The organism is Streptomyces sp. LUP30 (genome assembly GCF_001746365.1).
In the GTDB taxonomy this organism is placed as follows: Bacteria; Actinomycetota; Actinomycetes; order Streptomycetales; family Streptomycetaceae; genus Streptomyces.
In genome coordinates, this window is sequence record NZ_MJAJ01000018.1 from 1 (window position 1) to 115,343 (window position 115,343).

The window sequence follows — 115,343 nt, forward strand, 5'->3', positions numbered from 1 at the left end:
GGACGCCCGCGCGGCGGCGGACGCGGACGGGGATCCACGCGCGGGGGCGTCTCCCGGCGCGCCGATGCACGGGGGCGGCGACGGCCCCGTCGGCGGGGGCGGGGCGTGACGGGCGGGCACGCCCCGGGCGCATCGAACGCCTTCGATGCGGCCCGCCGTGCGCTGCGTGGACTCGTCGTGGCGGCGACCGTGCGCATTCATCGCCCGGTCGTCGGGTATGCCCTGGAGGAGCCCGCAACGTTCCTCGGGAGCGGCTTCTTCGTCGCCCCGAACTGGGTTCTGACCTGCGCACATGTGGCCTGCGGCGGGGAGGGGGGCGAGGTCGCGGTGGTGTATGAGACAGCGCCGGGACGGGGCGTGTCGACGGCCCCCGGCAGGGTGGTGGCGACACTCCCCGACCTCGCCGACGGCGCCGGCCGGACCGCGTCCGCCGGCAACTGGCCGGCCCCGGACCTCGCCCTGATCCAGCTCACCTCACCCGTCGTCGACCACGAGTGCGTCTACGTCTCCGAGCGCCCGGCGGCCTACTACGGCGAGGGCCGGGTGCTGTACGCGGGCTGGACCGAGAACGAGGGCCGCTTACAGGTCATGGACGGCACGCTCACGGTGCAGGGCACCATCGGCGGCTGGTCCTCGGACGTGCAGATGCGACTGGGGGACAACGACCTGCCGTACGGCGTCTCCGGCGGCCCGGTGATCGACCCCGTGCGCGGCGAGGTGATCGGCGTGCTCAAGGCGCGCTCGGACCACCGCCCCGGCGGCACCTCCACCGGGATCGAGCAACTGCGCACCCTGCGGGTCCCGGCGGAGCGGGCGACGGCCGAGCACAGCGACGTCTACCAAGCGGTCTTCCACGCACACGACCGCTACCACCGTGACCGGCAGCGCCACCCGGCGTCCCGGCGTCAGACGTGGACCGACGTCCAGGGCCGGCTCGGCGCCCGTCCGGGCCGCACGCTCAGCCCGGACGAGCGGATCCAGCTGCTCGGCCGGCTCGCCGAGCTCCCGCCGCCGCAGAGCACCCGCGGCCTGCTGGACATCCTCGACTCCCTCCCCGACTTCCAGGCGTCCACCCCGCTGCCCGCGCCGCGCGGCTGGCGCGACGGCCTCGGGGCGCTCTACGAGAGCGCCAGCGACGACGGTGCGCTGGAGCTCGTGCTCGACTACGCGATGCGCGCGATGTCCGCCCCGCGCCCCTTCGTCGTGCCGAGCACGCCCGACGCGGAGAAGGCCCTGTGGGTGTGGGTGTGGCAGGCCGCGCAGCGGCTGAGCGCCCGCTACCGTTCCGGCCTCGCCGAGCAGCGGATGGAGCGGTTGCGCAGGCGGGAGGAGGCCCGGCGGCGGGCCGACCGCGAGGAGCCCGGCACCGATGTCGACCGGCCGGGCACGGTCTTCGTCAGGCCCGCCGCGATCTTCGACGGGCGCCGCCCGCCGCGCCCGTCCCACGACGTCGCCCCGACGGCCGGCCCGAGCGGGCCACAGCGGCGGATCGCGTCCGACGTACGCGCGCGTGCCCGTGCCGTCCCCGGCGCGGCCCGGCCGTCCGCCCTGGTCGAACTCGTGCTGCGCGGCTGGGAGCCGGACCGCTGCGACTGGTCGGTCTCGGTGGCCGGGCCCGACGGCGACGCGGTCCGGCTGCACGAGGCCGAGCGCACCCCTCTCGCCGACCTGCCCGCACACTTGGCGGGCCCGCTGGCGGAGGCCTTCCGGCACTGCGACGAGCCCGGCAGGCCCGCGCTGCTGCAGGTGGCGCTGCCGCACGCGTTGCTGGGCCTGGAGGTGGACGCCTGGCAACTGCCGCCCGAGGCCGAACCGTTGGGGGCGCTGCGACCGGTCGTCGTGCGCTGCGCCGACCGCGACCGGCTGCCCGGGGAGGCGTACCGCGGGTACGGCGCGGAGGCCCCCGACCTCGACCGCCTCGACCGCCTCGACCGCCCGGACCCCGGCCGCTCCGATCGCTCCGACCACGGCCGCCCCGACCGGGTGTCGCAGGACGGCCCAGCCGTGGGCGACGTGGGCGCACCGTACGGCCCGTACGACGTGGACGACCGGGACGACCTGGAGGAGGAGCGCCGGGCCCGGTGGCGGTGGCTGCACGCGCACCGCGCGCGGGCCGAAGTGCTGGACTGCGACGAGGGCTTGCGCAAACCCGTGCCGTCGGTGGAGCAGTTGCGCGCGTTGTCGCACGGCACCGTCCCGGTGCTCTGCCGGTACGGCGACCTCCGCTACGAGGACGACGCGGAGGCGCTCGCCCGGATCGTCCTCGGCGGCTACGGGGTGGCCCTGTGGCGCCGTCGGCACGGCCGTCCCGACGCCGTGTGCGGCGAGTTCCACCGCGGCACGATCGACGGGATCGCCGAACCGGCCAGCGCGCAGTACCTCCCCGAGGCCGTGCACGACCTCCGGATGCGCCTGCGCGCGGGCCGCACGGAGTCCTTCTGGGCCGACGGAGTGGCCCTGCTCTACGACGACCCCCACCAGCCCCTCCCGGGCGACGGTGACCTGCTGGAGGCCCCTTGAACCCGGCCGCCCGCGGGGCTGATCGGCCCCTTACCAGGCACCCTCAGGATGGATAACGTGATGCACGTTCGGACGGCCGCGGCGGTGGACGAGTGACGAGGACCGGATCATGACCGAATCCAGTGAGTGGCTCATCTACCGAGGCGCCGGCGAACCGCACGACGGGATCGAACGACTGCCCTCTCCGCCCCCCTGGCGGGACTTCACCAGCCGTGAGGCGGCCGGCTCCGGCGACGGCTCCGAGGACCGCAGGCTCGGCGCGCACCGGCATCTGGCGGAACTGCACCGGCCGGGCGCCGAGGAACTGGAGATGATCAACGCGGCGCTCTATCTGCGCCGTCCCCTCCTCGTCACCGGCAGTCCCGGCGCGGGCAAGAGCACCCTCGCGCACTCGGTGGCGTACGAACTCGGCCTCGGCAACGTGTTGCGCTGGTCCATCGTGAGCCGCTCCGCGCTCCAGGACGGGCTCTACCACTACGACGCCATCGCCAGGCTGCAGGACGTCCAGATCGCCGCGCAGGGCGGGTTCGGGGCGGCGGCGGGCTCGCCGGGCGCGGTCGAGGGCATCGGCAGCTACCTGCGGCTGGGACCGCTCGGCACCGCGCTGCTGCCCTCCGACACCCCGCGCGTGCTGCTCATCGACGAGCTCGACAAGAGCGACATCGACCTTCCCAACGACCTGCTGAACGTCCTGGAGGAGGGCGAGTTCGCGATCCCCGAGCTGGAGCGCGTCGCCGACCGGCTGCCGGACGGCGAGGCGGAGGTGCTGACCGCCGACGGGGTGAAGGTCCGGGTCCGCGACGGCCGGGTCCGCTGCCGGGCCTTCCCGTTCGTGGTGCTCACCAGCAACGGGGAACGCGACTTCCCGGCCCCGCTGATGCGCCGTTGCATCCACCTGGAGCTGGGGCGTCCCGACCACAACCGGCTCGCCACCTTCGTCCGCGCCCATCTCGGTGACGAGGCGGCGCGCGCGGGGGACGACCTGATCACCCGGTTCCTGGAGCGGTCGCGCAGCGAACTCCTCGCCGCGGACCAGCTGTTGAACGCGATCTACCTCACCGACGCGGCCGCGCCGCCCAGTCGTGACCGCCTGGCCGACCTGCTCGTCCAGCGACTCGACCGCCCGAGGTGAGGGCCTGATGCCCGACGCAGCGGCCCGCCACGGCCCCGTCCCGCCCGACGGGAACCGTCCCGACGCCGTGACCACGCCGGCGCACGGCGGCGATCCGCTCGCCGAGCTCGTCGCGCGACTGCGCGGCGTCGGACTCGACCCCGACGTGGCCCAGTTGTGCGACGCGTTGTGGCTGGCCCGGTGGGCCCGGCCGGCGTCCGTCCCGGACGCCGACGAGACGCCCTCCGGACCCGACGGGCGGGCGACGGGCGGGCCGGACCGGACGCACGGCCCCGCCGTGACCGCGCCGCCGCGGGGCGACCGGGCCGAACGCCCGCCACGGACGCCGCAGGACGTGACCCCCGACGGGCGGGTGAGCCTGTACCCGGTGCCGCAGGACGGGGCGCCGCGTGGCCGTGGCGCGGGCCGGACCACCGCCTTGCCCGTGGGCGTGCCCGCCGCCCCCGCGTTGCCCTCCCTCCTCGAACTCCAGCGCGCCCTGAGGCGGTTGCAGCGCTACCGCAGCCCCGCACCACCCCTGCGCACACGGCTCGACGAGACGGCGACCGCGGAGCGCAGCGCACAGGCGGGCGGGCTGATCCTGCCCGTCCATCGCGCCGTCACCCGGCGCGACGCCCGGCTGCAACTCGTCCTGGACGCCTCCTCGTCGATGCGCGTGTGGGACCGGCTCTTCATCGAACTGCAGCAGGTTTTCGGCCAGTTGGGAGCCTTCTCCGACATCCGGGTGAGCCATCTGCACCAGGGCCCGGACGGCGAGGCGGCCGTCAGCCGCAGCCCCGACCTCTACGCGGCGCCGCTGCACTCCACGGACCGGCTCAGCGACCCCACAGGCCGCCGGATCGTCCTGTTCGTCAGCGACTGCGCGGGCCCCCTGTGGCACAGCGGCCACGCGCACCGGCTGCTGCACCACCTCTCCCGGCAGGGCCCGGTCGCCGTGCTCCAGCCGCTGCCGCAACGCCTGTGGAACCGCTCCCGACTGCCCGTGATGTTCGCTGAGCTGAGCCGGGGCGAGACGCTCCGCGGAGCCGCCGCGCTGCGTGTGCGCACCCCGGCCGGCGTCCCGGCGGAGTCCCGCAGGGGAGCGCTGCCCGTGCCGGTGCTGCCGCCCGAGCCGGTCGCCCTCGGCGCCTGGGCCGGACTGCTGGCCGGCGGCGGACCCGTGCCCGGCGCCGTCGGCTGGGTGCGTGCGGATCAGCAGCCCGCGCCGGCCTCACGCGCGGACCGGCGGCGCACGCCGTTCGAACGGGTCAGCAGGTTCAGCTCCAGCGCCTCCCCGGCCGCCGGACGGCTCGCCGTCCAGCTCGCCGCCGCGCCGCTGTGCCTGCCGGTGATGCAGCTGGTCCAGCGCACGATGCTGCCCGACTCGGGTCCCTCCGAGCTCGCCGAGGTGCTGGTCGGCGGCCTGCTCACGCGCGCGTCCGAGGACCACGCCGACGGCGGCGCCCAGTGGTACGGCATCGAGCCGGACATCCGGGACGCCCTGCTGTCCCGGCTCGGCCGCGACGAGGCCATGCTCGTCCTCAAACACTGCTCGGAGTACATCGAGCAGCGTTTCGGCAAGGGCGGCCCCAACTTCCCGGCCCTCGCACTGGCCCAGCTCGGCGACGGCGGCGCGGGCCGCCCGTACACGCCCACCGTCCGGCCCGCCGATCACGCGGACCACGCCGACCACGGCGGCACCGGGGAGGAGGCCCCCGTACCGCAGCCCTTCGCGGAGGTCGCGGCCCGGGTCCTGCGCCGGTTCATGCCGCTGCCCGAGCAGTTCGAGAGCCACGGCGTCCGGTCCGGCCCGGGGCAGGACGCGGACCGGCCGACCCACCAGGCGGTCCGCCGCGCCCGCACGCTGATCGAACGCTTCGACGCCGAGGGCATGATCCAGGACGTCATCGACGCGGTGCAGCTGCTGCGCGGCGCCACCGAACACGAGCGGCCCGTCGGCGCGGACCCCGAGCTGTGGGCCGAGTACGCGCACTGCACGCTGCGGCTGTGGGAGGTGCAGGGCGGCGACGACCTGCTCCAGGAGGCCGAGGCGGCCGCGGAACGGGCCGCCTCGCATCCGCGCCGGCTGCACGAACGGGCCGTGCTCGCCCGGGTCCTGCACGCGGCCGCGACCGATCGCAGGCGGCGCGGCGACCCGACCGGCGCCCTGGACCTGCTGCGCCGCGCCGACCGCGAGTACGCCGTCGCGTGTGCGGCCCCCGGCCTCGACGAGAACCAGGCGCTGAAGCTCACCCTGGAGCGGGTGCGCGCCCTGGAGGCGCAGTGGCGGCTCGGCGGGGACAGCGCGCTGCTCCAGGGCGCCGTCGGCATGCTGGAGGCCTTCGCCGACGTCTGGCCCGACCGCAGGCAGCGGCCGCCCGAACTGCCTCTGGAGCACGGCAGGATCCTGCTGCGGCTGTCCGGCGCCACCGCCGACCCCGGTCAGGCCCGCCTCTACGCCGAGCAGGGCGCGCAGTCGCTGCGCAACGCCCTGGACACCGGAGCGGAGCCGTACGACGCCGAGTCGGCACGCGCGCGTGTACGGATCCTGCTCGACCTGGTGGACGCGCTGCTGCAGGCGGGCGGTCCGCTGCGCGACGCCCAGGACCGGGTGGACGAGGCCCTCGCCCTGGTGCGCGAACAGGGCCAGCGCGCGGCTCTGCTGGCACGGGCCGGCCGGATAGCGGTGGCCCGCTACGCCGAGTCGGGCGAACCGGGGGAGCTGGAGACGGCCGCGGACCGCTTCGAGCAGGCCGCCCAGCGCATGTCCCGTGACGCGCCCGCGCACGCCGACGTCCTCGCCGAATGGGGCGAGGCGCTGCTGCGGCTGGCCGGGCTCCCGTACGCGCGCGCCCAGGGCATGCTGTCCCGGGCGATCCGCGTCCTGCGGGACTGCCGGATGGAGACCCCGGCGGGCAGTCGCCGGGTCGCCCACCGGCTGCTGCTGCTCGGCCGTGCGCTGATGCTGCGCTACCGGCTGCGCGGGGACCGCGTCGACCTGCGCGAGGCCGAGCACCTTTTCGGCCTCGCCGCGGCGGATGCGGAGGACCCGCTGCTGGCCGCGCGCTGCCGACTGGACCTCGGCCAGGTCCAGTACGAGGCCTACCGCAGCCTGCGCCGTCCGGCCCGCCTCGACCTCGCGGTCGACGCGTTCCGGGACGCGGCGGAGGCCGCTCGGGAGGCGGAGGGGGTGGCCGAAACCGATCGGCGGCGTCAGGAGGCCGTCGAACTGGGCGCGCAGGCGCACCACTGGCGGGGTAGGTCCTATGAGGCGGCCGCGCGGCCGCGCGCGGCCCGCGAGGCCTACCGGATCGCCCGCGCGGAGTGGTCGCGGCTTCCGGAGGGCGGCCTGGTCGCCGACGGCCCGACGCCCGCCGACACGGCGGAGCGGCTGGCCGCACTGGAGCGGGTGACATGAGGCCGCCGAGCCGGGAGGGACGGGCATGGACGTACGGGGCGAGCCCACGGGGACGAGGCGCACGGCGGGGGCGACCGTGTCGCCGCCGGTGGCGTCCGTGACGCCGGAGGAGACCTTCGCGGCGGAGCCGCTGCCGGATCTGCTGGCGCTGGATCTGACCGAGTTGGGAACGATCGCCCATCCCGTGCTGCGCGAGGTCGTGGCGGAACTGCGGGACCGGGCAGGACGATCGAGCGAGACGCTCTGGGGTTTCGACTCCGCCCTCTGAACACGACACCAGGGCACGGCAGACGGTCCGTTCGGCCGTTCGGTCAGTTGGCGCCAATTCCGGTCCGATGTGTGCGCGACTCGGACAGAATCGGTCGGGCGGGGTTTGTGTCCGGCGTCGATCCGGGAATGCGCCTCCGTGCGGCAGCACAGGGCCGAAGGCATGGGGGTGCTGGAGTGTCCGGACAGGCCTTCCGGCAGTTCATCGTGAAGATGCACGGCCGCTGCAACCTCGCCTGCACCTACTGCTACCTCTACGCGGGCCCCGACCGCACCTGGCGCTCACGGCCCGCGTCCGCCGCCCCCGAGGTCCTCGACCGCACCGCGACCAGGATCGCCGAGCACGCCCGCACCCACGCCCTGCCCGCGCTCTCCCTGGTCCTGCACGGCGGCGAACCCCTGCTGGCGGGCGTTGGAACGCTGGCCCGCTTCACCGCGCTGGTCCGCGACCGCGTCCCGGCCCGGTGCACCGTCCACGCCGTCGTCCAGACCAACGCCACGCTCCTCACCGTACGCAGGCTCGCCGTCCTCGCCGACGCCGGTCTGCGGATCGGCGTCAGCCTCGACGGCGGTCTCGCCGCGCACAACGCGCGGCGCGTCGACCGTGCCGGCCGCCCCTCCTGGCCGGCCGCCTCACGCGGGGCCCTGCTGGTCGCCGAGCGCGCCCCGCAGGCGTACGCCGGCGTCCTCACCGTCGTCGACGTCGGGCTGGACCCGGTGGAGACGTACGAGTCCCTGCTCACCCTGCGCCCGCCCGCGCTCGACCTGCTGCTGCCGCACGGCAACTGGTCCGCCCCGCCGCCCCACTGGGCGGGCGCCCGGCACGGGGAGTGGCTGTGCGCCGTCTTCGACCGCTGGTGGGCGGCCGGCCGGCGGGAGACGCGGATCCGTCTCTTCGAGGAGTGCGTCGCGCTCCTGCTGGGGCTGCCCTCCGCCACGGAGGCCCTGGGACTCGCGCCCTTCGACGCGGTCGTGGTGGAGACCGACGGATCCGTCGAGCAGGTCGACTCCCTGAAGTCGGCCTACGACGGCGCCGCGCACACCGGCCTGGACGTCTTCCGGCACACCTTCGACGAGGCGCTGCGCCATCCCGCGGTGGCTGCCCGGCAGGAGGGCGTCGCCGCCCTCGCGGACCAGTGCCGGGCCTGCCCCCTGCTGAGGGTCTGCGGAGGCGGCCACTACGCCCACCGGTACCGGGCCGGCCACGGCTTCCGCAACCCGTCCGTGTACTGCTCCGACCTCCAGCGCCTCATCCACCACGTGGCCGCCCGGCTCGCCACGCACACGGCCCCGGTGGTCCCCCGCGACGAGGTCGCGTCGTGATCGCGACGCCGATCCCGGACGGGGTCCTCGTGGAGCTCGGCAGCACCGGGGGCGACGCCGGGACGCTCGGACTCCTGGTGCGGGACCAGGACACCCGGCGGCTGCTCCTGCTGCGCGCCGTGCTCGACGCCGCCGACGCCGCGGATCCCGCCGTCTGCTCCGCCGAGCGCAAGGCGCGGCTGCGCGAGGACTGGGCGCTGCTCGCCGAGGCCGACCGCGCGACGCCGCCCCCCGGAACCGCCGCCCGTCCGTCCGGTGCGCACCACCGCCCGCTCGCCGACGCCCGCCCACCCGGCGTAGCGCTCTCGCCCGCGCGTGCCCGTCTCTTCCACCCCCTCACCGGTCCCTGGGCCCTGAGCTGCCTGCGGGGACTCGACGACCGCGAACGTCTCCCCGGTGGACAGGACGAGGACACCGCCCGCCGGCTCCGGCAGGACCTCGCTCACTTCGGCGCCGTCGCCGCCGTCGCCGCGGCCCGGGCCGCCATCCCCTTCACCGTTCGGCTGACCGCCCGCGCCGGCCTGCTCACGCTGCCCTCCCTCGGCTCCCTGCGCACGGCCGCCCGGGGCGACGCCCCCGTCGACCTCGCGCACCGGGACGGGCGGCTGACGTTCCGGCAGCCCGACGCGCCGGACGTCGTCGTGCACCTGGAGAGCGGGATCGGGGCCTGGTCGGGCGCCCTGGCCTGGACGTCCGTGCACACCCTGCCCGGGCTGCTGCCCGGCGCCGCCCCCATGCCCCTGGACGACGTCGACCCCTACCGCACCGCGCCCGGCCCCCGCCACCGGACGCTCGGCGCCCCGGCCACCCTCGACGACGCGGACTGCAAGCGGTGGCTGCAGGCCTGGTCCGGCACCGCGGCCGCACTGCGCACAGGCGGCGGGCAGCGGGTGACCGAGGCGTCGGCGCTGCTGCGCTGCCTGGTCCCGCTGGAGAGGCCGCCCGGCGCGGGGGCCGACGGACGGGACAGCTGCAGCGCCACCCGGCACGAGGCGTTCGGGGCACTGCTCGCCAGCCCCCCGCAGGACGCCGTGGCGCTGGCCGCCACCCTCGTCCACGAACTGCACCACGCCAAACTGGCCGCCCTGGGCGACCTGGTGACGCTTCATCACGCAGGCCCCGAAGCACGCTACTTCGCCCCCTGGAAGACGGTTCCCCGGCCCTACGACAGCCTGCTGCAGGGCGTCTACTCGCATCTGGCCCTCGCGGACTACTTCCAGCGCCGGGCGCTCGTCACCCCGCCGCCCGACGCCGAGTACGCCTGGTCCCGGCACGCCCGCTACCGCGCCCAGGTCGCGGCGGCCCTGCCGGCCCTCGTCGCCTCGCCCGACCTCACCGTCCCGGGACGCCTGTTCGTCGACGAGATGACCGCCGCCTACGAACGCATGGCCGAACATCCCGCACCCCGCGACCACACCGCCCGGGCCCAGGCGTACGTGAAGGCCGCGCGCGCCCTGTGGACGCAGCGTCATGCTCCCGCGCTGCCACGCCCGAAAGGATGAGGATGGCCTGCGCGGCGCCCTCGGGTGCGCGAAGATCGTCGGGCCGAGACGCGCGCCGGACGGGTCGGCGGACTTACGCGCGCCGCGCCGAGGTCCTAGGATTTTCGAGGTACTACGTGCTGGAGGCCGCTGCATGTCTGGAGCTCGTACGCCGGTCGGGGCAACCGGGAGGAGGTCCGCGAAGCAGACGGTCACGATCCACTTCGCGGGTTTCAACCGGGCCTGGGCGGCCTGGATCGGTGACCGGCTCGAACGGCGCGGCCTGCGGGTCGTCTACCTGCGCTGGGACTCCCCGGCCGAGGTGCCCCTGGTCGATCTGCTGCGCGACCTGGAACTCGCCGAGGGACGCATCCTCATCGTCGTCAGCGAGTGGTACTTCCAACTCGGGCCCCGCACGCAGGAGGAGTGGAACGCGGCGCTGCGCGAGGTCGTCGCCCCCGACCCGTCCCGGTTCGCCGCCGTCTCCGTGACCACGGCGTCCGTGCCCGCGGCGACCGCCGTCCTCGCCCCGGTCGACCTGACCAACATGGGCTCCGAGGAGGCCGAGCGCCGCCTGTTCGACCGGCTCGACCTGCCGCTCGACCCGCTGCCCGAGCCCCCCGACGCCGCCCGTCGCGGCCCCCGCTTCCCCGCGGCGATGCCGGAGGTCTGGGGCGGGGTGCCCCGCCGCAACACCCGCTTCACCGGACGCGAGTCGCTGCTCAACGACGCCTACCACCTGCTCCAGGGCGCGGAACCGGGCGCCGGCGTGGTCACGTTCCACGGCATGTCCGGGGTGGGCAAGACCCAGATGGCCGCCGAGTACGTGTACCGGTTCGGCTCCGAGTACGACGTCGTGTGGTGGGTCAACGCCGAGAAACGCGTCACCTACCGCCGGCTGCTGGCCGAACTCGCCCCCAAGCTGGGCCTGGAGACCGGACAGGAGTACGGCGAACGGCTGCGCGCCGTCCGCGACGCGCTGCGCCGCGGCGACCCCTACGGACGCTGGCTGCTGATCCTCGACGGAGCGGACGAACCGGACCAGATCTGGGACCTGGTGCCCACCGGTCCCGGCCATGTCATCATCACCTCCCGCAACCCCGAATGGACCGAGCACAACAGCAAGTTGCTGGAGGTGCCGGTGTACGCCCGGGACGAGTCGGTGGCGTTCATCCGCCGCCGCGCGCCCCGGCTGTCGGAGGTCGAGGCCGACCAGCTCGCGGACGCGCTGGAGGACCTGCCGCTGCTGCTGGACCAGACGGCGGGCTGGCTGAACGACTCCGACCTGTCCGTGCGGGAGTACATCGCCCTCCTGGACGGCGGCATCGACAACGACGTCGTGAAGGTGTCGGCGGACTTCCCGCTCGCCTTCCAGACCGCCTGGTCGATACTGCTGAACAAACTCCGTGAGACCGTCCCCGAGTCGGTCGACCTGCTGCGCCTGTGCACCTTCTTCGCCCCCGGCTTCATCCCCGTCCGCCTGCTGCGCGAGATGTCGAGCGACGCCCTGCCCGAACAGCTCGCCGGCCTCCTCAACGACCCGCTGCTGTGGAACAAGGCGATCAACCAGCTCCGCCAGTACTCGGTGGTCCGGCTGGAGTCCCACGAGACGGCCGGGGAGGAGGGCTCCGTGTCCGGGGAGTCGCTGTATCTGCACCGCATGGTCCACCAGATCGTGCACAAGGACATGCCGGACGCGGACCGCAAGGAGTTCGTCGACGTCGTCCGGCAGGCCCTCGCCGCCGCCGACCCGCGCCGGCCCACCGACCCCGACCTGTGGCCCGGGTACGCCGAGATCGTGCCGCACCTGAAGTACGCGGACGTGCTGCAGACCCAGGACCCCAACGTGCAGCGGCTGGTCTTCAACTGCCTGCGCTACATGTACTTCTCCGGCGAGTACAACGCCGGCATCAAGCTCGGCGAGCGCGCGATGAGGGCCTGGCGCGAGCTGCTCGGCCCGACGCACCCCAGGATCTGGGAGCTGACCTACCACTACACCAACCTGCTGCGGGCCACCGGCGACTACGCGCGCACCGAGTCCCTCAGCCGTGCGGCCGCCGAGCATCTGAAGGCCGAGCGCGGCCCCCAGGACCTGGAGCACCTGCGGGCAGCCGCGGGCCTGGCCGCCGACCTGCGGGGCCTCGGACGCTACGACGAGGCGCTGGAACTGTCCGAGTGGGTGCTGGTCGCCTACCGCGAACTGCTCGGCGAACAGGACTCGCGCAGCCTCAACTCACGGAACAACCTGGCCGTCTCGCTGCGCCTTCTCGGCCGTTACCCGGAGGCCCTGGAGCACGACCGGCGGACCATGGAGTCCCGGCGCCAGCTGCTGCGGGCCCGGCATCCGTGGACCCTCGGCTCCGAGATCTCCTACGCCATCGACCTGCGCCTCCTCGGCAACTACACCGAGGCCGAGTCCATCCAGGCGAACAACGTGGGCGAGATCCGCCGGGTGCTGGGCCGCGACAACCCGCAGACCCTCAAGGCCGAGCACAACCTCGCGCTGTGCCGCTACCGACTCGGCGACCGCGACCGCCGCGGCGACCGCGGCACCGACCCGCAGGAGCCCGGGGACCTGCTGTCCAGCGTGCTGGAACGCGGCGAACGGGTGCTCGGCGAGACACATCCGCTGACCCTGATCTTCGCGACGGCCCAGAGCTGCTACGCCCGCGAGCACGGCGACATCGACCAGGCCCGCGAACTCAGCGAGGCCGTCGTCGCGCGCTACGAGGTGATGCTCACCGAGGGCCATCCCTTCGTCGCGGGGGCCCGCGCCAACCAGGCGCTGATCCTGCGCAACGTGGGCGAGCGGGAGGCCGGCCACGTCCTCCTGGAGCAGGCGCTCGCGTCGATGACCGAAGCGGTGGGGGAGAACCACCCCTGGACGCTGGGCTGCGCCCTGAACGCCTCCGCTCTGCGCAACATCGTCGGCGACACCGAGAGCGCCGCCGACCTCAGCCGGGACACGGTGACCCGGGCCGTCGAGTCGCTCGGCCGCACCCATCCGCTGACCCTGTCGGCGCGGATCGCCCACGCGGCGGACCTGCGCGGCCTGCGGGACCGGCGGCAGGCGGAGAAGGTCGAACAGGAGGCCCTCACGGACCTCGACTCGACGCTCGGCAGCAAGCATCCGCACACCGTCTCGGCGCGCTCCCGCAACCGCCCCTACTGGGACTTCGAACCCCAGGTCATCTGACGACGGCCCGGTTCGCGCCGGCCGCGCGGACGGCGTGAGCCACGCGCACCGCGCGAGCCGCCTCAGGCCTCCCGTACGCCGAAGGGCCCGTCCCCCGGAAACCTCCCGGGGCACGGGCCCTTCGCGTGCTGCGGCCGAGGGCTACGCCTCGAACACCTCACGCACCAGCTGCTCCTGCTCCGCCTGGTGACGCTTGGCGGAACCGACCGCCGGGGACGAGCCGTGCGGACGCGAGATGCGGCGCAGGCGCTCGCCGTGCGGCACGTCCGCGCCGACCGCGAGGTCCAGGTGGTCGATCAGGTTCAGGGCGATGAACGGCCAGGCGCCCTGGTTGGCCGGCTCCTCCTGGGCCCACAGGTACTTCTCGGCGTTGGGGTACTTGTTGACCTCCGCCTGGACCTCGGCGCCCGGCAGCGGGTACAGCCGCTCCAGCCGGATGATCGCCGTGTCCGTGACCCCGCGCTTCTGACGCTCGGCGTCCAGGTCGTAGTAGACCTTGCCGGTGCAGAAGACGACCTTCTTGACCGCGTTCGCGTCGACCGACGCGTCGCCGATCACCGGGCGGAACTGGCCCGTGGTGAACTCCTCCGCCTTCGACGCGGCGGCCTTCAGACGCAGCATCGACTTCGGGGTGAAGACGACCAGCGGCTTGTGGTGCGGGTTGTGCACCTGCCACCGCAGAAGGTGGAAGTAGTTCGACGGCAGCGTGGGCATCGCGACCGTCATGTTGTTCTGGGCGCAGAGCTGCAGGAAACGCTCGACGCGGGCCGAGGAGTGGTCCGGGCCCTGACCCTCGTAGCCGTGCGGCAGGAGCAGGGTGACGCCGGACGTCTGGCCCCACTTCTGCTCGGCGGCCGAGATGTACTCGTCGACGACCGTCTGCGCGCCGTTGACGAAGTCGCCGAACTGCGCCTCCCACATCACGAGCGCGTCCGGGCGGGCCAGCGAGTAGCCGTACTCGAAGCCCATGACCGCGTACTCGGACAGCAGCGAGTTGTAGACGTTGTAGCGCGCCTGCTCGTCGGCGAGGTACTGGAGCGGGGTGTGCTCCTCGCCCGTCTCGCGGTCGATGAGGACCGCGTGACGCTGGCCGAAGGTGCCGCGCTGCGAGTCCTGGCCGGAGAGCCGGACCGGGGTGCCCTCGAGGAGGAGCGAGCCCACGGCCAGCGTCTCGCCCATGCCCCAGTCGATCGTCCCGTCCTCGACCATCGTGGCCCGGCGCTGCAGCTGGGGCAGCAGACGCGGGTGCACGTGGAAGTAGTCCGGGATGTTGACCTGGGACTCGGCGATCCGCTTGACGACCTCGGTGGAGATCGCGGTGTTCACGGCGACCGGGAACTCCGCCTGCGGGTCCGAGACCGGGCCGGCGCTCGGCTGGGCGGTGACGGCCTCGCGGACCTCCGTGAAGACCTTCTCCAGCTGGCCCTGGTAGTCCTGCAGCGCCTGCTCGGCCTCTTCCAGGGTGATGTCGCCGCGACCGATCAGGGACTCGGTGTAGAGCTTGCGCACCGAGCGCTTCTTGTCGATCAGGTCGTACATCAGCGGCTGGGTGAAGGCCGGGTTGTCCGACTCGTTGTGCCCGCGGCGGCGGTAGCAGATGAGGTCGATCACCACGTCCTTGTTGAACGCCTGGCGGAACTCGAAGGCCAGACGCGCGACGCGCACCACGGCCTCCGGGTCGTCACCGTTCACGTGGAAGATCGGGGCCTCGATCATGCGCGCCACGTCCGTGGCGTACATCGACGAGCGCGAGGACTCCGGGGCGGCCGTGAAGCCGACCTGGTTGTTGATGACGATGTGGACCGTGCCGCCGGTGCGGTAGCCGCGCAGCTGCGACATGTTCAGGGTCTCGGCCACCACGCCCTGGCCCGCGAAGGCCGCGTCGCCGTGCAGGGCGACCGGCAGGACCGTGAAGTCCGAGCCGCCCTTGTTGATGATGTCCTGCTTGGCGCGGGCGATGCCCTCGATGACCGGGTCCACCGTCTCCAGGTGGGAGGGGTTCGCGGCCAGCGAGACCTTGATCTGCTCGCCGTCCAGGCCGGTGAAGGTCCCCTCGGCGCCCAGGTGGTACTTCACGTCGCCGGAGCCGTGCATCGACTTGGGGTCGAGGTTGCCCTCGAACTCGCGGAAGATCTGCGCGTACGACTTGCCGACGATGTTCGCGAGGACGTTCAGGCGGCCGCGGTGGGCCATGCCGATGACGACCTCGTCCAGGCGGGACTCGGCGGCCGAGTCCAGCACCGCGTCGAGCAGCGGGATGACGGACTCGCCGCCCTCCAGCGAGAAGCGCTTCTGGCCGACGTACTTCGTCTGAAGGAACGTCTCGAAGGCTTCCGCGGCGTTCAGCCGGCGCAGGATGCGCAGCTGCTCCTCGCGCTCCGGCTTGGTGTGCGGGCGCTCGATGCGGTCCTGGATCCAGCGGCGCTGCTTGGGGTCCTGGATGTGCATGAACTCGACGCCGGTGGTGCGGCAGTACGAGTCGCGCAGCACGCCGAGGATGTCGCGCAGCTTCATCAGGGACTTGCCGGAGAAGCCGCCGACCGCGAACTCGCGCTCCAGGTCCCACAGGGTGAGGCCGTGCTCGGTGATGTCGAGGTCGGGGTGCTTGCGCTGGCGGTACTCCAGCGGGTCGGTGTCGGCCATGACGTGGCCGCGGACCCGGTAGGAGTGGATCAGCTCGAAGACGCGGGCGGCCTTGGTGACGTCGTCGTCGTGGCTGGCGTCGATGTCCTTGAGCCAGCGGACCGGCTCGTAGGGGATGCGCAGCGCCTCGAAGATCTCGTCGAAGAAGCCGTTCTCGCCGAGCAGCAGGTTGGCGACGATCCGCAGGAACTCACCGGACGCGGCGCCCTGGATGACCCGGTGGTCGTAGGTCGACGTGAGCGTCATGACCTTCGAGATGCCGAGCTTGTTCAGGGTGTCCTGGCTGGTGCCCTGGAACTCCGCCGGGTAGTCCATGGAGCCGACGCCCATGATGACCGACTGCCCGGGCATCAGACGCGGCACGGAGTGGACGGTGCCGAGGCCGCCGGGGTTGGTCAGGGAGACGGTGACGCCGGTGAAGTCGTCCATCGTCAGCTTGCCGTCGCGGGCGCGGCGGACGATGTCCTCGTAGGCCTGCCAGAACTCGAAGAAGTTCAGCGTCTCGGCCTTCTTGATGCCGGCGACGACGAGCTGGCGGTCGCCGTTGGGCTTCACCAGGTCGATGGCCAGGCCGAAGTTGACGTGCGGCGGCTTGACGAGGGTGGGCTTCCCGTCCTTCTCCGCGTAGTGCCAGTTCATCGACGGCATGGCCTTGATGGCCTGCACCATCGCGAAGCCGATCAGGTGCGTGAAGGAGATCTTCCCGCCCCGGGCGCGCTTGAGGTGGTTGTTGATGACGATGCGGTTGTCGAACAGCAGCTTCACCGGGACCGCGCGCACGGACGTGGCCGTGGGCAGTTCCAGCGACGCGTTCATGTTCTTGGCGACCGCGGCGGACGGACCGCGCAGCGTCACGAACTCGGGGCCCTCGGCTGCGGCCGGGGCCGCGGCGGGAGTGGCCTTCGCGGCGGCGGCCGGCTTGGCCGCGGGGGCCGCCTTCGCCGGGGCCGGGGCGGCGGCCGCGGGCTTCGGAGCGGCGGCCGGCGCGGGAGCCGCGGCGGCGGGCGCCGGAGCAGCGGGCGCAGCCTGGGCCGGGGCGGCGGGCGCGGGAGGCGTGGTGGTGGTCGCTGCGGCCCCCGCGGCCGCAGTACCCGCCGGAGCCGAGGGAGCGGCTGCTCCTGGCTTGTAGTCGGCGAAGAAGTCCCACCAGGCGCGGTCTACCGAATTCGGGTCCTGGAGGTACTGCTGATAGATCTCGTCGACGAGCCACTCGTTCGGCCCGAACGCGGCAGCGGGGTTCTTGCCCGCTTGGTCTGCGTCGGTCGAGATGCTGGAGTTACTGGGGGACTGTGGCGACACGGCGGCAACCGCCCTCTTCCGCTTCACAAGGTGATGGACAGCGGGAATAAAGGCTACGCCCCCTGGAGGGGGAAGGTCAGGCCGGGCCCGTCCATCGTCGCGTAAGTCACATCGGAGAGCGTGTTTCGGGGGTGGAAATGGCGGGAAACAAGCGCGGTTGTGCGTCACCAGGGATGCGTGGGGGCGGACGGCACGCGCTCAGCATGCGTACCCGTGCCGACCTGCGCCGGTGTGCTGCCCGATGACACGTGTCCGGCTGCGCGGACGCACGTGGATCTTGAGGCTCCGGTGCGAACTTTACGTCAACTTGGAACGGAAGACTCTCCCGGAAGAGTGATAAGAATCCGGCAGCCCCGCTCGGATTCGGCCACTCCGATCCGGCCTCCGTGGAGATCGACCGCCCAACGGGCGATCGCCAGTCCCAGCCCCGTGCCGCCGTCGCTGCCCGGCCCGTGCGGCCGGCGGACTGCTCCCCGGTTGAACCGCTCGAACACGCGGTGCCACTCCGAGCGCGGAATGCCGGGCCCCTCGTCCAGGACCTCCAGCTCCAGCGACTCCGGCAGGGCCCCGCGCCGCGCCTTCACCGTCACCCGTCCGTGCGGCGGGCTGTGCTTGACCGCGTTGTCGATCAGGTTGGCGACGACCTGGTGGATGCGCTCCGGGTCCGCGTGCGCGGTCAGCTCCGGAGGGGTGACGTCCAGGTGCAGATGGACGTCCGTGCGGGTGTGGCTGCCGCCCGAGCCCATGGTGGCGCGGGCCGAGGCGACCATGTTGGCCTCCTTCAGCACGCCCGACAGATACGGCCACACCTCGAAGCGCCGTCTGCGCAGCGGGACGACGCCGTTGTCGAGCCGGGACAGGTCGAGGAGCGTCTCCACGAGCCGCCCGAGCCGCTCCGTCTGCTTCAGGGCGGTGCGCATCGTCTCGGTGTCGGCCTCGGCGATGCCGTCGACGACGTTCTCCAGGACGGCGCGCAGCCCCGCGATGGGCGTGCGCAGCTCGTGCGAGACGTTGGCCACCAGCTCCTTGCGGTGCCGGTCCTGCGCCTCCAGCTCGTCCGCCATGACGTTGATCGTCTGAGCGAGGTCGCCCAGCTCGTCACGGCGGTTCTCGCTCACCCGGCGGGTGTAGTCGCCGTGCGAGATCGACCGGGCGACCGTGTTCATCTCACCCAGGGGCGCGGTGAGCGAATGCGCCACGAACTGCGTGATGAGCAGGGTGGCGATCATCGAGAAGACGGTGATGAAGCGCAGCTCCGTCTTGGTGTGCACCGCGATCATCGACAGACCGGTGGTGATCAGCACCGAGATGACGACCAGCGCACCCAGTTTGGTCTTGATCGAGAACGGGCGTACGCCGCCCCAGGGCGCACCGGCTCCGGGGGCGGGGCTTCTCGGTCCGTCCGGCCCGGGACTCATGGCGTCGGGGTCTCCAGCGCGTAGCCGACGCCGTGCACCGTGCGGATCCGCTCGGCGCCGATCTTCCGCCGCAGCGCCTTGATGTGGCTGTCGACCGTGCGGGTGCCGGAGGCGTCCGCCCAGTCCCACACCTCGGCCAGGAGCTGCTCGCGGGAGAGCACCGCGCGCGGGGTGTTCGCCAGGCAGACCAGGAGGTCGAACTCGGTGGGCGTGAGGTGCACGTCCTCCGAGCGCACCCGCACCCGGCGCTGCGCGTGGTCGATCTCCAGCTCGCCGAGCCGCAGGATCCCGCTGCGCGGCGTCGTCGCCGCGATCGCGGCCCGCTCCACCCGGCGCAGCAGCACGTGCACGCGTGCCGCCAGCTCCCGCATCGAGAAGGGCTTGGTCATGTAGTCGTCGGCGCCCACGCCGAGACCGACCAGCATGTCGGTCTCGTCGTCGCGCGCGGTGAGCATCATGACCGGCACCGGACGGGCGGCCTGCACGCGGCGGCAGACCTCCAGGCCGTCGAAGCCGGGCAGCATGATGTCGAGAATCAGCAGGTCGGGCTGCCAGGCCTCTGCCGTGTCCACGGCCGCCGGACCGTCGCCCGCCGTTTGCACGAGGAATCCCTCGGCGCGCAGGCGGGCGGCGATGGCGTCGACGATCGTCGGGTCGTCCTCGACGACCAGGACGCGCCGCTGCGCGCCCGGAGTCGCCGTCGCCGCGGTGTTCTGTGCGGTGTGTGTCTGCTCCATCGCCCGCCCCTGAGTGTGCTTTCCGGAACCAGTGGGGTGGCCCCTTGATTGCGCATGACTGCGGTTGACGCCTAAATGATCGGCGTCAGGGATGCAGCGTACGGGGAGTCACCACGGCTTTGCTATCCAGGTCGGACGGCGAGATGCACGACGTCCGGCACGCCTCGGGCAACCGGGATCTCTTCGGTACGCACCCGTTGGAACCCGGCATTCCCCAAGGTTCCCTCGAATTCCGGAGAGGGCTGGGCCGACCACACCGCCAGTACCCCGCCCGGTCTCAACACCCGCGCGCAGCCTGCGAGTCCGGTCGGCGAGTAGAGGCTGTCGTTGCCCTCGGTCACGGTCCAGTCGGGCCCGTTGTCGATGTCCAGGCATACCGCGTCGAACGTGGCGGATGTCTCATTGACGAAGTCGAGCAGATCCGCTTCGACGATCTTCGTCCGCGGGTCGGCCAGGGCCGGGCCGGAAACGGCTGCCAGCGGCCCGTTCAGATGCCAGTCGATGACGGCGCGCTCGCGCTCCACCACCGTGACGGCGCTCCAGCGCGGATCGGCGGCGGCGTGTGCGAGGGAGAAGCCGACGCCCAGGCCGCCGATCAACAGGGCGGGGGCGGGGCGGTCGTCCAGCGTGTCCCGTGCCGCGTCGACCAGCAGCCGCTCCGAGCGGCCGTCCGAAGTGTCCATCAGGAAGCAGCCGTTGGCGATGATCTGGAGCAACTCGCCGTGCCGGCGCAGGACGACCTCGCCATGAGGGCCCTCGCGGCGGTCCAGGACCTCCGGTGCGCCGGGGATGTCGTACGGGATGGCCATCGGTCCATCCTGGCAGTTCCCTGACCGTTTGTTGAGGGAATTCCCTGGGCGTCGGACGAGGTTGACGCACGCCCGTTCGGGAACGGTGCGAGACGGATGAGAAAAAGCCCGGAGAACTCTCAGAGCTTCCTGTGAATCGGCGCGCACGTGGCGTCGGTCACAGACAGCGGACGCCCGGGCCGCGAAGGGTGGGGGAAACGGAAGGAGCGCCTCTCAGTGGAACGCACGGCCTCCCCCATGAGCCCGCCCCCGCCCGGCGCTCGTGAACTGCCCGGCGCTCGTGAACTGCCCGACGCGCGTGAACTGCCCGACATCCGCGAGCTGTCCGACGCCTGCGAGCTGTCCGACGTCCCGGGGCTCCTGGACGGCATACCGGGGCAGCGCACCCCGCCGCCCGTCCGGCCGCCTGTCCCGCCGCCCGCCGGGGCGAGCACCGGGCCCCGCGCCCGCACGAGGCGCCGGATCCCGGTTCCGGTTCCCTTCACTCTCGGCTACGCGGCCGTCCTCGCCGTCACCTCGTATCTCGCGGAGCACCTCGACCCCGCTCTCGTGTACACCCTGCTCCAGGGCTCCAGCACCGACGTGGCGCATCTGGTGCAGACGCCGGCGCCGGTGCTGGCCGCCAGCGCGCTGTGGGTGGCGGGCGGCTTCGCCTCGCCCTTCACGCTCGCCTTCCTGGTCGTCCTCACGGGGCTGGAACGGCGCGTCGGCGGCGCACGCACGGCCGTCGTCTTCCTGCTCGGCCATGTCCTGGCCACCCTCGCCACCGAGGTCCCGGTCGGCCTGGCCGTCCTGGTGGGGCGGCTGCCCGACAGCTCGCTGCACCGCCTCGACTACGGCATCAGCTTCGGCGTCGCCGCCTGCGTGGGCGCGCTGGCGGGGCTGCTGCGGCCATGGCTGCGCTGGCCCCTGCTGAGCGCCTTCGGTGCGATGCTGCTGCAGGACCTGCTCGCCTTCACCGACCCGATGACCGACTGGGGGCACCTGATCGCGCTGGCGATAGGCGTCGCCGCCTGGCCCTGGGTGCGCCGCTGGGACCGCGCCCGGCCGCCCGCCGCGTCCGCCGCCTGACCCGGGCGCCGCTTCCCTGGCGGCTCGGCCCGCCGTCCGGGCCGCGGCCGGCTCCGCCGCGCGATCGGCCGCTCACGGCGTCCGGACGTACGGCGTCAGCGTGGTGAGGGCGCGGAAACCCAGCGCGCGCAGCAGGGGCGCGCTGTCGGCCGAGGCGTCCACATGGACGTACGGGATGCCGCGCTCGGCCGCGAGAGCGAGGCGCGCGGCGACAGACGCCCGGTACAGGCCCCTGCCCCGCCACCCGGCGAGCGTCGCGCCGCCCATCAGCGTCGCGAACCGCGTGCCCGGGCGCACCGAAAACCAGGCCGCCGAGACCATCGCGCCGTCCGCCTCCGCCACCAGGATCACCGTGTCGTGCGGGCCGGAGGCGACCCGTGCGAGCAGATCGTCGCCGAGTCCGCTCAGGTCCAGCCCCCAGATCTCGGACTGCAGCGCCGCGACGGCCCGCAGGTCGGCCTCGGCGGTCACCCGGCGCAGCGTCACGCCCGGCGGCAGCGACGGACCGGCCCGGCGCGCGTCCACGTCCGCGACGACGGCGGCCAGGACCGTCTCGGGCGCCCCGGGCGTGAAGCCCGCCGCACGCAGCCGGTCCGGCAGGTCGGCCGGGAGGTCGTGGCCGCGCAGCCGCCACTCCACCGCCTCGCCGCGCGCGCCGAAGAACTCCCGCTGCCGGACGATGAGCTCGTCCAGCTCGCGACCGCTCAGCCCCAGGTCCCGTGGCGCGGTCAGCAGGGCCCGCAGCGGGCCCGCGATGCGGGTCGGCGGTCCGTCGGGCGCATGGAGGACCGCGGTGGGCGGAGCGCCCCGCAGCTCGGCGTCGTAGGCCCCGAGCAGGGTCCGCGTGATCGACGAGTCCGTCATGGACGAGGACGATAGGCGACGTCCGCGGCCGCCGGCGGTCACTCGTCGTACTGGACGGTGCCGTTCTCGTGCAGTGTCGGGTGGAGCTTCATGGGGCCGTACTCGTCGGCGTCCGAGGGGCGGGGCGGTTCCGGGCCGTCCGGGCCCAGGCGGACCATCCGCTCGACGCGGCAGATGCGGAACACCCGGCCCTCCACGCTCGCCTCGTCGGCCCGGCCGGCGCTGCGGAACGCCTCCGCGGCCCGCGCGTACAGGGCCTTCTTGCGCTCGTCGAAGCGGTACAGCATGGCCCACACGCGGGCCATGCCCTCGTACAGCGAGCGGCGGGCCTCGTGCGGGGTGGCCGTGAGGGAGCCGCACGGGGTCCAGCCCGAGTCGTCCCGTTCGGCCACCGAGAAGCCGACCGGCAGCCGGACCACGTCCGGGTGCGTCCGGGCCGCCCGCGCGGAGTCCGTCCGCACGTCGGCGGGGAAATGCGCCCCCGTGTACGTGAAGTCGCGCAGCCCCAGGCGCAGGGCGCCCGCCATCGGTCCCTCGTCCCGGTCGGGGTCGAGGACGAAGCCCACGTCGGGGGAGGGGACGGCGCAGGGCTCCTCCCACGACGGGTCGAGGGCTTCCGGGTCGGTGGGCCGGGGCGGCTCCAGGCCGTCGTCGCCGGTGCGGGCGAACTCGTCGCCGCGCACCACCCGGTAGCGCACCCCCAGCGCCTCCACCTCGTCGGCCGGGGCCCGCTCCAGCACGGCGACGGCCGCCAGCAGGGCGCGCCGGGCGGCCGGATCGCCCGCGCCGTCCTTCGCCTTGAACCACAGGTGGGAGTTCAGTCCGTCCCGGGCCTGCTGGGGCATGGTGTCGACCACCGGCTTCAGCAGCCGCCAGCGCGGCTCCGCGGCCGCCGGGTCCAGCCTGGCGACGCCGAAGACGGGCCCGCGCAGCGCGATGTGCGGATAGCGCCGGGACGCCTCGACGGCGTCCGCCTCCGTCACCCAGGCGACGGGGTCGTCCCGGCGGACCAGCTCCGCGTGCAGGGCGTCCAGGCGTCGCTTCCAGTCATCGGTCATACGCGCATTGTGGTCGGGCCGCAGGGCGGTACGGGGCGAATGCCGGAAGTGGGCGGGGTACGGGCAGGGGGCGTGAGGGGCGTGCCCCGTCGTGCGGCGCCCAGGGGTGCGCCCCCAGGGCCGCCGGACGTCACCTTCGTGCGGCTCCCGTGAACTTGGCGCTGGTCAACGGCGACTCGACGCGCCACCCCAGCGACTCGTACAGTGCCCGCCCCTGCGGTGTCGCCCCCAGAATGCCGGTCCGGGCGCCCTGCTCGGCCGCCGCGTGGTGCAGGGTGCGCATCACGAGGGCGCCGAGTCCGCGGCGGCGGTGGCCGGGGGAGGTCTCGATCTGGTCGACGACCGCCGTGACGCCCGTCGGGGCTGTCTGCCCGCGCGCCGCCAGGGAGCCGTCCGGGGCGGCGACCATCGTGCGCGTGACGCCGCCCCGTGACCAGGTGCGGGTCCGGTAGCCGTCGGGGGCGGGGCCGGGCGGGGTGTCCGGGAGCGGGGCCGTCATCAGGAAGCCGGGCTCGGGGTCGATCCACCAGCCGGGCCCCAGCCAGGGTCCGACCACGGCCGGGTCGGCGAACACCTTCAGCCAGACGCCGGCCCCCGTCACCGCGCCCGCCACGTTCCGCACGGTCGGCTCCGTCACCGCGTCGTTCGTGTCGCCGAGCACATGCCGGGTGGCGTGCTCGACGCCCGTTCCCACGTCGACGGTCCAGCCCCAGGGCTCGGCCACGGGCGGAGCCGCACCCCGCGACACGACCCACCCGTCCACCCATGCCTGGACGAAACGATCCATGCCGACCCCCTGAGCGCGGTTATGTAAGCGTCATACTGCCTGTTGAGCTATTACCTCCGACGGTATGCCCGAAGCGGTCCGCCGCGACAGCCTTGATCGCCCACAGCGAACGCGCGGGAGTTCGGGGAACATTCAAAGGCTCACGGGCATTGAGTCGGCATAGCTCAACTTGACTGCCGAAGGGGAGATCATGGCTTCGACGTCCGCACCGCTCACCTTGCCCGTATTGCCTCTCGATGACGAGGTCGTGCTCCCCGGCATGGTGGTTCCGCTGGACCTCAACGACACCGACGTACGCGCCGCGGTGGAGGCCGCACAGGCCGCCGCCCGTTCGGAACCGGGCAAGCCGCGCGTCCTGCTGGTGCCGCGCATCGACGGCACGTACGCGAGCACCGGTGTGCTCGGCACCGTCGAGCAGGTCGGCCGGCTGGCCGACGGCGACCCGGGCGCGCTCATCCGCGGCCGCGGCCGCGTGAAGATCGGCGCCGGCACCACCGGCCCCGGCGCCGCCCTCTGGGTGGAGGGGACCACGGTCGACCAGAACGTCCCCGACCCGCTGCCCGGCCACGTCGTCGAACTCGTCAAGGAGTACAAGGCGCTCGCCACCGCCTGGCTGCGCAAGCGCGGCGCCTGGCAGGTCGTCGACCGCGTCCAGGCCATCGACGACGTCCCCGCGCTCGCCGACAACTCCGGCTACTCGCCGTTCCTGACCACCGAACAGAAGGTGGAGCTCCTGGAGACCGCCGACCCGGTGGCCCGGCTGAAGCTCGCCACCCAGCAGCTGCGCGACCACCTCGCCGAACAGGACGTCGCCGAGACCATCGCCAAGGACGTCCAGGAAGGCGTCGACAAGCAGCAGCGCGAGTTCCTGCTGCGCCGTCAGCTCGAAGCCGTCCGCAAGGAACTGCGCGACCTCAACGGCGACGGCAAGGACGCGGCCGAGGAGTCCGACGACTACCGCGCCCGCGTGGAGGCCGCCGACCTGCCCGAGAAGGTCCGCGAGGCCGCCCTCAAGGAGGTCGACAAGCTGGAGCGCTCCAGCGACCAGTCGCCCGAGGGCTCCTGGATCCGCACCTGGCTGGACACCGTCCTCGAACTCCCTTGGAACGAACGCACCGAGGACGCCTACGACATCCAGGGCGCCAAGGGCGTGCTCGACGCCGAGCACGCGGGCCTGGAGGACGTGAAGGAGCGCATCACCGAGTACCTGGCCGTGCGCAAGCGCCGCAACGCCCGCGGCCTCGGGGTCGTCGGCGGCCGGCGCGGCGGCGCGGTCCTGGCCCTCGTCGGACCGCCCGGCGTCGGCAAGACCTCGCTCGGCGAGTCCGTCGCCCACGCCATGGGCCGCAAGTTCGTCCGCGTCGCCCTCGGCGGCGTCCGCGACGAGGCCGAGATCCGCGGCCACCGCCGTACCTACGTCGGCGCGCTGCCCGGCCGGATCGTGCGGGCGATCAAGGAGGCCGGGTCGATGAACCCGGTGGTCCTGCTCGACGAGATCGACAAGGTGGGCTCCGACTTCCGGGGCGACCCGGCGGCCGCCCTCCTCGAAGTGCTCGACCCGGCGCAGAACCACACCTTCCGCGACCACTACCTGGAGGTCGAGCTCGACCTGTCGGACGTGGTCTTCCTCGCCACCGCCAACGTGCTCGAAGCCATCCCCGAGGCCCTGCTCGACCGCATGGAACTGGTCCGCCTCGACGGCTACACCGAGGACGAGAAGGTCGTCATCGCCCGCGACCACCTGCTCCCGCGCCAGCTGGAGCGGGCGGGCCTGGACAGCGAGGAGGTCGTCCTCGAGGAGAGCGCGCTGCGCAAGCTGGCCGGCGAGTACACCCGCGAGGCCGGCGTGCGCACCCTGGAGCGGTCCCTGGCCCGGCTGCTGCGCAAGGTCGCGGCCCAGCACGAACTGGGCGAGCGGGAACTCCCCTTCACCGTCAGGGACGAGGACCTGCGCGCCCTGATCGGCCGGCCGCACCATGTGCCCGAGTCCGCCCAGGACCCGGCCGAGCGCCGGACCGCCGTCCCCGGGGTCGCCACCGGCCTCGCGGTCACCGGCGCCGGCGGCGACGTGCTGTACGTCGAGGCTTCGCTGGCCGACCCGGAGACGGGCGCGGCCGGCCTGACCCTGACCGGTCAGCTCGGCGACGTGATGAAGGAGTCGGCGCAGATCGCGCTCAGCTTCCTGCGCAGCCACGGCGCCGAACTGGAACTGCCGGTGGGCGACCTCAAGGACCGGGGCGTGCACATCCACTTCCCGGCGGGCGCGGTCCCCAAGGACGGCCCGAGCGCCGGCGTCACCATGACGACGGCCCTCGCCTCCCTGCTGTCCGGCCGGCTCGTCCGCACGGACGTGGCGATGACCGGCGAGGTCTCCCTGACCGGCCGGGTGCTGCCCATCGGCGGCGTGAAGCAGAAGCTGCTCGCCGCGCACCGGGCCGGGGTCACCACCGTGATCATCCCCAAGCGCAACGAGCCCGACCTGGACGACGTCCCCGCGGAGGTGCTGGACAAGCTCGACGTGCACGCCGTGACCGATGTCCGCCAGGTCCTGGAACTGGCGCTCGCGCCCGCCGTGAACGGCGCGGCGCCGGAGGTTCCCGTGGCGGCGTGACGGACGCCGCGGGACGGCACGGCCCGGGTCCCGTGAGGGAGGCCCGGGCCCTCGCCGTGTCCGGGACACGGCCCTGCGAAGCGCCGCCGACCTGTGCCTGGGGAATACTTGAGCGCTGCGCGACCGCGGCGACCGGTGAGATCAGGGGTGCTGACGTGCACGAGGACACGAACGACGACGCACGGTCGTCGCGCGGTGTGGAGCAGGGCGACCGGGAGTTCCTCTCCCTGGAGCGGGAGCTCACGGTGCTGCTGCGCCGCGCCCGTGCCAACCAGGGGGAGATGGCCCGCGAGGTCCATCCGGACCTGGAGTCCGCCGCCTACGGGCTGCTCGTCCGCCTCGAGGAGTGCGGCCGCCAGCGTGCCACGGAGCTCGCCGCCTACATCGGCGTCGGCAAGGCCACCATGTCCCGGCAGCTGCGGGCCCTGGAACAGCTCGGCCTGGTCGCCCGCGCACCGGACCCGGCGGACGGCCGCGCCTGGCTGGTCGACCTCACCGAGGAGGGCCGCAGCCGGGTGAGCCGGGTCCGCGAGGCCCGGCGCGAGCGGTACGTCAGCCACTTCTCCCATTGGGACCGCACCGAGGTCGCCGAGCTGGCCCGGCTGCTGCAGCAGCTGAACCGCGGCATGGAGAAGTAACCCCGGCCGGACGCCGTTTCACAGGTGCGCGTACACCACCGTCGCGTCGTCGTGTGTCTTCGCCCGGGCCAGGCGGGGGCGGCCGGCGTCGTCGTCCGCCCGTTCCAGTCGCCGGACCCGCTCCACCAGGGACCGGGCCCCCTCCTCGCGGACCAGGGCGAGCAGGTCGGACCAGTCGCCCTCGTGGAAGAGCTCCGTCCAGCGGGCGGCCCCGTCCGACAGGGCGGCCAGCGCGGCGACCTCGGCGCGTGGCACCGCGCCCGTCACCGCGCGGGCGGCCGCCGAAGGGTCGGCCGCGGCCGTGAAGAACCCGCCCTCCTTGTTGCGCAGGGTGCCGTCCACGACGGCGGCGCTCCGCAGCAGGGACCGCGGCAGCCTCGCGAGCCGGTCGTCGCGCACGGGGGCGACCCCGCCGTCCGGCGACGCCAGCAGGAGCGTCGCGTCGCACAGGACCAGGTACTCGACGCTCTCCGGCGACCACCGCGCGAGGACCACCGTGGCCTGCGGTGTGCGCGGGTGAGAAAGGTCACAGGTGTCCGCGTGGGCCGCGGCGGTGCGCGCGATGGCGAGGGCGAGCGCCTCGGTCAGGGGAACATCCGGGAGCGAAACGGTCAGTTCGGTCAGGGCGCCGCCCAGCCGTGCCGTGAACCAGGGGACCGAATGCAGACAGCCCGCGCCGTCCCGCGGCGGAGTCACCCCGTCCAGCAGGACGAGCGAACCGCCCTGCCCGGAGGCGGGAAGCCCGACGCTCGCGAAGTCCTCGTTGGGGCGGGCCGGATCGCCGCCGTCCGACACAAGTTCCGTGCGCATCCGGCCAGTCTGCACGACCCCTTCACAGCCTTCGCAAAAGGCTGGCATCACTCCCCGAACGGGCGCACCGCCGCAGGTCAGACGCCTGTTTTGGGCGGGAATGAAGCACTCCGGGAAGGCGTGGCGGCGAATACTGCCAAAGCCCGCCGCCCACGTCCAACCGGCCTGCCGGGCAAGGCCGCCGCACACGCCAGGGGAACTTGCCCGCCAACTCCCCTCCGATGTTCACTCCTTCGGGTGGCGGGGCAAGCGATGCGCGGACCCCGCACACCGGCACTGGGAGGGTCGGGAACCGTACCGGACGTACGCGCCAGTTGACGGAGCGTCATATCCGGCCCATGGGTAACGAGTCAGGAATGCGAGCACCGGTGCAGAAGACGCGGCCTCGGCGTACAGGCAGCCAGACGGCCTCCGAGGGGGGCGCGGAGCGCACCCCTGTCGGCAAGGGCCGCCCGACCCACGTACGCAACCGGCTGATCGTCGCGGTGGCCGTGGTGGCCGCCGCCATCGCCGGAGCCGGCGCGCCCTCGATCCTGGCCGCGTCCGGCCAGTTGAAGGACTCCCAGGATCTGGTCACCCTGGCCGAACAGTCCCAGGACGCCCTCGCCCTCGCCCAGTCCCTGGCGGACGAACGCGACGAGGTCACCACCTACGTGGCCGCCGGCCGCGTCAAGGCGAAGGCGCCCTCCCCGCAGGGCAGCGCCCGGGTCGACCGCCAGGCACGCGAGCTGACCACCGAGACGGACGTCTCCGCCGCGCTGCGCAAGGCCCTCGGCGCCGTTCCCTCCGTGCGGCAGTCGGCCCTCACCGGCAAGAGCACCGCGCTCCAGGCGCACCAGGGGTACTCCCAGGCCATCGCCGCGCTCCACGTCCTCGTCGACCGGCTGGCCGAGCAGATGCCGCCGCGCGCCGGATCCGGCGCGCACGCCCTCGCCGAGCTCGACAGCGCCGTCCAGCAGGCCTCCGCGACCCGGGGACTGCTCCTCGCGGCGCTGAACGTCCCCACCCGCGACGAGACCGCCTACGACCCCGTCACCGGCCGGTCGAGCACCGAGAAGGTCTCGTCCGACGCCGACACCGAGCAGCGCGACGCCCTCACCGCCGCCGCACAGCAGGCCCGGCTGCGCTCCGACGCCGCCCTCGCCGACTTCCGCGAGGGTGCGCCCGAGGACGCGGTGGCCTCCTACGACTCCACGGTCACCGGCGGCGACGTCGACGCCGCCGAGGCCTACCTCGCCTCCCTCACCGACCAGCCGGAGCTGAGCGGCCGCGACCTCGGCACCGGGGTCAAGAAGCTGGACGCCGCGCTCTCCGCCCGCCTCGACCTGATGCGCGGGGCCGAGTCCTCCCTGTACGGCCACCGGGTCGAGGATCTCGCCCGGCTGCGCGACGACGACGTCACCGGCCTGGAGATCCGCGTCGCCGTCCTCGGCGCGCTGATGCTGCTCGCCGTCGCCGTGGCCACCGGCATGGCACGCAGCCTCACCCGCCCGCTGTCCGTGCTGCGCAGGGGCTCGGCACGGCTGGCGGGGGCCGAGAACCCCGCGGCCGAGGAGCCGGTCGCCTTCACCGGCCGCAACGACGAGTTCGCCCAGGTCGTCCGCTCCGTCAACGCCCTGCACCAGCACGCCGTCGCCCTCCACGAGCGCGTCGCCACCCTGGAGTCCGACCGCAAGCACCTCGTGGGCCAGCGCCAGCGGATGGCCGACGCCCGCGAGGAACTGCGCGCCGAACTCGACTCCTCCGCCGCCCAGCTGGACGGCCTGCGGGACAGCATCAGCGGCACCTTCGTCAACCTCGCCCTGCGGACCCTCGGCCTGGTCGAGCGCCAACTCGCCGTCATCGAGGGCCTGGAGGAGAGGGAACAGGACCCCGACCGGCTGGCCACGCTCTTCAAGCTCGACCACTTCGCCACCGTCATGCGCCGGCACAGCGAGAACCTGCTGGTCCTGGCCGGCACGGAACACGTCCAGCAGCACGCGGGCCCCATCCCGCTGGTCGACGTGGTCCGCGCGGCGGTCAGCGAGATCGAGCGCTACGAGCGCGTACGCATCTCGGCGCTGCCACCGCACGCGCACGTGGCGGGCTTCGCCGCCGACGACCTCTCCCACCTGCTGGCCGAACTCATGGAGAACGCCACCGCGTTCTCCCCGCCGGACCTGCCCGTCGAGGTCTCCGGCTGGCTGCTGGAGAACGGTGAGGTCATGCTCTCCGTCCAGGACGAGGGCATCGGGATCCCGGACGACCGGCTCGGCCGGCTCAATGGCCGCCTCGCCGAGTTCGACCCCGAGACGCCGTACGACCAGGAGGGCGAGGAAGGACTCGGCCTCGGCCTGTACGTGGTGGCCCGGCTGGCCCACCGGCACGGGGTGCGGGTCCGGCTGCGCGAGCAGAAGCAGGGCGGGGTGGCCGCCGTCGTCGTCCTGCCGACCCAGCTCCTCGCCGCCGCCCCGGCCGCCGCGGTCCCCTCCTCGGCGCCGTCCGCCGCGGGCGCCCACGCCTTCTCCCTGCCCGGCGCCGACGCCGAGGCCAACTCCAACGTCCTGCCAGGGCGTTCGAAGCCCGCCGATCCACTGGTCGCGCTGGCCGAGAAGGCCGTACGCCAGGCGAAGAGCCCGGCGGAGTCGCCCGCCGAGACGACCATGGAACTCCTGCTGCCGATCCCCCCGGGGGAGCCCGGCACCGCGCAGGACGAGCACGCCCACGCGTCCGCCGCCGACCACGAGGACGCGTCCCAGGAGCCACCCGCACCCGCCGACGAGGCCGCCGCGGGCCAAGCCGGCACGGAACACGCCCGCACCCCCGACGCCCCGGAGGAACCCCTCACCGACAAGGGACTCCCCAAGCGCACACCCAAGATCACCGCACCCGCCCACGCCCCGCGCCAGCGGACCGCTTCGGTCGACGCGGACGCCCTCCGCCGCCGTCTGGGCGGTTTCCGCCGGGGGGCGGAGGCCGGCTACCGCGAGGTGGAGGCGGAGATCGCCGAGAAGACGGGCCAGAACCGGGTCCCGTCCCAAGAGGCAGTACGCGACACAGCACGGACCACCGCACGAAAAGCAGCTCAAGAAGCACACGCACACGCCGAAGAAGACACGGGGGGCACAGTCGAGGAGGCAAGTAGTTGACCGCGCCCAGTACCTTCGGACTGAGCAGTGAAGCCCGTAACCTGCACTGGCTGTTGACCAACCTCGTGGAGGAGGTCCCCGGCATCCAGTCCGTCGCCGTCGTGTCCTCGGACGGCCTGCTCCTGCTGTCCTCGGACGCAGCTCACAACGACGAGGCCCGCCAGGCCCGCGAGACCAAACCCTCCGGTCCGCGAGGCTCCTCCGCTGACCTCGCGACCATCGTCTCGGGCATCGGCAGCCTCACCATCGGCGCCGCCAAGCTCATGGCGTTCGGCGGGGTGAAACACACCATGATCGCGATGGACGAGGGCAGCCTCTTCGTCATGTCGATCAGCGACGGCTCGCTCCTGGGCGTGCACGGCTCCGCCGACTGCGACATGAGCGTGGTGGCGTACCACATGGCGCTCTTCGTGGGCCGCGCCGGACACGTCCTGACCCCCGAACTGCGCAGCGAGCTGCGGCAGTCGCTGGAGTCCGCCACCACGGGGAGCTTCGGATGAGCGCCGTCCCGCAGCAGCCGCAGGGCGGCAGGCAGCAGCTCCCGGTCCGCGGCGGCGACCGCAAACCCGCCCGGGTGCGCCCCTATTCGCTCACCGGCGGCCGCACCCGCTTCGGACACGTCCTTCTCGTCGAGACGTTCGTGGCGGCCCTGGAAGCCCCCGAGGAACGCAGGGAACTGACGAACGGGTCGCTCAAGTCGACGGTCATGCCGGAGCTGCGGGCCATCGTCGAACTGTGCCGCCGTATGCGCACGGTGGCCGAGATCGCCGCATTGCTGAAGATGCCGCTCGGAGTGGTCCGGGTGCTCCTCAGCGACCTCGCGGACCAGGGAAAGATCCGTGTGTACGGCACCGGTACCGCTCACGGTACGGGCCGTCCCGACCGCGCTCTGCTGGAAAGGGTGCTGAGTGGACTCCGTCGTCTCTGACGCCGCCTCCTCGTTCGGCGTCACCCCCCTCGTCGCGCCCGTGACCGAGCCCGACGAACCCCTGAAGCCGTGGCAGACGGACCGCACCCGCGCCCCCATAGCCACCAAGATCGTGGTGGCCGGCGGCTTCGGCGTCGGCAAGACCACCCTCGTCGGCACCGTCTCGGAGATCGAGCCCCTCCAGACCGAGGCGCTGATGACCGAGGCCAGCGAGGAGACCGACGACCTCACGGGCACGCCCGAGAAGACCACCACCACGGTCGCCATGGACTACGGCCGACTCACGCTCGACGACGACCTCGTGCTCTACCTGTTCGGGACGCCGGGCCAGCAGCGGTTCTGGTTCATGTGGGACGACCTGGTGCGCGGCGCGATCGGCGCGGTCGTGCTGGCCGACACCCGCCGTCTCAAGGACTGCTTCCCCGCCCTGGACTACTTCGAGAGCTGCGGACTGCCCTACGTCGTCGCCGTCAACCACTTCGACGGCAGCGAGCTGTTCGAGCCGGAGGACGTGCGGGAGGCGCTGACGATCCCCTCGCACATACCTGTCATGATCATGGATGCGCGGCGCCGGATCTCGGTGATCGAGACCCTTCTGGCCCTGGTCGGCCACGCGCTCGACGCAACCCCCGAGTAAGGCCCCTCAAGGAGTCCCCCGCATGCGGAAGATACTCGTCGTCGGAGCCGGCCAGTCCGGTCTCCAGCTCGCCCTCGGCCTCCAGTCGCACGGGTACGAGGTCACCCTGATGTCGAACCGGACGGCGGACGAGATCCGCTCCGGCCGGGTCATGTCGACGCAGTGCATGTTCGACACCGCCCTGCAGCACGAGCGCGACCTCCAGCTGAACTTCTGGGAGCAGCAGGCCCCGAAGATCGAGGGCCTCGGCGTCTCGGTCGCCGCCCCCGGCTCGCACGACCCGGGCCCCACCCAGCGCGCGATCGACTGGCTGGGCCGGCTCGACGGGCATGCGCAGTCCGTCGACCAGCGGGTGAAGATGGCCGGCTGGATGGAGACGTTCGCCCAGCGCGGCGGCCAGCTCGTCATCCACGGCGCGGCCGTCTCCGACCTCGACTACTTCTCCCGCGCCTACGACCTCGTCCTGGTCTCGGCCGGCAAGGGCGAGCTCGTCCAGATGTTCGGCCGCGACGCCGAGCGCTCGCCCTACCGCGAGCCGCAGCGCGCCCTCGCCGTCTCCTACGTCCACGGCCTGGGACCGCGCCCGGAGCACCCGGACACCGAGGCGGTCCGCTGCAACCTCGTCCCCGGCGTCGGCGAACTCTTCGTCATGCCCACGCTCACCACCTCCGGTCGTGCGGACATCCTGTTCTGGGAGGGCATACCCGGCGGCCCGCTGGACGTCTTCAACGGCGTCAAGGACCCCGCGGAGCACCTCTCCCTGACCCTGGAACTCATGGAGAAGTTCACGCCCTGGGAGTACGCGCGGGCCACCCGGGTCGAACTGACCGACGCCGGCGGCACCCTGGCCGGCCGCTACGCGCCCACCGTCCGCAACCCGATCGGCCGGCTCCCCGGCGGCGGTCTGGTGCTCGGCGTCGCCGACGTCGTCGTCGCCAACGACCCGATCACCGGACAGGGCTCCAACTCCGCCGCCAAGTGCGCGGCCGCCTACCTCGCGTCGATCCTGGAGCGCGGCGAGAAGGAGTTCGACGAGGAGTGGATGAGCGCGACGTTCGACCGGTACTGGGACACCGCGCAGCACGTCACCAAGTGGACCAACGCGATGCTGGCCCCGCCGCCGGAGCACATCGTCAACCTGCTGGGCGCGGCCGGGCAGCTGCAGCCCGCGGCTGATCGTTTCGCCAACGCGTTCAACGACCCGGCCGACTTCGAGAACTTCTTCTACGAGCCCGACAAAACGGCCGCCTACCTGGGCTCGCTGACCGGAGCCTGACGAGCCGGCGCCGCTCCCGCCCCGGCCGCCGCGGGCGGGAGCCTCGGCGGCCGGTACCGCCGCAGGGGCGCGCCGCCCGGATCCGGACGCACCGCGCCGAGCACCGGGTTGGACGCCAGCGGGGAGACCTTCACCTTCTCGCCGGTCCGCGGGGCCTGCACCACCATGCCCTGCCCGAGATACATCGCCACATGCGTCGCCTCCGGGAAGTAGATCACCAGGTCGCCCGGACGCAGCTCCTTCAGCGGGATCCGCTTCAGCCGCGCCCACTGCTCCTCGCTGGTCCGGGGGACCGGGGTCCCGGCCTGCCCCCAGGCCTGCGAGGTCAGGCCGGAGCAGTCGTACGACCTCGGCCCCTGTGCGCCCCATTCGTACGGCTTGCCGAGCTGGCGCACCGCGTACCGCACGGCCTTCTCGCCCTCCTCGGACGGCTTGCCGTCGTCGCCGAGCGCACCGGACGCCACGAGCTTCTCCTGCGCCCGCGCCACCCCGTCGCGCTCCAACGCGGCGAGCGCGGTGAGCTGCTCGGCGGTGAGCGAGGCCAGGAGCTTCTGGACGTCGTCCAGGCGCCGGCGCACGTCGTCGCGCTCCTTCTTCCTGCGCGCGGCGAGGGTGAGCTGGCCGTCGAGGGCGGCGCGGGCCCGGCGGGCCAGCCCGGCGGCCCGGCGCTCGCCGTTCTCCAGCCGCCCGACCGTCTCCTCCCGCTCGCGGGCCAGCCGGCCGATCACATGCCCCTGGTCGAGGGCGTGCTGCGGATCCCTGGCGAGCAGCAGCCGTACGTAGGGGGAGAGGGCGGTGCTGCCCTGGTACTGCTGGCGGGCGAGACGTCCGGCCGCGCCGCGGCTGTCGTGCAGCGAGAGCCGGGCCTTCGCCAGGTCGCCGTCCAGCCGCCCGGTCTCGGCCCGCCGCCTTTGCAGCTCCTCCTCGGTGGCGTTGTAGGCCTCGGTGGCCGCCTCGGCCTCCCGGTACAGCCGCTGAAGGTCCGTCAGCAACTCGGCGACGGTCCGCCCGCCGGAGCCGGAGCCGGAACCGGCACCCGAGCTGGAACCGGGATCCGGGGCGTCGGGGGCGTCCGCTCCGGTTGCCGACGACCCTCTCGGGTCCGTATCCGTATCCGTATCCGCATCCGAAGCCGGGTCCAGGTCCGACTGTGGGTCCGGGGCGGGGTCCGGGGTCCGCGGTGCGGCCGTCGTCCGTTCGCCGGCCCCCGGTGGCTCCGTGGTGGCCACGGCGAGTCCGGGAGCCAGCACGGTCTGCGCGGCGAGCGCCGCCGTGGAGACCGTACAGACCAGACGCAGCAGTCTTCCTGACACGTCATCACCTCCGCTGCGGAGTGGCCCCTCCACCCCGCAGGGCGAGCATCAGGCGTGCGCGCGCAGTCCGCGCGCCGGGCGTGCGCGGTTCGGCGCAACGACGTCACCCGTCGGCGTCGTCCCGCCGTCCCTCCGGCGTGGCGTCGGGCGTGGCGCGCGGACGGTCCTCCTGCCCGCCCCGGGTCACGCGTCCGGTCGCGCCCCGGGCTTGGACCAGGGCCACCGCAGCCGCCCGCTCCCCTCCGCGTCGGGGTCGAACTCGTACTTCCAGCCCCGGGGCAGCCCGAGCCGCCTGCTGTGCCCGCGGGGCACGCGCCGGTAGACCAGGACGGTCGGCGGACCCCCGGCCGGGCCGGGCAGGGGAATACGGTACGTCTTGGGCGGGTGCCCGGTGGGACCCAGCAGCACGGGCAGCACCCGGCCGTCCATGGGTCCGCCCTCGAAGGGGGTGTCTTCGCTCTTCACCGCACCAGTGTCGATCAGGTCTCCGTGCTCAGCGCACCCCGGACCAGTTCGGCGGTCTGCGCGTCCCGCGTCGCGGTCACCGCGAGGACGGCGACGAACTGGTCGACCAGCCAGTCCCGCAGCTCGTCGGCGGGCGGCTGCTTGTCCTCGTCGAGCCAGATGAGGGACGCCGCCTCGACGGCCGTGATCCACATCCGCACGGTCATCCGGAGCCGAGGCCCGGGGTCCGGAACCCCGAGGTGGCGGTAGATGGCCTCGGCGGCGGCCCGCCGCACGCCGTCGACGATGGCGGTCGTCCGGGAGGTCTCCACGACGCTGCCGCCCTGCAGCAGTGCACTGAATCCGGCGTCATGGCGGCCGACGAAGGTCAGATAGCGGTCGAGGACGCGGGCGAGGCGGGGGAGGAGCGGCCCGTCCTGGGGCTCGTCGAAGCAGTGGTGCAGCTCCTCGGCGGCGGAGCGCAGAGCGGCCTCGTAGAGCTGCTGCTTGCCGCCGGGGAAGTACCGGTAGACGAGCGGCCGGGACACCCCGGCGGCCTCCGCCACGTCGTCCAGCGAGACGTCCTCGGGAACGCGGTGCGCGAAGAGCGACAGCGCCGCGTCGAGAAGCTGACTGCGACGCTCCTCGACGCTGAGACGACGGTAGGCGGGGGCGGCTGGCGTCATGACGAGCAGCGTAATCGCCCCCGCAGCCCGACGCCCCGCCCCCGGCCCTCGCCCGGACGAGACGTCCGCCCCCGGCCGGACGGGACTCCCCGCCCCCGGCTCGCGCCGGATGACGCACCCCGGCCCGGTCGGACGAGGCCACGGCTCGACGACCCGGCGACCCGGCGAGGTCAGGCGAGCAGGCCCGAGGACTTCCACAGGCGGCGGCCCACTCCGCGCAGTACGCCTATGTCGTCCAGGAAGTCCGTCAGCCGCTTCGCTCCCGACTGCATGACCTCCCGGCGGTGCCCGCTCGCCTGGACCTGTGCCACGGCCTCGCGGCGGTCCAGGCCCACGTTCCGGTAGACCTCGGGGTTCACGAAGGCCACGGAGAACACCCGGGCGAACTCACCGGACGTGACGCGGGTGAACTCCTGCGACCACCTCGGCGCCGTCACCATCTGGCGGCGCAGCTCCTCCCGCGCGTAGCGCACATGCCGGGCCTCCTCCACGACATGGATCCGGGTGACGCCCCGGACCAGCGGCTGGACCCGCTCGTCGGGGAAGGTCAGCCGCTGCATCCAGTCGAGGACCTCCTCGCCGAGCAGGGTCGCGGTGAAGGAGCCGGGGGTCGTGGAGACCGTCTTGAACAGGCGGCCCATGTTCTGGTGAGCCCGGCTCACCGGGTACACGGGCGTGCCGCCGCGCTCGATGAGCCGGGCGAACATCTTCGAGTGCCGGCACTCGTCCTCGATCTCGGTCAGCGCGTACCGCACGTGCGCGCTCGTCGCGGCCTTGTCGTAGATGTGCCGCACGAGCAGCTGCATGAGGATGATCTCGAACCAGATGCCGAGCGAGGCGAGCGCGGCGGCCTCGTGCCGGGACAGCAGGATCCGCTGCTCCTCGCTCATCCGCCGCCACATCGGGGTGTCGTACAGCGACACGAGCTCCGGCGGCCAGAACCACTTGCCGTCCTCGAAGGGCGCGTCCCAGTCCAGCTCCTTGTCCGGGTCGAAGGAGTGCTTGGCGGAGGACGCGAGCAGTCGCTCGGCCACCTGCTCCCGGTCCTTGAGCAGGCCCAGCGCGTCCCGCAGCCCTTCCAGCGCGTCGGCATCCGTGAGGGTCGTCATGGCTCTTATGAGACTGCTTGTCAGCAAGGCCGTCAATCCCCCGGACGCCACTTCTTGCCAAGTCCTTCAGTCCCGGGGAGTCCCTCCCGCCGGAGGCCCACCGGTCGGAACCCCTCCGGTCGGACCCGGGAGCCCCTGTCTCAGGAACCGGGGTCCCTGTCTCACGAACCGGGGTCCCCGCCTCACGAGTTGAGCACCGCCTCCATCACCGCCCGGGCGATCGGCGCGGCCATCCCGCCGCCGGTGATGTCCCCGCGGCGCGCCGACCCGTCCTCCACCACCACCGCGACCGCGACCCGCGGTTCCAGGTCCCGCTCGCCCTGCGCCCACGAGACGAACCAGGCGTAGGGAATTCCGGCGTTGCCCAGCCCGTGCTGCGCGGTGCCCGTCTTGCCGCCGACGATCGCGCCGGGGATGGCGGCGTTGGTCCCGGTGCCGTCCCGCACCACGTCCGCCATCAGCTCCCGCAGCCGCCGCGCCGTCGAGGGGAGCATCGCCTGGCGGGACGGCCGGGGGCCGGCCGTGGCCACCGTCGCCCCGCCCTTGCGCGTGGTCCGCTCCACCAGGTAAGGCGTGCGCACCTGGCCCCCGTCGGCCACGGCCGCCGACACCATCGCCATCTGGAGCGGGGTGGCCCGCGTGTTGTACTGGCCGATCGAGGACAACGCCAACTGCGCCCTGTCGAGCGAGGTGTCGAAGGTGCTCGGCGCGACGCTGAACGGGATCCGCACCTTGTCGTCGTTGAAGCCGAACGCCTCGGCCGTCCGGGTCATCCCGGGCAGCCCCGTGTCCACGCCGAGCTTGGCGAACACGGTGTTGCACGACCACTCGAAGGCCTCCCGCAGGGGCGCGTCCTCGCAGCCCTCGCCCTCGTTCGTCAGGCTCGTCGTCGTCCCCGGCAGCCGGTAGGGGGCGGGGGAGTCGGTCGGCGCGTCCAGGTCCGTCACCACGCCCGCGTCCAGCGCCGCCGCCGCGGTGACCACCTTGAAGGTCGACCCCGGCGGATACGTCTGCCGCACCGCCCGGTTCAGCATCGGCTTGTCCGGGTCGCGGTTGAGCCGGGCCCAGGCCCGCTCGGCGCGGGCGCCGTTGCCGGACAGCACCCCGGGGTCGTACGACGGACTGGACACCAGCGCCAGCACCCGCCCCGTCGACGGTTCCACCGCCGCCACCGCGCCCTTGCGCCCGTCCAGCCCCTCGTAGGCGGCCCACTGGGCGTGGCGGTTCAGCGTCGTCACCACGTCGCCGCCGGCCGGCCGGCCGTGCGTGACGTCGTTCCACAGCGGGAACGGCGCGAGCAGCGGATCCGCCCCGGAGAGGATGCCGTCACCCGCGTGCTCCAGGAACGTCGTCCCGTACACCTGTGAGGCGAACCCGGTCACCGGCGCGTACAACGGGCCGTCCTGGTACGTGCGCTCGTAGCGCAGCTGCTCCCCGGTGTCCCGGGAGCCGGTGACCGGGGTGCCGCCGACGAGGATGTCACCGCGGGGCTGTGCGTAACGGGCGATGGAGCCGCGCCGGTTGGCGGGGTTGTCGTCATAGGACCCGGACTGGACGAGCTGGACGCGCGCGGCGTTGACCAGGAGCGCTGTCAGCAGCAGGGCGCAGAAGACGGCGGCATGCCGGATGTGCCGGGTCACCGGGTTCTCCCTGGGCTCTTGTCGACCAGCGCGTCGACGGGTTCGAGGGGTTCGACAGGTTCGGCGGGTCCGGCGGGCGGTCCGTCGACCGGTTCGGCCACCGGCCCGCCGGGCGTGACGACGGGCGTTCCGACGGGCGTGACGCCGGGCGTTCCGAGGGGTGTTCCGTCCGACGGTTCGGCGACCCGAAGGGCGGGTCGGCCGGTCGGCGGCCGGCCCGGGGTGCGCGTCGGTCCTGCCGCGGCCGGGGCGGCGGTCGGGGCGGCGGACCGGGCGTCGTACGGTCTGCGGGCCGAGTCGCTCACCCGGATCAGCAGCGCCACGATCGCCCAGTTGGTGACCACCGAGGAACCGCCCTGCGCCAGGAACGGCATCGCCATCCCGGTCAGCGGGATCAGGCCGGTCACCCCGCCCGCGATCACGAACACCTGGAGCGCCACGATCGAGGCGAGGCCGGCGGCCAGCAGCCGCCCGAAGGGGTCCCGCAGCGACAGGCCCGCCCGGTAGCCGCGCTCGACGAGCAGGCCGTAGAGCAGGAAAAGCGCCGACAGGCCCGCCAGGCCCAGCTCCTCGCCCGCCGTCGCCAGGATGAAGTCCGACTTCGCGGCGAAGCCGATGAGGACCGAGTGGCCGACGCCAAGCCCGGTGCCGAACACCCCGCCGGCCGCGAAGGAGAACAGCGACTGCGCGAGCTGGTTGGCTCCCTGACCGGCCTCGATCGAGGCGAATGGATGCAGCCAGTCCTCGACCCTGCTGTGCACATGCGGTTCCAGGCGGCCGACGGCGACAGCGCCGAGCGAGGCGAGCAGCAGCCCCACGGCGATCCAGCCGGTGCGGCCGGTGGCGACGTAGAGCATCACCACGAACAGGCCGAAGAAGAGCAGGGACGTGCCGAGATCCCGTTCCAGGACCAGCACGCCGACGCTCAGCAGCCAGATCGTGACGATCGGGCCCAGCACGCGCCCGGTGGGCAGCTGCATCCGGCTGAAGCGCCAGATCCTTCGGCCCGCGTACGCCAGCGCCGTGCGGTTGGCCGCCAGGTAGGCGGCGAAGAACACCGCCAGCAGCACCTTCGCGAACTCCCCAGGCTGGATGGAGAAGCCGGCGATCCGGATCCAGATGCGGGCCCCGTTCACGGCCGGGAACAGGATGGGAAGGGTCAGGAGGGCGAGCGCGGCCACGACGCACACGTACGAGTACCGCTGGAGCACGCGATGGTCGCGCAGCGCCGTCACGACCACGATGAACAGAGCCACCCCGACCGTGGACCACACCAGTTGCGTGGGCGCCGCCCGGTCGCCCGGCGTCTCCAGGTCGAGCCGGTAGATCAGTACCAGACCCATCCCGTTGAGCAGCACGGCGATGGGCAGCAGCAGCGGGTCGGCGCAGGGGGCGCGCCATCGCACCGCGAGATGTGCCAGCAGCGCGAGCACGCCGAGCCCCGCGCCGTAACCCGCCGCGCCGGGCGGGAGTGCGCCGCTCCGGGCCAGGCCGACGGCGCAGTACCCGTACACGGAGAGCAGAACGGCCAGGACGATGAGGGACAGTTCGACGCCACGGCGCCGGGGGAGGCCCACCATGGCGGCGGGCGCGTCGGCCGCCGCCACGGTGGTACCGGTTCCTGCTCCGACTCCGGCTTTCGTCATGTCCGGAACCTACCCAAATGGGGCTCCCTGCGAGCCTTGGATGATCTTTCGTGTCGACACCGGCGCGGCGTCAGCACGAGCGCGGCGTCAGCACCAGCGCGGTGTCGTGCCGATGACGTCGATGTACCGCGCCGCGCCCCAGGCCCAGGTGCCGTCCGTGAGGAGGTACCAGACGGAGTTGCCCTGGACGTTCTGGCCGGGGGTCCGGCAGAAGATGGAGACGATCTCGCCGCGACGGGCGACCCGGATCACCTGGCTGGCGCGGGTGGGCGCGCTGCGCAGCAGCAGTTCGCTCGCGGTGACGCGCCCGCGGTACCGGCGGGAGTCGTTCTGGTTCCCGGACTGCCAGTTGCCGCCGCCGCCGGACTGCGAGTTGCCGCCGTCGCCGCCGCCGGACTGCCAGTTGCCGCCGTCGTCGCCGCCCGACTGCCAGTTGCCGTTCTGTCCGTTCTGGCTGTTCTGGCCGTCCTGATTGCCCTGGCTGTTCTGATTGCCCTGGCCGTCCTGATTGCCGGGCTGGTCGCTCTGGCCGCCTCCGCCGCCCTGGTCGAGCCAGTCGTGCGACGCGTCGCTCTGGGTGTTGTTGCCGCTGTTGTTGCCGCCCCCGTCGCCGTCCAGGTCGTCGGCGAGGGCCGGGGTGACGGCCGCGGTGGCGGCGAGTGCGCCGGCTGCGGTGACTATGGCCAGACGGGTGAGCGCCGAGCGCAAAGACATGGCGATACCTCCACGAAGAGGGTGAAACTGACTAATCGCCACATTAGGAGCGGTTTGCGCGTGCCGCCCGTCACGCTGCGCCATCGGGGAGGCGCGCCGGGGTGGGAGGCGTCTGAGGCAGCGTCAGCGTCGCCACCGCGCCGCCGTCCGGCGCGTTCGTGAACACCAGCCGCGCGCCCAGCACCTCGGCCTGCCCGACCGCGATGGTCAGCCCGAGCCCGTGCCCCTTGGCCCCGCCCTCGGTGCGGAACCGCTGCGGCCCGTGCGTGACGAGGTAGTCCGGATACCCGTCGCCGTGATCCCGCACGGTGACGACGGGCCCGTCCACCGTCAGCCTCACCGGGGCGCGCCCGTGCCGGTGCGCGTTGGCCAGCAGATTGCCGAGCACCCGCTCCAGCCGCCGCCGGTCGGTCTCCACGTGCGCGTTCCGGACGATGACGACCAGGACCTGATCGCCGGTCGCCGAAGCTCCGTCGGCGGCCGATGCGCCGCCGGTAGTCGAAGCGCCGCCGGTAGTCGAAGCGCCGGCGGTCGTCGAAGCGGAGGAGGCCGCCGTGGTCCCGGAGGCCGCCGGAGTCTCGAAGAAGTCCGAGGCCTCCGCCGCCCGGACCACCCGCACCGCCAGCGCGCCCAGGTCCTCGGCGTCCAGTTCCAGCCGCTCGCGCCCGGTGTCCAGCCGGGAGATCTCGAGCAGATCCTCGGTGAGCGTGCGCAGCGCCGTCACCCGGTCGCGCACCAGTTCCGTCGGCCGACCGGGCGGCAGCAACTCGGCCGCCGCGTGCAGCCCGGTCAGGGGAGTGCGCAGCTCGTGCGCCACGTCGGCGGTGAAGCGCTGCTCGCTGAGCAGCTTGCCCTGCAGCGAGGAGGCCATCGAGTCCAGCGCGACGGCGACCGCGCCGACCTCGTCCTGCGGCCGGCCCGGATCCTTAGCGCGCCGGTCGTCCACCCGCGCGTCCAGGTCGCCGGCGGTGATCCGGCGGGCCACCTGCGCGGTGGTGTGCAGTCGCCGGGTCACCCGGGTCACGGCGACGGCGCCGACGAGCAGCGTCGCGCCGATCGCGAGCGCCGACGACCACAGGATCGCGGTGTCGAGCGCCTCGATGGTGTGGGCGCTCTGGGAGTAGTCGATCGCGACCGCGAGGGCCCGCCCGCCGGCGGCGGGGCCCGCCGCCCACATCGTGGGGCGGCCCCGGCGGTCGGCGACCATCGTGCCGCGCTTCCCCGCCACCGCCAGCGCCCGCAGCGACGCGGGCAGGTCGGGCGGATCGAGGGCCGCTCCCCGGCCGAGCGAGTCACCGGCCTCGAACGCCGTGGTCGCGTCCTTGAGCCGGGCCAGCGCGAGGTTGCGGGCCTGGCCGACGGTCTGGTTCGTCACCGAGACGTGCACCAGGATGCCGAGCAGGGCGGCCAGCGCACAGCACATCACCGTGATGAAGGCGGCGGCCTTCACGGCGAGCGTGCCGGCCCAGGAGGGCAGCGCCGGCCTCATCGGCCGCTCGCGGACGAGGACACCCGCGACGACGCAGACGTAGACGCAGGCGCGGAAGCAGACGCGGAGGCCGATGACGCGGCCTGCGGGCGGGACGGGGACGCCGAGGAGGCGCCGGAGGCGGAGGGACGGGGGGAGTGCTTGCGGCCGCCGATGCGGAGCATCTCGTCATGGGTGAGCAGCATCGCCTGCTGCTGCGGGTCCCAGGTCCACTGCAGCCGGTACTCGTAGCCGGCGACCTCCGAGGGGGCGCGGATGATCACGGACCGTCCGGCCAGCTCGACCCCGCTCACGGCGTCCTCGTAGGCCATGACCTGCACGAGCCTGTTCTTGCGCACGGTGTAGACGCGGACGGCCGTCAGGTTGCCCGGCAGCTGCCGGAAGCCGAGCGTCAGGTCGGCGCGGCCGTCGCCGGTGAGGTCGCGGTAGTACGCCCTGAGCACGGGGCATCTGCTGCCCTGGGCGCCGCTCTTGCCGCAGTCGGCCATGCGCCGGGCCGTCTCGCCGTAGGACCCCTGGCCGTAGTCGCCCGGGTGCTCGGCGATCTCCCTGCGCACCACCGCGACGGGGTCGACCTTGCGGATGTCGCCGCCGGGCACCGTGATGCCCTTGACCACCTCGGTGTCCACCTCGCCGATGTCGAACGCGGGGCTGGAGGCCGGGCTCAGATCCGGCCAGAGCTTGTCCGGGCTGACCGCCGTCGGCGTCGAGCCCGCCCCCTGCAGTTCACCCGCGTCACCGCAGCCCACGGCGGCCGAGGCCAGCAGGACCGCGACGGCGGCGGCGAGCACCGGGCGGCTGAAGAGACCGGGACGGCCGGGAGAACCGGGACGGCCGAAGCGACCGGGACGGCCCGGGAGACCGGGACGGGTGCGGAACACGGGACTCCTGTGGCTCCTCTCGGGTGACGACGATGCCAGGCCCCGTACACCTTATTCATAGGGAAGTCCGTTTTGCGTACCGGTGGGCCGGCGGCGCTGAGGCAGCGTACTGCCGCGCCGAGGCGCAGTGCTGTGGCGCTGACCACGGGCGAAACGATTACTCGGCTATTCGGCCAGCTCCTCCAGAAGCCTGGCCGTGGACAACCCGGCCCGCAGATACTCCACGAACAGCTCGTTGTGCAGGGCCCAGGGTGAGCGCCGTGACCGTATCTGCCGGATGGCCCCGTCGGCCGAATGCCCCCGGCCCATCAATGTGTGGGCGACGACCAGGCCGGAGCGGTTGTAGCCGCTGTAGCAGCGGACGAGCACCGTGAGACCCTGGTCCAGCGCTTCTTCCGCGGCCTGCGCCAGCCGGATCACCCCGGCGAGCTGGGTCCCGTCCAGCGGCCCGTCCGGGATCGGCCACACCTGGTGGCGCACACCGGGATCGGGTCCGTGCCCCTGCCGGGCCCGGGTCAGCGTCTGGACGAGATCGAACTCGCCGCGCGCCACGGCGAGCCGCCGCTCTCCGCCGGGCCCCCGGAACTCGTGGCCGCCCATCCACAGACCGGGCACGATCTCGTTCCACGGAAGATCCGGAACAGGTACGTCGGGTTGCTTTCTGCGGGTCCGCAACGGCGCCTCCCCAAACGCGCTGCCCAGTGCCTGCCCAACTCGCGCCGGGGGTAACCGCCTTCTTGCCCTCGGAGCGCCCCTCCTGTTCCCATGGTCGAAGGGGTGATGGTGCATGAACGGACTGCGCGTCATACCGACCCGGCGACATGGCCAGGAGCGGCTCTACGTCTGCATCGAGGACGGCAGCAACATCGCCTGGTACGACCGTGAGGCGGCCAGGATCAACCTCATCGGGGACGACCGCAGAGAGGACGTCCTGGAAGCCCTCGGCCCCTTCGTCACGGGCCCCGTCACCGTGGGCCCGCCCCCGGTGCCCACCCCGGCGGAGCTGGCCCGTCTCTCCCTCCACCCGGACGACGACCTGGCCCCCAACCGCCCCGGCGAGGCCCTGGTGATCGACCTGGACCGCGACCCGCCCCCCGCGCACCGGCTCCGGACCGACCCGCGCCGCCACGCCCTGGCGGCCGAGCAGACGGTCGGCGAGGCCCTGGACCGCCTCGACGGCGCCGGCTGGCACACGCTGCACTCCGTCGGGCTGCCCGGCGGCGACCGCGTCCACCATCTGGCCATCGGCCCGGCCGGCCTGTTCGCGATCCACGCCGTCTACGCCCGCAGGCACCGGGTCCGGATAGCCGACCCGCTCGTCGCCCTGGGCCGCCGCACCCCCGAGCCCCTGCTGCGCCGGGTACGCGCCGACGCCGACCGCGCCTCCTACGCCCTGACGGCCGAGGTCCACCCCGTGCTGGCCCTCGTCGGCCCCACGGACGTCGCCGTCACGACGCCCCCGCGAGCGACCCGCATCCTCACCGACGCCGACCTCCCCGACCTGGCCCGTCTGGGCGGCGTGCTGAAACCGGCGGACGTGGAGGCCCTGCACGCGATGGCGAGAGACCGGGGGACCTGGGCCAGGGTGTGAGCAGGGTCCGCCCGCGCAACGGCGCCCCCCGCATGCCATCAGACAGCGCCGGGGCGTCGTGAGACGGGGCTGCTGTGTCATGAGGCGGCGCCCTGGTGTCATGAGGCGGAGCCCGGGTGCCATCAGGCCGCCCCGGGGTGTCATGAGGCGGCGCCCGGGTGCCATCAGGCGGGGCCCGGGTTTCATGCGGTCGCCCCGGCCTCCGGGACCGTCCCAGCCCGCCCCGCGTCGGTCAGCGGCGCCATCAGGTCGCCGAAGTCCTGCAACCGCGGTGCGACGTCGGACGCCATGAAGGCGAGCGTCCCGGCCGACCGGCACTCCTCGATCTCCTCCCAGGTCACCGGCGCCGACACGGTCGGCTCGGCCCGGGCCCGCAACGTGTACGGCGCGGCCGTCGTCTTGCGCGCCGCGTTCTGACTCCAGTCGACGAACACCTTCCCCGGCCGCAGGCTCCGCGTCATCCGGTGCAGCACCAGCCGCGGAGCGGCCCGTTCCGCCTCCACGGCCAGCTGTTTGGCGTACTGCGTGACCCGTTCGGACGACGCCCCCCGCACCGCCGCCAGCAGATGCAGCCCCTTCGACCCTGACGTCTTCGGGTACGCCTCGATGCCGTCCGCCGCCAGCCGCTCCCGCAGCCACAGCGCGACCTCGCAGCACTCGACGACGGTCGCGGGCGCGCCGGGGTCGAGGTCGAAGACGAGCCGGTCGGCGAGCTCCGGCCGCTGGATCACCCACTGGGGCGTATGGAACTCGGTGACGAGGTTCGCCGCCCAGACCAGGCTCGCCAGGTCCTGCACGACGACCATCCGCGCCGGCCCCTCCGAGCGCGGCACCTCGGCGGTGGTGACCCACTCGGGCGTCCCGGGCGGCACGTTCTTGGCGAAGAAGACCTGCCCGTCGGGGCCGTCCGGATAGCGCAGGAAGGACAGCGGCCGGTCGCGCAGATGGGGCAGCAGGGCATCGGCGACGGTCGCGTAGTAGTGCAGCACCTCGCCCTTGGTGAACCCGGTCGCCGGATACAGCACCTTCTCCAGATTGCTGAGCGCGAGCCGCCGCCCCTCCACCTCGGTGATCGGCGTCATACGATGAGAATCACACGAAACCGGTGCATAACGCTCACTCGGGAGGGTGCTGCACGTGCGATCCATCTGGAACGGCGCCATCTCGTTCGGCCTCGTCAGCATCCCGATCAAGCTGGTGAACGCCACCGAGAGCCACTCGATCTCGTTCCGCCAGATCCACACCGAGGACGGCGGCCGCATCCGCTACCGCAAGGTCTGCGAGCTGGAGGAGCGCGAGGTGAGCTCGGCCGAGATCGGGAAGGGGTACGAGGACGCCGACGGCACGATCATCCCGATCACCGACGAGGACCTGTCCCATCTGCCGCTCCCGACCGCGAAGACGATCGAGATCGTGGCCTTCGTCCCGGCCGACCGGATCGACCCGCTCCAGATGGACGCCGCCTACTACCTCCAGGCGGGCGGCGCCCCGGCGGCGAAGCCGTACACCCTGCTCAGGGAGGCCCTGAAGCGCAGCAACAAGGTGGCCATCGCCAAGTACGCCCTTCGCGGCCGTGAACGCCTCGGCATGCTCCGCGTCGTCGGCGACGCGATCGCCATGCACGGCCTGCTCTGGCCCGACGAGGTCCGCGCGCCGGAGGGCGTCGCCCCGGACACCTCCGTCACCGTCCGCGACAAGGAGCTCGACCTCGCGGACGCCCTGATGGACACCCTCGGCGAGGTCGACCTGGACGACCTGCACGACGAGTACCGCGAGGCCGTCGAGGAGGTCGTGGCGGCGAAGGCGGCCGGTGAGACGCCTCGGGAGGCCCCGAGCGCGCCGTCCAGCGGCAAGGTGCTGGACCTGATGGCCGCCCTGGAGAAGAGCGTGCGGGCGGCGAAGGAATCCAGGGGTGAACAACCCGAGCCCGCGGCGGACTCGGACTCGGACGCGGACGCGGAGCCTGCGTCGGGGGAGGCGAAGGTGAGCCGCCTGCACCAGCGCAGGTCCGCCCGCAGCGCACCCAAGCAGACCGGCGGCAAGAAATCGACTTCGACGGCGAAGAAGGCGACGCCGGCCCCGCGGAAGTCGACCCAGGCGGCCAAGAAGTCGACGGCCTCGAAGAACACGGCCGCGGCGAAGAGCGCGTCGAGCGCCAAGAGCACGACGAAGAAGACCGCCGCGAAGAAGACGACGGCGACGGCGAAGAAGACCCCGGCAAAGAAGACCGCAGCCCGCAAACGAACAGCCTGACCGCCCTGACCGCCGGGTCGCCGTCCCCGGGCCGCCGAGTCCCCGAGTCCCCGGGTCCCTGGCCCCGGTCGCCCGGTCTCCGGAGCAGGAGGCCATGGCGGGTGGCGGTGCCCGGGGACCGGTGCCCGGTGGCGGGCGTCGGGCGTCGGGTGGCCGGAGACCGGTGCCCGGTGGCGGGCGTCGGGTGGCCGGCCGGAGGTGGGGCGGCACCCGGTGCCGGGCACCGGATGCGGGTCGCCGGTCACGTCACGTCCCCGGACCGACCGCGCCTCCCGGGGCGCCCCCTGCTCCCCGCGCTCCCGCCCTCACGCGCGAACGGCCGGCGGCAACGGACCGTCCTCGGCCGCGCTCCCCGCGTTTCCCGCGCCCGTTGAATCCCCCGCGGTCCCCGGGCTGTCCGCGCTCCCCGGGCTGTCCGGAGTTCCCGGACTCTCCGTGTCGCCCACGCTCGTGGACCCGCCCCCGGCCTGCTTCCCGCCGACCTCACCGGGGCCGACGGCCCCGCCGGCCTCCCGGCGACGGGCGGGGTCGGAGGAGACGTCGGCCCCCCGGGTCAGGCCCACCAGGACCGTGCCCACCCCCAGCCCCACCGCGGGCCACACGGGAAACGTGCCCCCGTGCGCGAACCCGTGTCCCGCGAAGTACGTCAGCGCGCAGACGCTCATCCCGAGCCCGCCCCACATCGGCCAGGACGCCGTTCCCCGAAGCCCCGCGTCGGGCCGCACCCGCACCTCCGCCACGGCCATTCCCCGCTCCAGCGGCCGCAGCGCCCGCACCACGCCCGTCAGGACGCCGCCCAGCACCAGGAGCCACGGCAACCGAAGCGCCCACCAGGCCATGGAGCCATAGCCGGGTTCGGGAGCCAGGCCGGTCAGGTAGAACGCGGCGGCGACGATCAGCACCGGCGCCATGTGCCACAGGTAGAGCGCCATGCTGCCGGCCCCCAGCACTCGCACGGCCCTTTCCACCCGGGCCCGTTCCAGCGCCCGCCGCACGACCGGTGCGACGAGGAGGGCCACCCCGACCTGCGCCACGGCCCAGGCCAGCATGGCGGGCGACGGCGGGTCGGCGTTGCTCAGCTCCTGCCCGGTCACCAGGATCAGACTGACGGGAAACGGGCCGGGCCCGACCAGCGCGACGAACGCGGCCCCGCCGCCCACCGCGAGCGCGATCGGCGCGGCCGGCCGTCCGCCGCCGCCCAGCGACCCGTCGCGCCAGCAGAAGCCGAGCTGGTAGACGACTCCCCACACGAGGAGGTAGTTCAGCGCGCCTACGGCTTCGACGATCCCGGGACGAGGCGAGCCGGCGGCCGCGACCGACGCGCCGATGCCGAGCCCGACGACGCCCATGCCCACGGGAACGCGCACCCCCCACCGTTCATGGAGGGCGTACAGCCCCGGCGTCAGGGCGCTGAGCAGCAGATACACCGGCAGGAACCAGAACTGCATGGCCATCGCCCACCCCACCAGCGCCAGCGTGGCGGGGTCCACCCCGAGCCCGGCGCACACCCCGACGGCGAGCAGCACCAGGCCGCTGTACGCCGCGGCGGGCAGCAGCAGACGCACGGCCCGCTGCCCCACCCACCCGGCGACGGTCCCGCCGGCGGACCGGGCCCGCACCCAGGAGCCGCCGGCGGCATGTCCGCCGGCGAGGAAGAACAACGGCATGATCTGGAAGCCCAGGGTGAGCCACTGTGTCCAGGGCACGGTCGCCAGCAGCTCCGGCGCGTCGATCTCCCCGTCCGGACGCCGGACCAGCCCGGTGATCAGCCAGTGCCCGAGCACCACCAGCAGAATGGCCCAGGCCCGCAGAAAGTCGACGTACCGATCGCGATCGCGACCCCGCTCCCCCTCGCGACCCCGCTTCCGCTCGTGCCCCCGCTCTCGCTCTCGATCTCGCTCTCGGCTCATGCCCCGCATGCTGCCGCGTCCCCCAACCCCCCTACAGCGAAGAGCCCTTGTCGCAACCAAGCCGTGCCCGGTCCGCCACCCCCCGCTGCTTAGGCGACCGTCTTGACGCGTCGAATGTTACCGGTAACATCGATGCTCGCCGGAGCATCAACCGCATCCCACACCGCAGTGGGCCGTCCGCCACTGGAGTCCGCGTGACCGACCACCCCACGGCACAGCGCACCCCGGCCCCCCACGCCCATCCGCTCGCCCCGTCCGCCCCCGTCTTCACCGCGCCCGCGGCGGCCGCCTCCTGTGCGGGCTTCGTCCTCATAGGCGCCCTGCAAGCCCTCTACGGCCCCTCGATCCCGTCCCTCCGCGCCGAGTTCGGTCTCTCGCCCTCCGCGGCGGGACTCGGCCTGAGCGCCCACTTCGTCGGCGGGGTCGCCGGCGTGCTCCTCTTCGACCGCCGCTACGCGCGCACGGGCAACCGCCGGATCCTCGGCGCCTCGTACCTCCTGATGGCGGCCGGAGCGTCAGGCTTCGCACTCGCGTCCAGCTGGCCCGTCGCCCTCGCCGCGGCGTTCGTCGCGGGGCTCGGCTTCGGCGGTATCGACTACGGCCTCAACCAGCTCTTCTCCATCGGATTCGGCCACCGCTCCACGGCGATGCTCAACATCCTCAACGCCCACTTCGGCATCGGCGCGATCCTCGGACCGGCCCTGGTCGGCGTCGTCGGATCCGAGCACTACCCGGCCCTCTTCCTGGCCTTCGCGCTCGCCAACCTTCCGCTGCTGCTCTGCCTGCGGGGCGTGAGAGACCACGCCCCGCACCCCACCGACCGGACCGGCAACGGCAACGGCAACGGCAATGGCAATGGCAATGGCAACGGCAGCGATACCGACACCGGGCTCGTGGCCCGTACCGGTGCCAGTACCGAGGCCGACGCCGGCGGGCGCACGGCCGCCGATGCCGCCCTGCGGTCCGTCCTCGCCGTCTTCGTCACCCTCTACGTCCTGCACGTGGGCATCGAAGCGGGGGTCGGCGGCTGGGAACCCACCCACCTGGAGACCGTCGGCTACGGCGCGGGCGCGGCCGCCACCGCGACCAGCGTCTACTGGCTGATGATGACCGTGGGCCGCTTCCTGGTCGCCCCGATCGCCCTGCGCTTCTCCGCCCAGGCCATCATCACGGTCTCATGCGCCGGCATGACCGCGTGTCTGCTCCTGGCGAGAGTCCCCGACCTCGCCCCCTACGCCTACGCGGGCGTGGGCCTCTTCATCGCCCCGATCTTCCCCACCGGCCTGCCCTGGCTCAACCGGGCCGCCCCGAGAGCCCGCCGCGCCGGAGCGGTCGTCATCGCCGCGTCCATGCTGGGCGGCGTGGCGGCGGGGCCGGCGCTCGGCAGGACGATCGAGTGGTCCGGCGTCCGCGCCGTCCCCCTCATCCTCGCCGCGGTCTCGGCGGCCTGTCTGGCGGCCGCCCTCTGGCTGACCAGGGCGACGCGGACGCGCCGGACGTCCGCCTGAGAGCGAGGACAGGGGGAGGGACACACCCGCACCCCCACCGGCATCCGCCCATCCGTCAATCCACTCATCCCCGCACCCGAAGCGCACCGCACCCGAAGCGCATCGCATCCGAACCGCATCGCCCGCATCCGAACCGAAGGGACCCCATGCCCGCCCTCACCACCACCTCCGACGGCTTCCTCCTCCACGGCGCCCCCTTCCGGATCATCTCCGGCGCTCTGCACTATTTCCGAGTCCACCCCGACCAATGGACCGACCGCCTCCGCAAGGCCCGCCTCATGGGCCTGAACACCGTGGAGACGTACATCCCCTGGAACCTCCACCAGCCCGAACCCGGCACCCTCGTCCTGGACGGGCTCCTCGACCTGCCCCGCTTCCTCCGCCTGGCGGCGGCGGAGGGCCTGCACGTCCTGCTGCGCCCCGGCCCCTTCATCTGCGCCGAGTGGGACGGCGGCGGCCTGCCCCACTGGCTCACCACCGACCCCGACATGCGCCTGCGCAGCAGCGACCCCCGCTTCACGGACGTCATCGACCGCTACCTCGACCTCCTCCTCCCGCCGCTCCTGCCCCACATGGCGCAGGCGGGCGGCCCGGTCATCGCGGTGCAGGTGGAGAACGAGTACGGGGCCTACGGCGACGATGCCGCCTATCTCAAGCATCTGGAGCAGTCCTTCCGTTCACGCGGCGTCGAGGAACTCCTGTTCACCTGCGACCAGACCGACGGCGACCACCTCGAGAACGGCACACTCCCCGGCGTCCTGGCCACCGGCACCTTCGGCAGCCGCGTCGAGGCGTCGCTGCGGCGGCTGCGCGAGGCTCAGCCCGAAGGCCCCCTCATGTGCGCGGAGTTCTGGATCGGCTGGTTCGACCACTGGGGCGGTCCCCACCACGGCAGGGACACCGAGGACGCCGCCGCCGACCTGGACCGGCTCCTGTCGGCGGGCGCCTCCGTCAACATCTACATGTTCCACGGGGGCACCAACTTCGGTCACACCAACGGCGCCAACCACCACCACGCCTACGCACCCACCGTCACGTCCTACGACTACGACGCCCCGCTCACCGAGAGCGGCGACCCGGGCCCGAAGTACCACGCCTTCCGCGAGGTCATAGCCCGCCACGCCCCGGTCCCCGACGAGCCGGCGCCCGCCCCGTCCCCCAAACTCCCGCGGACCACCGTCGAGTTGACCCACCGCACCCCTGTCTTCTCCCTCGCCGGAAGTCCCGTCCGCGCCACGGACCCCCTCACCGCGGACGACCTGGACCAGCGAGCCGGATACACCCTGTACCGAACGACGGTTCCGGCCCAGGGCCCCGGCCTCCTGCACTTCACGGGCGGCGTGGGAGACCGCGCCCAGGTCTTCCTGGACGGCGCCCCCGTGGGCGTTCTGGAACGCGAGCGCTACGACGAGACGCTGCCCGTGCAGGTCCCGCGCCCCGACGCCGTTCTCGAGGTGCTCGTGGAGAACATGGGCCGGGTCAACTACGGCCCCCGCATCGGCGTCCCCAAGGGCCTCCTGGGCCCGGTCGCCTTCAACGACACTCCTCTGCAGGGCTGGGACTGCCATGCCCTGCCGCTGAACGACGCCCCCGCCCCCTCAACACCCGCCACCGTGCCGGTCGCCACCGCGCCGCCCTGCGTCCAACCGGCCTTCCATCACGGCACGTTCGAGGTGGGGAACCCCGCCGACACGTTCCTCTCCCTTCCCGGCTGGACCAAGGGCGAGGCCTGGATCAACGGCTTCCACCTGGGCCGCTACTGGAACCGCGGCCCGCAGCGCACCCTCTACGTCCCGGCTCCGGTCCTGCGCCCCGGCGCCAACGACCTGGTCCTCCTCGAACTGCACGGCACGACCACCCTCCGTGCCCACCTCACGGACACCCCCGACCTGGGCCCGTCCAGCCCCTGACGTCCCACACCCCGCCCGTCCTCCACCCGTCCCACCGCCTCCCGCCCCCCACCCGCCCGGTCCGCCTCCGTCCTCCACCCCCGCTCCCGCCCGCGACCGGCCTATTCTGTGGGTCCGCGGGCAGGGCAGGCCCGTCGGATCCGCGGTCGAGACCCGACTCGCCCGCGGCCACTCCCGGCCGAAGGAAGCACCCACCATGACCCGAGGCGCCGCCGACGGCCCGGCGACCAAGGGGCGCAGCCGCCGCAACTTCGCGGGCGCCCGCCCGGTGATGGACGACGTCGCGAAACTGGCCGGGGTCTCCAAGCAGACGGTCTCCCGGGTGCTCAACGACCACCCGGCCGTCCGCGCCGAGACCCGCGAGGCCGTCCGGACGGCCATGCGCACGCTGGGCTACCGCCCCAGCAGCAGCGCGCGCTCGCTGGCCAGCGGCCGCACCCGCATGCTCGGCGTGATCTCCTTCGACGCGTCCCGCTACGGTCCGGCCTCCACCCTGACCGCGATCAACACGGCGGCACAGGAGGCGGGCTACCTGGTGAGCTCGATCGCCCTGGACACCGCGGACCGGGACACGGTGGTGCGGGCCGCGGACCGGCTGTCGGCGGAGGGCGCGGACGGCGTGATCGCGATCGCCCCGCAGCTCAGGTTGGCCCGCGCGCTCGCCGAGGCCCGTCTGGACACCCCGCTGGTCGTCATGGACAACGACCTCGGGGACGGCACCCCCATGGTCACCTCCGACGCCCGCACCGGCGCCCGCAAGGCGACGCGGCACCTCCTCTCCCTCGGCCATCCGACGGTCCGGCACCTCGCGGGGCCGACGGGCTGGACGTCGGCCGACCGCAGGGCGGAGAGCTGGCGCGACACCCTCAGAGCGGCCGGAGCGGAGATCCACGCCCCCCTCGTCGGCGACTGGAGCGCCGACTCCGGATACGACCTGGGCCGCAGACTGGCCAAGGACCGGACCCTCACCGCGATCTTCGTGTCCAACGACCAGATGGCCCTCGGCCTGCTGCGCGCCCTCCACGAGGCAGGACGCCGGGTCCCCGAGGACGTCAGCGTCGTCGGCTACGACGACATCCCGGAAGCCGCGCACTTCCTGCCCCCGCTGACCACGATCCGCACGGACTTCACGGACATCGGCACCATCGCGCTGCGCATCCTGCTCGACCGCATGGACACCCCGCCGCAGCCCGCCGAACCCCCTGCGGCACCCGTCCCCGCCCTGACCCTCGTCCCCGTCGAACTGAAGATCCGCCACAGCACCACCACAAGGGGCTGAGGATCCCGCCTCCGCCGCACGAACACGGCAGTGGGCCCGACTCCCGGCCGGACCCACCGCCGCACACCCACCCACCCGTACATCCACGCACCCGTACAGCCGCACACTCATACGCCCAGGCACTCATCCGCCCACGGACCTGCGCGCCCATGCCCCACATGGCCGCGAAGCCGTAGCCGTAGCCGTAGCCGAAGGCGAAGTCGTAGCTGAAGGCCTGAGGCGCGTCAGCCGCCCACGTACCAGCTGAACCCGCCGTTGCTGGCGGCGACGGCGAGCAGCACGAGCCAGAGCACCACGTCGACGACGCCGAGGACGATGCCCGCCCTCGCCATTCCGGCCCCGGTCCTGACGGACGCCTGACGCCGGGCCACGGCGCCGAAGACGATGGCCAAGGGACCGAGGACGATGTTCAGGAGGAACAGTCCGACGATGCCGCAGCACAGGCTGGCGATCGCGAGGCCGTTGGTGCGTGATCCGGAGGACGCGGCGGAAGAGCTGCCGTAACTCGTCATTGCATACTCCCGGTTGTCGGTTGCACGGACCGAACGGGTCACGCGCTCCTTACTTTCGACTTGGTTGTCCGAGTGCCCCTTCGAGACGCCGGCATGTCGACGGATCGTCAGATACGCGGCCGACTTCCGCGCTGCCGTGGCCGGCGCGTTGTTCCCGGACGCACCCCCGGGCTCGTCATCAGGCACTACCGTCTCTCGTCATGCCGCGAAACCCTCGTCGAAGGAGAGACCGGCGGACCGCGGGGGACACTGGAACGACTCCGCCCGGAGCCGGCGGACCTGCTCCCCCAGCAGAACGACACCCGCATCACCGGCTTCCGCCTGTCCCTGTTCAAGAGCATGGGAAGCAGCCGCGGAAACGCCGAGTCCGGCTTCATCCGCAGTGTCGACGACGCGGTGCACCGCTTCCACAGCACGGTGGTGGTCCACCTGGACCGGCTGACGCCCCGACAGGCGCCGGCGAAGGAAAGCACCGGAACCCCCTGACAACCTCCGACGGCGCCTGACAACCTGTGTCCCCACGGACGGCGTCAGCCGTGAGGCATCAGGGGGGAATCGGCGTTGTGGGAGCAGGTGCCGGCTCTGCTCGGCGTGGTGGTCGGAGCGGCGAGTTCATACGTGGCGACGAACATCGCGGAGCGGAACCGGTGGCGACGAGGCCGGGCCGAGCGATGGGACGTGAAGCGGCTGGACGCGTACGCGTCCTACGCCAACGTCCTCAAGCAGCAGTTGAGCATCGCGCAGCGCATGGGCGCCGCACGGGGCTTTCCGTACGCGGCGGACCCGCTGGACCCCGAAGCGGGCATGACACAGCTCGCGGAGAACGAGGTGCGGCGAGCGGCCGAGTGGGAGTCCGTACTCCTGATCGGAGACGCCGAGACGATCGGCGCGGCCCGTGCGTGGCACGAGGCGGTGTGGAACGTCGAGCTGTACGCGCGCGGCCTGAAGGACGATCACACGGGATGGACCAGAGCCGTGCGACAGGTGAGCCGAGCGCGCGACGCCTTCTACGCCCTGGCCCGACGCGATCTGGACATCGCGGGGCCGCCCCCGCCGTCGGGCAACTGGCCCCGGGCCTGGCAACAGGAGGACGAGCCCATCTGACGGAGGCCGCCCGGACCGGCCCGCGACCCCACCGCGGCAGCCCCGCAGCCGGGCCGGATGCGCGCGTCGAACCTCAGGCGGCCCGGGGCGGGTGGGTGCCGTCGTCGAACCGGTCGAGCACCGTCAGCGTTGACGTTGCGGGCCGTCTTCCGAATCGGTGCGGGGCCTTGAGCGGAAGGTCCGGCGGTAGGTGTCCGGAGGCACGCCGACCGTGCGGTTGAAGTGCCGACGCAGCGTCGTGGCGGTGCCCATGCCGGTGGCTGCCGCGACGGCGTCGATGACGTCGTCGGTGGTCTCCAGCAGTTCCTGGGCGCGGCGGATCCGTTGTGTCAGCAGCCACTGCAGCGGGGTGGTGCCGGTGACCGCCCCGAAGTGGCGGCCGAGATTGCGCGAGCTCATCCGAGCCTGGCGTGCCAGGTCCTCCACGGTCAGCGGCTGGTCGAGACGTTCGATCGCCCAGGGGAACAACGCGGCGAGCGGGTGGTCGTCCCGAGTGGGCACCGGGGCGGCGACGAACTGCGCCTGGCCGCCCGCTCGGTGAGGCGGCACGACCAGGCGCCGGGCGACGACGTTGGCGACGGCCGAGCCGTGGTCGAGACGGACGAGGTGCAGGCACAGGTCCATCGCGGCGGCCTTGCCGGCTGACGTGAGCACACTGCCGTTGTCCACGTAGAGCACGTCCGGATCGACCTCCACTCGCGGGTAGCGGGCGGCCAGGGCCCCCGTGTGCGCCCAGTGCGTGGTCGCGCGCCTGCCGTCCAGCAGACCCGCGGCGGCCAGCACGAACGCCCCCGTGCACAGGGAGGCCACGCGCGCACCCGCCTCATGGGCCGCACGCACCGCTCCGACGAGATCGGCGGGCGGATCCTCGTCGGTGTCCGCCCAGCCGGGGACGATCACGGTGTCGGCATGCCGGAGGCGGTCGAGCCCCTGGTCGGGCTCCAGCCCGAACCGGCCGAACTGCACGGCGCCCGACCCGCAGACTTCGACGTCGTACCAGGGGACGGCCACGCCGGCCGGAGCGGCGCCGAACACCTCGTACGCCATGGACAGTTCGAAGTGCAGCATGCCCTCGGTGACGGCCAGTGCGACAGTACCCATGTCCGAAACTGTACGGGGTACGTCGTTCCGGACACTCGCGGTCACGCGCCTGCCCCGCCAGGATGTTCGCAGCGGATCAAGCACATCGAGCACATCAAGCACATCAAGCACGTCGAACACATCAAGCGGATCATTCGAACGCGGGGGAGAAGCCATGGGATCGGGACAGACGGTGACGGTGTTCGGCGCGTACGGACACACCGGGCGCTTCGTAGTGGCACAGCTGAGGGAGACCGGGTTCGTCCCGGTGCTCTCCGGACGGGACGCCGACAAGCTGCGGGCGCTGGCGGCGTCCGACCCAGGACTCGAGGTCCGTCCGGCGTCGATCGACGACCCCGCCTCGCTCGACCGTGCCCTGGACGGTGTCGACGCGGTGATCAACTGCGCCGGGCCCTTCGCGATGACCGCCGCTCCCGTGATCGAGGCGGCACTGCGCGCCGGCCTCCCGTACGTCGATGTGGCGGCCGAGATCGAGGCCAACCTCGACACGTTCACACACTTCGCGGACCGTGCCCACGCGGCAGGGGTGGTGATCGTCCCCGCGATGGCCTTCTACGGAGGCCTCGGCGATCTGCTGGCCACCGCCGCGATGGGGGACTGGACGGCGGCCGACGAAGCGGACATCGCATACGGGCTGAGCAGTTGGCACCCCACCCCGGGGACCCGCACCGCGGGTGCGGTCTCCGGCGAGCGCCGAGGCGGCCGGCGTGTCCGTTACACGGACGGGCGGTTGGAGTACCACGACGACAAGCCGACTCTCCTGAAGTGGCCGTTCCCCGAGCCGATGGGCACCAGGGAGGTCATCGGGGAGTTCACGATGGCCGACGTGGTCACGATCCCCAGCCACCTCTCCATCCGCGAGGTGCGCACCCACATGACGACCGAAGCGGCCAGAGACCTCTCGGCCCCGGACACACCGGCGCCGGCCCCGGCTGACGAGAACGGGCGCTCCGATCAGACCTTCCTCGTCGACGCCGTCGTGCGTTCCGGTGGCACCGAACGGCACGCCGTGGCGAGCGGCCGGGACATCTACGCCGTCAGCGCACCCCTCGCGGTGGAGGCGGTCCACCGCATCCTCACCGGCCGCACCCGCACGATCGGGGTCGCCTCCGCGGGGGAAGCGTTCGACGCGCCCGACTTCCTCCGCGCGCTGTCCCCCCACATCTCCTTCGAACTGCGCCCGCAGCAGCCGGTCTCCTGACCGTCGGAGCGGGCCCCGCGTCCTACGCCGCGGTGGTGGTGTCGGCGGGGACGTCGCCGGACACCCGCTCTCCCCGCTGTGGTGGCGGGCTCCGCGGGAGCGAACGGCCCTTCTCGTTGTTCCGGGTGTTGTTCCGGTTGTCGTTCCGGGCGGGTGTCAGTGGCCGGTTCGCGCGAGGACGTCGGCGAGGGTCTCGGCCTGTCGGAGGGGCCTGAAGCGGACGTGGCCGTCGGGATCGACGCGTACTCCGTGGACGGCGGGGTCGGGCAGGCTGTTGTAGTGGAAGGGGGTGGAGGAGTAGTACGCGCCGGTGTCCAGGAGAGCGACGATGTCGCCCGGGGCTAGCAGGGGCAGCGGGCGGGCCTCGGCGAGCAGGTCGCCGGCGAAGCAGCAGGGGCCCGCGATGTCCTGGGGCACGGGTTCGCCCCGCTTCAGGATCCCGTCGGGGCCGTGTGCGGTGAGGCGCAGGGGCCAGGCAGTCGGCATGAACACGGTCCGGGTGGCGACCTGGGCGCCGGCGTGGGTGATCGCGATCGGGCGTCCACCGGAGACCTTGGTGTATTCCACGCAGGCGGCGGTGAAGCCGTTCTTGGCCAGCAGGGATCGTCCGAACTCGGTGACGATCCGGTATTCGCCGGTGAACAGGGCCGGGGCATGGGTCCGCAGAGCGGTGACGTAGTCGTCGAAGCCGGGGGTCGTCTCGTCGTCGGCGAAGTTGACGGGGAGTCCGCCGCCGATGTCGATGCCGATCACCTGGCGTCGGCCACAGGTCGAGTTGACCTCGTCGGCGAAGGCCACGGCCTTCGCGATGCCCTGGGCGATCAGTTCGAGCGGGCAGCCCTGCGATCCGACGTGCGCGTGGACCCAGGTCAGCCACGGCCGGTCACGATAGGCGGCAAGGAGCCGCTGCCGATTGCCGTCGTCCTCCAGAGCGATGCCGAATTTCGAGGTCGCGGTGGCCGTGCTCATCTCCGCGATTCCACCGCCACCGACCTGGGGATTGAGGCGGACGCCGAGCCGGGAGGCGGGGGCGGACTCGGAGGTGGCTGCGGGGGCCTCCGCGAGGATCTCGTCGATGCGGGCGAGTTCCTGGAAATTGTCCGCGTTGACCGCGACGCCCAGTTCAAGGGCCTGGCGAAGGTCGGAGCGGGTCTTCGCGGGGGAGTCGTAGACGATCTGTTCCGGCGCGAAGCCGGCGGCCAGCGCCTGCGCGAGCTCTCCCGGACTGGCCACCTCGCAGCCCATGCCGAGGCTGCGCAACTCCGCCAGCACCGGCACCAGACAGTTCGCCTTCGCCGCGAAGGTGTGCAGGACGTTCACCGACTCCGGAAACGCCCTGTGCAGCGCCGCGACACTCGCCGCGACGCCGTCGAGGTCGACGAAGGCGGCCAGGGCCGCGCTGTCGGGGTCGACGAGACGATCCCGCACGGCCGCACGCAGGATGCGTTCGCGTCGCTCGCCTGCTGGGGAGTTCGTCATGCGGAAACGGTCCTTTCCTGGTCGCGATCAGCCGCGTAGCGGGCAGACCACGAGATGAAATCCTCGAAGAGCCGGCGGTGGGCAGGTCGGCTGGTCAGCTCCTCCGGGTGGTACTGGACGCCGATGATCCACCGGTCGGGGTCGGCCGACTCGACGGCTTCCACGACGCCGTCCTCGGCCCTGCCGACCACTCGTAGGGCCGGTGCGGGCCTGGCGACGGCTTGATGGTGCAGGCTGTTGACCCGGAGCAGTCGTGCTCCGGACAGTCCGGCGAGGCGGGAGCCGTCTTCGAGCCGGAGTTCATGCGCTTCCGCGTCCAGAGGAAGGCCCGGCAGGTGGGAGACGTCGCCCGGCTCCAGGTGCTGGATCAGGCTGCCGCCCAGGGCGACGTTGAGGATCTGGCAGCCGCGGCAGATGCCGAGTACGGGCATTCCCAGGCGGACCGCGCGGTGAATGGCGGCGATCTCCAGTGCGTCGAGGTCCGCGTCGATGACCGTCTCGGGCCGCGGGTCCTCCCCGAATCGGCCGGGGTGAGGGTCGGGCGCACCGATTCCGCCGGGCAGCAGCAGGCCGTCGACGCGTTCCATCACGTACCGGACGGCGGCGACGTCGATTCCGGGCACGACGACGAGGGGTACGGCGCCCGCATCGGTCAGCACCCGTACGTAGCTCTCCGTCAGTCTCAGGACGGACGGACGTTCGGGCAGGTCCCGGCCGACCGTCACCGCGATCAAGGGCCGATGGACATTGTCAGACACAGAGTTCTTGCCTCTCGTCGGGGCGTCGGGGCGTCGGGGCGTCGGGGCGTCGGGGCGTCGGGTCGTCGGGGCGGCACGCATGATCGATCTACAGGACGCTGTCCAGGAATGCTTTCGTGCGCTCGTGCCGCGGATCGTCGATGACACGGGACGGCGCGCCGGACTCGACGACGATGCCGTCGTCCATGAAGACCACCTGGTCCGCCACCTCGCGGGCGAAGCCGATCTCATGGGTGACGACGATCATCGTCATTCCGCTCCTCGCGAGGTCGCGCATCACGCTCAGCACGTCACCGACGAGTTCGGGGTCCAGCGCGGAGGTCGGCTCGTCGAACAGCATCAGCTTCGGTTCCATGGCAAGCGCGCGTGCGATGGCGACCCTTTGCTGCTGACCTCCTGACAGATGGGCCGGATAGGCGCCGGCGTGGTCGGTGAGGCCGACCCGCCGCAGCAGTTCCATGCCGCGCGACCGGGCGTCCGCGCGGCTGTGGTGGGCCACTCCGATCGGGGCCTCGGTGATGTTCCCCAGGGCCGTGAGGTGCGGGAACAGGTTGAACCGCTGGAAGACCATGCCGATGCCGCGGCGCTGAGCCGCGATCTGCTTGGGCTTCAGCTCCCTGGCACGCCCCGTGCGGGAGGAGTGTTCCTCGTAGCCCATCAACTCGCCGTCGACATGGATACGGCCGCCGTCGACCTTCTCCAGGTGGTTGATGCAGCGCAGGAAGGTCGACTTGCCCGAGCCCGACGGCCCGAGCAGACACCTCACCTCCCCGCGCCGGACTTCGAGGTCGATGCCCTTGAGCACCTGGTGCGCGCCGAAGTGTTTGCGTACGTTCCTGGCCTCGACCAACGGGCTCGGGGTCATGAGTCCGCCTCCGTCCTGGCGTTCCGGGGATGGGTGTGGGCGGCCTGTGCGACGCGGGTCCGGAGCCGCGTGGCCGTGTGCCGGGCCTGCTGCCAAGGCGTGGTGGGCAGGCCGCGGCCCGCACCGCGGCCGTAACGGCGTTCGAGGTAGTACTGAGGTACGGACAGCACCGAGGTGAGGACCAGGTACCAGGCGCTCGCGACGATCAGCAGCTCGACCTGGCTGAGGTTCTGCGCGGAGATCCAGCTCGCTCGCGTGTAGAGCTCCGGCACCGCGATCAGCTGGAGCAGGGCGGTGTTCTTGAGCATCGAGATCGTCTCGTTGCCCATCGGCGGGATGATCACCCGCATCGCCTGGGGCACGATGACGCGCCGCAGCGTGTATGCCGGTGACATGCCCAGCGAGTGGGCTGCTTCGACCTGGCCGTGGTCGACGGAGAGCAGACCCGCGCGGACGATCTCGGAGGCGTAGGCGGCTTCGTTCATCCCGAGCGCCAACAGGCCGGCGACGAACGGGGTCACGATCGTATTGGTGTTCGCGGAGAAGAAGTGGATCGAGGTGAACGGGACACCGAGGCTGATTCTTTCGTACAGCAGGCCGAGGTAGCCCCAGAAGACGATCTGGACGAGCAGCGGGGTACCCCGGAAGAACCATGTGTAGCCCCAGGAGACCACGCGCAGCACCGGGTTCGCGGAGAGCCGCATCACGGCGAGCGCGACGGCGAGGGCAGTCGCCAGCAGCATCGAGCAGGCGGTGAGGCCCACCGTGAGCAGGACGCCTTGGAGGATCCGCCCGTCGAAGAGGAAGTCGGCGACGGTGGCGTGGTCGATGTTCCGGTTGCTCCACAGGGAGAGCACCCACCCCGCGCACAGGGCGCCCAGAGCGGCTGCGGCGATCCAACGCCCCGGGTGGCTCCGGGGCTCCGCGACCACGTCGTCCGCCCCGGCGGTGGACTTCTTGATCATGTCCGTGGCGGTCATCCGGCGTTGATCTCCGCAGCCGTGACGCCGTACGCCGACAGGCCGTACTTCGTCAGGATCCTGCCGTACGTGCCGTCCTTGATGACCGAGGTCAGCGCCGCCTGGAGGGCCAGGACGAGATCGTGGTCCTTGCGGAGAACTCCGATGCCGGTGAAGACCGGCGTGTAGCCGGTGGGGTGGGCCGCGTCGTGGACGACCTCGAACTGTCTGCCGTCGCCGGCCGTCCGTGCGGTGTACTCGGCGACCGCGGCGTCGAGGACGTCGGCGGTGCCCTTGCCCGCGCGGACGGCGACCAGGGAGTCACCCTCGGTGGGCAGTTCGACCACGGTGATCGGCTTCTTGCCGGTGGCCTCGCAGCTCGGGGCCTGCGCCCTCATGAGGTCGGCCTGCGTGGTGGCCTTGGCGACCGTGACGGACCTGCCACAGAGGTCCAGCACGCCGCGGATCTTCTCGGGGTTGCCCTTCCTGACGACGATGTCCATGCCGGCGTGGAAGTAGTCGACGAAGTACAGGCTCCTCCGCCGTGCCGGGGTGTCGTTCATCCCGTACATGATGATCTGGTGCTTGCCGGACTGGAGCGACGGGATGATGCTGTCGAACGCCTGGTTGGCGAAGGTGAAGGGGACGCCGAGCTTGGCTCCGAGCGCCTGCCCCAGGTCGTAGTCGAATCCGGTGAACTTCTGCTGCAAGTCGAGCATTTCCATGGGCGCGTAGACGCCGCTGGCCACGTTGATCCCGCTCTTGAAGCGTGCGGGCAGCAGCTTCGCGACCGCCGCGTCGGCGGCGACCGGCACGGCGACCGCCTTGCCTCCGTCCGTCGCTGAGCCGTCGGCCGCGCCCCCGCCGCCACAGGCGGTGAGGAGCACGGCCATGGTCGTCGCGGCAACGGCAGCGACGAGACGAGTTCGGGCCATGTGCGTCTCCATTCGGTCGGTCGGACGTGTGGTCCGGTGCGGGGTATTGCGGCGATTCTGTATTCCGCCCGCACCAGGGGTCCTGGTCCGAACGGTCTAGGATCTGGCCATGTCGTTGTCCGATCGGCCAAGCAGCAGGACCTTCACCGTCCGTCACCTCGTCGACGGCATCGGAGCGCCGATCCTCAACGCGCTGACCGCGCAGGGCGCGCTGGAACAGCCGGTGCGGGGCACCGTTCTCCACGACCCCGCCGACCCGCTGCCCCCCGGACGTGACCAGGTACTGCTGATGCCGGGGCTGCTGGCTGATCAGCCCGCGGCAGCCGAACTCGCACGGGAAGCGGCCCGCCTCGGGTACAGCGCCATGGTCGTCAAGCTGAGGGGGGCGAAAGGCGCCGGGCTGGTCACCGAGGCGGAGGGGAGCGGCCTCCCCCTGCTGGCGGCGGCGGACGAGGTCTCCTGGCGCCACCTCGACGCGTTGCTGCTGTCCGTCCTGGGGTCGCAAGGCGTCGGCGGCGGGTCGGCGGCGGACAGCGGCGACGGCCTTTTCGCGCTGGCGAACGCAGTCAGCGCCGTCATCGGCGGGTCCGTGGCGATCGAGGACCTGGACCGACGGGTGATGGCCTACTCGTCATCTCCCGATCAGCGCATCGACTCCCTGCGTCGCGAAGGAATTCTCAGCCGCCGAGTCCCGGAGATCGACCACAACCTGGAGCGCTATCGCGTCCTGCTCGGCTCCGAAGGCGTGGTCCGCTTCCCCGAGGCCCTCGGCGCCCTGCCACGAGCAGCCATCACCATCAGGGCCGGCACCCAGCCTCTCGGCACGATCTGGGCGATCGAAAGCCCCGACGGCATCGGCGCCGACGGAGAACGAGCTCTGATCGACTGCGCACGACTGGCCGCACTGCACATCCTCCGCGATCGCAACGCGAGCGAACTCGAACTCCAAAAGCGCGAGAGCGCGCTCCTGGGCGCGTTGGAGGGCCTGTGGCCCACCCACGAGACCAGCTTCCGTCTGTCCATCCCGCCAGGAGCCGAACTCGGCCTTCTCGGATTCGCGGCCTCCGCCGACGCCAGGGGTCTCCTCGCCCTGACAGCCCACCTGGGGCACGCCCTGACCCGCTACGTCGTGCCCGTCCGCCCCGACGCGAGCATCGCCACGACATCCCGCGCCGTCTACGTCCTGCTGCCCGGCGGCGGCTCCGCGGCCGCGACCCGCCTCGCCAAAGGCGCGCTCACCTCGATCCGCGGCTCGTTCGGCGACTTCGTACGCGCGGCGATCGCCCCCGCCGACACGGATCCGGCACGTCTGCCCGCGATGCGCCGCGAGACGGACGACATTCTCCGGGTGACCGTCGCCCACCCGGACGCACCGCCCGTCGCCACCCTCGACGACGTGCGCGCACGGCTCCTGCTGGCCCGCGTCGGCGACGAACTCGGCCACGAACCACGCCTGAGACACCCCGGTGTCGCCGCGATGGTCGCTCATGACACCGAGAACGGAACGGACTTCGTCGCCTCGCTCCTCGCCTGGTTGGAAGCGGTGGGCAACGTCGCCGAGGCCGCAGCGCGCCTGGGCGTGCACACGAACACCCTCCGCTACCGCCTGCGACGCACGGCCGAACTCTTCGGCCTGCCCCTGGAACAGCCCGACGACCGACTCGCGGTATGGCTCCAACTGCGCCTCCTCCAGCGCTGAGCCGACCACCGAAAGCCATGGGGCTGGTGCCCGCGGCAGGATCGCAAGCCGGACACCCTCCGCCCGGTCGACCGGGTCAGCCATCGTGTGCGGGCTGCCGCTGACGGGAGGGGGGATGCGGTCGCTGCGGCGCGGTCAGTCGGTGGGTGTCGCCAGTCGGCCGATCGCTCCCGCAGGCCTGCGGTGGCGGTGACGGTGGCGATAAGGCCGCAGCCGGCGAACTGCTGGTCGGGGTACCCCTGGACGCGGGCCGGCGACTCGACGAACATGCGCGGGTCGAAACCGTCGTCGTTCTGTATGCCTGGCCGGCTCCATCGGGCGACCGCGGGTGAATCCGGCCTTGAAGAGGCCGTCGACACCGACGAGGTCGCGGACCACGGCCCGGCCGCCCAGAGCGAAGTCTTCCCCGGCGGCGACGTCGGCGGAGTGCAGGACCAGGCCCAACTGAGAGTGCACGGGCGGGTGGCTGAGAAGCCGAGAAACTCGGCGAAGAGTCCCACCCTGTTCTGGATGCCGCCGGCCGGGTCGGTGACGTTCAGTCGAGTGTGTGCGTGCTTCCGGGTTCTGCTGGGCCAGTTCCACGGCGAAGCCTGCGGCTTCGCCGGCGCCGATGATGCGCCCGGCGGCTGCGGGCATCTCGGTGGTGGCCGCTTGACCGGGGCGAAAGGCCGACGTCGTCAATGACCCGGTTGACGACATAGAGGATTTCCTCCGCCCGGTGCCGCAAAATCACATGACGAAGCCCTGCTGGATCGGGTCTTCACGGCCAAGTGGGCCGTGTGCGTTTCGGCATGGACAAGAACGCCCCGGACGTGCATTTCCCCTGGCCAGGGCCCAAGCGTCCGGTGCCCTTGCCAGGATGCGAACCTGCACACACGGCTCCGGAGGCCGTTTCGGGTCCATGAATAACAGCTGTTCATGGCCTCACGGAGGCTCGATTATGCCTATCCGGTCCACAGATGGTCCACGGCCCGTCGACGTCTTGTATGAAGGCTGCTGTACCTTCTGCGGCGCAGCAGTTACGGTCTGGGTGACCGTGGAGACTGTGGTGGCGTTGGGCTTCTTCTTCGTTTCGCCGGTCAGGGCGTCAGCTCACGTTCCGCTGAACAGCGGAGGTTAGTAGCGGCTATTGCGCGTGGCAGGATGATCAACCCGCCACGTGCTCATCGCCACCTTCACTTGTCGCCGCGGTCGGCAGAAACCGGAGCGGCGAGTAGGCCATCAGCGTGCGGCCAAATGTTCAAAGACAGTGAGCCAAGGTAGGAGCCACGTGCGTGGATCCGGTGCTCGTCCCAGGTGGCAGCCCAGTCGCTGAAGTCGGTGTTCGGTGGTGCGCTGAGCAGGGTGCCGTGGGTGAGACGCAGCAGGCTGTGCTTGCTGAGCCATTGCCGCTTGTCTTCCCAGGCCATGTTTCCCAAGGTGGGGTTCAGGCGGGCAGTGACCAGGGTCAGGTTGCCGAGGGTGTGGACCAGTTCGTCGCGGTCGGAGCCTTCGGATGGATCGTTTTCGAGGGGCGGCCAGTTGTCGCGCCAGCTCTGCGGCATGACGTGTTCGATGGTCAACTTCGCGCCCGCCTGCTCGCCGAGCGGGACGACGAGCTGTTCGGTGTGGTCGGTGCGGAGTTCGTCCTCCAGCGCTTCCAGGAGGATGCGTACGCCGCGGCGGTACAGGCGGGTGTAGATGGGGTCCTGTTCCAACGAAGCGCGGAACTCATGGTCGCTCGGCCAATGACGGTGGGCTCCCTGCATTGCCGAGAGGGCCTTGATGACGGCCTCGTCCGCGCGGTCGGGCTGCCGGGCTGCAGCGGCGACCAGGTCACGGAAAACGTTGTTGTGGTCGCGGTTGCTGAGATTGAGCAGCGCCCGGCGAACGAGGTAGCTGTCGATGGCGCGGATCGCCCGTCGACGGCGCTCCGGGGGCAGCACGGACTCGTCCAGGCCGTACAGGAGAAGAAGCAGGGGCATCGGAGTGGAGGTCTGAAGGACTTTCATCCGGTAGAGGAACCGGCCCTCGACGCCGTGCTGCGGGTAATCGTCGATCAGGTCGTAGATCTCGGCGTATCGCGCCAGTTCGGCGAAGACCTCCTCCGTAGGGACGGCAGCCGAGAGCAGCCAGCGCTCGAACTCCTTGAACAGGGCGGAGGCGGTGAACTCCCGCTGTGTTCGCATCGTGAGCCAGTACGTCAGGAACACGTCGAGGCGGCTTCGCGTGATGCGGCCAGTCGTCTGTTCCGTGCGCCATTCGTCCTGGTCGAAGGGAGCCCAGTACGTTTTGTAGAGCCGGTCGATGTCCGCGCCGGCGCGTTCCGCGTCACGGAACAGTAGGTTCTTGATCAGATCCGCGTGCTCCAGCGGTGTACCGCGGCTGTTCAGCGTCTCGAAGACGACCTGAGCGTCGTCGTGCTTTTCCAGATCGATGATGACCAGGCGCAACTGTTCCCGCAGGGTCTGCACCAGCGTCCCTAGCCGCTCCTCCGGTTCGGCGGCTTCTGCCAGCCAAGCGTCGATCTCCTGCTTGAAGTAGGTGATGGCTTCGGCGAACCGTCCTGCCCCGCCCTGACCGCGCATGACGGTGCGGAACTCGTCCCGGTCCGCGTTGGTCGGCCACACCTTGTAGAGGTGATCGGGGTGCTGGACGCGGTCGAACAGGTCCTCGTCGTTCTCCAGGAACTTGCTCAGCAGCCGCACGGACCGCTCATGGTTGAGAGCCGCTGCGGACAGGCGGGCCGCGAACAGGAACAACTGCAGAGTTGTGAGACGCTGCTGGCCGTCAATGACCTGCCGCGTCTCCAGACTTGACGAAAGGTACGGCGTCTCGTCGAAGACAACGGCGCCGAGAAAGTGCGGAGCCACCGTATCGCCGGTCAGGGCCGCCTGCTCTGCCCGCTCGACGGTGCGGCGAATGTCCTCCCACAGAGCTGACCAGTTGTCGTCCCGGTTCCACACGTACGGCCTCTGGAACAGCGGCACCGTGTAACGGATGTCCCTGCCGAAGATCCGACGCAGGTCGACTGTGTCTGCTCTCATGGATCGAGATCCCCTCTTCGCTCTGCGGTTAACACCGTAGCGATCACCACTACAGTCGGCTGGCCTGATCCAGGAAATTCGTTGGCAAGACAGCAGAGGGCACAAGCGGACAACGGCGTTCCGCCGAGTCCCCTGTCGGGGGGGGGCTTGGTCACGTAAGCAGCGCAGGGAAACCCCAGGCCTTGCATACACTGATTCCGGTCCAGCTCGGCTCTCGTCCGCAGCGGCGCGTACAGGCCACAAGAGGGAGGCACAGCATTGTGGAACCACTGAGGGACGAGGACCCGAAGGAGATCGGGGGCTTCGCCCTCGTCTGCCGGATCGGGGCCGGCGGCATGGGGCAGGTTTTCCTCGGTGAGTCCGCGGCCGGCCACCAGGCCGCCGTGAAGGTCATCAAGCCTTCCGTCCTCGACGAGGACACCCGCGCGCGTTTCCTGTCCGAAGTGGACAGCCTGCGCACGGTGTACGGGCCGTTCGTCGCGGCCTTCGTGGGAGCCGATGCGGACGCTGATCAGCCTTGGCTCGCCGTGGAGTACGTCCCCGGACCGGATCTGCGCACCTTCGTCACCGAGCACGGCCCCCTCCCGCTCGCCGAGACCGCCAGCCTCGGAGCGCTGCTGGCGGAGGGCCTCGGCACCGTGCACGACGCGGGGCTGCTCCACCGTGACCTCAAGCCGCAGAACATCCTGCTGTCCCGGTACGGCCCCAAGGTGATCGACTTCGGTCTCGCCGTGCTCGCCGAGCGCCGCACCACCCTGACGGCGACCGGCTTCGTCGTCGGCAGCGTGCTGTGCATGCCGCCGGAGCAGGCCCGGGGCGAGCACCAGCTGGACCGGTCCGCCGACGTCTACGCGCTGGGCGCGGTGCTGCTGTTCGCCGCGACCGGACACTACCCGTACGAGGGACCCACCTGGCAGGCCGTTGCTCTGAAGATCGAGGACCCGGCGACTCCTCCCGACCTGACGGACTTGCCACCGGAGCTCGGGCCCCTGGTCACAGACATGCTCGCGCCGGACCCCGGCGCCCGGCCCGCTCTGCCCGAGGTCATCAAGCGCCTCGTACGGGCCATCCACGACCAGGGCTTGACCGCTCTCCAGGCCAAGTACCGCCTCACCGACCTCACGCCCGAGATCGTCGTGCCACAGCTCCCCGCGCCGGCCCCCGGGCCCGCACCGGGGGCCGACGCCCCCACCTACACGCCCACCGCCGTCGACCCGGCGGCGGTGGAGGACGACGAGCAGGCGGTCACGGCGGTACCGGCCGGGGCGGGGCAGCCCGCCGACATCGACGACGAACCCGGCGGGGAATCCGGGAGCGCTGGCCCCTCCGTCCCCGGGGAGACCGTCCTCGGGCAGGACGGGAGCTCGTCCCGAAGCCGTGGGAGCACTGGCGTCCGACTCTCGACCCCCCTCCAGATCGCTGAGCGGATCCGCGCAGGGTACGCGCGGGAGGCGCGCTTCTGAGCCGCGCCGGTTCGCGTCGCCGATGCCCGTACGAGCCCTTCCTCCACCGTGACAGACTTGCGGTCGCAGGACTGCTGGACAGCAGGACCACGGGATTGCAGTTGGAACGGGAAGGCGAAGGGGCCGCGGGTGACCGACCAGGGGGCGACGCAAGACGGGACTCGGTTCCCGCCGGGAGCGCAGATCCTTGTACGGGACGAGGAGTGGCTGGTCCGCAACACCATCACGACCGAGCGTGACGGTGAGCGGATCGAAGCGGTCGGCGTATCCGAGTTCGTGCGGGACGAGGAAGCCGTCTTCTTCAGCGGGATCGACACGGTCGAACTGCTCGACCCGGAGAAGACCCGACTGGTCCCCGACACCTCCTCGTACTTCCGGCGCAGCCGCCTGTTCCTCGAAGCCGTTCTGCGCAAGACGCCGTTGCCGCAGTCGGAGCGGGGGCTCGCCCTCGCGGACCGCTTCCTGCTGGACCCGCTGGTCTACCAGCAGCGTCCGGCCGAGCTCGCCCTGTCCATGCGCAACCTCCGACCCAGGGTCCTGATCGCCGACGTCGTGGGCCTCGGCAAGACGCTGGAGATCGGCCTGACCCTCGCGGAACTCATCCGCCGCGGACGGGGCGAGCGCATCCTGGTCGTGACCCCGCAGAGCATCCTGGAACAGTTCCAGCACGAACTGTGGACCCGTTTCTCGATCCCGCTCGTGCGGCTCGACTCGCTCGGCATCCAGCGCGTCCAGCGCGAGCTCCCGGCGGGCCGGAACCCGTTCACTCATTACAAGCGCGTGATCATCTCCGTGGACACGCTCAAGAACATCGGCCAGTACCGGCACCACCTGGAGCGCATCCGCTGGGACGCCGTCGTCATCGACGAGTCCCACAACCTGATCAACCCGGGCAGTCAGCGCCGCGCCCTCGCCGAGACTCTGGCCCCGCGTACCGACGCCCTGCTGCTCGCCAGCGCGACCCCGCACAACGGCGACAAGCGCTCCTTCGCCGACCTGATCTCCCTGCTCGACCCGGCCGCCATCGCCGACCGCGACCACTACGACCCCGAGGCGGACCTCGGACACCTCTACATCCGGCGTACCAAGATCAGCCCCGAGGTGCGCGACGAGATGGGCACCGAGTGGCCCGACCGAGGCCCGACCGTCTCCCTCCACTGTGCCGCCACCGAGGCGGAGGAGCGCATCTTCACCGAGCTGACCGAGCACTGGCTGCCCGCCCCGCCGGCGAGCACGGAGTTCGGCACGGCCGACGAGGACCGCACCTCGGTCGCCACCGAGCAGCTCTTCGCCTACCAGCTGCTGAAGACGTTCCTGTCCTCCCACGTCGCTCTCGGTGAGACGGTCGACAAGCGCGTCGCCTCACTCGCCGACCGCGTCCGCAAGGCCGGCGAGAAGGGGCTGCGGCCCGACCCGGCCATCGCCCCCGAGCAGGCGGCCCTGGCCCGGCTGCGGGAGATCATCACCGGGATGGGCGACGGCACCGCCCCCGGTGACTCAGCCAAACTCGACGCGCTCGTCGCGCAGTTGAAGGAGATCGGCGTCGGCCCCCGGTCCACCACCCGGGCGGTGGTCTTCTCCGAACGCGTCCGCACCCTCACCTGGCTCGCTCAGGTCGTCCCCGCCCGACTCGGCTTCACGGTCGCGGCCGACGGCACGGCCAAGGCCGTGGCCGTGATGCACGGCGGCCTCAGCGACGACGAACAGGGCGACGTCCTGGAGGCGTTCGGCCTCGCCGACACCCCGGTCCGGCTGCTGTTCACCGGCGACGTCGCCTCCGAGGGCGTCAACCTGCACCGCCAGTGCCACCACCTGATCCACTACGACATCCCGTGGTCGCTGATCCGCATCGAGCAGCGCAACGGCCGTATCGACCGGTACGGGCAGAAGTACGAGCCCCAGTTCAGCGCGCTGATCCTCACCTCGGCCGTCCCCGGCGCCAAGGACGACCGCACGGTCGCGGAGAAGCTGCTCCGCCGCGAGGAGGAGGCCCACAAACTGGACGGCACCGCAGAGGCCGTGTCCGGTTTCTACCGGGCCGAGGAGGAGGAACGCCGGCTCATCAGGGAACTGGTCAAAGGCGGCAGCGTCGAGGAATTCCTGGAGCCCGACCCGGACGCCGACAGCGCCCTCGCCGACCTGTTCGGCCAGGTGGACACCGTCACCGAGCAGGAACTGCCCGCACGCGCCGAGCAGATCTCCCTCTTCGAGGGGGACACGGCCGCCTTCGTCTCCACCGCTCTCGACGAGGTCTACGAGGAGCGCGCCGAGGATGTCGTCGGTCTGGCGTCCGGCGCGGACGCCAGGGGCGGCGCGTACTTCTCGCTGTCCCCGGCCATGGCCCCCGACCTGCTCCACCGCCTCAAGGCCCTGCCGCCGTCCTACCTGAAGGAGCAGCGGGTCGCCGAGCGGATGCTGGTCACCTTCGACCGCGCCCTCGCGCAGCGCAAGCTCACCGAGGCCAGGGACAGCAGCACCACCATGTGGCCGGAGGTCTCCTTCCTCACCGACATCCACCCGGTGGTGGAGTGGCTGACGGACAAGGTCCTCGTCGAGTTCGGCCGGCAGGAGGCCCCGGTCATCACCACCCCGCACGTCGACGGCCCGGTCTTCCTCGTCCAGGGCATCCACTCCAACGCCCTGGGCCGCCCCACCGTGGTGCGCTGGATGGCTGTGTCCGGCCTCGGCACCGAAGGTGCCGGAAACGGCACGCCCGAGGTGCGCCCCATGGCGGACGCGCTGCGCGACGCGAAGGTCGGCCCGAGGCTCGCCCGCACCGGCGGGCCGGCCGGCCTGGACCGTCTTCAGGCCCTCGTCCCGGCCGCCGTCGCCGCCGCCCGCGCCCACCTGGACGCCGGGCAGGCCGAGTGGGAGGAGACGATCAGCGAACCTCTCGCCACATACCGCGATCACGTCGCCCAGTGGCGTACCGACTCGCTGCTCCCCGGCCTCTCGGGCCGCCGCGAACGCCTCGTCGAGGAGACCGCCGACGAACTGGCCCGGCTGCTGGACCAGTTGCACACCACCGGCCGCCCCCTGCTGCGCGTCCTGGCCGTCCTCGACCGCCCCGGCACCCCGACCGCCCCCGAAGCCCAGGCGGAGAACCGAGCATGACGTACGACTCCCTCGTCAATCACGGCGACTACCTCTCGGCCCACTACCTCGCTGAGGTCCTCCCCAAGGATCTCAAGGCCAAGGACGGCCTCCTCACCCGCTGGGCCGCCTTCGAGGAGGAGGAACGCCGCCGTCACGCCGACGCCGTCGCCGAGGCGAAACGTCAGGGCCTCGACCCCGCCGCGGTCCCCCCGCGCGCCCGCACGCCACGCGAGACACTGCGCGCCCTGCACGGCCCCTACTTCGCCGGCCGCGCCGCCCTCGCCCAGGACGCGGAGGCCCTCGCCGAACCTGACGCGCCCGTTCCGGCGGGCTGGCGGAAACGGGTCACCGAACTGCATCTGGACACTCTGCGCGCCCTGGGCCACACCGCCGCCCACGAGCAGACCGTCACCGTCCACCGCGCCGACCACGCGTACAGCCTCCAGGTCGTCCACGCCGAACCCGGCCTGTACGCCGTCTCCTGCGGCTGGACCACCGAACCCGACGCCGCCCTCGACCCGGACGGCGCCGGCCGACTCCTGCACCCCGTGAAGCTGGAGGGGTCGCTGGAGATCGAGGACGCCAAGGCCCTCACCGACTTCCTCTTCGCCTGCGACACCCCGCCGCGCTACGTCCTCCTCCTCGTCGGCGGTGTCATAATCCTCGCCGACCGCCTCGCCTGGCCCGAGGGCCGCTACCTGGCCGCCGACCTCGACGCGGCCCTCAACCGCCGCGACGACCGCCACGGCGGCGAACTCGATACCCTGGCCGCCCTGTTCGGCGCCGACTCGCTGCGCGTGCCCGCCGGGGGCGGCACCGCGCCGCTCGCCGCCTTCGTCGACAACTCCGGCAAGCACGCCGTCGGCGTCTCCACCGAACTGCGCGAGGGCCTGCGCCTGAGCGTCGAGTGGATCGCCAACGAGGTCCTGGCGCGCCTGCGCGAACCAGAGAACGGCGTCGCCCCGGCCGACCTCGACGACCCGGCCCGCCTCGCCAAGGAACTGAGCCGTGAGTCCCTGCGCTACCTCTACCGCATCCTGTTCCTCCTCTACGCCGAGGCCAGCCCGGCGCTCGGCATCCTGCCCTCCGACTACCCCGAGTACGAGCAGGGCTACGGCCTCCAGCGCCTCGGCGACCTCGTCCTGCGTGACCTCGTCGGCGAGCGCTCCCGGCGCGGCTTCCACCTCTACGAGTCGCTGAACCTGCTCTTCGACAAGGTCGAGAACGGCCACCGCCGCTACGGCACGGAGCCGGAGGACCTGAAGGCCGAGGCCGCCGCCCGTGAGGCCGCCGAGGCGGAGCACGAGGCGGACCGGCTGCTCGCCGCCGGCTCCCTCACCCGCGCCGAGCACACCGAACGCGTCCGCGAGGCCGACCGCGTCCGCCGCGCCGCCGCCCGCAGCACCGGCGCGGGCCTGCGCTTCGAGGCCCTGCGCTCCGAACTGTTCACCAAGGACGCCGTCCGCCTGATCGGCGACGACCGCATCGAGAACCCGGCGTACCGGGGCGGCGAAGGGGAGAAGCGCCGCCCGTTCCTGGACACCCGGCTGCGCAACGAGACCCTGCACAAGGTGCTGCGCCGCCTGATGCTCACCCAGGGCCGGGGCAGGGAGCGCGGCGGCTTCATCTCGTACGCCCAGCTCGGCATCAACCAGCTCGGCGCGGTGTACGAGGGCCTGATGTCCTACACCGGTTCCATCGCCGAGAAGAAGCTGTACGAGGTCGCCAAGGGCGGCGACCCCTCCGGCGGCAGCTGGACGATCCCCGCGGACCGTGTCCAGGACTACGACGACAAGTTCTTCGTCCATCGGACGGATCCCGAGACCGGCCGCCTGGAGCGGGTCGTCCACGACGAGGGCACGTTCGTCTACCGCCTGGCCGGCCGCGACCGCCAGACCTCCGCCTCCTACTACACTCCGAAGTCCCTCACCGAGGTCACGGTCGAACTCGCCCTCAAGCACCGGCTCGACCAGCACGGCACCGTCACCGAGGCCCGCGAACTCCTCGACTGGAAGATCTGCGAACCCGCCCTCGGTTCGGGCGCGTTCCTCAACGAGGCCATCGACCAGGTGGCCGCCGAGTATCTGCGGCGGCGCGAACGCGAGCTGGGCCGCCGGGTGGACCCCGAGCTGCGGCAGATCGAGCTCCAGAAGGCCAAGGCGTACATCGCCCTGCACAACGCCTACGGGGTCGACCTGAACGCCACGGCGGTGGAACTCGCGGAGGTCTCCCTCTGGCTCAACTCCATGCACCCGGGCATGCGCGCTCCATGGTTCGGCCTGCACCTGCGGCGCGGCAACTCCCTCATCGGCGCGAGCCGGAAGGTCTACAAGGCCGATGATCTGACGGGCGGCGGCTGGCTGGCGAAGAAGTACACCCTCCCGCCGACCGACCTGCCCTTCCGTACGGGCCCACTGCCCGAGGGCGCCGTCCACCAGTTCCTGCTGCCCGCCATCGGCTGGGGCGCGGTCGCGGGCGAGCCGGAGGCGAAGCGACTCGCCGAGGACCAGGCCAGGGCGCTCGGCGCGTGGCGCAAGGGAGTCCAGAGGGCCCCGAAGGGACCGAAACCCTTCCAGGAACGCGGCGAGGAGACCCCCGAGGCACGGCAGAAGCGCTACGACCGGTGGCTCAAGGCCGCCGACAAGACCGAGCTGGGCCGGTTGCAGGGCGTGGCCCGGCGCGCCGAGTTCCTGTGGTCGCTCGTCGCGACCAGGCTGGAACTCTCCGAGCGGGCCGTCGCCCGCCGCGTCGACGTCTGGGGCGCGGACTGGCTGGAGCAGTCCTCGGAGGCGGAGGACAAACAAAAGGTCCTCGACGACCTGACCCGCCAGGGCACCCCCTACTGGCGGCTGAAGACCGTCATGGACGCGTGGTGCGCCCTGTGGTTCTGGCCGCTGGACAAGGTCGGTGCACTCGACGGGACCGACCCGGTGTACGGGACGGGCGGCGCGCTGGTCGACGAGGCGTCGGTACGGGGCCTGCTGCGCGGACCCCGAGCGGAGGAACCGGCAGCGCCGACCGGCCCGGCTCCAGGGGATCAGGTGTGGCGGGCGACCGGGCTGTTCGACGACCCGGACGGCGAGCAGGAGGAACTGGGCGCCGACACCGGGCCCGGGGGGACCGCGCCGGTCCGCAAGTCCGTCGCCCGGCCGCCGGAGCGCACGACCGTCCCGCTCCAGAGTCTCGGCGACTGGCTGGACTTCCTGGAGAGCGTCCTCGGCAAGGCCGACATTCCCGAGAACTCCCTGCTCTCGGGCATCGAGAACCTCAGTCCCGACGAGGCACTGGAGCTGCTGGCCGACGTCGAGGACCGCCTGGAGGGCTTCCTCGGCATGCGCCCGGCCCGGCTGCTGCCGTTCCGCTACCCGTGGCTGAACACGGTCGAGGACATCGCCGGCACGACGGAGAAGGACATAAAGGCCGAGGACGGCCACGGCTTCTTCCACTGGGAGCTGCACTTCGCCCACGTGTTCCGGGGGCCGGGGGGTGGGTTCGACCTTCAGGTGGGGAATCCGCCGTGGGTGCGGCCGAGATGGGAGGAGAACCCGGTCCTCGCCGAGCACGACCCGTGGTTCATGCTCACCGAGAAGCCGACCAAGGTGGAACGCACGCGGCGGCGCGACGAACTGCTGAAGCGGCCCCGCGCCCGCGCGTACCTGCTCGCCGAACTCGCCTCGACGAGCGGCATGGGCGAGATGCTGGGCTCAGGCCCGGTGTACCCCCTGCTCGCGGGAACCCAGCCGGACCTGTACCGGGCCTTCATGTGCCAGACCTGGCAGCACACGGCGAACAACGGCACCGTGGGCCTCGTCCACCCCGACTCCCACTTCAGCGGAGACAAGGAAGGGCGGCTGCGGGAGGCCGCGTACAGCAGGCTGCGGGTGCACGGCGACTTCGTGAACGCGGGCAACCGCTTCTTCCCGCCGCCCGTCGGCCGGTCCAGCCACTTCGGCGTCCACGTCTACGGTCAGGTGGGCGAGATCGGCTTCGACCACCTCTCCTGGCTCTTCTCCGTCGACGCCCTGCGCCTGTCGGCAGACGACGACGGCACGGCCCCCGACCCGGGGGTCCGCTACGGCGACAGCTGGGACGAACGCCCGCACCAGAAGCGGATCGTTCGGGTGGACGAGGACACGCTCGCCCGCTGGCAGAAGCTCACCGGCGACGAGACCCAGCCGGTACGCCAGGCCCGGCTGCTGTCACCGGTGAGCACGGCGGAGGCCCAGGCCATCGAGGCGCTGGCGGACTACTCGCTGCGGCTCGCCGAGTACGACCCACAGATCGCACGCGGTTACGACGAGAGCGGGGCCAAGGCGGCCGACCTCATCGACTACAACACCCCAGACGACTCGGGCGCGGTCCGACGACCCGCCGCCTGGTCCGAGGTGATCCTCAAGGGCCCACAGATCGGTCTGGCCAACCCCATGTTCAAGCAGCCGAGCCAGGGCGGCGGCGAGGTCCTGGGCCTCAACCCGTTGACGCTGGCCGACGACGCTGTGCCCGAGTCCGAGTACGTGTACGTCGCGAAGCCCGAGGTGTACCGGGCCGCGCAGGACATGTGGAGCGACGGGAGGACTCTGGAGCAGCTCAAGGCGTCCGAGCGTGAGGTGACGCGGGCGCGGGGGGCTGCGGCGAGGCGGTTCGGGGTGGAGCCGGCTGAGGTTACCGAGGAACAGGTGGAGGGGGAGCTGGTACGGCGGCTGCGGAGGCCGTATACGGAGTTCTATCGGGTGGCGTGGCGGCGTCAGATCGCGCCGGATACGGAGCGGGCGCTGTATGCGGCCCTTGTGCCTCCGGGGCCAAGCCACATTCACATGGTCCACAGCCTTTCCGCTGGCAGCGACAGAAGGACGGTCCTTGTGGGGGCCTTCTGGACTTCGCTCCCGGTCGACTACTTCCTGCGCACGACCGGCCGAGGCGACTTGCAAGTACGTGGTGCGCGTGCGCTGCCTGCACCGTCAGAGAGCCATCCGCTCGCTTCAGCGCTGCTCTTGCGCGCCCTCCGCCTCAACTGCCTCACAAGCGCGTACGCAGACCTTTGGGAGGAGCTCTACGACCTCACCTGGCCTGCCTACGAACCGTGGGCACGCGACTGGCCCGACCTCCAGCCGCTGCACACCGTTGGCCCGGCATGGAATCGGGACACCCCACTCCGAACCGAACGAGCGCGGCGTGCGGCCCTGGTGGAGATCGACGCGCTGGTCGCCGTCTGGCTAGGCGTGAGCGCTGACGCGCTCGTGGCCATGTACAAGTCCCGGTTCCCGATCATGCAGGACTTCGACGCCGTGACGTGGTTCGACGCCAACGAGCGCAAGATCGCGGGGAACCGCTACACATACGGCTTCGGTCAGACCAAGGACCACTACGACCACCTCCTCGCCTACCAGAAGAAAGAGCGCCCCGAGCCCCCCGAGGGCTACACCGCCCCCTTCTACAAGGCCAACCGCGAGAAGGAGATGCGCGAGGCGCACGCCCAATTCACCGCGAGACTCAAGGCGGCTGTCGACAAGGGCAAGTGAACGACAGCGCCCCGTGCCGGACGGATCCGGCACGGGGCGGGGCGTGAAGGTCAGCCCTGGGCGGCGTAGTTGACGAAGTCGCTCCACGCGGTGGGGGAGAGGGCGAGTTCGGGGCTCTGCCGGTCCTTGGAGTCCCGGACGTGGATCGCCTGAGTGCCCTTTGCCACCTCGACGCAAGCGTCACCGTCGGAGCCGCTGTAGCTGCTCTTGAACCAGGCCCGTTCGTCGATGCTGCTCATAGCGCTCCTCGAAGTTGCTTCAGCAGGCTCCTGGAATCCTCAGAGGTGAGAGCCTGCGAACGCAGTTTTGCATACCGCTGGAGCATGATGCTGACCTCCTTCGGGTTCGAAATCAGCATCCCGCCCCGCTGGCCCTCCGCGTAGCCGAACCACTCGTTGTCCGGGGACTCCAGGAGCATCAACGGGCCGTCGAACCCAGCGTGGTCCGGCTGGTACCGCGGCATGATCTGCAACTCGACGTTGAACTGCGAAGACCGCTCCAGGAGGCTGTCGAGCAGCTCCCGCATCACGTCGGCGCCGCCGGTGCCACGTTCGAGAAGCGCCTGCTCGATGATGAAGCTGAACGCGATCGGCGGCTTGCGGTCGAGCAGTTGTTGCCGTTTCAGCCGAGCCGCGACCTGCTCGGCCACCTGCTCCTCGTCCTTCACTGGCGGGACGCTCTCCGTCACCGCCCGCGCGTACGCCTCCGTTTGCAACAGGCCGGGAATCACTCGGCATTCGTAGGTCCACAGGGTCACCGCCTGGGCCTCCCGCCGAGCCCACTCCTGGAACCAACTCGCCAGCCCCGCCTGCCGCGTCAGATGCGGCGCAGCCCTCCGCAGGGCGCCGGTGTTCCCGGTGGCCGCCTCCCCACGCTCCACGAAGTCGCGGTCGGGCATGCGGCGCCCTTGCTCGACCGAGGCCACCGTGTGCTTCGAGAAGCGGACCAGGTCGGCGAACTGCTCGCGGCTGAGGCCCGCGTGTTCTCGTAAGGCCTGGACGACGGCGCCGAAGGTACGCAAACTGTCCGAGACCCCGGGCTCGCCGCAGCTTCCCGTTCCCGCCCCGCCATCCGTGTTCTCGTAAGCCACCACAGGCCACCTCTCGCGCACCGGTCACGCCGTACCGCTTCTGACTCGCCCCCATCGTCACGCTCGGCGACACGTACTGTCCACTTTCTGTGCACGTACGCTGACCCAGCGTACGCAGGGCATCCCTGGTGAATGATCCCGAACCGCCGCCAGATTGGGCACATGACGCCACCGTCCCCCACAACCCGCCAAGAGCCCGTCACCGTACGTGTGTTCGCCCAGCGGTTCAGCTCCACCCCGCGCGGTGCCCGCCTCGCCGGCCAACGCCGTCACGCACGGCCGTGTCCCCGGTCGGGACTTCGAGGTCGCCGTCCAGCTCCTCGGCCGGACCCTGCGGATCGAGGTCTCCGACACCCGGGGCGAGCGCCGGCCACCGGCACCCGGCGTGGCCCGCACCGCACCCCCGGCGGAGTCCGGCCGGGGCCTCCTGCTCGTGGAAGCCCTCGCCGACCGGTGGGAGGTCCTGGGCCGCCTCCCCATCGGCAAGACGGTCGTCGCCGAACTGGACCTGCCGGGCTCGACCGGCCCGGACCGTCGCGCTGACATGCCGTAAGGCCCGTCTATAGGCTGGGCCGGGAACGGCATCGAGCGGCGGCGAAGGGCAGCGGGGAGCATGACGGACCTGGAGGACAGCGCCGACGGCCGGGGTGCCGGACGAAACCGGGAGGCAGGAGCCCGGGGGTACGCCGTGGCGGGGGACGTCGACGAGCCGGACGCGCTCCTCCTGCCGCTTGGCGCGCCGCTCGAAATCGGGTCCGACGGCCGGCCGACCGGCGTGGAGCTGGAGCTCCCGGACGACGAGGACGAAGACGGCGGGGACTTCGGCGACTCCGACGGCGGCTTCGCCCTGTTCCGGCCCGACAGCATCAGGATCCAGACGGAGAGCACCACGGTCGACCTGCTGCTGTCCCGGCTGAGGGAGGGCATGATCGACCTCGCGCCGGACTTCCAGCGCAGGGCCGGGATCTGGAGTGACCGCGCGCAGAGCCGCCTGATCGAGTCGCTGCTGCTGCGCATCCCGATCTCCACCGTCTACATGGCCCAGGACGACGAGGACAAGTGGGCCGTGGTGGACGGCGTCCAGCGGCTCACCGCCATCGCGCGGTTCATGGAGCCGGGGCTCACCGGCCTCCGTCCGCTGGTTCTGAGGGGCCTGGACTACCTGCGGGACTTCAATGGCAGCTCGTACCAGAACCTGACCGGGCGGCTGAAGATCCGGCTGCGCGAGACCCAGCTCACCGTGCACGTTCTGCAGCATGGCACCCCGGAGGCCGTCAAGTACAACGTGTTCTCCCGGATCAACACCGGCGGCACGCCTCTGACGCCGCAGGAGCTGCGGCACGCGCTGGTGCGGGGGCCGGTCCGGGCGTTCCTCGCCGACCTGGCCAAGGATCCGGCGTTCGGTGAGGCCACCCGGTGGAGCGTGTCCGACGAACGGATGGCCGACCGGGAGATGGTGCTCCGCTTCCTCGCCTTCCGCGAGAGCATTCCGGCCAGGCACGAGGAGAAGGACTTCGGCAAGTTCCTCATCGACGCGATGCAAAAGGTCAACGCGCTCACCGACGAGCGCCGGGAGCAGTTGGCGCGGGAGTTCCGGGTGGCCATGCGGTGCGCGCGTGACCTGTTCGGTGACCATGCCTTCCGCAAGTGGCGTGGAGGGAAGCGCAGTTCTCCCGCCATCAACAAGGCGCTGTTCGAGACGATCTCGGTCGAACTCGCGCTACTCGATGATCAGGAGCGAGCCAGGCTGGTAGCGTCTCGCGAGAAGGTGATCGACAGGTTCGTCGAGCTCATGGGCGACTGGGACTTCGACCGGTCGATCTCCGTGGGCACCGGGGGCCCGGCGAAGATCCGCACCAGATTCACTTACGTGGCACGACTGTTCCGAGGGGTGGCCGAACAGTGATCGACCGTCTGACGCTGCACAACTTCAAGGCGTTCCAGGACGCGTCACTGCCGCTGGGCCCCCTCACCCTCCTCACCGGACTCAACTCGTCCGGCAAGAGCAGCGTCCTCCAGTCGATCGCGCTGCTGCGCCAGTCATACGAGGCGGGCGACCTCGACGTCTCCCGGCTCCTGCCCGAGGCGCGACGGGCCGGATTCCTGGGCGAAGTCGGCAACCAGGGCTTCCTACTCAAGGGCGAACTCGTCGGACTCGGCACCGGGGACGACGTCCTGCACGAGGACTTCACCGAGGAAGAGCCGCTGATCGGACTCGGCGTAGACGAGGGGCCGTACCACTACAGCTGGACCGTCGCGTACGAGGCCGAGCAGAACCTGCTGCCCCTGCGGGACGTGGAGTCGCCGCTCACCTCGGAGGGGGCCGCCGCCCCCACCGGACCCGAGGCCGTGACGCCCTCGTTCCTCACCGCTCCCTTCCAGTACCTGCACGCAGACCGGATCTCGCCCGCCGAGTTCTACCCGCGCGACCACCACGCCGTCATGGGCCGCGGCTTTCTCGGCGTACGTGGCGAACACACCGTCAACTTTCTGCGCATCCACGCCAGTGACACGGTCCCGGCAGGCCCGTTGCGCCATCCGGGGGCCGAGTCGGACCAGTTGCGCCACCAGGTCGCCGCCTGGATGGGCGATCTCTGCCCCGGCGTGGACATCGAGGCGGAGGCCATCAAGGGCGCCGATGCGGTGAGCCTCTCGTACGGGTTCCAGGGCTCGCTCGGCGCCACCAAGCGGCGCCGTCCCAGTAACGTCGGATTCGGCCTCACCTACGTCCTGCCGATCGTGGTCGCCTGCCTCACCGCCCGGCCCGGCTCCCTGGTCCTCCTGGAGAACCCGGAGGCGCATCTCCACCCGATGGGGCAGACCCGGATGGCGGAGCTGGCCGCGGCGACCGCCGCGCAGGGCGCCCAGGTGATCATGGAGACGCACAGCGACCACGTCGTCAACGGGGTGCGGCTCGCGGTGAAGAAGGGGCGGATCACGCCCGGCCAGGCGGTGTTCCACTACTTCCGTGGGGACGGCACCGGCGTGGAGGTCGTCAGCCCGCAGGTCAACGCGGACGGCAAGCTCGATCAGTGGCCCGCCGGATTCTTCGACGAGTTCGAGAACACGCTCGACCAGCTCATCGGCTGACACTGCACGGATCGTGGCGGAGGGGGACACATGCCGCACCTGTTTCTGAACGAGAGGTCCTGCGGAATCACAGCCGACCCGGACCGGGTCAACCGTGCCATGAACGAGATGGTCGCGGCCGTACTCGCCATGGCCCGTGCGGACCGGAAGGGCACGGCGCTGATCACCCACGCGGCCAGCCTGCTGGTGTTGGAACTCGCTCGCGGGCACTCGATCAGCAAGTGGATGGGCGCCCCGGGAACCGACAGGGATGCACGGGTGCTTCTGAAAGGACTCGATGACAAGTCGCCTTTCAGGACGGTCTTTCCCGAAGGCGAGACCTACTCCGGCCTCGAATACCGGCACGGCGGTGAGGCCGTGGAAGGGTTGGGCTGGGCGCATGAGCTGGGCGGAATCGGTATCTCCCTGCCTCTGGAAACGCGCTGGGACGTGGACCGGATCACCCTCGAACGGGAGGAACTCCTCGACGACGAGGACGGCGGTTCGGCGCTCACCGAGGTCGAGGTCCGGCACGCCGCACGCGCCGAGCACGTCGACACCCACCTGCCGTGGATCCGGCGTGGAGCGGACTCCGCCCGGCATAAGGCCGTCGAAGGCCTGCGGTCCGGCACCGAACTGTGGGGCCTGAAGTCGGACCTCTTCCCGCTCCTCCAGTTCACCCGCCAGGCCGAGCAGCACTTCGCCGAACTCCCCGAGGTGTGGGTGCGGCCGGTGGGCGAGCGGCTCGGAGAACTCCAGGACGCCGTCAGCGACTGGGACCCGCGACAGCGGCCCATCTCGCCCCAGTGGCGTTCCTATGTCCGCACTGAGTTCGAGTCCCGCCGACGTTACTGCTGGTTCCCCGAGGACGACGGCAAGCAGGAGCTGTTCGACTGGCACTGCGAGTTCCTGCCGAAGCCGGGCCGTATGCACTTCCGGCTGCTCCACGACGAGCGCACCCTGCGCATCGCGTACGTCGGGCGGAAACTCGGCAAGGGAGGGGCCCCGATACCGTAGACCCTCGAACCGGTCACGACCGGCCCCACCAGCACCAAGAAGGAGCGCGCGCGTGCGTCCCACCCTCGCCGCCGACCAGGTACGGGACAGTCTGAGCCAGTACCTCGCGACGACGTACGCGCTGGCCGACGAGAGCACGCGTCGGGCCCTGGAGAACTTCCTCGGCGACCCCGAGGACGGCATCTTCCGCGGCCCCTACCTCCGGGTCCGCACACCCTTCCGGCCCGCCGACGGCACGGACTGGAAGCGGCACCTGACCTGGTACCCCGACCTGACCCCGTACCGGCACCAGGAGCAGGCCTGGGAACGGCTGTCCACACTGCACGGTCCGGCGCGGCCCACCCTCGTCACCACGGGCACCGGCTCCGGGAAGACCGAGTCGTTCCTGATTCCGCTGCTCGACCACTGCTACCGCGCACGGCAGGCCGGCCGGGAGGGCGTCAAAGCGATCCTGCTCTACCCCATGAACGCCCTCGCCACCGACCAGGCCCACCGCATCGGCGAGCGGCTCGGCGACCCCAATGACACCCGGCTGCGCGACGCGGGCGTACGGGCCGCGCTCTACATCGGCGACACACCGTCGCAGGAGTTCAAGCAGGCCAACCCGACGATCACCGTCGACCGGGACGAGATCCGGCGCACCGTACCGGACATCCTGATCACCAACTACAAGATGCTCGACCTCCTCCTGCAGCGGCCCGAGGACCGGCGGCTGTGGCAGGACCCGGCGCTCGCGTACGTCGTCCTCGACGAGTTCCACACCTACGACGGCGCCCAGGGCACGGACGTCGCGATGCTGCTGCGCCGCCTGGGGTCGGTCACCGGGCTCGCCGAACCCGGCCGCCCACTGGGGCCGGTCTGCCCCGTCGCCACCTCCGCCACACTTGGCGAGAACGGCGCAGGCAACAGCCGGGTGGGAATGAGGGAAGTCGCCGAGCAGGTCTTCGGCGTACCGTTCCCGCCCGACGCTGTCGTGGGCGAGGACCGGCGCTCCACCAAGGACTTCACCGGCGAGAGCGACTTCAGCCTGCCGTTCCCCTCGCCCGAGGAGGTCGACGCCCTCGGCGACCCCACCCGTGACGCGGGTGCCATGGACGACCTCGTGGCCAAGTTCACCAGCCTGAGCGGACCGACTCCCGAGGAGCTCGGGGCCGTGCTGCGCCGCCACCGGCTGACCGCGGCCGTCCTGGAGATCCTCGACGGCACCCCGAAGACCCTCGCCGAGATCACCGAGGTACTGCCCCGCTACGCCTACCACTGGGGCGTGGCCGTCCAGCAACGCCCGCGTCTCGCCGCCCGCGCCCTCGCCCGCTACGTCGCCCTCCTGTCGTACGCCCGCGACCCGGAGCACCCCGGACGGCCGTTGCTGTCCATCGAGATCCACCACTGGGTGCGCTCCGTCTCCCGCGTGCTGCGCGGCATCGGCGTGGCGCGCGCCGAGTTCCGCTGGGACGACGAACGCGTGACCTCCCGCGGAGCCCTGACCCACAAGGACCCGGGTCCGGCCGCCCGGCGCTCCCCGTACGACGGGGAGGAGCCCGCCGTACCGCTCGATGCCGCCGAGCAGGCCGCCGTTCCCGCCGACGACAGCGCACCACCGCCCGCCGAGGTCTTCCTGCCGGCCGTGTTCTGCCGAGAGTGCGGACGCTCCGGCTGGGCCGCGTACTCACCCGAGGTCGACCCCGCCGAACTCGACCTGAACGCCACGAAAATCCGCCGCGCCTCGGTCGGGCGCGACAAACGCCGGGTGCGCAACATGATCGCCGCGACCCCGCGGGAAGTGCACCAGGCGGCATACGGAGCCGGACCCGAACGCCGGCGCGGCGGATCCACCGTCATGGTCCTGGAAGGCAGCGGTGGACGGCTGCGGCCCCTGTCACCCGAGACCGACTTCACCGACGCGGAAGATCCGGAAGGCGCGGACGGGCCGCGCCGGCCACGGGCCCTGCACAACGCCGCGTTCGTCCACGTCGACCTCTCGGGCGACCGGGCCGCCGAACGCGACCAGTGCCCCGCCTGCCACACCGCCAACTCCATCCGCTACCTCGGCACCGGCCTCGCCGCGCTCGCCGCCGCCGCCATCACCCAGCTCTTCACCGGCGGCGAACTCGACAGGAACCTCAAGGAGAACAAGACCCTCCTCTTCAACGACTCCGTCCAGGACGCCGCCCACCGAGCCGGATACGTCGCCAGCCGCTCCTACACGTTCTCGCTGCGCGCCCTCCTCGCCAGCCGCATCGACGAGAACGAACCGATCCCCCTGAACGACCTGGCCGCCGACCTGATAGAGGACGTCGTCGACAGCAAGGCCGTGCAGGCCGCCGTCATCCCGCCGGACCTGCACCCGGTGCGCGGCGTGGACACGCTGCTGTCCGGCCGCAGCCGTGGCTCCCGGCCCACGTGGGAACTGATCGCGCAGCGCCTGGCGTTCGCCACCGTCATGGAGTTCGGCCTGCGGTCCCGGCAGGGCCGCACCCTGGAGCTCACCCGCACGGTCGCCGCCGACGTGCCCCTGACGGACCCCGATGCCGTGGCGGACCTCGTACGGGAGCTCCTGCTCACCACACCCGGAGAGATCGCCTTCGCGGACGGGTCGGTCGCCGGGCCCGACCAGTACGTCGGATTCGTGCGCGGTCTGCTGGAACGCATGCGCATCCGGGGTGCCGTCCGGCACGCCTGGCTGGACCCCTGGCTGGACCAGGCCGGGGTGCGCCGGTGGGCGATCTGGGGCGGGCGCGAGCCCGGGATGCCCGCCTTCCCACGGGGCGTGTCCGCGCCCGCCTTCCTGCTCGGTACGCCGAAGCAGGGCAGCGAGGACTTCGACGTGCTCACCGGCCGCCTCGGCTGGTACCAGGACTGGGCCGTGCGCGCCCTCGGCCTGCGACCGGAGACAGCCGCCGTCTTCCTGTCCCGGCTGCTGCCCGCGCTCGTCGACCTGGGCGTCGTCTCGGTACGCACCGCGCTCGACGGCGCCACCCGCGTCTACGGCCTCCAGCCCGGCCACATCCAGGTCCGCAAACTCGCCGACGACACCGTTCCCGACGCCACCGCGCACTGTCCGCAGTGCTTCTGGGAACAGACCGTCCATCCCGACCTCGCCGACCAGTGGCACGGCCTGCCCTGCCCCCGCTACCGCTGCGACGGCATCCTGAACACCGGCCGCGATCTGGACAGCGGACTGCGCCAGCGGGACTTCACCGACGACTTCTACCGGCGCATGTACCGCGAGGCCGGTGTCTTCACCATCAACACCGCCGAACACACCGGCGCCCTCAGCCGGGCCCGGCGTGAGGCGGTGGAGAAGGCGTTCCGGGACGGTATCGACGTCCACTACGCCAACCCCCAGGTGCTGTCCTGCACCCCCACCCTCGAACTCGGCATCGACATCGGTGACCTCTCCGCCGTCGTCCTGGCCTCCCTGCCCAAGGGCCCGGCCAACTACATCCAGCGCGTCGGACGGGCCGGCCGCGCCACCGGCAACGCCTACCTGCTGACCATGGTCGACCGGGGCCCGCGCGACCGTTACTACCTCGAAGAACCCCGGCTCATGATCGCCGGGGACGTCCTGCCGCCAGGCTGCTACCTGTCCGCCGCCGAGATCCTGCGCCGCCAGTACCTGGCCCACCTCCTCGACCTCGCGGGCGCCGGACGGCTCACCGCTCCCGACGGGACGCCCCTGCGGCCACTGCCGGCACGCGCCACCGAACTGTTCGGAACGTCGGCCTGGCAGGCCGAGTTCACCGAAGCCGCCCTCGCCGACGGCCCTCGGCTCGTACGAGACTTTCTGGACCTCTTCCCGTCGTACGACGAGACCCGTGGCACCGGCGTCGACCCGCAGGCCCGCGCGGCCCTCGTCACCTACGCCACCGACCCGGGCGAGGAGGGACTCGGCGGTGCCCTGGAATCGGCGCGCCGACGCTGGGAGGACCGCCGCGCCGAACTCCAGCGCCGGACCGAGGCCATCGACCAGGCGCACGGACTGCTCGTCGCAGGCGACCCCGACCACGAACGGCAGGGCCGTGAACTGCGTGCCGAACGCCGCGACGTGGCACGTGTCGCCCGCGACATCGCCCGTACCACCGCGCACGGGGCGCTCGTCGATCTCGGTCTGCTGCCCAACTACAGCCTGATCGACTCCGCCACCGAACTCGAAGCCACTCTCACCTGGACCGAGAAGACCGCCGACGGCCGGCGCGAGAACCACAACAAGACCATCCCCCACCGCCGTCCCGCCCGCCTCGCCCTCACCGAGTTCGCGCCCGGAAACCACTACTACGCGCAGGGCTACAAGCACCGCGTCACCGGACTGGACATCGGCAGCCCCGGCCGCCCGGCCTGGCTCTGGTGGCGGATCTGCCCCGACTGCGGCCACGTCCGCACCCACCGGGCCGAACAGGACGCCTCACTCTGCCCACGCTGCCGCTCCGCGGCCATCGGAGACGTCGGCTGCCTGCACAAGGTGCTCGTACCGCGCCGCGTCACTGCCCGGGACGAACGCGACGACGTCCGCGTACGCGACGACAGCGACGAACGGGAGCGACGGCACTACACCGTCGTCCCCGCCGTCGACATCGACGCGCGCGATGTCGAAGTGGCCTGGAAACACCAACACGTCACCTTTGGCTGGGAGTTCACTCGCCAGGCGCACATCCGCCACATCAACGTCGGAGCCGCCCGGGTGGACGGCGGCACCGACACGGCCTTCGCCGGGCGGGAGATCCGCCTCAACCCCTTCTGGGTGTGCGACGCGTGCGGCTTCGCCGACCCGGACGGCGGACCCGCCGCGCACGACGCGGGCGACACGTCCGCGGCCGCCAAGTACCACCGGCCCTGGTGCCCCAGGCGTCGTGCCGACGCCGCCACCGCCCGACGGGGCGAACGGGTCCTGCTCGCCCACGAACTGCGCACCGACGCCCTGCGCATCCTCATCCCCGCCGTCACCGCGTACACCCAGGAACGCCTCGCGTCCTTCAAGGCGCTGCTGCTGGCCGGGATCGCCCGCAGCTACGGCGGCGACCCCGACCACCTCGCCGTCGTCACCGACTCCATGCCCGACGAGGGCGGCGAGGCAGCGCACCGCCGCCACTTTCTGGTGCTCTACGACACCCTCCCCGGCGGCACGGGGTATCTGCACCGCCTCTCCGGCCGGGACGGGCTCAAGGGCGTCCTGGAGGACGCGCGTGAGGTCGTCGAGACCTGCGTGTGCGTGACGCAGGGCCGGACCGCCTGCCACCGCTGCCTGCTGCGGCACGTCACCGACAGCGAGTACGAACTGGTCTCCCGCGAGCACGCCCTGGACATGCTGGGCGACCTGTTCGGCCGGACCGCCGACGGGTGGAGCGTCGAACCGGTCGCCACCACGCGGGACATCACCCTCGTCCACCAGGTGGAGAGCGAACTGGAGGCCCTCTTCCGGCGCGGGCTGCTGGAGTGGGCCGAGCGCGTGGCCGATGTCAGCGTGCGCACCGCGCTCACCGCCGACGGCACCAGGGACACCACCCTGCGCTTCACCGCACCAGACGGAACCGTCCGCGGCTGGCGGATGGAGACCCAGACCCCGCTCGGCTTCACCCGGCCGGACGTGGTCTTCCGGAGCACCGACGACGACCGCCGCGTCGCCGTCTACCTCGACGGGTACCGCTACCACGCGAGCCCCGCGCACCTCACCGCCGAGGAGGACACGGCCAAGCGCACCCGGCTGCGCACCGAGGGCTGGCAGGTCTTCCAGCTCACTTGGGACGACGTACGGGCCTGGACCGGGCAGGCCAGGCCGCCCGCCGATCCCGCGTGGAAGCCGTACCCGAACACGGCGCAGAAGGCCGCCATGGACGTCCACCGACGCATGCACGCCGGAGACACCCGCGACCTGCCGCGCCTGATGTGGGCCAACCCGGTGGACACACTGATCGGCTACCTCACCGACCCCGACCCCGGCCTGTGGCGGCGGCGCACCCAGAGCACGCTCGCCGGCTTCGCCGCCGTGTCGGCGACCAGCAGGGCCCTGGCCGACGGCGAGGACATCGCACGCAGGATCGGCGAGGCGCTGCACGGGCGGCGGCTCGCCGGGGGACACGGCGCCGTCCAGGTCATGGCGACCCGGGACACGTCGGGATGCCCGCTCACCATCGTGCTCGACCTGCGCCGGGGACAGACCGGGGCGGTTTGGACGGCGCTGACCGTACTCGACGACGACACGGACACGGCCGCGGCGGACGAGGCAGCCCATCGCAGGCGCTGGCAGGCATGGCTGTACTGGAGCAACCTGCTCCAGTTCCTCGACGCGGGCGAGGGGGACGGAGCCCAGCTCACGACGGGCATGCTGCCCGGATTCGACCCCGCCGAGCTGGCGGTCACCGGGGGAGCCGGATGGCTCACCTCGCAGCGCCGGGCGCACGAAGCGGCGGCGGACGGACCGGTGCCGGAAACGGACCGAGCGGGCGCCGCCGAGCAGGCCCCCGCGGCCGTACGCGATCCGGCCTGGGACGAGGTCATCGAGTTCCTCGTCGACGATCCCGGGCTGCCCGCTCTCGCCCGGTCGCTCGCCCACCGGGGCCTGCCCGCACCGGCGGCCGGCTACGAGCTGGGAGCAGCCGCCTGGCCCGCAGAACTCGCCTGGCCCGCCCCGCGCGTAGGCGTCGTTCTCGCACACCGGCCGGACCCGGTGACCGCACGGGACATCGACGCCGAACAACGGGACCGGGCCTACCGGGAGGCGGGGTGGCAGGTCCGTACCGCGACGGAATGGGACGCCGACGAACTCGCCCGGCTGGTGGACTGCGACACCCTCAGGGCGACGAACGAGCACGAGGAGAACGAGCGATGACGGTCACCGGCACGCCGAGGACGGGCGTGACCCTGCGCCTGCTCGACAAGGCCGACAAGGAAATCGTCAGGCTGGACCGCGCGGTCCTCGGGGCGTTCTACAAGTTCCAGCACGACTTCCGCCGCAACCCCGACGCCGGCGGGTTCCAGCTCAAGCAGTTGGAAGGCCACGACCGGCTCTGGTCGGCGCGCGTCAACCGGGAGTGGCGGGCCCTGATGATCCGCCTCGGCGACGACGACTGGCTGCTCGTCTCGGTCAAGCACCGCAGCCACGTCCACCAGAACCTGGGCCGGTTCAACTACGGCATCAACCACATCACCGGCGCCATCGAGTACGTAGACCTCCAGGTCGTCGAGGAGGGCGCGCTCCGCCGTGAACTCACGCCGGAGCAGGTCGACGTGCCGGGTCCTTCGGGCGGACCGGAGCCGACGGAGAAACCCCTCTTCGCCGCGTACACCGACGAGCAGCTCGCGGACCTCGGCGTCGCCGGGCCGCTCATCCCGCTCGTCCGGAAGCTCACCACGGACGACGAACTGCTCGGTCTCGCCGAGTACGCCCCCCGGCACACCGGGGAAGTCCTCCTGCGGCTGCGCGACGGCGTTCCGTACCAGGAGGTCATGGAACAGGTCACCGCGCCCGTCGCCGTGACCGAGCCGGAGAAGAACCTCGACACCGACGACTGGCAGGCGGCGCTCGACCGCTCCCAGACTGTGGTGATCACCGACGACGAATCACTGCAGAGCATCCTGGAGGAGGGCGACTTCGGACGCTGGAAGGTCTTCCTGCACCCCACCCAGGAGAAGCTCGTCCACCGGCGCTACTCCGGCCCCGCGCGGGTCGGCGGCGGCCCGGGGACGGGCAAGACGATCGTCGCCCTCCACCGCGTGTGCCATCTGGTGCGACAGCTCCCGCCCGGCCGCACCAGGCCCGTCCTGCTCACCACGTTCAACCGGAACCTCGCCGCGGACCTGCGGTCCCGGCTGCTCTCCCTCGGCGGCCCCGAGGTTCTGGCCCGCGTCGACATCACCCACGTCGACCAGCTCGCCACCCGCATCGTCAGCGAGGCCGACCCGGGTAACGCGAAGCGGCGGATCGACGACACGGCCGCGCTGCGCGAGTGGCGGGCGCTCCTGGTGGAGGCCGGGGAGACCCGCTGGAGCGCCGAGTTCCTCAGCGACGAGTGGAACCAGGTGATCCTCGGCCAGGCGGTGACGTCCAGGAGCGAGTACTTCACCGTCCGGCGGGCCGGGCGGGGCCGCAGCGTCACCCGCGTCGAACGCGCCGGCATCTGGCAGCTCGCCGAACGCTTCACCCAGCGTCTGGAGACCAAGGGACTGGAGACACACCGCCAGGTCGCGGAGCGCGCCGCACGGCTGGAGGCCGCCCGCCGGGCCAGGATCGACCGGCTGTCGGAGGAACGCGAGGAACGCGGTGGTCTCGAAAACCGCCACGTCGAGGCCGGCTCCAGTGCCCGGCTGAACCACCGCTACCGGCACATCGTGGTCGACGAGGCCCAGGACCTCAGCCCCGCCCACTGGAAGATGCTGCGCGCCATGGCGCCCGCCGCACCCGACGACATCTTCCTGGTCGGCGACACCCACCAGCGGATCTACGACAACCAGGTCACCCTCGGCAGTTTGGGTGTCCACATCCGCGGCCGTTCCTCCCGACTGACCCTCAGCTACCGCACGACCCGGGAGATCCTCCGGGCCGCCGTCCGGGTCCTGGACGACGCCGACTACGACGACCTCGACGGCAGCACCGACACACTCGCCGGATACCGCTCGGTCCTCCACGGCCGGTCCCCGTCACTGCGCGGCGCCCGGAGCTGGGACGAGGAGATGGACCTCGTCGTGGAGCAACTGCGGGCCTGGCACGACGTCCCCCGCGAGTCCACGGCCGTCTGCGTCCCGACCAACGACATGGTCACCCAACTCGCCGACCGCCTCGCCCGCCGCGGCATCACGCCGACGGAAATCACACCGGACGGGCCGCGCGGCGACCAGGGCGTCCACATCGGCACCATGTACCGCTTCAAGGGACTGGAGTACCGCTGCCTGATCATCGCCGGGGTGGCCGAGGGGCTCGTCCCCCGCGCTTCCGTGGACGCGTGGGAACACACGGATCCGAGCCGTCATCAGCGAGAGCTGCACCGGGCGCGCTCGCTGCTCTTCGTCGCGGCGACCCGTCCCCGTGACGCACTCGCCATCACCTGGCACGGCGAGCCGAGCCGCTTCCTGGCGCCGTTGCTTCCGCCCAGGTGAGGAGAGGTACGCCCTTCATCAGAATCACCCCCAGCCCACGCAGTGCACTCGTTTCATTGGGCTGCACCACCGTTGCGCCGCGGTTGGCGCTCGCCAGAGGTTGGACCATAGCGGCCAGCAGCGCGTTCTTTTCCTGGCCAGCCGATTACGGTTGTGGCCTCGACTTCTTCTTGCCCTGGGCCTTGCCGGGGATCTTGGTGAGCTGCGTTTTCGCTGGTCAGAGGCGGTGGGCTCGTGCGCCTGGTGGTCGTCGTTGGTCGTCATTGGCCGCTGTTGAGCATCGTCGGTCGGCCCCAAGACGGCCCAGCTTCGGCCCGCTTGACTGACGGCCGGTATTTTCGACACGCCCCGTCTCAGCTCAGCCGACGACAGTCAGCCACGACGGCGAGAACGCCGACCGACCACGCACGCGTATGCCTCGCTGCACCCCCACCGGCTTCAACCACGCTGCCAATGCCGTCGACCAGAGCGAGCCACGACGACCGACCCGTCAGGACGACGCCTAAGCCATCGGCTTGGGAAGCTCCGATTCTTGGCGGCGGTTGCTGCTCTGCCCCCGCACGGACCGCATGATCTAGCACGTGAACGGCACGGCCTCTTCCTCTGGCAGAGAGGGTTCCGGGTGGACGCTTGAGCCTCAGCCGCGACAGTCAGCCACGGTGCTGGATGTGCCGACGGATCAGGCGGGCGTGTGCCGCCGCACTCACCACCGAGCCTCAGCCGCGTTACCCGGTGAAGTCCCTCAGAGCAGGTCGCGTCGACATATGCAATCACACCGCAACAGCACCGAATTTGTCCGATTTGCGCACGAGGTCAACTTGTGATCAATTTGTATGGAAGGGGCCAGGCCGAGGGGCGGTAGCTATGACTCGGTGTGTTGCACTCGTGATCGGCGTCGGGGACGTAGAAGGGTTCCGGGTCCTTCCAGATGCTCGTGATGACGCTCGGAGGTTCGCCAAGTGGGCTTCGTCACAAGGGTTCAGAGTGATCGAAAAGATCGATGATCACGCCGAAGTCACGATCCACGATCTACGCGACGTCGCCAATGAGCTACACAAGGAAGCTACGACGACCCGTCAGATATCCAAGCTCTTCTTTTACTTCGCGGGTCACGGCGTCTGTGATGGAGACAGTGACGTTCTTCTGCTGACGAGGGCGAAGTTCGACGGGCATGAAGCCATCAACTTGTCGCGTACCATGAATTGTTCCCGAGCGTGCAAGATCCCTCACGTAGGGTTCTTCATCGACGCTTGCCGGATCTTGCCTGATGTCTATGCACAGGGCCTCCCCCTCTTCCCTGGCCGCTTGTCTCAGGACAAGGTGTACCTAGACGAGTTCTATGCTGCGTACCCGGGGAGGCCGGCACATGCCCTGCGACCTGACGAGGACCCTGCCTCTGTGGGCTATGGGGTGTATACCGAATGCCTCCTTGACGCGCTATGGGGTCGGGCCAGGGAGGCTATCCGGCTCACTCCTGGCGGAGAGCACCCCCGAGCTGTCATCGCCGAAAGCCTTGAAGGCTATCTGGATACGGCAGTCCGGCGACGGGCAGGGGAGCATCGAATTGTTCAGGTGCCTCAGACTGAGGCTCGATCTCGCTGGCAGCCGCACGTGATCTCATGGATACCGGGGGACTCGGATGAACCAGTAGGTGAGTCTGAGGATGACGCGGAGCGTAGCAGCGAGGCTAACCGACGTAAGGGCGATGCTTCCCACCAAGAGCCAGCGGAAATGACTGCCGAGATTGCAGCTAACCGATCAGCCATTTCCTCTGCCGTGGAGTCGATGGCCGACGGGATGACTATTTCTCTTGTCGGCGCACAGGCCAAAAGTGCCGAGGTGAGTCGGGCTGGAACAGTCGAGCAATTTCCCGCTAGTCAGAGTGCTTGGCATTTCCGTGCTCCGCACAGCAAGCCTGGACCTATCATGCTTCACTTGGACAAGTCCTGGGAGAGACGAAGCATATGGCCAGCCTTTATGGTACTTCCGGGCTATCTCACACAGGTCCGGGTCGGGCTACGCGGAGTCGAGCAAGTTGCCTTCCTTAAATTTGCCTCAAACAACCAACCCGATGTGCTGGCGTGGGCCGTGACCTATGCACGTTGGGGCGGTCTCATTTCCAAGAACCCAAGGGTTGTCGATGCGCTATACGAAACATCCAACCCGACCTTGGCTGTATTGATGGCGCATGCGTTCCACAGGCAAGGTGAAATCGACGAGATACGTAAGCTGCTCAACCATTTTCGCGAGAGGCAAATGCCCATTCCATTCGACGTAGCCTTGCTCGGCGAAGGCAGGTTTCCCCACGAACGGGACGTATTCCCAAATTACCCTTGGACAGTTCGAGGGTGGAATATTCTCGCAGATACAAAGTATGGAGGGTTCGAAAGGGCGGTAAGGCCTTACTTGGCTCCCGCTTTCTGGACAACCCTTCTTGACCCACCTCCAAAGCTAGTGGAGCAAATGGTTCATCACGACTGCTGAGTAGTGAGGACTGGGAGGACGTTGTGCGACTCGTTTTCGTGCACGGACGTGCTCAAGGAAACTCGAGCAGCGAAGAAATAAAGACCAGCTGGCTACGCGCTCTGCGGCGCGGATGTCGACGTGCTGGCGTTGACCTCCCTGACCCTCTCGATATCCATGCTCCTTTCTATGCAAAGGATTTGGATGAAGACACGGCGGCTGGACCCCCGAGAGCCATCGTGCGCGGAAGCGGAGCCGCTCCCGATCCATTCGAAGAAGAACTCGTTCTAGATATAGCAAAAAGAGCCGGAATTACAAATGCCGAGATTACCGCAGAGCTTAATGAGCCGGTAGTCGCGCGTGCTCCCGAGAACTGGCAGTGGGTGCAAGCGGCAGGTCGTTTGATCTGTCGCAAGGTTCCGTTCATAACAGCCTCTTTCATTCGCCAGTTCACTGCGGACGTGCATGCGTATCTAATGTTCCCGGATGCGCGTGAAACGGTAAATGAAATCGTCTCTGAAGAACTTGGCGACGGCCCAGCGGTGCTAGTGAGTCATTCGCTGGGCACTGTCGTTGCCTACTGCGTTCTTCTGGAGAGCGAGTGCGACGTCCCCCTGTTTGTCACATTGGGCTCACCGTTGGGCATTCCGACGATCAAAGATGCACTCCCTCGTTTGACTAAGCCCCCAAGCGTTAATCAATGGTTTAACGCGGCGGACCGCCGTGACCCGATTGCGCTATTTCAGCGGCTAGATCGAGATAATTTTCCAGCCAAGATTGAAAATGTCGACGACATCAAGAATCCCAGGAGTAATCCACATGGGATTCTTGGATATCTCAGGGATCAGATTGTAAGTGAGAAAGTGGCAAACTCGCTAGCCGCCTAACGCTGCCTTGGGCGGCTGTTTGCTGTGTGCGCGGCACGGGCGCTGGCCGGGCTGGAGCGGGGCGAAGACAGGAGCGCAGGCCCGGCCGGGGGCCGGGCCGCGCGCGGTGAGCGGAGCGAGCCGCCTTGAACCCGTGAAGAAGGTTGTTACTCAGTCGGCGTCTGGGGCGTGTCCGGTCCCGGGAGATGCTTGACACTTCGGTCCCAGCTGATGGTTGACAGTGGCCGTGATCGGCTTTTCTGTGCACGTCGTTGCGGCGTGCGGCGTGCGGCGGGAGGCCGGGATTGGCGCTGGTGGAGTTGTCGGTTGTCGAGCAGAGATACCGGGCTGTGCTTGCGGTGCTGGCACGTGCGACGGTGACGGAGATCGCGGCTCAGCTGGGGGTGTCGCGGCAGACGGTGAGCGGGTGGAAGTCCCGGTATGAGGCCTCGGGGCTGGCCGGGCTGGCGGACCGTTCGCGTAGGCCGGCGTCGTGTCCGCATCAGGCCTCTGCTGAGGTCGAGGCGGCCGTGCGTGAGCTGCGGCGTCAGCATCCGCGGTGCGGTCCGCGGCGGATCGCTCATGTGCTGGAGCGGTCCGGGACGGTAGGGCCAGTGCCGTCCCGGATGACCGTGTATCGGATCCTGGTTCGCCATGGCCTGGTGGAGCCGGGGGTGCGGCGTCGGAAGCGCTCGGGTTACAAGCGCTGGCAGCGGGACCGTGCGATGCAGCTGTGGCAGATGGACATCGTCGGCGGGGTGATGCTGGTCGACCCGGTGACCGGGGAGCTGACCGAGGCCAAGATCGTGACCGGTGTGGATGATCATTCCCGGTTTTGCGTGATTGCGTCGGTGGTCGAGCGGGCGACGGGGCGGGCGGTGTGCGCGGCGTTCGCCCGGGCCTTGCAGACGTTCGGGGTGCCGGAGGAGGTGCTGACGGACAACGGCAAGCAGTTCACCGCCCGGTTCGGCCGTGGTGGTGAGGTGCTGTTCGACCGGATCTGCCGGGAGAACGGGATCGCGCACCGGCTGACGCAGCCGGCGTCGCCGACCACGACGGGGAAGGTCGAGCGGTTTCATCAGACGCTGCGGCGTGAACTCGTCGACGACGACTGTGGTGCGTTCGAGAGCGTCGGGGCGGCTCAGGCTGCGTTGGATGAGTGGGGTGAGGAGTACAACTGAGGCGAAAGCGCAGAGAAACGCTAGGCCCTCAACAGCGCCCCGCCATCAGCAGCGGATGCGGCTTGTATTGGCATTCGGTGCCACGAAGCACGCGCCGCCAGCAGCTCCTCATTCAAGGTCCCCGTCATTGGCGAGCATCCCGTCGGACAGGCCCGTGCGCTGGCTCAGCCAGTCGTACGAGGGCGCGACGATCTCGCTGGCGGATAGGTCCGGCCGGACCGGCATCTCGTCGATTCAATCGCGCAGCGCATCCAGGCCTCGGTGTCTCGTAATGACCTGAGACAAGCACGATGCCGTCGCCCAGGAAGGTCGCCGACCTGAGCCGGGTATGCCGTCGCCCAGGAAGGTCGCCGACCTGAGCCGGGCGCATACGGTTCAAGATGCGGGCTCGCGCAGGACCGCTAAGAATAGAAATAAGCACTTGTCGTGCAAGCCAGCACGGGTTCTGGCACAAGCATCGTGAGCGCGATCCCGCGCAGGATACGAGAGCGTCACCGAATAGCTCGGGCGTCTTGTGCAGGCAGCTCCGTTGCAGTAGAAACACACCTGCAATGCGAAGGGATATGGAAATGGCCGGACCCTACGGCAGAGGCCTGGACGCCGTCCGTGACTTCCGCTACATGGCCTACTGGGTCAACAAAAAGGCCACCGGCGACGAACGCCTCCTGGTCGAGATCTATACGGGGTGGGTTCAGTGCGATATCGGCTTCGTGACGCCCACTACGCACTTCACCTTTAAGAGCTTCCTTCCCGTCGGGCCAAGCAAGGTTAGGTTCTACCCGACCAAAGACGCAACGAAGCCCGGGGGGATCGTATCTGCCGCTATTGTCGCGTCTCCAGGAGGCATGGGGCCAACCGAAGACGAAGCGAACATCTTCGGCGTCGATAAGGCGGATGTGATCTTGGAGGAAAATACCTTCCCTGGCATTGCCGGCAGCCCGCTGTGCCTGGTCCTCAACGCAACGGTCGCCTTGCTGAACTGCCACATGTGGCACTACGCCTACTGGGTGCAGGTTGTGACGAACCCCGAGACAACTCCGGTAAATACGACGATCCCGGCCAATCAGCGTCCATCTGGTTCGGCCAGTCCCGAAGGCGGCCCTGTAAACTGATAGTTCTCTGTACTGGCAATAATTGCGGTCGAGAGGTACATCCTGGGCTTGGACCCGCAAACCTACGCGACGAAGAAGCGGGCAGGCCTCTCACTGGTCTCCTGGGGGATCGTGATCAACACCATCGGTATATTCCTAGTTGCGTCCTTGACCGCTGACATGCCATAGCGCTTTCAATGTCCCCGGGACATCACCGGGCGGCAGTCAGAGGGGGTGCCGCAGCCTAAGACACTCACCAGCAAATCTATGCCTCGCGGGCAGCCTGCCTAGCAGACGCCGTGTGCGCATGCCGTTGTCTGGCATGCCCTGGTCCGTCCAGTCCGGCTCGGGTCCGGTGTCCTTTGCAGGCACCTTCGTCACATCCCGCCCTGCCTTTGATCATGCATTGGTTATAGCGGCCCTGTTGGAGGCTATCCGGGCTTTGGGCTGTGCGCCGCCCACGTGGGGGGGGGGATTGGTCGTACCGGAGAAACGAAACGCCCCACCCGCGCACGTGACCGTGCCGTGGGCGGCTGTCCGCCAAGGGGCCGCGTCCCTGGCCGACATGGGTCGTTACCCGGCATAGGGAGGGACGTATGAGCAGGGCAAGGGTGCATGACGCGCTGGCGGCGCTGTGGGAGCGGCAGCAGGCATCGGACCACGGCTGGGTCCTGGAGGGCCCCGAGCGCATCTCGCAGCGCGAAGGTGTGGCGCCGCTAGAGCGTGCCGGTCTGGCGGGCTAGCCGACAGGGAGGTGCGGGCGGAACTGTCGGCGTGGGAGGGCCGGCCGGTGCGTTGGGCGGCGCGCCTGACTGGCCCGGGCCGTGATGGGGTGACCCGCTCGGTCGCCGAGGGCAACCGGTTCGGCCGCGAGTACGGCATCGTCTACCAGCCTGCCACCAGCGGGACACTCCGGCGTGCGGGAGGCGGTGAGTGACCTGGTGACCGCGCCGCTAATGGCATCAACGGACAGGTGTGGGCCGGTGGAGTTCGAGCGGGTGGTGCCTGCGAGTGGGAATCTGCAGGTCGCGGGCAAGCAGTTCTGGCTCGGCCCGGCCCGCTCAGGCCTGACGGTGACATTCTGGGCCGACACGTCGGTGATCCATGTGCTGATCGCGGGGGCGCGGATCAAGAGCGTGCGTTCGCACCTGTCGGTGGCCGATCTGGGACGGCTGGCCGCCCGGGGCGGACGTGCGGCCGGGCCGCCGCTGCCTGCCGGGGCCGGGGCGGCGTTCGAGGTGGACCGGGTGGTGAACAACAGCGGCCTGGTGGGCCTGGGCGGGCGTCAGGTGCTGGCGGCGGAGATCCTTGGGGGTCGTGCGGTGGGCATCCGGATCGACGACGAGACGCTGTCGTTCTTCGACCCGTCCTCACGGGAGCTGCTGAGGGTGCGGCCCAACCCGCTGACCAGCGAGGAAGTCCGCCGGCTGCGGGGTCTGCGTCCGGCCGGTCCGCCGCCGCGGCCGGGCGTCGAGCCGGTGCGGGTGCAGCGTCGGGTGAGCGCAGTGGGCACGGTCATGGTCTGCCGGCAGACCGTCTCCCTCGGCCGCCCCTACCCAGGTCAGACGGTGACCGTACACGTGTCGGACACGACGATCAGCGTCGAGCTGGAAGGCCAGGTCCGCGTCATCCGGCGCACCACCGACATCCCCGTCCGCCACGTGAAGGCGAACAAGCCCTACAAGGTTTCCGATGTTGTCTAGGCCCACCGTCAAGCATCAGCTGGGACCAGAACGTCAGCCATCACCTGGGACTAGACACGGCGTCTGGGGCGGCTGTGATGCTGCGGGACTGGGCTGCTGCTCGTCGCAGGGCGTCAGCTGCTTGCTCGGCAGCATCGGCCGACAAGAGGATCTCTTGGGTCCAGAGAATCGAGAGCCTGGTGTCGCCGTTCAGCAGGTTGGTGGCAACGTCGACTTCTGTGCCGTTGCCGTTGACGTCGTACACGCGGAGGGCTGGATCGCTGCCGTAGGCGCTCACAGTGTCTGGCCGGTGTGGTCGGGGTCGACGGCCGTGAGGCTCCACAGGGGTGCTGCGTACTGCTCAGGGCGGCTGTTGATGAGCAGCAGGCGCAGATCATCGCGCTGTGAGCCGTCGAGGTTCAGGACCTCGGTGAGGTGGCGGAACGTCGTATGGGTGACTCCGCGGCTTCGGGCCTCCGCCTCGAACTGGCTGAGCTGGGGGAGTATCGACTGGGCGTCGAGCTGCGTGGGCCGTTGCTCCTTCAGCCAGAGGGCCTTGTTGCGTTCGTAGTCGATTTCGGAGAAGCCGCAGACTTCGCGGCTCAGTTCCTCTACCTGCCCCAGGGTGGTAGTCGCCATGATCGCGCGGGCCAGCGCGTTGCGGCTCAGTGCCTCGTCCATGTCCACCTCGTGGACGGCCGGGCTCTCGTCGGTGAGGGGTACGGGAAGGCCGGCGTCCCGGACCTCGCAGGTGCCGCGTACGCCTCGGGCGGCTGCCGCGAGCATGCCGGTTGCTTCTGAGGGGTGCCACTCCAGGACGCGGCTGATCGTCTCCGCATCCCGGGCCGTGAACGTGTGGACGACCGGGCCGAGTGCGCCGCGCAGGTCTTCGGGCGACAGCTCGCCGTCCAGGCCAGGGCCTGCCACAAACAGGCGGACGGGCGCGTTCACTTGGCAGCACGCTGCCAGGGTCAGCGAGTCGGCGAGTGGGCTCTTCAGCGTCGGTTCGTCGCCTCGGGCCAACAGGTCGCCGCCGACGTCCAGGAGATCGATCGAGGTCGGCCGAAGGCGAGCGATCAAACCTTCGAGCTGGCGCGTGACGCCTTCGGCGCCGTGCCTTGGATCGATCAGCGCCAACGTATGCGGGAGCTCTGCCGCTAGGCGGGGAAGCGTGGAGCCTGCCGGTGCGATGGGGCGGGCTTCCGCCGGCACCTTCCAGACCGCCGGGGTGAGCGGTTCGAGGCCGGTGAAGTCGTCGGTTCCCCGGGGGCCCGGCAACGGGTCGATCAGCAAGCGGTCCCACGCGTACGTGAGGATCACCGCCTGGTCGTCGTCGCCGTACAAGGCGGCGTCAAGCATTGCGGCGGCGACTGCGTCGCCCCCTCCTCCTGCTGCGACGATCAACCGCGTCATGCGGCTAAGCGTACGGGGTCGGCCCTTGACCTCCCACCCTATAGTGGCTAGAGGCTATAGCCACTTGGACGAGGAGGAGACATGCCTCAGATTGAGGAGGCGCAGCCGAAGTATCTCCAGATCGCGCACTTCATCCGCGATCAGATCCTTCGGGGCGACCTGCGGCCGGGGGACGAGGTGCCCTCGGAGCGACAGTTGGCGGCGGACTGGAAGGTGTCCCGTCCGACGGCGGCGCGGTCTTTGGAGGCGCTGAGCCATCAGGGGCTCGTCGAGAAGCGGCAGGGGTCGGGCACGTACGTGCGCAGCCTCGAAGTGAATCGGCGAGCGCGGGAGTTGTACGGGCGGGCTCGGCAGACTGGGAAGATCTACACGCCTGGCGAGTACGCGGTGATCACGTCGGCCGGCTGGCTGGACGCGCCCGATCACGTTGCTGAGGCGTTGGGCCTGGTGAAGGATCGGCGGGCCGTGCATCGCCGACGGGTCACCAACAACCAAGACGGGCCCATCACGTTGTCCACGTCGTGGTTCGCGCCGGATGTCGGTCAGCGGGCGCCCAAGCTGCTGGAGCCCGAGAGGATCCAGGAGGGCACCCTGATGTACGTCGAGAACATGACGGGGCGGCAGGGGAGTTACGCCGAGGACCGCATGTGTGCCCGTCAGGCGACTGACGATGAGAAGGCGGACCTCCAGCTTGAGCCGGGATCAGCTGTTCTGATCGTGCATCACGTCGTCTTCGATCTCCAGGACCGGCCGTTGGAGTTCGCCGAAGCCACTTACCCGCCGCAGCGCTGGGCGTTCGAGCAGGGGTATCCCCTCACCTGATGGTTCGGGACTTCACGCGAATCGCTTGCGCGCTGCGAGTGGCCAATGCCACTATCCAGTAAGTGGCTAAGGCCACTCAATCTGAAGGGGGTACGGGGTGACGAGTCAGCGGCCGGACCAGGGAGCGCACTTACCTTGCCGGGGCTGCCGGGGGCGTGGCTGGAAGCGTGTCAGTTCGCGCACGTCCCTGGCGCTCGCCGCCGCTGCCGACCGTTCCCGTGCCACATCGAAGCGGCGCTGCCTCGACTGCGACGGCAGCGGCAAGGAGTGAGAGCGGATGGCGTACACGATCGACCGCTACCCCTGCGAGGAGTCGCCGCGGCTCGGTGCGATGACCTTGCATCCGGTTCCGGAGTCTGTGCCCCGGGCCCGGCGCTGGTTCCGGAAGTTCATCGCCCCGTACAACCTGGCGTGCTCGGTTGACGACTGCGCATTGATGATCTCGGAACTGGTCACCAATGCGATCCGCTACGGGCAGGCTGATGACCCGTGGCTCGTGCGGGTGGAGTGGTTCCGGGAGGGGACCTCGCTGCGGGTGGAGGTGCACAACCCGGGCTTCCCGGCGAACGTGCGACTCCGGCGCCCGGATGCGAATGACGCGCATGGGCGCGGGCTGCTGCTGGTCGACTCGATCGCCGAGTCGTGGCACTCGGGGCCCAGTCGCTTCGGCGGCACGGTGGTCTCCTTCGCGGTCGCCGATGCCTGGTCGGCCTGAGAAGGGGAATACCTGCTGTTGGTACTGCGCCGGCGGATTCGTCGCTAGTCTGGTTGACCGGTTGACTTGGCCAATCTCGACGGGCGGCGGCGTTCATGGCGTATGAGGTGGAGGCGCCGAAGTACGTACGCCTCGCACAGACCATTCAGCAGCGCATCGAGGACGGCACGTACCCGCCTGGTACTCGTGTGCCCAGTGAGAATCAGCTGGTGCAGGCCTTCGGGATGTCCCGTCCGACCGTCGTCCGGGCGCTGGAGCTGCTGAAGCGTGACGGCTGGCTGGAGTCCCGGCAGGGGTACGGCACGATCGTGCGGGGGCGTCCGGCGGCCGTCGAGCACAAGGACCGCCGGGGGAGTCAAGCGCTCACCCGTGACGAGGTGCAGACACCGGGGCGGCTGGTCGAGGTCGGTCAGGTTCCTGTTCCGGCTCGCGTCGCCTCTGTGTTGGGCCTGCCGAAACGCGCCAAGGTTCTCGTGCGCCGGTTCCTCGTCGTGGATGAGGACGGCGAACCCGTCGAACTGGTCTCGTCGTACTTCCCCGCCGGCCTCGTCGAGGGCACCGAGCTGGAGAGTGCCCACCCGTTGGGCGTTGGCGCCCGGGCCCATCTTGAGGCGCGGAAGAAGGTTCGCTTCGACCATGTGACTGAACGCCTCTCGGCTCGGCTGCCCGAGCGCGGTGAGGCTGAGCTGCTCGACCTTCCGGACGGCGTGCCCGTCCTTGGCGTCCTGGTCGTCGCGCGTGACGCCTCTGGCCAGGCTCTGCAAGTGTCGGACGTGCTGCTTCCTGCCGATAGGCAGGAGCTGGAAGAAACCTACCGCCTGAACTGAGCCCGAGACGGGGCTAGTTACCCACCGATCTCACTTGACAAGTCAACTTGGCATCCATAACGTCGAGCTTGCTAAGTCAACTTGTCATGTAGCGAGTTGATCGACTCAGAAGGAGAAACCTCTGTGCGTGTGATCCGCGTTGACGCCTCGACCGCCACGATCCTGCTCACCGAAGCGCCGGCCCCGAAGGTGCGTGACCGGCAGACCGGTGAGATCGCCAAGGACGCCGTGAGCGGTGAGGCGCTGATGACCGTCGGCGTCGTCTTCATCGACGAGGGGGACTCGTCGCTTATCCAGGTCACCGTTCCCGAGAGCGGTGTGACGGAGGGGCTGACCGTCGGCGCCCCCGTGTCCCTGCCGGGGCTCGTCGCCCGGCCGTGGGAGAGCGTGTTCAACGGCCAGCAGCGGCACGGCATCGCCTACCGGGCCACCGCGATCGCGCCCGGCGCCTTCCCGGTCCCGGTCGCTCAGGCGGGCTAATCGTCGTGATGGACCTGATCACGTTGGCCGAGCTGGGCGCACCCCTCGCTGCGATAGGCGGGGCGGCCTACGTCCGGCACGCCAACCCGGCCGCGTACTGGTCCACGGTCGGGCTGCCGGTCTCGGTGGCCCGGCTGCTGGCCTCGTACTCCTCGACCATGGACGCTGCGGCCTGACCGTCGAGCCGTCCCGGTTGCGGGTGTTGGCCATCAAAGCGACCAGCCGACGGGAGATCCGGCCGGTCCCGCCGCGGCGGGGCATCATCCGGCCCACTACGACCGGCCTGCGCGTCCGGCTCCGCCTCGCTCCTGGCCAGGAACCTGCCGACGTCGCCGCCTCGGCGGAACGGCTCCGCCATGCCTGGGGCGTGCACGGCGTGTACGTGAAGGACGTCAAGCCTGGTGTCGTCGAACTGCGGCTCATCGGCTTTGACGTCCTGCGCAAGGTGCGGATGCCCCGGCGGACTGAGGGTGGGTTCCTCAGGGTGCCGGTGGCGCTTCGGGAGGACGCAACCGCGTTCTTACGGGACTACCGGGCCGTACCGCATGGACTCGTCCTCGGCGCGACGTTGTCGGGCAAGTCCATGTACCTGCGGAATCTCATTGCCGGGCTCGCCCGGCAGCCTGTCGCCCTGGTCGGCATCGACTGCAAGCGGGGCGTCGAGCTTGCCCCGTTCGCTTCCCGCTTCGCCGCGCTGGCCACCGACCCGGACGAGGCGGCCGAGCTACTGCCCGTCCTGGTCAGGGAAATGGAGGACCGATACGACCTCATCAAGGCCCGGCAGGGCATCGCTCCCGGTACCCGGGACGAGGAGATCACCTCTGACATCTGGGGCCTGCCCGAGAGCGAACGGCCCACCCCCATCGTGCTGTTCGTCGACGAGGTGGCCGAACTCTTCCTCGTCGCGTCCCGCAAGGACGAGGAACGCCGGGACGAGATGGTCACCCACCTCATCCGGCTCGCCCAGCTGGGTCGGGCCGCCGGCATCTACCTGGAGGTCTGCGGGCAGCGCTTCGGCGCCGAGCTGGGCAAGGGCGCGACCATGCTCCGGGCCCAGCTCACCGGCCGCGTCTGTCACCGCGTCAACGACGAAGCGTCGGCCAAGATGGCTCTGGGGGACATCGCCCCTGAAGCGGTCGACGCCTCCTGCGCCATCGCCGCCGAGCTGCCCGGCTTGGCCGTGGCCGGTGACACCTCCGGCGGCTGGTCCCGCATCCGCACCCCATACCTGTCCCTCGCTGCTGCTGCGGCCACCTGCCGCGAGACGGCCCACCTCTCCCCGGACATTCCGGCGCTCACGCCCTTCCGGCCGTACGCCCCGCCTGTCGCCCTCGACCGCCCTGAACCGGTTCCCACGGCGCGCCTCGTCTCTGAGACACCAGGGGACTGATCGATGCGCGCCCCTGGCATCCGCATCGACCCCATCCTGATCCAAGCGGCCATCGCCGCCGCGCTCTCCTTCGCCCACCTGCACGACCTTGCTGCGGCGGCCGGACAGGACGGTTGGAAGGCGTGGGCCTATCCGATCAGCGTTGACCTGCTCCTTGTCGCGGCCTGGCGGCGGCTGCGCTCCGGTACGGCGAAGGCCGCCGGCTGGTGCTGGTTCGTCGTCGCCCTGGTGGCGTCGCTGGGCGCGAACGTCGCCACGGCTGGCCTGCTCGACCTCGGCAACGTCCCGGCCTGGCTGCGCATCCTCGTCGCTGGCTGGCCCGCGGTCGCCTTCCTCGGCGGAACACTCCTCGCGCACGGCACCCCGGATCTCGACGAGGCGCCGGTATCGGACCAGGACGAGACACCCGCCACGCCCGTCACGACGACCGCCCCTGAGCTGCCCGCCGCCGCTCCACGGCCGGCCGCGCAGCCCACCGCCGCCCCTGTCCCGCCCGCCCTCGTCGCCCTGGCTCGCAAGGTCGCCGACGACCACCGCGCCCGGACCGGAACGGACATCGACACCCCAACCCTTCGTACCCGCTTGGGCGTCCCGCTCCCTCTCGCCGAAGCCATCGCCGCACAACTCACCTGACCTCGGAGGACCTTCCACCTTGCGCCCGTCCACGCTCCGCGCGCTCAACCGCGCCGCCGAGCTGACCCGTCAGAACCGCCTCACCGAAGCAATGCTCATCGCCGAACCCGTGATCCTCACCGCCGACGAGTACGAGGGCGCGGAGATCCGGCAGTGGCTGCTCGACCACGTCGCCGACTTCACCGACGAAAACCAGAACCACGACGAACCGAAGGAGCTGCCCTGATGCCCGCCAACCGCCGTTTCCGCCGAGTCGTCCGCATCGGACCCGTCCAGGTCGGCACCGCCTACGACGGCCGCGGTCGTGAGAAGCACACCGCCGTCTGCACTGCTCCCCGCTGCGGCTTCTCCAACGACTTCGACACCCGTGCAGCCGCCGAGCTCGCCGCCCGCACCCATCGCTGCCGCGTCCGCTGAGGAGACCCCGTGACCGTCTCGCTCCCGCTCGTCTTCGTCCTGGGCGTCATCGCCTGGGCCGCGATCAAGTTCCTCGGCGTGCGCATGTGGGTCGCCGTCGTGATCGCGCTCTTCGGCTTCTGGCTCTCGCACACCTTCCTCGCCCCCGCCATCGAGTCCGGCACCCGCTCCGGGGTCGGCGTCGTCAACGGCGACAACCGCTGAAAGGAGCTCCGCCATGTTCCGCCCCAAGCTGCCCGACGTCCCCACTCCGCCGTCGACCCTCATCCCGCAGCAGCACCACCAGCACAACCCCGCTCCGACCGCCGCCGGCCGCTCGCTCAGCCCCTACGCGGTCCCGATCGCCGCAGTCCTGGTCGGCGGAGTCGTCCTCACCGCGCTCCTGGCCGCCGTCGCCATCACGGCCATCTCCGTGGCCATCGCCGCCGTGGTCCTGCGCTCCCTGCTGAACAACGCCAACAGGCGCTGACCGGCCGCCGGGGCGGCAACAAGCCGCCAAGCATCCCGCCGCCCCGGGGCCGTCCCTTCCCACCGCCGAAACAGCCGAAAGGAAGTCCCATCATCATCCGGCAGACTCCGCCCCCGCTGGCGGAACTCTCCGTGCTGGCCTCGCTCGGGACCATGCCCGAGCTGGCCCGCCAACTCTCCGGTCTGGGCGGCTGCACGCATCCCGTCCGCCTCGACGGCCACCGCACCGAATACGCCGTCGACACCGCAACCGGCGAGATCGGCCGCCCCCTGCACCACCTCGACTCGACCGCCCTCCCCGCCGGCCAACTCCTCGTCCGCTGCAACAACCGCCGCGCGACCCGCTGCCCGGCCTGCGCCGAGACATACCGCCGAGACACCTACCACCTGATCACCGCCGGACTACGCGGCGGCAAAGGCACCTCGGACCAGGTCGCCACCCATCCGCGCGTCTTCGCCACCTTCACCGCCCCCGGCTTCGGCCCGGTCCACAACCGCCGCACCGACGGACGCCCCTGCCGCTGCGGCGCCCACCACGACGAGAACGACAGCACGTTGGGTACGCCCCTCGACCCGGACCGCTACGACTATGAAGCGGCCGTGCTCTGGAACGCCCATGCCGGGCACCTGTGGCGGCGCTTCTCGATCTACCTCCGCCGGGAGATCGCCAAGCGCGCCGGTCTCACCCAACGCACCTTCCGCGACCATGCCCGCGTCTCCTTCGCCAAGGTCGCCGAGTATCAGAAGCGCGGTGCCGTGCACTTCCACGCGGTCATCCGCATCGACGGCCCGGAAGGCGGCGACACGGCACCGCCCGCTTGGGCGACGGCGGAGCTCCTGACGGACGCCATCCAGGCCGCGGCCACCGCCGCCCGCGTGGACGGCCCGACCGTCGACGGACGCGCGCACACCTTCGCTTTCGGCCGCCAACTCGACGTCCGCACGATCCGATCCGCCGACTTCGACGACGGCCAGGACCTCACCGAACGCGCTGTCGCCTCGTACATCGCGAAGTACGCGACCAAGGGCGCCGAGACGGCGACCGGCACCCTCGACCGCCCGCTGAAGTTCCTCGCCGAGCTCGCCCAGGCACGCATAACCGAACACGCCCGACGCATGATCCGCGTCGCCTGGACCCTCGGCGCACGCCCTGAGCTCGCCGAGCTCCGCTTACGCGCCTGGGCGCACATGCTCGGCTTCCGCGGCCACTTCTCCACCAAATCCCGCCGCTACTCCACCACCCTCGGCGCACTCCGCGCCGCCCGCGCCGACTGGCGACGCGCACAGGTCACCGCGGTGGTCGAGACAGAGCCGGCGGAAACGACTCTCGTCCTCTCGCACTGGGGCTTCGCCGGTACTGGCCTGAGCCGTGCCGAAGCCTGGCTCGCTTCGTCCCTCGAACCCGCACTCGGAACGGAAGGAGAACCGACGTGGACTCCCGTCACGACGAGCTGATGACTGTTCGCCAAGTCCTGGATGAGCTGGGCGGTGTCTCTCGCCGAACCTTCTACCGCTGGCGGGAGCTGGGATACGGGCCGGCCGCGTTCAAGCTGCCCAACGGAGAGCTCCGGGTATGGCGGAGCGACTTCACCACGTGGCTGCGACAGCTGGAGGCGGCGGCGTGAAGTCCCTTGATGTGAAGGTCTGGGCGGTTCGCAAGCGGGACACGAAGACGCCCTCGTACGGTGTCCGCTGGTCCGTTGCCGGCAACGTGCTCTCGGAGTCATTTCGCACAAAGGCGCTCGCCGACCACTTCCGCACGAAGCTCATGCGAGCGATGCGCGACGGTGAAGAGTTCGACACCGAGTCGGGGCTCCCGGCCTCGATGGAAGAGAAGAAGTCGGCCGTGTCCTGGTACGCCTTCGCCCTCAGATACCTCGCCATGAAATGGCCCCATGCCGCCCCCAATACGAGGGACGGCATCAATGAATCCCTCACCAGCGTGACGCTGGAGCTCCTCGACGAGCGTGCCGGACGGCCGTCCGATGAGGTGATCCGCAAAGCGCTGCGCAACTGGGCCTTCGTCTTGCCGGGGCCCGACGATCGGGAAGTCCCGGACGACGTACGCAACGTTCTCCACTGGGTGTCCAAGGCCTCTCGGCCGCTCGCCGATCTTGCTGAACCCGCCACGGCCCGCGCGGTCCTCGACTCGCTGAAGCTCAAGCTCGACGGCACGGCGGCAGCGGCAGAAACCGTGCGGCGCAAGCGTCGGACGCTCGTCAATGCCGCGAACTACGCGGTCGACCTGGGGGAGCTGCGCGAGAACCCCATCACGGCGGTTCGCTGGCAGAAACCGAAAGTGTCCAACCAGGTTGACCCGCGCGTCGTCGCCAACCCGGAGCAGGCTCGCAACCTCCTGGCGGCCGTCTCCTATGTGGGCGGATACCGGCGTGCCCGCGGCCGTCGTCTCGTGGGTCTGTTCGCCGCGATGTACTTCGGTGGTCTCCGGCCGGCTGAAGCGGTCGGCCTCGCCGAGACGGATCTGATCCTCCCGGAACAGGGCTGGGGCTCGGCGCTGCTCCACCGAACCCGCCCGTCGGTCGGCAAGCAGTGGACCGACTCTGGGGAGACCCACGACGACCGCGGGCTGAAGAACCGGCCGACCGAGGACGTCCGCCGGGTACCCATTCCGCCTCACCTCGTCGCTGTGTTCCGTGAGCACCTGGCCACCTTTGGCACAGCGGACGACGGGCGCCTGTTCTTCAGCGAGAAAGGTTCGGTCGTCCCATCCTCGACCTACTACCGCGTGTGGCAGGAGGCCCGGCTCCTCGCGCTCCCGCCGGCCGCCGCCTCCTCGCCGCTCGCGAGTCGGCCATACGACCTTCGACACTCGGCGCTGTCGACCTGGCTCAATGCCGGTGTCGACCCGACCGAGGTCGCCGAGCGCGCCGGCAACAGCGTCGAGGTGTTGCTGACCCGCTACGCGAAGTGCCTCGACGGACGGCAGGACGTCGCCAACCGGCGTATCGAGGACCTTCTGCGCGAGTACGAGTAAGACACCCTGCACCCCACCGAGGCCCCCGGGCACCTTGTCCGGGGCCTCTCTCGTTTTGAGCGCCCTCCTGCGATGCTTCGAGCCGAGAGCGGACGAGGGGGGCTCGTGGAGCTGAGGGTGACGCGCTGGAAGCGGTACGGACAGGATCGCCTGTACGCGAACCTGCCAGATGGCACCGCGGTCGGCTGGGCGGACCTCAGGACGGGGGACATCACGGTCCTGGTCGCCGAGCATGGCGACAACGTGATCGCCGTGCTGACACATCACTTACGGAGTAACTCCGAGTCGGTCATGCAACAGAGAGCACCTGAGGCTCAAGCGCGGCCCATGCTGCCGCCTTTGACGTCGGCCGACGACCTGTCCACCAACCGTCCAGGGGAGTCCCTCCGGGACCTGCTCGACAAATCCGGCGTGGGTCTGATTGAGCAGCTCGTCTCACAGCTCTTGCGTCGCCGCACAGAGTGGGATTCCTGGCGCAAGGGGCTGGCGGGAGAGAGGAGAGTGGGAGCCGAGCTGAACCGCTTGGCACGTTACGGCTGGCGGGTCCTGCATTCCATCCCCCTGGCCGACAAGGTGGACGTCGATCACTTGCTGGTCGGGCCCGGCGGCGTGTTCAGCATCAACACCAAGCACCACCACAAAAAGGCTGTGTGGGTCGGCGACGATTCCGTGAAGGTCAATCACGGAAAGCCGGCCCCGTACGCACGCAAGAGCCGGGCGGAAGCCAAGCGGGTAGCTCGAGTGCTTGAGCACTATTGCGGCTTTCCCGTACCGGTGGAGCCCGTGCTCGTCTTCGTCGGTGTGACCGATCTGAAGGTGGTCGCCACACAGCTCAGCGTGCGCGTATACCAGGAGCGTCAGGTGGCGGCACTGGCGCCGCTCTCGGGGGTGCTGACAGCTGAACAGGTCGAGCAGGTGTACGGCGTCGCTCGCCATCGACAGGCTTGGAGCCAGGCCTGAGGCAGCCCATCTCAGCGAGGGGTCAGTCGTCCCTGCCGGAAGCGGTTCACCCGTCCCAGCGGGTTGCAACGGCATCCGCGACGCTGAAGACAGCGTCGCACTCGGCGCATTGCGCCTTACCGAAAAGATAAGTCAACTTGCCCGCGACATCGGCCTGGTTGTCGGCGAGCGCGCGACTGTGCAGTCTTTGGGCAAGCCCCTCCAGCGCTGAGGAGTCTGCAGGCTGAAGAGGGATCTTCTTTGCCGCGGTCTCGTTCATGTACATGCTGTGTGTGGTCGAGAAGAAGCCGTACTCACCGAAGGCTATGAAGTTCTCGGCGCTGCACGCGGGGCAGGGCACTTCGTACTCGTCATCGTTCAGGCCGTCGAGTTGTTCGCCCCAAACCTCGACATCTTCGAAGCCGAGGAGTGCGGCGAGCAAGTAGACGTAAGTTACGGGGTCATCGCTGAGGCTCGGATCCCGAAGAGCTTCCTCAGTCAGTTGCAGCAGGTCGGACATCTCCGAGGCATAGGCCACGTGGGGATCTTGCTCGCCGTATGGCTGGTCAGTACTGGCCGCGATGGTGCCGGCCAGCAAGAGCGGTTGCTGCCTGTCCGCGGGCGACCACTGGCGCGCCAGGTCTCGTAGGGTCGGCAAGGCCGCGTGGCTTGCCGAGTAGACGGTGCCCTGATGGCACAGTCGGGACCAGAGCTCGGTCCAGCCTGAATCGTTCGGGGCTTGGCTCACCGCGTCGAGCAGACCGGGAATGTCTTCTGCCGTGCCGTAGGCGTGGTGGAGCTGCGACCAGTCCGTCATGCCAGCGATCTAAGCAGTCGGGCGCCGCAGACTTCACGGCTGGGGGCGTGCCAGTCGCCCTGTCGTCGGAAGCAGTCGGCGACCTGCGGCGATGCTCCAAGATCCCGTCCACGCCTCGTCCACAGACCTCGACATACGACCGCTTCGGGCTGCATCCGGCTGCACATACGCGAAGACCCCGGCCTCAGCGTTTCCGCTGGTGACGGGGTCTTTGGGCACCTTCTGCAAGGTGCCCCCGGCAGGATTCGAACCTGCGCACACGGCTCCGGAGGCCGTTGCTCTATCCCCTGAGCTACGGGGGCGTGTCGGTCGTGAGGTGTTGCTCGCGGCGACGGGTAGAACACTACCAGCTCGCTCGGGGTGATCAGGAACGGGTTTCCGGGGGTTGCGGGGGGCCGGGTCGCTCGCACGGGGTGGAAGTGGGGAAAACCCGGACGCGGTGGCCGGTCCCGACCTACTCTCGAGTTGTGTCAGGCGCGTCGGGCCGGGTGCTTGTGGTGGACGACAACAAGGTCATCCGGCAGCTGATCAGGGTCAATCTCGAGCTGGAGGGCCTCGAGGTCGTGACCGCGTCCGACGGTGCCGAGTGTCTGGATGTCGTTCATCAGGTGCGGCCCGATCTTGTGACCCTCGATGTCGTCATGCCCCGCTTGGACGGGTTGGGCGCCGCCGCTCGGTTGCGTGCCGATCCGCGGACGCGTGACCTCCCCCTCGTCATCATCAGCGCCTGTACGCAGTACGAGGTCGAGTCCGGCCTCGAGGTCGGCGTCGACGCGTTTCTCGCCAAGCCCTTCGATCCCGCCGAACTCGTCTCCGTCGTACGGACGTTGGTGGAGCGGGAGCGGGAGCGGGAGCGGGGTGGAGACGAGGGCGTCGGGGACGGTGAGGAGGACGGGGGCGGGGTGCGGTCGGGGCTGGGGGTGGGGCTCGGCACGGGGGCCGCGATCGGGGCCGGCAAAGGCAGCGGGCCGAGTGCGGGAGTCGCGGGCGGGGAGTAAGGCACTGTCTTCGAGTCCGTGTCCCCTCTCGAACCGGCCGCTTTCGGTCCCCCTCGCCGGCCCTTCCGTTCGCCATCCACCGTCCACCGTGCACGGTCCAGGCGTCACGATCGCGCCGCCTTCTCCGTCGCCGTAGCCCTGGTCCGTGTGCCCTGTCCCGGCGTCCCCTTTCCGGCGTCCCGTTTCCCGGCCTTCTCGGCGTCCACATCTCGGGACCCTGCCGAATCGGCTCGCCCAGCCACCCCCCTCCTCCCATACGCTTGGCCCGTGACTCCCGTCGAGCTCTCCCGCACCGTGCTGCGCGCGGTGCGTCGTGCTGTCGACGAGGGGGAGCTCAGCGTGGCCGTTCCGGCTCGGGCCGTGGTCACGCCGCCGGGGCCCGGGGGGCGTGGGGACTACGCCACCAACATCGCCCTGCAGCTCGCGCGGCCGGCCGGGCAGGCGCCGCTTCGGGTGGCCGAGGTTCTCCGGCCGTATCTGATGGGCGCCGAGGGCGTCTGTGGGGTCGAGATCACCGGGCCCGGGTTCCTCAACATCAGTCTCGACGGTTCGGCCGTCTCCGATCTCGTCCGGCGGATCAGGCTCGACGGCCCGCGGTACGGGCATGCCGACGACCTCGCCGGAGAGGTCTTCGAGGTCCGGGTGCCGTACGAGGTGCGGGCCGAGGTGCTCGCCGACGTGCTCGCGCGGATCATCGGGTCGCAGGGCGGCCGTGTCGACGTCAGCCATGACGGCAGCCATGACGTCAGTCATGACCTCGGCCGCGGCGGTGTGGTCCTGCGGCCCGTTCCCGCTCCGGAGGATCCCGCTCCGCTCGGGCTCGACGCCGCTCGCTGGGCGCTGCTGCATCCCGCCCCGCACGACCGGCCCCGCATCACCGCAGATCATCTCGTCCAGCGCGAGGGCAATCCCCTCTTCCGCGTCCGCTATGCCCACGCCCGCACCCGGGCCGTGAGCCGGAACGCCGCCGACCTGGGCTTCACCGCCGAGCCCGGCCCGATGGACGCCGCCGACCTCGTCGGCCTTCTCGCGGACTATCCCCGCGTACTCGCCACGGCCGTCGCCCCGGCGAGTCGGCCGTCCAAGCCGTCGTCGGCCCCGCTGGTGGTTCCCGATTCCTCCGCGCCGTCCCGGCTGGCCAGGCATCTGGTCGGGGTGGCCGACGCCACGTTCGTCCTGCTTCCCGTCGTTCTCCCGCGGGGTGAGGAGAAACCCTCGGCCGCCCATCGTGCCCGGCTCGCGCTCGCCGAAGCGGCCGGGGCGGTGCTGGCCGGCGGCCTGTCCCTGCTCGGCATCGACGCACCCGACCACCTCTGAAAGAGCACGCCCAGATGAGCCGTTCCGCCCACCCCGCCGGGCCCCGTCACGCCGACGTCCTTCCCGAGGGCCACTACTCCGCTCCGCCCGCCGACCTCAACGCCCTCGATCCCAAGGTGTGGGCGCGGACCGTCGTCCGTGACGACGACGGTGTCGTGACCGTCGGCGGCGTCGACGTCGTCACCCTCGCCGAACAGCACGGCACGCCCGCCTACATCCTCGACGAGGCCGACTTCCGCGACCGGGCCCGGGCCTGGCGCACCGCGTTCGGGGCCGACGCCGACGTCTTCTACGCGGGCAAGGCCTTCCTGTCCCGGGCCGTCGTCCGGTGGCTGCACGAAGAAGGGCTGAACCTCGACGTCTGCTCCGGCGGCGAGCTCGCCACCGCTCTGTCCGCCGGAATGCCCGCCGACCGGATCGCCTTCCACGGCAACAACAAGTCGACGGACGAGATCGAGCGGGCCGTCGACGCCGGTGTCGGGCGGATCGTGCTCGACTCGTTCCAGGAGATCGTGCGGGTCGCGCACATCGCGCAGTCGCGGGGCAAGCGACAGCGGGTGCAGATCCGGGTCACCGTCGGCGTCGAGGCGCACACGCACGAGTTCATCGCCACCGCCCACGAGGACCAGAAGTTCGGGATTCCGCTCGCCGGCGGACAGGCCGCCGAGGCCGTGCGGCGGGCGCTCCAGCTCGACGGGCTGGAGCTGATCGGGATCCACTCGCACATCGGGTCGCAGATCTTCGACATGTCCGGCTTCGAGGTCGCCGCCCACCGGGTCGTCGGGCTGCTCAAGGACATCCGCGACGAGCACGGGGTCGAGCTGCCGGAGATCGACCTCGGCGGCGGGCTGGGGATCGCCTACACCAGCGACGACGATCCGCGCGAGCCGCACGAGATCGCCAAGGCGCTGACGGAGATCGTCACCCGGGAGTGCGAGGCGGCCCGGTTGCGCACGCCGCGTATCTCGGTGGAGCCGGGGCGCGCCATCGTGGGGCCGACCGCCTTCACCCTCTACGAGGTGGGCACCGTCAAGCCGCTCGACGGGCTGCGGACGTACGTCTCCGTCGACGGCGGCATGTCGGACAACATCCGTACCGCGCTGTACGACGCCGAGTACAGCGTCGCGCTCGTCTCCCGCGTCTCCGACGCCGCGCCGATGCCGGCGCGTGTCGTGGGCAAGCACTGCGAGAGCGGGGACATCGTGGTCAAGGACGCTTTCCTGCCCGCCGACCTGGCGCCGGGCGACCTCGTCGCCGTCCCCGCCACCGGCGCGTACTGCCGGTCCATGGCCAGCAACTACAACCACGTGCTGCGGCCGCCGGTCGTCGTCGTGCACGAGGGTGAGTCGCGGGTCGTCGTGCGGCGCGAGACGGAGGAGGATCTGCTGCGGCTCGACGTCGGCTGAGCGCGACGTCGGCTGAGCGCGACGTCGGCTGAGCGCGACG

84 protein-coding genes, 1 tRNA gene and 6 pseudogenes are annotated in these 115,343 nt (G+C 71.0%); 58 read left to right on the forward strand and 33 right to left on the reverse strand.

Annotation, left to right across the window (positions count from 1 at the left end):
- Positions 1 to 105 precede the first annotated feature (105 nt).
- From BG482_RS16890 to fxsT, 7 genes are all read left to right on the forward strand, one after another.
- Positions 106 to 2,520, forward strand: coding sequence for a trypsin-like peptidase domain-containing protein (locus tag BG482_RS16890; RefSeq protein WP_069769871.1), 2,415 nt, complete (start codon positions 106 to 108; stop codon positions 2,518 to 2,520).
- Between the two features lie 109 nt (positions 2,521 to 2,629).
- On the forward strand, positions 2,630 to 3,652 hold the full coding sequence (locus tag BG482_RS16895) for a MoxR family ATPase (RefSeq protein ID WP_069769872.1): 1,023 nt from the start codon (positions 2,630 to 2,632) through the stop codon (positions 3,650 to 3,652).
- Between the two features lie 7 nt (positions 3,653 to 3,659).
- Positions 3,660 to 7,049: an SAV_2336 N-terminal domain-related protein gene (locus BG482_RS16900; protein ID WP_069769998.1), complete on the forward strand. Its 3,390-nt coding sequence runs from the start codon at positions 3,660 to 3,662 to the stop codon at positions 7,047 to 7,049.
- A 25-nt stretch (positions 7,050 to 7,074) separates the two neighbouring features.
- Positions 7,075 to 7,317 (forward strand): FxSxx-COOH cyclophane-containing RiPP peptide, encoded by a 243-nt coding sequence (fxsA, locus tag BG482_RS16905; RefSeq protein ID WP_079141856.1) that lies wholly within the window; start codon positions 7,075 to 7,077, stop codon positions 7,315 to 7,317.
- A 128-nt stretch (positions 7,318 to 7,445) separates the two neighbouring features.
- Entirely contained in the window at positions 7,446 to 8,639 is a 1,194-nt protein-coding gene (locus tag BG482_RS16910; protein ID WP_079141857.1) for an FxsB family cyclophane-forming radical SAM/SPASM peptide maturase, read from the forward strand.
- Entirely contained in the window at positions 8,639 to 10,141 is a 1,503-nt protein-coding gene (locus BG482_RS16915) for an HEXXH motif-containing putative peptide modification protein (RefSeq protein ID WP_069770000.1), read from the forward strand. Before BG482_RS16910 ends, BG482_RS16915 begins: the two co-directional genes overlap by 1 nt.
- 133 nt (positions 10,142 to 10,274) lie before the next feature.
- On the forward strand, positions 10,275 to 13,316 hold the full coding sequence (gene fxsT, locus BG482_RS16920; protein ID WP_069769874.1) for an FxSxx-COOH system tetratricopeptide repeat protein: 3,042 nt from the start codon (positions 10,275 to 10,277) through the stop codon (positions 13,314 to 13,316).
- A 141-nt stretch (positions 13,317 to 13,457) separates the two neighbouring features.
- Here the strand turns inward: fxsT and BG482_RS16925 are convergent, their stop codons facing one another.
- The 4 genes from BG482_RS16925 to BG482_RS16940 all read right to left on the reverse strand — a co-directional run bounded on the left by BG482_RS16925 (position 13,458) and on the right by BG482_RS16940 (position 20,222).
- Positions 13,458 to 17,258 (reverse strand): multifunctional oxoglutarate decarboxylase/oxoglutarate dehydrogenase thiamine pyrophosphate-binding subunit/dihydrolipoyllysine-residue succinyltransferase subunit, encoded by a 3,801-nt coding sequence (locus tag BG482_RS16925; RefSeq protein WP_069769875.1) that lies wholly within the window; start codon positions 17,256 to 17,258, stop codon positions 13,458 to 13,460.
- A 302-nt stretch (positions 17,259 to 17,560) separates the two neighbouring features.
- On the reverse strand, positions 17,561 to 18,676 hold the full coding sequence (locus BG482_RS16930) for a HAMP domain-containing sensor histidine kinase (protein ID WP_069769876.1): 1,116 nt from the start codon (positions 18,674 to 18,676) through the stop codon (positions 17,561 to 17,563).
- A complete protein-coding gene (locus BG482_RS16935) occupies positions 18,673 to 19,413 on the reverse strand; it encodes a response regulator transcription factor (RefSeq protein WP_069769877.1) in 741 nt (246 codons plus the stop codon). The genes BG482_RS16930 and BG482_RS16935 overlap by 4 nt, the downstream gene beginning before the upstream one ends.
- A 122-nt stretch (positions 19,414 to 19,535) precedes the next feature.
- A complete protein-coding gene (locus BG482_RS16940; RefSeq protein WP_069769878.1) occupies positions 19,536 to 20,222 on the reverse strand; it encodes a hypothetical protein in 687 nt (228 codons plus the stop codon).
- A gap of 216 nt (positions 20,223 to 20,438) precedes the next feature.
- Between BG482_RS16940 and BG482_RS16945 the strand changes: the two genes are divergently transcribed.
- On the forward strand, positions 20,439 to 21,293 hold the full coding sequence (locus BG482_RS16945; RefSeq protein WP_256096388.1) for a rhomboid-like protein: 855 nt from the start codon (positions 20,439 to 20,441) through the stop codon (positions 21,291 to 21,293).
- A gap of 72 nt (positions 21,294 to 21,365) precedes the next feature.
- Here the strand turns inward: BG482_RS16945 and BG482_RS16950 are convergent, their stop codons facing one another.
- The 3 genes from BG482_RS16950 to BG482_RS16960 form a co-directional block, all read right to left on the reverse strand.
- Positions 21,366 to 22,157 carry a GNAT family N-acetyltransferase gene (locus tag BG482_RS16950; protein ID WP_069769879.1) on the reverse strand — a complete coding sequence of 264 codons (792 nt, stop codon included), beginning with the start codon at positions 22,155 to 22,157 and terminating at the stop codon, positions 21,366 to 21,368.
- Between the two features lie 38 nt (positions 22,158 to 22,195).
- Positions 22,196 to 23,215 (reverse strand): DUF5954 family protein, encoded by a 1,020-nt coding sequence (locus BG482_RS16955; protein WP_069769880.1) that lies wholly within the window; start codon positions 23,213 to 23,215, stop codon positions 22,196 to 22,198.
- Positions 23,216 to 23,345: 130 nt separating this feature from the next.
- Complete coding sequence (locus BG482_RS16960; RefSeq protein WP_069769881.1) at positions 23,346 to 24,002, reverse strand: GNAT family N-acetyltransferase; 657 nt, start codon at positions 24,000 to 24,002, stop codon at positions 23,346 to 23,348.
- 190 nt (positions 24,003 to 24,192) lie between these two features.
- Here BG482_RS16960 and lon point away from each other — a divergent pair, with 190 nt between their 5' ends.
- Both lon and BG482_RS16970 read left to right on the forward strand, forming a co-directional pair.
- Complete coding sequence (lon, locus tag BG482_RS16965) at positions 24,193 to 26,613, forward strand: endopeptidase La (protein ID WP_069769882.1); 2,421 nt, start codon at positions 24,193 to 24,195, stop codon at positions 26,611 to 26,613.
- A gap of 155 nt (positions 26,614 to 26,768) precedes the next feature.
- On the forward strand, positions 26,769 to 27,251 hold the full coding sequence (locus BG482_RS16970) for a MarR family winged helix-turn-helix transcriptional regulator (protein ID WP_069769883.1): 483 nt from the start codon (positions 26,769 to 26,771) through the stop codon (positions 27,249 to 27,251).
- A gap of 18 nt (positions 27,252 to 27,269) precedes the next feature.
- Here the strand turns inward: BG482_RS16970 and BG482_RS16975 are convergent, their stop codons facing one another.
- Positions 27,270 to 28,061 (reverse strand): hypothetical protein, encoded by a 792-nt coding sequence (locus tag BG482_RS16975; protein ID WP_069769884.1) that lies wholly within the window; start codon positions 28,059 to 28,061, stop codon positions 27,270 to 27,272.
- 356 nt (positions 28,062 to 28,417) lie between these two features.
- Between BG482_RS16975 and BG482_RS16980 the strand changes: the two genes are divergently transcribed.
- Genes BG482_RS16980 through BG482_RS17000 form a run of 5 tightly spaced genes read left to right on the forward strand, consistent with a single transcriptional unit; the run spans position 28,418 to position 34,030 of the window.
- Positions 28,418 to 31,189, forward strand: a complete 2,772-nt coding sequence (locus BG482_RS16980; protein WP_079141858.1) for a nitrate- and nitrite sensing domain-containing protein — start codon at positions 28,418 to 28,420, stop codon at positions 31,187 to 31,189.
- A complete protein-coding gene (locus BG482_RS16985) occupies positions 31,186 to 31,689 on the forward strand; it encodes a roadblock/LC7 domain-containing protein (protein ID WP_069769886.1) in 504 nt (167 codons plus the stop codon). Before BG482_RS16980 ends, BG482_RS16985 begins: the two co-directional genes overlap by 4 nt.
- Positions 31,686 to 32,117: a DUF742 domain-containing protein gene (locus BG482_RS16990; RefSeq protein WP_069769887.1), complete on the forward strand. Its 432-nt coding sequence runs from the start codon at positions 31,686 to 31,688 to the stop codon at positions 32,115 to 32,117. Before BG482_RS16985 ends, BG482_RS16990 begins: the two co-directional genes overlap by 4 nt.
- On the forward strand, positions 32,098 to 32,754 hold the full coding sequence (locus BG482_RS16995) for an ATP/GTP-binding protein (protein ID WP_069769888.1): 657 nt from the start codon (positions 32,098 to 32,100) through the stop codon (positions 32,752 to 32,754). Before BG482_RS16990 ends, BG482_RS16995 begins: the two co-directional genes overlap by 20 nt.
- Before the next feature lie 22 nt (positions 32,755 to 32,776).
- Positions 32,777 to 34,030 (forward strand): styrene monooxygenase/indole monooxygenase family protein, encoded by a 1,254-nt coding sequence (locus BG482_RS17000; RefSeq protein WP_069769889.1) that lies wholly within the window; start codon positions 32,777 to 32,779, stop codon positions 34,028 to 34,030.
- On the opposite strand, the gene BG482_RS17005 is transcribed toward BG482_RS17000, so the two are convergent.
- The 10 genes and pseudogenes from BG482_RS17005 to BG482_RS17050 form a co-directional block, all read right to left on the reverse strand.
- A complete protein-coding gene (locus BG482_RS17005; RefSeq protein ID WP_256096389.1) occupies positions 34,003 to 35,343 on the reverse strand; it encodes a C40 family peptidase in 1,341 nt (446 codons plus the stop codon). The genes BG482_RS17000 and BG482_RS17005 overlap by 28 nt on opposite strands.
- Positions 35,344 to 35,526: 183 nt before the next feature.
- Positions 35,527 to 35,808, reverse strand: coding sequence for a hypothetical protein (locus BG482_RS17010; RefSeq protein ID WP_069769890.1), 282 nt, complete (start codon positions 35,806 to 35,808; stop codon positions 35,527 to 35,529).
- A gap of 14 nt (positions 35,809 to 35,822) precedes the next feature.
- Entirely contained in the window at positions 35,823 to 36,473 is a 651-nt protein-coding gene (locus tag BG482_RS17015; RefSeq protein ID WP_069769891.1) for a TetR/AcrR family transcriptional regulator, read from the reverse strand.
- A 170-nt stretch (positions 36,474 to 36,643) separates the two neighbouring features.
- The gene (locus tag BG482_RS17020; protein ID WP_069769892.1) at positions 36,644 to 37,582 is read right to left on the reverse strand and encodes a diiron oxygenase; all 939 of its coding nucleotides are present in this window, start codon (positions 37,580 to 37,582) and stop codon (positions 36,644 to 36,646) included.
- Between the two features lie 182 nt (positions 37,583 to 37,764).
- Complete coding sequence (locus BG482_RS17025) at positions 37,765 to 39,222, reverse strand: penicillin-binding protein 2 (RefSeq protein WP_069769893.1); 1,458 nt, start codon at positions 39,220 to 39,222, stop codon at positions 37,765 to 37,767.
- Positions 39,223 to 39,482: 260 nt separating this feature from the next.
- Positions 39,483 to 40,868 (reverse strand): annotated as a pseudogene (locus BG482_RS17030) (FtsW/RodA/SpoVE family cell cycle protein); the annotation flags it as partial.
- 87 nt (positions 40,869 to 40,955) lie between these two features.
- Positions 40,956 to 41,582, reverse strand: coding sequence for an SH3 domain-containing protein (locus BG482_RS17035; protein WP_069769894.1), 627 nt, complete (start codon positions 41,580 to 41,582; stop codon positions 40,956 to 40,958).
- A gap of 70 nt (positions 41,583 to 41,652) precedes the next feature.
- Complete coding sequence (locus tag BG482_RS17040) at positions 41,653 to 43,071, reverse strand: ATP-binding protein (protein ID WP_069769895.1); 1,419 nt, start codon at positions 43,069 to 43,071, stop codon at positions 41,653 to 41,655.
- Positions 43,068 to 43,862 carry a hypothetical protein gene (locus BG482_RS17045; RefSeq protein ID WP_069770003.1) on the reverse strand — a complete coding sequence of 265 codons (795 nt, stop codon included), beginning with the start codon at positions 43,860 to 43,862 and terminating at the stop codon, positions 43,068 to 43,070. Before BG482_RS17045 ends, BG482_RS17040 begins: the two co-directional genes overlap by 4 nt.
- A 255-nt stretch (positions 43,863 to 44,117) precedes the next feature.
- Complete coding sequence (locus BG482_RS17050) at positions 44,118 to 44,627, reverse strand: dual specificity protein phosphatase family protein (RefSeq protein WP_069769896.1); 510 nt, start codon at positions 44,625 to 44,627, stop codon at positions 44,118 to 44,120.
- Positions 44,628 to 44,739: 112 nt separating this feature from the next.
- Between BG482_RS17050 and BG482_RS17055 the strand changes: the two genes are divergently transcribed.
- On the forward strand, positions 44,740 to 45,543 hold the full coding sequence (locus BG482_RS17055) for a nuclease-related domain-containing protein (protein WP_069769897.1): 804 nt from the start codon (positions 44,740 to 44,742) through the stop codon (positions 45,541 to 45,543).
- A gap of 182 nt (positions 45,544 to 45,725) precedes the next feature.
- Here the strand turns inward: BG482_RS17055 and ligD are convergent, their stop codons facing one another.
- Positions 45,726 to 46,625, reverse strand: a complete 900-nt coding sequence (gene ligD, locus BG482_RS17060; RefSeq protein ID WP_069769898.1) for a non-homologous end-joining DNA ligase — start codon at positions 46,623 to 46,625, stop codon at positions 45,726 to 45,728.
- 46 nt (positions 46,626 to 46,671) lie between these two features.
- On the opposite strand from ligD, the gene BG482_RS17065 reads away from it, so the two are divergent.
- Positions 46,672 to 47,796 carry a Ku protein gene (locus BG482_RS17065; protein ID WP_069769899.1) on the forward strand — a complete coding sequence of 375 codons (1,125 nt, stop codon included), beginning with the start codon at positions 46,672 to 46,674 and terminating at the stop codon, positions 47,794 to 47,796.
- A gap of 305 nt (positions 47,797 to 48,101) precedes the next feature.
- Here BG482_RS17065 and BG482_RS17070 read toward each other — a convergent pair whose 3' ends face one another.
- Complete coding sequence (locus tag BG482_RS17070; RefSeq protein ID WP_370745806.1) at positions 48,102 to 49,580, reverse strand: acyltransferase; 1,479 nt, start codon at positions 49,578 to 49,580, stop codon at positions 48,102 to 48,104.
- Between the two features lie 320 nt (positions 49,581 to 49,900).
- Between BG482_RS17070 and BG482_RS17075 the strand changes: the two genes are divergently transcribed.
- From BG482_RS17075 to BG482_RS17085, 3 genes are all read left to right on the forward strand, one after another.
- Complete coding sequence (locus BG482_RS17075; RefSeq protein ID WP_079141859.1) at positions 49,901 to 51,214, forward strand: sugar MFS transporter; 1,314 nt, start codon at positions 49,901 to 49,903, stop codon at positions 51,212 to 51,214.
- Between the two features lie 146 nt (positions 51,215 to 51,360).
- Positions 51,361 to 53,124, forward strand: a complete 1,764-nt coding sequence (locus BG482_RS17080; RefSeq protein WP_069769900.1) for a beta-galactosidase — start codon at positions 51,361 to 51,363, stop codon at positions 53,122 to 53,124.
- A 196-nt stretch (positions 53,125 to 53,320) separates the two neighbouring features.
- Complete coding sequence (locus BG482_RS17085) at positions 53,321 to 54,403, forward strand: LacI family DNA-binding transcriptional regulator (protein ID WP_069769901.1); 1,083 nt, start codon at positions 53,321 to 53,323, stop codon at positions 54,401 to 54,403.
- Between the two features lie 224 nt (positions 54,404 to 54,627).
- Here the strand turns inward: BG482_RS17085 and BG482_RS17090 are convergent, their stop codons facing one another.
- Positions 54,628 to 54,915: a DUF4190 domain-containing protein gene (locus tag BG482_RS17090; protein ID WP_069769902.1), complete on the reverse strand. Its 288-nt coding sequence runs from the start codon at positions 54,913 to 54,915 to the stop codon at positions 54,628 to 54,630.
- 207 nt (positions 54,916 to 55,122) lie between these two features.
- On the opposite strand from BG482_RS17090, the pseudogene BG482_RS17095 reads away from it, so the two are divergent.
- Both BG482_RS17095 and BG482_RS17100 read left to right on the forward strand, forming a co-directional pair.
- Positions 55,123 to 55,401, forward strand: a pseudogene (locus BG482_RS17095) (TerD family protein); the annotation flags it as partial.
- 75 nt (positions 55,402 to 55,476) lie between these two features.
- On the forward strand, positions 55,477 to 56,019 hold the full coding sequence (locus BG482_RS17100) for a hypothetical protein (protein WP_069769904.1): 543 nt from the start codon (positions 55,477 to 55,479) through the stop codon (positions 56,017 to 56,019).
- 123 nt (positions 56,020 to 56,142) lie between these two features.
- Here BG482_RS17100 and BG482_RS17105 read toward each other — a convergent pair whose 3' ends face one another.
- Entirely contained in the window at positions 56,143 to 57,120 is a 978-nt protein-coding gene (locus tag BG482_RS17105; RefSeq protein WP_069769905.1) for a helix-turn-helix domain-containing protein, read from the reverse strand.
- 154 nt (positions 57,121 to 57,274) lie between these two features.
- Here BG482_RS17105 and BG482_RS17110 point away from each other — a divergent pair, with 154 nt between their 5' ends.
- Positions 57,275 to 58,321, forward strand: coding sequence for a trans-acting enoyl reductase family protein (locus BG482_RS17110; RefSeq protein WP_069769906.1), 1,047 nt, complete (start codon positions 57,275 to 57,277; stop codon positions 58,319 to 58,321).
- 156 nt (positions 58,322 to 58,477) lie between these two features.
- Here BG482_RS17110 and BG482_RS17115 read toward each other — a convergent pair whose 3' ends face one another.
- From BG482_RS17115 to BG482_RS17135, 5 genes are all read right to left on the reverse strand, one after another.
- On the reverse strand, positions 58,478 to 59,800 hold the full coding sequence (locus BG482_RS17115; protein WP_069769907.1) for a hypothetical protein: 1,323 nt from the start codon (positions 59,798 to 59,800) through the stop codon (positions 58,478 to 58,480).
- Complete coding sequence (locus BG482_RS17120; RefSeq protein WP_069769908.1) at positions 59,797 to 60,558, reverse strand: gamma-glutamyl-gamma-aminobutyrate hydrolase family protein; 762 nt, start codon at positions 60,556 to 60,558, stop codon at positions 59,797 to 59,799. Before BG482_RS17120 ends, BG482_RS17115 begins: the two co-directional genes overlap by 4 nt.
- An 88-nt stretch (positions 60,559 to 60,646) precedes the next feature.
- Complete coding sequence (locus tag BG482_RS17125) at positions 60,647 to 61,423, reverse strand: amino acid ABC transporter ATP-binding protein (protein ID WP_079141861.1); 777 nt, start codon at positions 61,421 to 61,423, stop codon at positions 60,647 to 60,649.
- On the reverse strand, positions 61,420 to 62,403 hold the full coding sequence (locus tag BG482_RS17130) for an amino acid ABC transporter permease (RefSeq protein WP_069769909.1): 984 nt from the start codon (positions 62,401 to 62,403) through the stop codon (positions 61,420 to 61,422). Before BG482_RS17130 ends, BG482_RS17125 begins: the two co-directional genes overlap by 4 nt.
- Positions 62,400 to 63,317 (reverse strand): ABC transporter substrate-binding protein, encoded by a 918-nt coding sequence (locus tag BG482_RS17135; RefSeq protein WP_069769910.1) that lies wholly within the window; start codon positions 63,315 to 63,317, stop codon positions 62,400 to 62,402. The genes BG482_RS17130 and BG482_RS17135 overlap by 4 nt, the downstream gene beginning before the upstream one ends.
- 109 nt (positions 63,318 to 63,426) lie before the next feature.
- Between BG482_RS17135 and BG482_RS17140 the strand changes: the two genes are divergently transcribed.
- Together BG482_RS17140 and BG482_RS17145 are read left to right on the forward strand one after the other, a co-directional pair.
- Entirely contained in the window at positions 63,427 to 65,016 is a 1,590-nt protein-coding gene (locus BG482_RS17140) for a CdaR family transcriptional regulator (protein WP_069769911.1), read from the forward strand.
- A 267-nt stretch (positions 65,017 to 65,283) separates the two neighbouring features.
- Positions 65,284 to 65,700 carry a hypothetical protein gene (locus tag BG482_RS17145; protein ID WP_141746629.1) on the forward strand — a complete coding sequence of 139 codons (417 nt, stop codon included), beginning with the start codon at positions 65,284 to 65,286 and terminating at the stop codon, positions 65,698 to 65,700.
- Positions 65,701 to 66,191: 491 nt separating this feature from the next.
- On the opposite strand, the gene BG482_RS17150 is transcribed toward BG482_RS17145, so the two are convergent.
- Positions 66,192 to 68,042, reverse strand: coding sequence for a DUF262 domain-containing protein (locus BG482_RS17150; RefSeq protein ID WP_069769913.1), 1,851 nt, complete (start codon positions 68,040 to 68,042; stop codon positions 66,192 to 66,194).
- A gap of 260 nt (positions 68,043 to 68,302) precedes the next feature.
- Here BG482_RS17150 and BG482_RS17155 point away from each other — a divergent pair, with 260 nt between their 5' ends.
- The 3 genes from BG482_RS17155 to BG482_RS17165 all read left to right on the forward strand — a co-directional run bounded on the left by BG482_RS17155 (position 68,303) and on the right by BG482_RS17165 (position 78,120).
- Positions 68,303 to 69,505 carry a serine/threonine-protein kinase gene (locus BG482_RS17155; RefSeq protein ID WP_069769914.1) on the forward strand — a complete coding sequence of 401 codons (1,203 nt, stop codon included), beginning with the start codon at positions 68,303 to 68,305 and terminating at the stop codon, positions 69,503 to 69,505.
- A 129-nt stretch (positions 69,506 to 69,634) separates the two neighbouring features.
- Positions 69,635 to 72,619: an SNF2-related protein gene (locus tag BG482_RS17160; RefSeq protein ID WP_069769915.1), complete on the forward strand. Its 2,985-nt coding sequence runs from the start codon at positions 69,635 to 69,637 to the stop codon at positions 72,617 to 72,619.
- Positions 72,616 to 78,120: a hypothetical protein gene (locus tag BG482_RS17165; RefSeq protein ID WP_069769916.1), complete on the forward strand. Its 5,505-nt coding sequence runs from the start codon at positions 72,616 to 72,618 to the stop codon at positions 78,118 to 78,120. The genes BG482_RS17160 and BG482_RS17165 overlap by 4 nt, the downstream gene beginning before the upstream one ends.
- Positions 78,121 to 78,170: 50 nt before the next feature.
- Here the strand turns inward: BG482_RS17165 and BG482_RS17170 are convergent, their stop codons facing one another.
- Both BG482_RS17170 and BG482_RS17175 read right to left on the reverse strand, forming a co-directional pair.
- Positions 78,171 to 78,359, reverse strand: coding sequence for a DUF397 domain-containing protein (locus BG482_RS17170; protein WP_069769917.1), 189 nt, complete (start codon positions 78,357 to 78,359; stop codon positions 78,171 to 78,173).
- Positions 78,356 to 79,210, reverse strand: coding sequence for a helix-turn-helix transcriptional regulator (locus tag BG482_RS17175; RefSeq protein WP_069770006.1), 855 nt, complete (start codon positions 79,208 to 79,210; stop codon positions 78,356 to 78,358). Before BG482_RS17175 ends, BG482_RS17170 begins: the two co-directional genes overlap by 4 nt.
- Before the next feature lie 162 nt (positions 79,211 to 79,372).
- Here BG482_RS17175 and BG482_RS17180 point away from each other — a divergent pair.
- From BG482_RS17180 to BG482_RS17225, 13 genes and pseudogenes are all read left to right on the forward strand, one after another.
- A pseudogene (locus BG482_RS17180) lies at positions 79,373 to 79,763 on the forward strand (ATP-binding protein).
- Positions 79,764 to 79,823: 60 nt separating this feature from the next.
- On the forward strand, positions 79,824 to 81,116 hold the full coding sequence (locus BG482_RS17185) for a DUF262 domain-containing protein (RefSeq protein WP_079141863.1): 1,293 nt from the start codon (positions 79,824 to 79,826) through the stop codon (positions 81,114 to 81,116).
- Positions 81,113 to 82,300, forward strand: coding sequence for a DUF3696 domain-containing protein (locus tag BG482_RS17190; RefSeq protein ID WP_069769918.1), 1,188 nt, complete (start codon positions 81,113 to 81,115; stop codon positions 82,298 to 82,300). The genes BG482_RS17185 and BG482_RS17190 overlap by 4 nt, the downstream gene beginning before the upstream one ends.
- 30 nt (positions 82,301 to 82,330) lie before the next feature.
- The gene (locus BG482_RS17195) at positions 82,331 to 83,296 is read left to right on the forward strand and encodes a hypothetical protein (protein WP_069769919.1); all 966 of its coding nucleotides are present in this window, start codon (positions 82,331 to 82,333) and stop codon (positions 83,294 to 83,296) included.
- 52 nt (positions 83,297 to 83,348) lie between these two features.
- The gene (locus tag BG482_RS17200; RefSeq protein ID WP_069769920.1) at positions 83,349 to 90,119 is read left to right on the forward strand and encodes a DEAD/DEAH box helicase; all 6,771 of its coding nucleotides are present in this window, start codon (positions 83,349 to 83,351) and stop codon (positions 90,117 to 90,119) included.
- Entirely contained in the window at positions 90,116 to 92,383 is a 2,268-nt protein-coding gene (locus tag BG482_RS17205; protein ID WP_069769921.1) for a UvrD-helicase domain-containing protein, read from the forward strand. Before BG482_RS17200 ends, BG482_RS17205 begins: the two co-directional genes overlap by 4 nt.
- Positions 92,384 to 93,247: 864 nt before the next feature.
- Positions 93,248 to 93,814 (forward strand): annotated as a pseudogene (locus BG482_RS46175) (caspase family protein); the annotation flags it as partial.
- Positions 93,815 to 94,114: 300 nt separating this feature from the next.
- Positions 94,115 to 94,867, forward strand: a complete 753-nt coding sequence (locus tag BG482_RS45210) for a hypothetical protein (RefSeq protein ID WP_256096391.1) — start codon at positions 94,115 to 94,117, stop codon at positions 94,865 to 94,867.
- 179 nt (positions 94,868 to 95,046) lie between these two features.
- Positions 95,047 to 95,733, forward strand: a complete 687-nt coding sequence (locus tag BG482_RS43465) for a hypothetical protein (RefSeq protein WP_141746632.1) — start codon at positions 95,047 to 95,049, stop codon at positions 95,731 to 95,733.
- 299 nt (positions 95,734 to 96,032) lie between these two features.
- Positions 96,033 to 96,890 (forward strand): annotated as a pseudogene (locus BG482_RS17215) (IS481 family transposase); the annotation flags it as partial.
- A gap of 572 nt (positions 96,891 to 97,462) precedes the next feature.
- Positions 97,463 to 98,005 (forward strand): hypothetical protein, encoded by a 543-nt coding sequence (locus tag BG482_RS17220; RefSeq protein WP_069769923.1) that lies wholly within the window; start codon positions 97,463 to 97,465, stop codon positions 98,003 to 98,005.
- A 575-nt stretch (positions 98,006 to 98,580) separates the two neighbouring features.
- Positions 98,581 to 98,727: a hypothetical protein gene (locus BG482_RS44010; RefSeq protein WP_176741401.1), complete on the forward strand. Its 147-nt coding sequence runs from the start codon at positions 98,581 to 98,583 to the stop codon at positions 98,725 to 98,727.
- 174 nt (positions 98,728 to 98,901) lie between these two features.
- Positions 98,902 to 99,687, forward strand: a complete 786-nt coding sequence (locus BG482_RS17225) for a hypothetical protein (RefSeq protein ID WP_256096392.1) — start codon at positions 98,902 to 98,904, stop codon at positions 99,685 to 99,687.
- A 273-nt stretch (positions 99,688 to 99,960) separates the two neighbouring features.
- Here the strand turns inward: BG482_RS17225 and BG482_RS17230 are convergent, their stop codons facing one another.
- A complete protein-coding gene (locus BG482_RS17230; RefSeq protein ID WP_079141866.1) occupies positions 99,961 to 101,079 on the reverse strand; it encodes a DUF1152 domain-containing protein in 1,119 nt (372 codons plus the stop codon).
- A gap of 81 nt (positions 101,080 to 101,160) precedes the next feature.
- On the opposite strand from BG482_RS17230, the gene BG482_RS17235 reads away from it, so the two are divergent.
- From BG482_RS17235 to BG482_RS17300, 14 genes and pseudogenes are all read left to right on the forward strand, one after another.
- Positions 101,161 to 101,901 carry a GntR family transcriptional regulator gene (locus BG482_RS17235; protein WP_069769925.1) on the forward strand — a complete coding sequence of 247 codons (741 nt, stop codon included), beginning with the start codon at positions 101,161 to 101,163 and terminating at the stop codon, positions 101,899 to 101,901.
- Between the two features lie 277 nt (positions 101,902 to 102,178).
- A complete protein-coding gene (locus tag BG482_RS17240) occupies positions 102,179 to 102,616 on the forward strand; it encodes an ATP-binding protein (RefSeq protein ID WP_069769926.1) in 438 nt (145 codons plus the stop codon).
- Positions 102,617 to 102,711: 95 nt separating this feature from the next.
- Entirely contained in the window at positions 102,712 to 103,443 is a 732-nt protein-coding gene (locus tag BG482_RS17245; RefSeq protein ID WP_069769927.1) for a GntR family transcriptional regulator, read from the forward strand.
- Between the two features lie 123 nt (positions 103,444 to 103,566).
- Positions 103,567 to 103,923: a hypothetical protein gene (locus BG482_RS17250; protein WP_069769928.1), complete on the forward strand. Its 357-nt coding sequence runs from the start codon at positions 103,567 to 103,569 to the stop codon at positions 103,921 to 103,923.
- Between the two features lie 5 nt (positions 103,924 to 103,928).
- Positions 103,929 to 105,313 (forward strand): annotated as a pseudogene (locus BG482_RS17255) (FtsK/SpoIIIE domain-containing protein).
- Positions 105,314 to 105,316: 3 nt separating this feature from the next.
- A complete protein-coding gene (locus BG482_RS17260) occupies positions 105,317 to 105,946 on the forward strand; it encodes a DUF2637 domain-containing protein (RefSeq protein ID WP_069769929.1) in 630 nt (209 codons plus the stop codon).
- A 19-nt stretch (positions 105,947 to 105,965) separates the two neighbouring features.
- Positions 105,966 to 106,172, forward strand: coding sequence for a hypothetical protein (locus tag BG482_RS17265; RefSeq protein ID WP_069769930.1), 207 nt, complete (start codon positions 105,966 to 105,968; stop codon positions 106,170 to 106,172).
- A complete protein-coding gene (locus BG482_RS17270) occupies positions 106,172 to 106,363 on the forward strand; it encodes a mobile element transfer protein (RefSeq protein WP_069769931.1) in 192 nt (63 codons plus the stop codon). The genes BG482_RS17265 and BG482_RS17270 overlap by 1 nt, the downstream gene beginning before the upstream one ends.
- A 9-nt stretch (positions 106,364 to 106,372) precedes the next feature.
- Positions 106,373 to 106,567, forward strand: coding sequence for a hypothetical protein (locus BG482_RS17275; protein WP_037680541.1), 195 nt, complete (start codon positions 106,373 to 106,375; stop codon positions 106,565 to 106,567).
- A 13-nt stretch (positions 106,568 to 106,580) separates the two neighbouring features.
- The gene (locus BG482_RS17280) at positions 106,581 to 106,832 is read left to right on the forward strand and encodes a SpdD protein (protein ID WP_069769932.1); all 252 of its coding nucleotides are present in this window, start codon (positions 106,581 to 106,583) and stop codon (positions 106,830 to 106,832) included.
- 131 nt (positions 106,833 to 106,963) lie between these two features.
- Entirely contained in the window at positions 106,964 to 108,286 is a 1,323-nt protein-coding gene (locus BG482_RS17285; protein ID WP_069769933.1) for a replication initiator, read from the forward strand.
- Entirely contained in the window at positions 108,286 to 108,456 is a 171-nt protein-coding gene (locus BG482_RS17290) for an AlpA family transcriptional regulator (RefSeq protein WP_060900682.1), read from the forward strand. Before BG482_RS17285 ends, BG482_RS17290 begins: the two co-directional genes overlap by 1 nt.
- The gene (locus tag BG482_RS17295; protein ID WP_069769934.1) at positions 108,453 to 109,826 is read left to right on the forward strand and encodes a tyrosine-type recombinase/integrase; all 1,374 of its coding nucleotides are present in this window, start codon (positions 108,453 to 108,455) and stop codon (positions 109,824 to 109,826) included. Before BG482_RS17290 ends, BG482_RS17295 begins: the two co-directional genes overlap by 4 nt.
- Before the next feature lie 72 nt (positions 109,827 to 109,898).
- Positions 109,899 to 110,786, forward strand: coding sequence for a nuclease-related domain-containing protein (locus tag BG482_RS17300; RefSeq protein ID WP_069769935.1), 888 nt, complete (start codon positions 109,899 to 109,901; stop codon positions 110,784 to 110,786).
- A 46-nt stretch (positions 110,787 to 110,832) separates the two neighbouring features.
- Here the strand turns inward: BG482_RS17300 and BG482_RS17305 are convergent, their stop codons facing one another.
- Both BG482_RS17305 and BG482_RS17310 read right to left on the reverse strand, forming a co-directional pair.
- A complete protein-coding gene (locus BG482_RS17305; RefSeq protein WP_069769936.1) occupies positions 110,833 to 111,582 on the reverse strand; it encodes a hypothetical protein in 750 nt (249 codons plus the stop codon).
- 230 nt (positions 111,583 to 111,812) lie between these two features.
- Positions 111,813 to 111,884: transfer RNA gene (locus BG482_RS17310), tRNA-Arg, on the reverse strand.
- A gap of 165 nt (positions 111,885 to 112,049) precedes the next feature.
- Here BG482_RS17310 and BG482_RS17315 point away from each other — a divergent pair.
- The 3 genes from BG482_RS17315 to lysA all read left to right on the forward strand — a co-directional run bounded on the left by BG482_RS17315 (position 112,050) and on the right by lysA (position 115,303).
- Complete coding sequence (locus BG482_RS17315) at positions 112,050 to 112,580, forward strand: response regulator (RefSeq protein WP_256096393.1); 531 nt, start codon at positions 112,050 to 112,052, stop codon at positions 112,578 to 112,580.
- Positions 112,581 to 112,847: 267 nt separating this feature from the next.
- The gene (gene nrtL, locus BG482_RS17320; RefSeq protein WP_069769937.1) at positions 112,848 to 113,897 is read left to right on the forward strand and encodes an ArgS-related anticodon-binding protein NrtL; all 1,050 of its coding nucleotides are present in this window, start codon (positions 112,848 to 112,850) and stop codon (positions 113,895 to 113,897) included.
- A 14-nt stretch (positions 113,898 to 113,911) separates the two neighbouring features.
- Positions 113,912 to 115,303 carry a diaminopimelate decarboxylase gene (gene lysA, locus BG482_RS17325; RefSeq protein ID WP_069769938.1) on the forward strand — a complete coding sequence of 464 codons (1,392 nt, stop codon included), beginning with the start codon at positions 113,912 to 113,914 and terminating at the stop codon, positions 115,301 to 115,303.
- Positions 115,304 to 115,343 lie beyond the last annotated feature (40 nt).

Bases quoted from the DNA above. Each gene is read 5' to 3' on its own strand.
- BG482_RS17090 (WP_069769902.1), bottom strand. From the start codon at position 54,915: ATGACGAGTTACGGCAGCTCTTCCGCCGCGTCCTCCGGATCACGCACC.
- lysA (WP_069769938.1), top strand. From the start codon at position 113,912: ATGAGCCGTTCCGCCCACCCCGCCGGGCCCCGTCACGCCGACGTCCTT.
- BG482_RS17235 (WP_069769925.1), top strand. From the start codon at position 101,161: ATGCCTCAGATTGAGGAGGCGCAGCCGAAGTATCTCCAGATCGCGCAC.
- lon (WP_069769882.1), top strand. From the start codon at position 24,193: ATGGCTTCGACGTCCGCACCGCTCACCTTGCCCGTATTGCCTCTCGAT.
- BG482_RS17000 (WP_069769889.1), top strand. From the start codon at position 32,777: ATGCGGAAGATACTCGTCGTCGGAGCCGGCCAGTCCGGTCTCCAGCTC.
- fxsT (WP_069769874.1), top strand. From the start codon at position 10,275: ATGTCTGGAGCTCGTACGCCGGTCGGGGCAACCGGGAGGAGGTCCGCG.
- BG482_RS17105 (WP_069769905.1), bottom strand. From the start codon at position 57,120: ATGGGTACTGTCGCACTGGCCGTCACCGAGGGCATGCTGCACTTCGAA.
- BG482_RS17305 (WP_069769936.1), bottom strand. From the start codon at position 111,582: ATGACGGACTGGTCGCAGCTCCACCACGCCTACGGCACGGCAGAAGAC.
- BG482_RS16960 (WP_069769881.1), bottom strand. From the start codon at position 24,002: ATGGATCGTTTCGTCCAGGCATGGGTGGACGGGTGGGTCGTGTCGCGG.
- fxsA (WP_079141856.1), top strand. From the start codon at position 7,075: ATGGACGTACGGGGCGAGCCCACGGGGACGAGGCGCACGGCGGGGGCG.
- BG482_RS17260 (WP_069769929.1), top strand. From the start codon at position 105,317: ATGCGCGCCCCTGGCATCCGCATCGACCCCATCCTGATCCAAGCGGCC.
- BG482_RS17230 (WP_079141866.1), bottom strand. From the start codon at position 101,079: ATGACGCGGTTGATCGTCGCAGCAGGAGGAGGGGGCGACGCAGTCGCC.
- BG482_RS17245 (WP_069769927.1), top strand. From the start codon at position 102,712: ATGGCGTATGAGGTGGAGGCGCCGAAGTACGTACGCCTCGCACAGACC.
- BG482_RS17130 (WP_069769909.1), bottom strand. From the start codon at position 62,403: ATGACCGCCACGGACATGATCAAGAAGTCCACCGCCGGGGCGGACGAC.
- BG482_RS17150 (WP_069769913.1), bottom strand. From the start codon at position 68,042: ATGAGAGCAGACACAGTCGACCTGCGTCGGATCTTCGGCAGGGACATC.
- BG482_RS17205 (WP_069769921.1), top strand. From the start codon at position 90,116: ATGACGGTCACCGGCACGCCGAGGACGGGCGTGACCCTGCGCCTGCTC.
- BG482_RS16910 (WP_079141857.1), top strand. From the start codon at position 7,446: ATGCGCCTCCGTGCGGCAGCACAGGGCCGAAGGCATGGGGGTGCTGGA.
- BG482_RS17240 (WP_069769926.1), top strand. From the start codon at position 102,179: ATGGCGTACACGATCGACCGCTACCCCTGCGAGGAGTCGCCGCGGCTC.
- BG482_RS16955 (WP_069769880.1), bottom strand. From the start codon at position 23,215: ATGACCGATGACTGGAAGCGACGCCTGGACGCCCTGCACGCGGAGCTG.
- BG482_RS16900 (WP_069769998.1), top strand. From the start codon at position 3,660: ATGCCCGACGCAGCGGCCCGCCACGGCCCCGTCCCGCCCGACGGGAAC.
- BG482_RS17115 (WP_069769907.1), bottom strand. From the start codon at position 59,800: ATGACGAACTCCCCAGCAGGCGAGCGACGCGAACGCATCCTGCGTGCG.
- BG482_RS16895 (WP_069769872.1), top strand. From the start codon at position 2,630: ATGACCGAATCCAGTGAGTGGCTCATCTACCGAGGCGCCGGCGAACCG.
- BG482_RS17185 (WP_079141863.1), top strand. From the start codon at position 79,824: ATGACGGACCTGGAGGACAGCGCCGACGGCCGGGGTGCCGGACGAAAC.
- BG482_RS17300 (WP_069769935.1), top strand. From the start codon at position 109,899: ATGCTTCGAGCCGAGAGCGGACGAGGGGGGCTCGTGGAGCTGAGGGTG.
- BG482_RS17040 (WP_069769895.1), bottom strand. From the start codon at position 43,071: ATGAGGCCGGCGCTGCCCTCCTGGGCCGGCACGCTCGCCGTGAAGGCC.
- BG482_RS17195 (WP_069769919.1), top strand. From the start codon at position 82,331: ATGCCGCACCTGTTTCTGAACGAGAGGTCCTGCGGAATCACAGCCGAC.
- BG482_RS17055 (WP_069769897.1), top strand. From the start codon at position 44,740: ATGAACGGACTGCGCGTCATACCGACCCGGCGACATGGCCAGGAGCGG.
- BG482_RS17280 (WP_069769932.1), top strand. From the start codon at position 106,581: ATGTTCCGCCCCAAGCTGCCCGACGTCCCCACTCCGCCGTCGACCCTC.
- BG482_RS16990 (WP_069769887.1), top strand. From the start codon at position 31,686: ATGAGCGCCGTCCCGCAGCAGCCGCAGGGCGGCAGGCAGCAGCTCCCG.
- BG482_RS17290 (WP_060900682.1), top strand. From the start codon at position 108,286: ATGACTGTTCGCCAAGTCCTGGATGAGCTGGGCGGTGTCTCTCGCCGA.
- BG482_RS16940 (WP_069769878.1), bottom strand. From the start codon at position 20,222: ATGGCCATCCCGTACGACATCCCCGGCGCACCGGAGGTCCTGGACCGC.
- BG482_RS44010 (WP_176741401.1), top strand. From the start codon at position 98,581: ATGAGCAGGGCAAGGGTGCATGACGCGCTGGCGGCGCTGTGGGAGCGG.
- BG482_RS17140 (WP_069769911.1), top strand. From the start codon at position 63,427: ATGTCGTTGTCCGATCGGCCAAGCAGCAGGACCTTCACCGTCCGTCAC.
- BG482_RS16950 (WP_069769879.1), bottom strand. From the start codon at position 22,157: ATGACGGACTCGTCGATCACGCGGACCCTGCTCGGGGCCTACGACGCC.
- BG482_RS16930 (WP_069769876.1), bottom strand. From the start codon at position 18,676: ATGAGTCCCGGGCCGGACGGACCGAGAAGCCCCGCCCCCGGAGCCGGT.
- BG482_RS16935 (WP_069769877.1), bottom strand. From the start codon at position 19,413: ATGGAGCAGACACACACCGCACAGAACACCGCGGCGACGGCGACTCCG.
- ligD (WP_069769898.1), bottom strand. From the start codon at position 46,625: ATGACGCCGATCACCGAGGTGGAGGGGCGGCGGCTCGCGCTCAGCAAT.
- BG482_RS17170 (WP_069769917.1), bottom strand. From the start codon at position 78,359: ATGAGCAGCATCGACGAACGGGCCTGGTTCAAGAGCAGCTACAGCGGC.
- BG482_RS45210 (WP_256096391.1), top strand. From the start codon at position 94,115: ATGACTGCCGAGATTGCAGCTAACCGATCAGCCATTTCCTCTGCCGTG.
- BG482_RS17110 (WP_069769906.1), top strand. From the start codon at position 57,275: ATGGGATCGGGACAGACGGTGACGGTGTTCGGCGCGTACGGACACACC.
- BG482_RS17165 (WP_069769916.1), top strand. From the start codon at position 72,616: ATGACGTACGACTCCCTCGTCAATCACGGCGACTACCTCTCGGCCCAC.
- BG482_RS17035 (WP_069769894.1), bottom strand. From the start codon at position 41,582: ATGTCTTTGCGCTCGGCGCTCACCCGTCTGGCCATAGTCACCGCAGCC.
- BG482_RS17220 (WP_069769923.1), top strand. From the start codon at position 97,463: ATGGCCGGACCCTACGGCAGAGGCCTGGACGCCGTCCGTGACTTCCGC.
- BG482_RS17145 (WP_141746629.1), top strand. From the start codon at position 65,284: ATGCGCGGGTCGAAACCGTCGTCGTTCTGTATGCCTGGCCGGCTCCAT.
- BG482_RS16975 (WP_069769884.1), bottom strand. From the start codon at position 28,061: ATGCGCACGGAACTTGTGTCGGACGGCGGCGATCCGGCCCGCCCCAAC.
- BG482_RS17015 (WP_069769891.1), bottom strand. From the start codon at position 36,473: ATGACGCCAGCCGCCCCCGCCTACCGTCGTCTCAGCGTCGAGGAGCGT.
- BG482_RS17135 (WP_069769910.1), bottom strand. From the start codon at position 63,317: ATGGCCCGAACTCGTCTCGTCGCTGCCGTTGCCGCGACGACCATGGCC.
- BG482_RS17125 (WP_079141861.1), bottom strand. From the start codon at position 61,423: ATGACCCCGAGCCCGTTGGTCGAGGCCAGGAACGTACGCAAACACTTC.
- BG482_RS17080 (WP_069769900.1), top strand. From the start codon at position 51,361: ATGCCCGCCCTCACCACCACCTCCGACGGCTTCCTCCTCCACGGCGCC.
- BG482_RS17085 (WP_069769901.1), top strand. From the start codon at position 53,321: ATGACCCGAGGCGCCGCCGACGGCCCGGCGACCAAGGGGCGCAGCCGC.
- BG482_RS17270 (WP_069769931.1), top strand. From the start codon at position 106,172: ATGCCCGCCAACCGCCGTTTCCGCCGAGTCGTCCGCATCGGACCCGTC.
- BG482_RS16980 (WP_079141858.1), top strand. From the start codon at position 28,418: ATGCGAGCACCGGTGCAGAAGACGCGGCCTCGGCGTACAGGCAGCCAG.
- BG482_RS17020 (WP_069769892.1), bottom strand. From the start codon at position 37,582: ATGACGACCCTCACGGATGCCGACGCGCTGGAAGGGCTGCGGGACGCG.